Origin of the sequence: Spirillospora sp. NPDC048911 (assembly GCF_043198015.1) — a bacterium.
Classification (GTDB): Bacteria; Actinomycetota; Actinomycetes; order Streptosporangiales; family Streptosporangiaceae; genus Spirillospora.
This window is the reverse complement of record NZ_JBICUD010000007.1, coordinates 398,307-507,693: the sequence shown is the minus strand read 5'-3', so window position 1 is coordinate 507,693 and position 109,387 is coordinate 398,307. Positions and strand designations below refer to the sequence as shown.

At 70.3% G+C, this 109,387-nt stretch carries 120 protein-coding genes, 1 tRNA gene and 2 pseudogenes (2 of these 123 only partly in view); 69 read left to right on the top strand and 54 right to left on the bottom strand.

What is annotated here, in order from left to right; translation table 11 throughout:
- From ACGFNU_RS31970 to ACGFNU_RS31900, 15 genes are all read left to right on the top strand, one after another.
- Positions 1-852: the 3' portion of an ABC transporter ATP-binding protein gene (locus ACGFNU_RS31970; RefSeq protein ID WP_392599639.1), read on the top strand. Its footprint begins 153 nt before the window's first position; only the last 852 of its 1,005 coding nucleotides appear in the window; its start codon lies off the left edge, out of view; it ends in the stop codon at positions 850-852.
- A gap of 186 nt (positions 853-1,038) precedes the next feature.
- Positions 1,039-1,806 (top strand): MlaE family ABC transporter permease, encoded by a 768-nt coding sequence (locus ACGFNU_RS31965; protein ID WP_392599754.1) that lies wholly within the window; start codon positions 1,039-1,041, stop codon positions 1,804-1,806.
- 3 nt (positions 1,807-1,809) lie between these two features.
- Positions 1,810-2,652 (top strand): MlaE family ABC transporter permease, encoded by an 843-nt coding sequence (locus ACGFNU_RS31960; protein ID WP_392599637.1) that lies wholly within the window; start codon positions 1,810-1,812, stop codon positions 2,650-2,652.
- Positions 2,652-3,944, top strand: a complete 1,293-nt coding sequence (locus ACGFNU_RS31955) for an MCE family protein (RefSeq protein WP_392599635.1) — start codon at positions 2,652-2,654, stop codon at positions 3,942-3,944. The genes ACGFNU_RS31960 and ACGFNU_RS31955 overlap by 1 nt, the downstream gene beginning before the upstream one ends.
- A gap of 5 nt (positions 3,945-3,949) precedes the next feature.
- A complete protein-coding gene (locus ACGFNU_RS31950; RefSeq protein WP_392599633.1) occupies positions 3,950-5,002 on the top strand; it encodes an MCE family protein in 1,053 nt (350 codons plus the stop codon).
- Between the two features lie 3 nt (positions 5,003-5,005).
- Entirely contained in the window at positions 5,006-6,109 is a 1,104-nt protein-coding gene (locus tag ACGFNU_RS31945; RefSeq protein WP_392599631.1) for an MCE family protein, read from the top strand.
- Complete coding sequence (locus tag ACGFNU_RS31940) at positions 6,109-7,296, top strand: MCE family protein (protein ID WP_392599629.1); 1,188 nt, start codon at positions 6,109-6,111, stop codon at positions 7,294-7,296. The genes ACGFNU_RS31945 and ACGFNU_RS31940 overlap by 1 nt, the downstream gene beginning before the upstream one ends.
- Positions 7,293-8,555, top strand: a complete 1,263-nt coding sequence (locus ACGFNU_RS31935; RefSeq protein WP_392599627.1) for an MCE family protein — start codon at positions 7,293-7,295, stop codon at positions 8,553-8,555. The genes ACGFNU_RS31940 and ACGFNU_RS31935 overlap by 4 nt, the downstream gene beginning before the upstream one ends.
- Positions 8,556-8,558: 3 nt before the next feature.
- Positions 8,559-9,842, top strand: coding sequence for an MCE family protein (locus ACGFNU_RS31930; protein ID WP_392599625.1), 1,284 nt, complete (start codon positions 8,559-8,561; stop codon positions 9,840-9,842).
- Complete coding sequence (locus ACGFNU_RS31925; protein ID WP_392599623.1) at positions 9,839-10,903, top strand: hypothetical protein; 1,065 nt, start codon at positions 9,839-9,841, stop codon at positions 10,901-10,903. The genes ACGFNU_RS31930 and ACGFNU_RS31925 overlap by 4 nt, the downstream gene beginning before the upstream one ends.
- 35 nt (positions 10,904-10,938) lie before the next feature.
- Positions 10,939-11,808, top strand: coding sequence for a hypothetical protein (locus ACGFNU_RS31920; RefSeq protein ID WP_392599621.1), 870 nt, complete (start codon positions 10,939-10,941; stop codon positions 11,806-11,808).
- 31 nt (positions 11,809-11,839) lie between these two features.
- Positions 11,840-12,448, top strand: coding sequence for a hypothetical protein (locus ACGFNU_RS31915; protein ID WP_392599619.1), 609 nt, complete (start codon positions 11,840-11,842; stop codon positions 12,446-12,448).
- A gap of 173 nt (positions 12,449-12,621) precedes the next feature.
- Positions 12,622-13,404 carry a hypothetical protein gene (locus ACGFNU_RS31910; RefSeq protein ID WP_392599617.1) on the top strand — a complete coding sequence of 261 codons (783 nt, stop codon included), beginning with the start codon at positions 12,622-12,624 and terminating at the stop codon, positions 13,402-13,404.
- Positions 13,405-13,886: 482 nt separating this feature from the next.
- Positions 13,887-14,063, top strand: a complete 177-nt coding sequence (locus ACGFNU_RS31905; protein WP_392599615.1) for a hypothetical protein — start codon at positions 13,887-13,889, stop codon at positions 14,061-14,063.
- Positions 14,056-14,676, top strand: a complete 621-nt coding sequence (locus tag ACGFNU_RS31900) for a sigma factor (RefSeq protein ID WP_392599613.1) — start codon at positions 14,056-14,058, stop codon at positions 14,674-14,676. The genes ACGFNU_RS31905 and ACGFNU_RS31900 overlap by 8 nt, the downstream gene beginning before the upstream one ends.
- Positions 14,677-14,856: 180 nt before the next feature.
- Here the strand turns inward: ACGFNU_RS31900 and ACGFNU_RS31895 are convergent, their stop codons facing one another.
- A complete protein-coding gene (locus ACGFNU_RS31895) occupies positions 14,857-15,294 on the bottom strand; it encodes a nuclear transport factor 2 family protein (protein WP_392599611.1) in 438 nt (145 codons plus the stop codon).
- 84 nt (positions 15,295-15,378) lie between these two features.
- Between ACGFNU_RS31895 and ACGFNU_RS31890 the strand changes: the two genes are divergently transcribed.
- The 3 genes from ACGFNU_RS31890 to ACGFNU_RS31880 are packed head-to-tail and all read left to right on the top strand — an operon-like array spanning position 15,379 to position 17,009.
- On the top strand, positions 15,379-15,879 hold the full coding sequence (locus tag ACGFNU_RS31890) for a MarR family winged helix-turn-helix transcriptional regulator (RefSeq protein ID WP_392599609.1): 501 nt from the start codon (positions 15,379-15,381) through the stop codon (positions 15,877-15,879).
- 9 nt (positions 15,880-15,888) lie between these two features.
- Complete coding sequence (locus ACGFNU_RS31885; protein WP_392599607.1) at positions 15,889-16,572, top strand: Clp protease N-terminal domain-containing protein; 684 nt, start codon at positions 15,889-15,891, stop codon at positions 16,570-16,572.
- Positions 16,569-17,009 carry a protein-tyrosine phosphatase family protein gene (locus tag ACGFNU_RS31880; RefSeq protein WP_392599605.1) on the top strand — a complete coding sequence of 147 codons (441 nt, stop codon included), beginning with the start codon at positions 16,569-16,571 and terminating at the stop codon, positions 17,007-17,009. Before ACGFNU_RS31885 ends, ACGFNU_RS31880 begins: the two co-directional genes overlap by 4 nt.
- Before the next feature lie 28 nt (positions 17,010-17,037).
- Here the strand turns inward: ACGFNU_RS31880 and ACGFNU_RS31875 are convergent, their stop codons facing one another.
- Positions 17,038-17,499 carry an SRPBCC family protein gene (locus ACGFNU_RS31875; protein ID WP_392599603.1) on the bottom strand — a complete coding sequence of 154 codons (462 nt, stop codon included), beginning with the start codon at positions 17,497-17,499 and terminating at the stop codon, positions 17,038-17,040.
- 98 nt (positions 17,500-17,597) lie between these two features.
- Here ACGFNU_RS31875 and ACGFNU_RS31870 point away from each other — a divergent pair, with 98 nt between their 5' ends.
- The 7 genes from ACGFNU_RS31870 (at position 17,598) to ACGFNU_RS31840 (ending at position 23,584) form a co-directional block, all read left to right on the top strand.
- Positions 17,598-18,554, top strand: coding sequence for a helix-turn-helix transcriptional regulator (locus ACGFNU_RS31870; protein ID WP_392599601.1), 957 nt, complete (start codon positions 17,598-17,600; stop codon positions 18,552-18,554).
- Positions 18,555-18,649: 95 nt separating this feature from the next.
- Positions 18,650-19,261 (top strand): RNA polymerase sigma factor, encoded by a 612-nt coding sequence (locus tag ACGFNU_RS31865; protein ID WP_392599600.1) that lies wholly within the window; start codon positions 18,650-18,652, stop codon positions 19,259-19,261.
- Entirely contained in the window at positions 19,258-20,265 is a 1,008-nt protein-coding gene (locus ACGFNU_RS31860) for a CU044_5270 family protein (protein ID WP_392599598.1), read from the top strand. The genes ACGFNU_RS31865 and ACGFNU_RS31860 overlap by 4 nt, the downstream gene beginning before the upstream one ends.
- A 67-nt stretch (positions 20,266-20,332) precedes the next feature.
- A complete protein-coding gene (locus ACGFNU_RS31855) occupies positions 20,333-21,706 on the top strand; it encodes a hypothetical protein (protein WP_392599596.1) in 1,374 nt (457 codons plus the stop codon).
- A gap of 53 nt (positions 21,707-21,759) precedes the next feature.
- Entirely contained in the window at positions 21,760-22,608 is an 849-nt protein-coding gene (locus ACGFNU_RS31850; protein WP_392599594.1) for an LLM class flavin-dependent oxidoreductase, read from the top strand.
- Positions 22,605-23,021 (top strand): nucleoside deaminase, encoded by a 417-nt coding sequence (locus tag ACGFNU_RS31845; RefSeq protein WP_392599592.1) that lies wholly within the window; start codon positions 22,605-22,607, stop codon positions 23,019-23,021. Before ACGFNU_RS31850 ends, ACGFNU_RS31845 begins: the two co-directional genes overlap by 4 nt.
- Positions 23,022-23,095: 74 nt before the next feature.
- Positions 23,096-23,584, top strand: coding sequence for a VOC family protein (locus ACGFNU_RS31840; RefSeq protein ID WP_392599590.1), 489 nt, complete (start codon positions 23,096-23,098; stop codon positions 23,582-23,584).
- Between the two features lie 27 nt (positions 23,585-23,611).
- Here the strand turns inward: ACGFNU_RS31840 and ACGFNU_RS31835 are convergent, their stop codons facing one another.
- Entirely contained in the window at positions 23,612-24,079 is a 468-nt protein-coding gene (locus ACGFNU_RS31835; RefSeq protein ID WP_392599588.1) for a MarR family winged helix-turn-helix transcriptional regulator, read from the bottom strand.
- 100 nt (positions 24,080-24,179) lie between these two features.
- Between ACGFNU_RS31835 and ACGFNU_RS31830 the strand changes: the two genes are divergently transcribed.
- The 3 genes from ACGFNU_RS31830 (at position 24,180) to ACGFNU_RS31820 (ending at position 26,808) form a co-directional block, all read left to right on the top strand.
- Entirely contained in the window at positions 24,180-25,112 is a 933-nt protein-coding gene (locus tag ACGFNU_RS31830) for an NADP-dependent oxidoreductase (RefSeq protein WP_392599586.1), read from the top strand.
- A 62-nt stretch (positions 25,113-25,174) separates the two neighbouring features.
- Positions 25,175-25,540 carry a YciI family protein gene (locus tag ACGFNU_RS31825; RefSeq protein ID WP_392599585.1) on the top strand — a complete coding sequence of 122 codons (366 nt, stop codon included), beginning with the start codon at positions 25,175-25,177 and terminating at the stop codon, positions 25,538-25,540.
- A complete protein-coding gene (locus ACGFNU_RS31820) occupies positions 25,537-26,808 on the top strand; it encodes an RNA polymerase sigma factor (RefSeq protein ID WP_392599583.1) in 1,272 nt (423 codons plus the stop codon). The genes ACGFNU_RS31825 and ACGFNU_RS31820 overlap by 4 nt, the downstream gene beginning before the upstream one ends.
- A 57-nt stretch (positions 26,809-26,865) precedes the next feature.
- Here the strand turns inward: ACGFNU_RS31820 and ACGFNU_RS31815 are convergent, their stop codons facing one another.
- The 5 genes from ACGFNU_RS31815 to ACGFNU_RS31795 all read right to left on the bottom strand — a co-directional run bounded on the left by ACGFNU_RS31815 (position 26,866) and on the right by ACGFNU_RS31795 (position 30,341).
- Positions 26,866-27,495, bottom strand: a complete 630-nt coding sequence (locus tag ACGFNU_RS31815; RefSeq protein ID WP_392599581.1) for a maleylpyruvate isomerase N-terminal domain-containing protein — start codon at positions 27,493-27,495, stop codon at positions 26,866-26,868.
- 10 nt (positions 27,496-27,505) lie between these two features.
- Positions 27,506-28,153 carry a TetR/AcrR family transcriptional regulator gene (locus tag ACGFNU_RS31810; protein ID WP_392599579.1) on the bottom strand — a complete coding sequence of 216 codons (648 nt, stop codon included), beginning with the start codon at positions 28,151-28,153 and terminating at the stop codon, positions 27,506-27,508.
- Between the two features lie 110 nt (positions 28,154-28,263).
- Entirely contained in the window at positions 28,264-28,893 is a 630-nt protein-coding gene (locus ACGFNU_RS31805; RefSeq protein WP_392599577.1) for a TetR/AcrR family transcriptional regulator, read from the bottom strand.
- A gap of 66 nt (positions 28,894-28,959) precedes the next feature.
- A complete protein-coding gene (locus tag ACGFNU_RS31800; protein WP_392599575.1) occupies positions 28,960-29,715 on the bottom strand; it encodes a lytic transglycosylase domain-containing protein in 756 nt (251 codons plus the stop codon).
- A gap of 113 nt (positions 29,716-29,828) precedes the next feature.
- Entirely contained in the window at positions 29,829-30,341 is a 513-nt protein-coding gene (locus tag ACGFNU_RS31795; protein ID WP_392599573.1) for a MarR family winged helix-turn-helix transcriptional regulator, read from the bottom strand.
- 210 nt (positions 30,342-30,551) lie between these two features.
- Here ACGFNU_RS31795 and ACGFNU_RS31790 point away from each other — a divergent pair, with 210 nt between their 5' ends.
- From ACGFNU_RS31790 to ACGFNU_RS31750, 9 genes are all read left to right on the top strand, one after another.
- Positions 30,552-31,355: an MlaE family ABC transporter permease gene (locus ACGFNU_RS31790; RefSeq protein WP_392599571.1), complete on the top strand. Its 804-nt coding sequence runs from the start codon at positions 30,552-30,554 to the stop codon at positions 31,353-31,355.
- Complete coding sequence (locus tag ACGFNU_RS31785; protein WP_392599569.1) at positions 31,355-32,209, top strand: ABC transporter permease; 855 nt, start codon at positions 31,355-31,357, stop codon at positions 32,207-32,209. The genes ACGFNU_RS31790 and ACGFNU_RS31785 overlap by 1 nt, the downstream gene beginning before the upstream one ends.
- A gap of 90 nt (positions 32,210-32,299) precedes the next feature.
- Positions 32,300-33,391 (top strand): MlaD family protein, encoded by a 1,092-nt coding sequence (locus ACGFNU_RS31780; protein ID WP_392599567.1) that lies wholly within the window; start codon positions 32,300-32,302, stop codon positions 33,389-33,391.
- Positions 33,388-34,473 carry an MCE family protein gene (locus tag ACGFNU_RS31775; protein ID WP_392599566.1) on the top strand — a complete coding sequence of 362 codons (1,086 nt, stop codon included), beginning with the start codon at positions 33,388-33,390 and terminating at the stop codon, positions 34,471-34,473. The genes ACGFNU_RS31780 and ACGFNU_RS31775 overlap by 4 nt, the downstream gene beginning before the upstream one ends.
- A 1-nt stretch (position 34,474) precedes the next feature.
- On the top strand, positions 34,475-35,512 hold the full coding sequence (locus ACGFNU_RS31770) for an MCE family protein (protein WP_392599564.1): 1,038 nt from the start codon (positions 34,475-34,477) through the stop codon (positions 35,510-35,512).
- A complete protein-coding gene (locus tag ACGFNU_RS31765) occupies positions 35,512-36,588 on the top strand; it encodes an MCE family protein (protein ID WP_392599562.1) in 1,077 nt (358 codons plus the stop codon). The genes ACGFNU_RS31770 and ACGFNU_RS31765 overlap by 1 nt, the downstream gene beginning before the upstream one ends.
- Positions 36,588-37,664, top strand: a complete 1,077-nt coding sequence (locus ACGFNU_RS31760) for an MlaD family protein (RefSeq protein ID WP_392599560.1) — start codon at positions 36,588-36,590, stop codon at positions 37,662-37,664. The genes ACGFNU_RS31765 and ACGFNU_RS31760 overlap by 1 nt, the downstream gene beginning before the upstream one ends.
- Positions 37,661-38,971, top strand: coding sequence for an MCE family protein (locus ACGFNU_RS31755; RefSeq protein ID WP_392599558.1), 1,311 nt, complete (start codon positions 37,661-37,663; stop codon positions 38,969-38,971). Before ACGFNU_RS31760 ends, ACGFNU_RS31755 begins: the two co-directional genes overlap by 4 nt.
- A 24-nt stretch (positions 38,972-38,995) precedes the next feature.
- Positions 38,996-39,961: a hypothetical protein gene (locus ACGFNU_RS31750; RefSeq protein ID WP_392599556.1), complete on the top strand. Its 966-nt coding sequence runs from the start codon at positions 38,996-38,998 to the stop codon at positions 39,959-39,961.
- Positions 39,962-40,095: 134 nt separating this feature from the next.
- On the opposite strand, the gene ACGFNU_RS31745 is transcribed toward ACGFNU_RS31750, so the two are convergent.
- Both ACGFNU_RS31745 and rpsD read right to left on the bottom strand, forming a co-directional pair.
- The gene (locus ACGFNU_RS31745; protein ID WP_392599554.1) at positions 40,096-40,983 is read right to left on the bottom strand and encodes a TauD/TfdA dioxygenase family protein; all 888 of its coding nucleotides are present in this window, start codon (positions 40,981-40,983) and stop codon (positions 40,096-40,098) included.
- A gap of 94 nt (positions 40,984-41,077) precedes the next feature.
- Entirely contained in the window at positions 41,078-41,686 is a 609-nt protein-coding gene (rpsD, locus tag ACGFNU_RS31740; protein ID WP_392599552.1) for a 30S ribosomal protein S4, read from the bottom strand.
- A gap of 74 nt (positions 41,687-41,760) precedes the next feature.
- On the opposite strand from rpsD, the gene ACGFNU_RS31735 reads away from it, so the two are divergent.
- Together ACGFNU_RS31735 and ACGFNU_RS31730 are read left to right on the top strand one after the other, a co-directional pair.
- Complete coding sequence (locus tag ACGFNU_RS31735) at positions 41,761-42,531, top strand: DUF2470 domain-containing protein (protein ID WP_392599550.1); 771 nt, start codon at positions 41,761-41,763, stop codon at positions 42,529-42,531.
- Positions 42,532-42,730: 199 nt separating this feature from the next.
- Positions 42,731-43,921, top strand: coding sequence for a trans-sulfuration enzyme family protein (locus ACGFNU_RS31730; protein ID WP_392599548.1), 1,191 nt, complete (start codon positions 42,731-42,733; stop codon positions 43,919-43,921).
- A gap of 162 nt (positions 43,922-44,083) precedes the next feature.
- Here the strand turns inward: ACGFNU_RS31730 and ACGFNU_RS31725 are convergent, their stop codons facing one another.
- Positions 44,084-45,256 (bottom strand): DUF5925 domain-containing protein, encoded by a 1,173-nt coding sequence (locus ACGFNU_RS31725; protein ID WP_392599546.1) that lies wholly within the window; start codon positions 45,254-45,256, stop codon positions 44,084-44,086.
- A gap of 52 nt (positions 45,257-45,308) precedes the next feature.
- Positions 45,309-46,121: a lysophospholipid acyltransferase family protein gene (locus tag ACGFNU_RS31720; RefSeq protein ID WP_392599544.1), complete on the bottom strand. Its 813-nt coding sequence runs from the start codon at positions 46,119-46,121 to the stop codon at positions 45,309-45,311.
- Positions 46,122-46,246: 125 nt separating this feature from the next.
- On the opposite strand from ACGFNU_RS31720, the gene ACGFNU_RS31715 reads away from it, so the two are divergent.
- On the top strand, positions 46,247-47,104 hold the full coding sequence (locus tag ACGFNU_RS31715) for a hypothetical protein (protein ID WP_392599542.1): 858 nt from the start codon (positions 46,247-46,249) through the stop codon (positions 47,102-47,104).
- Positions 47,105-47,281: 177 nt separating this feature from the next.
- Here the strand turns inward: ACGFNU_RS31715 and ACGFNU_RS31710 are convergent, their stop codons facing one another.
- Positions 47,282-47,959 (bottom strand): uracil-DNA glycosylase, encoded by a 678-nt coding sequence (locus ACGFNU_RS31710; protein WP_392599540.1) that lies wholly within the window; start codon positions 47,957-47,959, stop codon positions 47,282-47,284.
- Between the two features lie 262 nt (positions 47,960-48,221).
- On the opposite strand from ACGFNU_RS31710, the gene ACGFNU_RS31705 reads away from it, so the two are divergent.
- Positions 48,222-49,736, top strand: a complete 1,515-nt coding sequence (locus tag ACGFNU_RS31705) for a wax ester/triacylglycerol synthase family O-acyltransferase (RefSeq protein ID WP_392599538.1) — start codon at positions 48,222-48,224, stop codon at positions 49,734-49,736.
- On the opposite strand, the gene ACGFNU_RS31700 is transcribed toward ACGFNU_RS31705, so the two are convergent.
- A complete protein-coding gene (locus ACGFNU_RS31700) occupies positions 49,723-50,745 on the bottom strand; it encodes a hypothetical protein (protein WP_392599536.1) in 1,023 nt (340 codons plus the stop codon). The genes ACGFNU_RS31705 and ACGFNU_RS31700 overlap by 14 nt on opposite strands.
- Positions 50,746-50,815: 70 nt before the next feature.
- Here ACGFNU_RS31700 and ACGFNU_RS31695 point away from each other — a divergent pair, with 70 nt between their 5' ends.
- Positions 50,816-52,156 carry a nitrate/nitrite transporter gene (locus ACGFNU_RS31695; protein WP_392599534.1) on the top strand — a complete coding sequence of 447 codons (1,341 nt, stop codon included), beginning with the start codon at positions 50,816-50,818 and terminating at the stop codon, positions 52,154-52,156.
- A gap of 1 nt (position 52,157) precedes the next feature.
- On the opposite strand, the gene ddaH is transcribed toward ACGFNU_RS31695, so the two are convergent.
- Together ddaH and lpdA are read right to left on the bottom strand one after the other, a co-directional pair.
- Positions 52,158-53,003: a dimethylargininase gene (ddaH, locus tag ACGFNU_RS31690; protein ID WP_392599752.1), complete on the bottom strand. Its 846-nt coding sequence runs from the start codon at positions 53,001-53,003 to the stop codon at positions 52,158-52,160.
- Between the two features lie 259 nt (positions 53,004-53,262).
- Positions 53,263-54,669 (bottom strand): dihydrolipoyl dehydrogenase, encoded by a 1,407-nt coding sequence (gene lpdA / locus ACGFNU_RS31685; RefSeq protein ID WP_392599751.1) that lies wholly within the window; start codon positions 54,667-54,669, stop codon positions 53,263-53,265.
- A 297-nt stretch (positions 54,670-54,966) separates the two neighbouring features.
- Between lpdA and ACGFNU_RS31680 the strand changes: the two genes are divergently transcribed.
- The 6 genes from ACGFNU_RS31680 to ACGFNU_RS31655 all read left to right on the top strand — a co-directional run bounded on the left by ACGFNU_RS31680 (position 54,967) and on the right by ACGFNU_RS31655 (position 61,158).
- A complete protein-coding gene (locus ACGFNU_RS31680; RefSeq protein ID WP_392599532.1) occupies positions 54,967-55,773 on the top strand; it encodes a hypothetical protein in 807 nt (268 codons plus the stop codon).
- Positions 55,774-56,136: 363 nt separating this feature from the next.
- Positions 56,137-57,525, top strand: a complete 1,389-nt coding sequence (locus ACGFNU_RS31675) for a family 2B encapsulin nanocompartment shell protein (protein ID WP_392599530.1) — start codon at positions 56,137-56,139, stop codon at positions 57,523-57,525.
- Entirely contained in the window at positions 57,518-58,924 is a 1,407-nt protein-coding gene (locus tag ACGFNU_RS31670) for a family 2B encapsulin nanocompartment shell protein (RefSeq protein ID WP_392599528.1), read from the top strand. Before ACGFNU_RS31675 ends, ACGFNU_RS31670 begins: the two co-directional genes overlap by 8 nt.
- Positions 58,921-59,964, top strand: coding sequence for a family 2 encapsulin nanocompartment cargo protein polyprenyl transferase (locus tag ACGFNU_RS31665; protein ID WP_392599527.1), 1,044 nt, complete (start codon positions 58,921-58,923; stop codon positions 59,962-59,964). The genes ACGFNU_RS31670 and ACGFNU_RS31665 overlap by 4 nt, the downstream gene beginning before the upstream one ends.
- 14 nt (positions 59,965-59,978) lie before the next feature.
- A complete protein-coding gene (locus ACGFNU_RS31660; RefSeq protein ID WP_392599525.1) occupies positions 59,979-60,866 on the top strand; it encodes a serine/threonine-protein kinase in 888 nt (295 codons plus the stop codon).
- Positions 60,867-60,906: 40 nt separating this feature from the next.
- Entirely contained in the window at positions 60,907-61,158 is a 252-nt protein-coding gene (locus tag ACGFNU_RS31655) for a hypothetical protein (RefSeq protein ID WP_392599524.1), read from the top strand.
- A 14-nt stretch (positions 61,159-61,172) separates the two neighbouring features.
- Here the strand turns inward: ACGFNU_RS31655 and ACGFNU_RS31650 are convergent, their stop codons facing one another.
- The 3 genes from ACGFNU_RS31650 to ACGFNU_RS31640 all read right to left on the bottom strand — a co-directional run bounded on the left by ACGFNU_RS31650 (position 61,173) and on the right by ACGFNU_RS31640 (position 63,778).
- Positions 61,173-61,304: a hypothetical protein gene (locus tag ACGFNU_RS31650; RefSeq protein WP_392599522.1), complete on the bottom strand. Its 132-nt coding sequence runs from the start codon at positions 61,302-61,304 to the stop codon at positions 61,173-61,175.
- A 117-nt stretch (positions 61,305-61,421) separates the two neighbouring features.
- A complete protein-coding gene (locus tag ACGFNU_RS31645; protein WP_392599521.1) occupies positions 61,422-63,068 on the bottom strand; it encodes a carboxylesterase/lipase family protein in 1,647 nt (548 codons plus the stop codon).
- A gap of 122 nt (positions 63,069-63,190) precedes the next feature.
- Entirely contained in the window at positions 63,191-63,778 is a 588-nt protein-coding gene (locus tag ACGFNU_RS31640) for a TIGR03086 family metal-binding protein (protein WP_392599519.1), read from the bottom strand.
- A 69-nt stretch (positions 63,779-63,847) separates the two neighbouring features.
- Between ACGFNU_RS31640 and ACGFNU_RS31635 the strand changes: the two genes are divergently transcribed.
- On the top strand, positions 63,848-64,291 hold the full coding sequence (locus ACGFNU_RS31635; RefSeq protein ID WP_392599517.1) for a MarR family winged helix-turn-helix transcriptional regulator: 444 nt from the start codon (positions 63,848-63,850) through the stop codon (positions 64,289-64,291).
- A gap of 98 nt (positions 64,292-64,389) precedes the next feature.
- The gene (locus ACGFNU_RS31630) at positions 64,390-65,547 is read left to right on the top strand and encodes a serine hydrolase domain-containing protein (RefSeq protein ID WP_392599515.1); all 1,158 of its coding nucleotides are present in this window, start codon (positions 64,390-64,392) and stop codon (positions 65,545-65,547) included.
- 11 nt (positions 65,548-65,558) lie between these two features.
- On the opposite strand, the gene ACGFNU_RS31625 is transcribed toward ACGFNU_RS31630, so the two are convergent.
- The gene (locus ACGFNU_RS31625; protein ID WP_392599513.1) at positions 65,559-66,410 is read right to left on the bottom strand and encodes a GNAT family N-acetyltransferase; all 852 of its coding nucleotides are present in this window, start codon (positions 66,408-66,410) and stop codon (positions 65,559-65,561) included.
- A gap of 118 nt (positions 66,411-66,528) precedes the next feature.
- On the opposite strand from ACGFNU_RS31625, the gene ACGFNU_RS31620 reads away from it, so the two are divergent.
- Positions 66,529-67,389, top strand: a complete 861-nt coding sequence (locus tag ACGFNU_RS31620; protein ID WP_392599512.1) for a thermonuclease family protein — start codon at positions 66,529-66,531, stop codon at positions 67,387-67,389.
- Positions 67,390-67,461: 72 nt separating this feature from the next.
- On the opposite strand, the gene ACGFNU_RS31615 is transcribed toward ACGFNU_RS31620, so the two are convergent.
- Together ACGFNU_RS31615 and ACGFNU_RS31610 are read right to left on the bottom strand one after the other, a co-directional pair.
- Entirely contained in the window at positions 67,462-67,596 is a 135-nt protein-coding gene (locus ACGFNU_RS31615; RefSeq protein WP_392599510.1) for a hypothetical protein, read from the bottom strand.
- Between the two features lie 115 nt (positions 67,597-67,711).
- On the bottom strand, positions 67,712-68,014 hold the full coding sequence (locus tag ACGFNU_RS31610; RefSeq protein WP_392599508.1) for a CGNR zinc finger domain-containing protein: 303 nt from the start codon (positions 68,012-68,014) through the stop codon (positions 67,712-67,714).
- Here ACGFNU_RS31610 and ACGFNU_RS31605 point away from each other — a divergent pair.
- Both ACGFNU_RS31605 and ACGFNU_RS31600 read left to right on the top strand, forming a co-directional pair.
- A pseudogene (locus ACGFNU_RS31605) lies at positions 68,000-68,098 on the top strand (hypothetical protein); the annotation flags it as partial. The gene ACGFNU_RS31610 and the pseudogene ACGFNU_RS31605 overlap by 15 nt on opposite strands.
- Positions 68,099-68,172: 74 nt before the next feature.
- Complete coding sequence (locus tag ACGFNU_RS31600; protein WP_392599760.1) at positions 68,173-68,319, top strand: hypothetical protein; 147 nt, start codon at positions 68,173-68,175, stop codon at positions 68,317-68,319.
- Between the two features lie 72 nt (positions 68,320-68,391).
- Here ACGFNU_RS31600 and ACGFNU_RS31595 read toward each other — a convergent pair whose 3' ends face one another.
- The 4 genes from ACGFNU_RS31595 to ACGFNU_RS31580 all read right to left on the bottom strand — a co-directional run bounded on the left by ACGFNU_RS31595 (position 68,392) and on the right by ACGFNU_RS31580 (position 72,302).
- On the bottom strand, positions 68,392-68,844 hold the full coding sequence (locus ACGFNU_RS31595) for a GNAT family N-acetyltransferase (RefSeq protein WP_392599506.1): 453 nt from the start codon (positions 68,842-68,844) through the stop codon (positions 68,392-68,394).
- A gap of 112 nt (positions 68,845-68,956) precedes the next feature.
- Positions 68,957-70,423 (bottom strand): serine hydrolase domain-containing protein, encoded by a 1,467-nt coding sequence (locus tag ACGFNU_RS31590; RefSeq protein ID WP_392599504.1) that lies wholly within the window; start codon positions 70,421-70,423, stop codon positions 68,957-68,959.
- An 89-nt stretch (positions 70,424-70,512) separates the two neighbouring features.
- The gene (locus ACGFNU_RS31585) at positions 70,513-71,184 is read right to left on the bottom strand and encodes a response regulator (RefSeq protein WP_392599502.1); all 672 of its coding nucleotides are present in this window, start codon (positions 71,182-71,184) and stop codon (positions 70,513-70,515) included.
- Positions 71,172-72,302: a sensor histidine kinase gene (locus tag ACGFNU_RS31580; protein ID WP_392599500.1), complete on the bottom strand. Its 1,131-nt coding sequence runs from the start codon at positions 72,300-72,302 to the stop codon at positions 71,172-71,174. Before ACGFNU_RS31580 ends, ACGFNU_RS31585 begins: the two co-directional genes overlap by 13 nt.
- A 130-nt stretch (positions 72,303-72,432) precedes the next feature.
- Here ACGFNU_RS31580 and ACGFNU_RS31575 point away from each other — a divergent pair, with 130 nt between their 5' ends.
- Positions 72,433-73,698: an alpha/beta hydrolase gene (locus tag ACGFNU_RS31575; RefSeq protein ID WP_392599498.1), complete on the top strand. Its 1,266-nt coding sequence runs from the start codon at positions 72,433-72,435 to the stop codon at positions 73,696-73,698.
- A complete protein-coding gene (locus ACGFNU_RS31570; RefSeq protein WP_392599496.1) occupies positions 73,649-74,173 on the top strand; it encodes a DUF4262 domain-containing protein in 525 nt (174 codons plus the stop codon). The genes ACGFNU_RS31575 and ACGFNU_RS31570 overlap by 50 nt, the downstream gene beginning before the upstream one ends.
- A 12-nt stretch (positions 74,174-74,185) precedes the next feature.
- Here the strand turns inward: ACGFNU_RS31570 and ACGFNU_RS31565 are convergent, their stop codons facing one another.
- Positions 74,186-75,595 (bottom strand): MFS transporter, encoded by a 1,410-nt coding sequence (locus ACGFNU_RS31565; RefSeq protein ID WP_392599494.1) that lies wholly within the window; start codon positions 75,593-75,595, stop codon positions 74,186-74,188.
- 161 nt (positions 75,596-75,756) lie between these two features.
- On the opposite strand from ACGFNU_RS31565, the gene ACGFNU_RS31560 reads away from it, so the two are divergent.
- Both ACGFNU_RS31560 and ACGFNU_RS31555 read left to right on the top strand, forming a co-directional pair.
- Positions 75,757-76,554, top strand: coding sequence for an SAM-dependent methyltransferase (locus ACGFNU_RS31560; protein ID WP_392599492.1), 798 nt, complete (start codon positions 75,757-75,759; stop codon positions 76,552-76,554).
- Positions 76,555-76,582: 28 nt separating this feature from the next.
- Positions 76,583-77,719 carry a methyltransferase gene (locus ACGFNU_RS31555; protein ID WP_392599490.1) on the top strand — a complete coding sequence of 379 codons (1,137 nt, stop codon included), beginning with the start codon at positions 76,583-76,585 and terminating at the stop codon, positions 77,717-77,719.
- Positions 77,720-77,740: 21 nt separating this feature from the next.
- On the opposite strand, the gene ACGFNU_RS31550 is transcribed toward ACGFNU_RS31555, so the two are convergent.
- The 12 genes from ACGFNU_RS31550 to ACGFNU_RS31495 form a co-directional block, all read right to left on the bottom strand.
- The gene (locus tag ACGFNU_RS31550) at positions 77,741-78,523 is read right to left on the bottom strand and encodes an SGNH/GDSL hydrolase family protein (protein ID WP_392599488.1); all 783 of its coding nucleotides are present in this window, start codon (positions 78,521-78,523) and stop codon (positions 77,741-77,743) included.
- A 25-nt stretch (positions 78,524-78,548) separates the two neighbouring features.
- Positions 78,549-80,534 (bottom strand): acyl-CoA dehydrogenase, encoded by a 1,986-nt coding sequence (locus ACGFNU_RS31545; RefSeq protein ID WP_392599486.1) that lies wholly within the window; start codon positions 80,532-80,534, stop codon positions 78,549-78,551.
- Positions 80,535-80,652: 118 nt separating this feature from the next.
- Positions 80,653-81,039 carry an RNA-binding S4 domain-containing protein gene (locus ACGFNU_RS31540; RefSeq protein WP_392599484.1) on the bottom strand — a complete coding sequence of 129 codons (387 nt, stop codon included), beginning with the start codon at positions 81,037-81,039 and terminating at the stop codon, positions 80,653-80,655.
- Positions 81,040-81,188: 149 nt separating this feature from the next.
- The gene (locus tag ACGFNU_RS31535) at positions 81,189-82,199 is read right to left on the bottom strand and encodes a substrate-binding domain-containing protein (RefSeq protein ID WP_392599483.1); all 1,011 of its coding nucleotides are present in this window, start codon (positions 82,197-82,199) and stop codon (positions 81,189-81,191) included.
- Positions 82,200-82,241: 42 nt separating this feature from the next.
- On the bottom strand, positions 82,242-83,282 hold the full coding sequence (locus tag ACGFNU_RS31530) for an ABC transporter permease (RefSeq protein ID WP_392599481.1): 1,041 nt from the start codon (positions 83,280-83,282) through the stop codon (positions 82,242-82,244).
- A complete protein-coding gene (locus ACGFNU_RS31525; protein WP_392599479.1) occupies positions 83,279-84,814 on the bottom strand; it encodes a sugar ABC transporter ATP-binding protein in 1,536 nt (511 codons plus the stop codon). The genes ACGFNU_RS31530 and ACGFNU_RS31525 overlap by 4 nt, the downstream gene beginning before the upstream one ends.
- Positions 84,815-84,827: 13 nt before the next feature.
- A complete protein-coding gene (rbsD, locus tag ACGFNU_RS31520; protein ID WP_392599478.1) occupies positions 84,828-85,232 on the bottom strand; it encodes a D-ribose pyranase in 405 nt (134 codons plus the stop codon).
- Positions 85,229-86,221 (bottom strand): ribokinase, encoded by a 993-nt coding sequence (gene rbsK, locus ACGFNU_RS31515; protein ID WP_392599476.1) that lies wholly within the window; start codon positions 86,219-86,221, stop codon positions 85,229-85,231. Before rbsK ends, rbsD begins: the two co-directional genes overlap by 4 nt.
- Before the next feature lie 102 nt (positions 86,222-86,323).
- Entirely contained in the window at positions 86,324-87,178 is an 855-nt protein-coding gene (locus tag ACGFNU_RS31510) for an aldehyde dehydrogenase family protein (protein WP_392599474.1), read from the bottom strand.
- Entirely contained in the window at positions 87,171-88,601 is a 1,431-nt protein-coding gene (locus tag ACGFNU_RS31505) for an aldehyde dehydrogenase family protein (RefSeq protein WP_392599472.1), read from the bottom strand. Before ACGFNU_RS31505 ends, ACGFNU_RS31510 begins: the two co-directional genes overlap by 8 nt.
- Before the next feature lie 2 nt (positions 88,602-88,603).
- On the bottom strand, positions 88,604-89,563 hold the full coding sequence (deoC, locus tag ACGFNU_RS31500) for a deoxyribose-phosphate aldolase (protein WP_392599471.1): 960 nt from the start codon (positions 89,561-89,563) through the stop codon (positions 88,604-88,606).
- Complete coding sequence (locus tag ACGFNU_RS31495; RefSeq protein ID WP_392599469.1) at positions 89,560-90,600, bottom strand: LacI family DNA-binding transcriptional regulator; 1,041 nt, start codon at positions 90,598-90,600, stop codon at positions 89,560-89,562. The genes deoC and ACGFNU_RS31495 overlap by 4 nt, the downstream gene beginning before the upstream one ends.
- A gap of 270 nt (positions 90,601-90,870) precedes the next feature.
- Between ACGFNU_RS31495 and ACGFNU_RS31490 the strand changes: the two genes are divergently transcribed.
- A complete protein-coding gene (locus ACGFNU_RS31490) occupies positions 90,871-91,764 on the top strand; it encodes a nitroreductase/quinone reductase family protein (RefSeq protein WP_392599467.1) in 894 nt (297 codons plus the stop codon).
- Here ACGFNU_RS31490 and ACGFNU_RS31485 read toward each other — a convergent pair.
- The 3 genes from ACGFNU_RS31485 to ACGFNU_RS31475 are packed head-to-tail and all read right to left on the bottom strand — an operon-like array spanning position 91,743 to position 93,132.
- Positions 91,743-92,288, bottom strand: coding sequence for a peptidoglycan-binding protein (locus tag ACGFNU_RS31485; RefSeq protein ID WP_392599465.1), 546 nt, complete (start codon positions 92,286-92,288; stop codon positions 91,743-91,745). The genes ACGFNU_RS31490 and ACGFNU_RS31485 overlap by 22 nt on opposite strands.
- Entirely contained in the window at positions 92,285-92,917 is a 633-nt protein-coding gene (locus tag ACGFNU_RS31480; RefSeq protein WP_392599463.1) for a hypothetical protein, read from the bottom strand. The genes ACGFNU_RS31485 and ACGFNU_RS31480 overlap by 4 nt, the downstream gene beginning before the upstream one ends.
- A complete protein-coding gene (locus ACGFNU_RS31475; RefSeq protein ID WP_392599462.1) occupies positions 92,917-93,132 on the bottom strand; it encodes a hypothetical protein in 216 nt (71 codons plus the stop codon). Before ACGFNU_RS31475 ends, ACGFNU_RS31480 begins: the two co-directional genes overlap by 1 nt.
- 149 nt (positions 93,133-93,281) lie before the next feature.
- On the opposite strand from ACGFNU_RS31475, the gene ACGFNU_RS31470 reads away from it, so the two are divergent.
- Together ACGFNU_RS31470 and ACGFNU_RS31465 are read left to right on the top strand one after the other, a co-directional pair.
- On the top strand, positions 93,282-94,109 hold the full coding sequence (locus tag ACGFNU_RS31470; protein WP_392599461.1) for a Scr1 family TA system antitoxin-like transcriptional regulator: 828 nt from the start codon (positions 93,282-93,284) through the stop codon (positions 94,107-94,109).
- Positions 94,106-94,312 carry a DUF397 domain-containing protein gene (locus tag ACGFNU_RS31465; RefSeq protein WP_392599460.1) on the top strand — a complete coding sequence of 69 codons (207 nt, stop codon included), beginning with the start codon at positions 94,106-94,108 and terminating at the stop codon, positions 94,310-94,312. The genes ACGFNU_RS31470 and ACGFNU_RS31465 overlap by 4 nt, the downstream gene beginning before the upstream one ends.
- Positions 94,313-94,321: 9 nt before the next feature.
- Here ACGFNU_RS31465 and ACGFNU_RS31460 read toward each other — a convergent pair whose 3' ends face one another.
- The 5 genes from ACGFNU_RS31460 to ACGFNU_RS31440 form a co-directional block, all read right to left on the bottom strand.
- Entirely contained in the window at positions 94,322-95,167 is an 846-nt protein-coding gene (locus ACGFNU_RS31460; RefSeq protein ID WP_392599458.1) for a GNAT family N-acetyltransferase, read from the bottom strand.
- Positions 95,168-95,272: 105 nt separating this feature from the next.
- On the bottom strand, positions 95,273-95,554 hold the full coding sequence (locus ACGFNU_RS31455) for a hypothetical protein (RefSeq protein ID WP_392599456.1): 282 nt from the start codon (positions 95,552-95,554) through the stop codon (positions 95,273-95,275).
- A gap of 31 nt (positions 95,555-95,585) precedes the next feature.
- Positions 95,586-95,798, bottom strand: a complete 213-nt coding sequence (locus ACGFNU_RS31450) for a hypothetical protein (protein ID WP_392599455.1) — start codon at positions 95,796-95,798, stop codon at positions 95,586-95,588.
- A 189-nt stretch (positions 95,799-95,987) separates the two neighbouring features.
- Positions 95,988-96,371 carry a pyridoxamine 5'-phosphate oxidase family protein gene (locus ACGFNU_RS31445; RefSeq protein WP_392599454.1) on the bottom strand — a complete coding sequence of 128 codons (384 nt, stop codon included), beginning with the start codon at positions 96,369-96,371 and terminating at the stop codon, positions 95,988-95,990.
- A 2-nt stretch (positions 96,372-96,373) separates the two neighbouring features.
- Entirely contained in the window at positions 96,374-96,571 is a 198-nt protein-coding gene (locus ACGFNU_RS31440) for a hypothetical protein (RefSeq protein WP_392599452.1), read from the bottom strand.
- A gap of 44 nt (positions 96,572-96,615) precedes the next feature.
- Here ACGFNU_RS31440 and ACGFNU_RS31435 point away from each other — a divergent pair, with 44 nt between their 5' ends.
- Together ACGFNU_RS31435 and ACGFNU_RS31430 are read left to right on the top strand one after the other, a co-directional pair.
- Positions 96,616-96,843: a hypothetical protein gene (locus ACGFNU_RS31435; protein ID WP_392599450.1), complete on the top strand. Its 228-nt coding sequence runs from the start codon at positions 96,616-96,618 to the stop codon at positions 96,841-96,843.
- 699 nt (positions 96,844-97,542) lie between these two features.
- The gene (locus ACGFNU_RS31430; RefSeq protein WP_392599448.1) at positions 97,543-97,725 is read left to right on the top strand and encodes an alpha/beta fold hydrolase; all 183 of its coding nucleotides are present in this window, start codon (positions 97,543-97,545) and stop codon (positions 97,723-97,725) included.
- A gap of 168 nt (positions 97,726-97,893) precedes the next feature.
- On the opposite strand, the gene ACGFNU_RS31425 is transcribed toward ACGFNU_RS31430, so the two are convergent.
- Positions 97,894-97,966 (bottom strand) — tRNA-Lys (locus ACGFNU_RS31425).
- 110 nt (positions 97,967-98,076) lie between these two features.
- On the opposite strand from ACGFNU_RS31425, the gene ACGFNU_RS31420 reads away from it, so the two are divergent.
- Together ACGFNU_RS31420 and ACGFNU_RS31415 are read left to right on the top strand one after the other, a co-directional pair.
- Positions 98,077-98,679, top strand: a complete 603-nt coding sequence (locus ACGFNU_RS31420; RefSeq protein ID WP_392599446.1) for a GNAT family N-acetyltransferase — start codon at positions 98,077-98,079, stop codon at positions 98,677-98,679.
- Positions 98,680-98,706: 27 nt separating this feature from the next.
- Positions 98,707-99,732 (top strand): DNA topoisomerase IB, encoded by a 1,026-nt coding sequence (locus ACGFNU_RS31415; protein ID WP_392599445.1) that lies wholly within the window; start codon positions 98,707-98,709, stop codon positions 99,730-99,732.
- Between the two features lie 181 nt (positions 99,733-99,913).
- Here ACGFNU_RS31415 and ACGFNU_RS31410 read toward each other — a convergent pair whose 3' ends face one another.
- Positions 99,914-100,219, bottom strand: a complete 306-nt coding sequence (locus ACGFNU_RS31410) for a hypothetical protein (protein WP_392599443.1) — start codon at positions 100,217-100,219, stop codon at positions 99,914-99,916.
- 189 nt (positions 100,220-100,408) lie between these two features.
- Here ACGFNU_RS31410 and ACGFNU_RS31405 point away from each other — a divergent pair, with 189 nt between their 5' ends.
- Positions 100,409-102,547: a tetratricopeptide repeat protein gene (locus ACGFNU_RS31405; RefSeq protein WP_392599441.1), complete on the top strand. Its 2,139-nt coding sequence runs from the start codon at positions 100,409-100,411 to the stop codon at positions 102,545-102,547.
- On the opposite strand, the gene ACGFNU_RS31400 is transcribed toward ACGFNU_RS31405, so the two are convergent.
- From ACGFNU_RS31400 to ACGFNU_RS31385, 4 genes are all read right to left on the bottom strand, one after another.
- Entirely contained in the window at positions 102,539-103,864 is a 1,326-nt protein-coding gene (locus tag ACGFNU_RS31400) for a hypothetical protein (protein WP_392599439.1), read from the bottom strand. The genes ACGFNU_RS31405 and ACGFNU_RS31400 overlap by 9 nt on opposite strands.
- A gap of 25 nt (positions 103,865-103,889) precedes the next feature.
- Positions 103,890-104,309, bottom strand: coding sequence for a hypothetical protein (locus ACGFNU_RS31395; RefSeq protein WP_392599437.1), 420 nt, complete (start codon positions 104,307-104,309; stop codon positions 103,890-103,892).
- Positions 104,310-104,387: 78 nt separating this feature from the next.
- Positions 104,388-105,257, bottom strand: coding sequence for a hypothetical protein (locus tag ACGFNU_RS31390; protein WP_392599435.1), 870 nt, complete (start codon positions 105,255-105,257; stop codon positions 104,388-104,390).
- On the bottom strand, positions 105,254-106,933 hold the full coding sequence (locus ACGFNU_RS31385) for an alkaline phosphatase D family protein (RefSeq protein WP_392599433.1): 1,680 nt from the start codon (positions 106,931-106,933) through the stop codon (positions 105,254-105,256). The genes ACGFNU_RS31390 and ACGFNU_RS31385 overlap by 4 nt, the downstream gene beginning before the upstream one ends.
- 335 nt (positions 106,934-107,268) lie before the next feature.
- On the opposite strand from ACGFNU_RS31385, the gene ACGFNU_RS31380 reads away from it, so the two are divergent.
- The 4 genes and pseudogenes from ACGFNU_RS31380 (at position 107,269) to ACGFNU_RS31365 (ending at position 108,957) form a co-directional block, all read left to right on the top strand.
- Positions 107,269-108,114 (top strand): transporter substrate-binding domain-containing protein, encoded by an 846-nt coding sequence (locus ACGFNU_RS31380; RefSeq protein ID WP_392599432.1) that lies wholly within the window; start codon positions 107,269-107,271, stop codon positions 108,112-108,114.
- 84 nt (positions 108,115-108,198) lie between these two features.
- The gene (locus ACGFNU_RS31375) at positions 108,199-108,522 is read left to right on the top strand and encodes a hypothetical protein (RefSeq protein WP_392599430.1); all 324 of its coding nucleotides are present in this window, start codon (positions 108,199-108,201) and stop codon (positions 108,520-108,522) included.
- A gap of 17 nt (positions 108,523-108,539) precedes the next feature.
- A pseudogene (locus ACGFNU_RS31370) lies at positions 108,540-108,623 on the top strand (hypothetical protein); the annotation flags it as partial.
- A gap of 64 nt (positions 108,624-108,687) precedes the next feature.
- Positions 108,688-108,957, top strand: coding sequence for a DUF4132 domain-containing protein (locus tag ACGFNU_RS31365; protein ID WP_392599750.1), 270 nt, complete (start codon positions 108,688-108,690; stop codon positions 108,955-108,957).
- Positions 108,958-109,009: 52 nt separating this feature from the next.
- Here ACGFNU_RS31365 and ACGFNU_RS31360 read toward each other — a convergent pair whose 3' ends face one another.
- On the bottom strand, positions 109,010-109,387 hold the 3' portion of the coding sequence (locus ACGFNU_RS31360; RefSeq protein ID WP_392599428.1) for an SDR family NAD(P)-dependent oxidoreductase. The gene runs 306 nt beyond the window's last position; 378 of the gene's 684 nt are visible here — the last part of the coding sequence; the start codon falls outside the window, past its right edge; the stop codon is at positions 109,010-109,012.

Sequence of the window (109,387 nt, the reverse complement as noted above, 5' to 3'; positions counted from 1 at the left end):
GGGCTTCTGAAGCCGGAGAAGGGGCGGGTTCTCGTCGATGGCGTTGACATGGTCGGGGATTCGGATCGGAAGGTTTTCGCGGCGCGCAAGAAGTTCGGGCTGATGTTCCAGGACGGTGCGATGTTCGGGTCGATGAACCTGTATGACAACATCGCGTTTCCGCTAAGGGAGCACACGCGGAAGTCTGAGAAGGAGATCCGCCGCATTGTGCTGGAGCGGATGGACATGGTCGGGCTCGGCGGTGAGGAGCGCAAGCTGCCTGGGCAGATCTCGGGCGGCATGCGCAAGCGGGCCGGACTCGCGCGGGCGCTGGTGTTGGATCCGCAGATTATTTTGTGCGACGAGCCGGACTCGGGGCTTGACCCGGTGCGCACGGCTTATCTTTCGCAGTTGCTGATCGACGTTAATACGCGCACTGATTGCACTATGTTGATTGTTACGCACAACATTGAGATCGCGTCTACCGTGCCAGACAACATGGGGATGCTCTTCCGGAGGGACCTGGTGACGTTCGGGCCTCGGGAAGTGCTGCTTACCTCGCGAGATCCCGTGGTTGCTCAGTTCTTGCGCGGCAACCGGCACGGGCCCATCGGCATGAGTGAAGAGAAGGACGCTGCCACGTTGGCGGCTGAGGCCGAGCGGTTCGGCGGGCTCAAGGTCCGCGAGATGGAGATCCCGCCGCAGTTGGAGCCGTCCGCGGGATTGCCGCAACGTATGGGCGCCGTCCGCCGATCCGAGCGGGTCATGGCGAACGTGCACCTGCTTCCCCAGGAAGCCCAGGAAGCGATTTTCAACGCGCAACGGAAGCGGCCTGCGGGAGGGCCGCCGGCCGTTCCATGGGCCTCGGCCTGACACCCCTGCCCCTACCCCCACGCACCTTTCGAGGTAGCAGATGTTGAAGAAGACCCAAGCAGGTGGAGCGTGAGCGCCCCGCCGCAGGGGCCGCCGCCCCCGCCGTCCGCGCCGCCTCCGCCCCCACCGGCCTCTGAGCCGGTGCGGCCGCGTGTGCAGCCGGTCAAGGTGAATCCGTCCGACTACATGCCGCTCGCCGGGGGGCTGCGGCAGACCGGGCAGATGTTCGCGCTGGCCGCGAGCGTGGTGCGGATGACGTTCAAGCGGCCGTTCCAGGTGCGGGAGTTGATCCAGCAGTTCTGGTTCATCGCCTCGGTGACGATCCTGCCCACTGCTCTGGTATCGATCCCGTTCGGTGCGGTTATCGCGTTGCAGGTCGGGTCGCTGGCCAAGCAGTTGGGGGCACAGTCGCTCACGGGTGGCGCCTCGGTGCTCGCGGTGGTGCAGCAGGCTGCGCCATTGATTGTGGCGCTCTTGATTGCAGGTGCGGCTGGGTCGGCCATTTGTGCCGACCTTGGGTCGCGGACGATCCGCGAGGAGATGGACGCCATGGAGGTCATGGGCGTCTCGCCGATCCAGCGTCTGATCGTGCCTCGGGTGCTCGCGTGCATGATGGTTGCCTTTTGCCTGAACGGGCTCGTGTCCGTTGTGGGTGTGGCGGGCGGCTACTTCTTCAACGTGGCTCTCCAGGACGGGACGCCTGGGGCTTATCTCGCCTCGTTCTCGGCGCTGGCTCAGCTTCCGGATCTTTATGTGGGACTGGCCAAGGCGGTGATCTTCGGGTTCATCGCGGGGGTCGTCGCGGCCTACCGGGGGCTTCATCCGGGGGCCGGGCCCAAGGGCGTCGGCGACGCGGTCAACCAGTCGGTGGTCATCGCGTTCCTGCTGCTGTTCATGGTCAACCTGGCGATCACGGCGATCTACATCCAGGTCGTCCCGCCGAAGGGGGCCTGAGCAGTGGCGTCGACCACCTTCCGCGACTACGCGCGCAACCCGTCCCGGCTGTTCCGGTGGCTGGACCAGCCTGGCGACCAGCTCGGCTTCTACATCAAGGCGCTGCTGTGGACGCCGCGCGCGATCCACCGCTATTTCAAAGAGGCGCTGCGGCTGCTGAGCGAGGTCGCGTTCGGGTCGGGCGCGCTCGGCGTCATCGGCGGCACGATCGGCGTGATGATCGGCATGACGCTGGCGACCGGCACGGTCGTGGGTCTTCAGGGGTACGCGGCGCTCGACCAGATCGGGTCGTCGGCGTTCACCGGATTCATCTCCGCGTACTTCAACACGCGTGAGATCGCTCCGCTCGTCGCCGGGCTGGCGTTGTCGGCGACGGTCGGGGCCGGGTTCACCGCTCAGCTGGGCGCGATGCGGATCAACGAGGAGATCGACGCCCTGGAGGGCATGGGCATCCCCTCGCTGCCCTACCTGGTGACCACGCGGATCATCGCGGGCGTGGTGGCGATCATCCCGCTGTACGGGATCGGGCTGCTGTCGTCGTACATCGCGTCCCGCCAGGTGACGGTGCTGCTGAACGGGCAGTCGGCCGGTACCTATGACCACTACTTCAATATCTTTCTCGCGCCCGAGGACGTGGTGCTCTCGTTCGTCAAGGTGCTGATCTTCAGCGTCATGGTGATCCTGGCGCACTGCTACTACGGCTACCGCGCGGTCGGCGGACCGGCCGGGGTAGGCGTCGCCGTCGGCCGCGCGGTCCGGACCGCGATCGTGGTGATCTCGGTGACGGACTTCTTCGTCTCCCTGGCGATCTGGGGCGCCACGACCACGGTGAAGGTGACCGGCTGATGGCGAGGGTGAAGCCGTACGAGACGCTCCGGCGCCGGCTGCTGGGCGTCGCGTTCCTGCTCGTCCCGGTGTTGCTGGTGTCGTTGTCGATCGCGATCTACCAGAAGCGGTTCACCGACGTCACGTTCGTGACGCTGCGGACGTCCACGGCCGGGTTCGAGATGCACCGGGGCGCGGACGTCAAGCTGCACGGCGTGGTGATCGGCGAGGTCCGGTCGATCTCGGCCGACGGGTCCGGCGCCCGGCTGCGGCTGGCGCTGCGGCCGGACGACGCGAAGCGGGTCCCGTCGAACGTGGCGGCGCAGTTGTTGCCGACGACGGTGTTCGGCGCCCGTTACGTCGCGCTCGTCCCGCCTGCCGGTCAGGGGATGAACCCGCGGGCGAACGTGGTCGCCGCGGCGCTGCGGAACGAATCGGTGATCTCCGAGGACATGACCCGCAACGCGATCGAGCTGCGGGACCTGCTGAAGAGCACGATGCGCCTGCTGAACGCGCTGAAGCCCGCCGAGCTCTCCGCCACCTTGACGGCGATGGCGCAGGCCCTCGAAGGCAGAGGAGACCGGCTCGGCCGGAACCTCGTCACCCTGGAGGCGTACCTGAAGGAGCTCAACCCGCACCTGCCCGCCCTCAACCAGAACCTGGTCGAGGTCGCGCAGTTCGCCGACAACTACAGCCAGGCGACGCCCGACATCCTGGACGGGCTGACCGACTTCGTCACCACGTCCCGCACGATCGTCGACCAGCGCGCCAACCTCGCCGAGGGGTACGAGTCGACGACCCGCGCGGCGCGGGACCTGACGAACTTCCTGCGCCGCAACCAGGACAACTGGATCCAGCTGCCCCGCGTCTCGCGCGACTCGCTGGAGACGCTCGCCAAGTACTCGCCGGAGTTCCCCTGCACGTTCGCGTCGATCGCCAAGTTCGTCCCGCTGATGGACAAGGCCCTCGGCAAGGGCACGAAGAAGCCCGGCGTGCACGTCAACATCAACACCGTCCAGCACAAGGGCCGCTACCGGCCCGGGGTCGACCGGCCGCGCTACCTCAAGGACACCGGTCCGCACTGTTACGGCGTGCCCTATGACCCCGGCGGCGGCTCGACTCCGAAGCTCGGCAAGCCGGGCGTCCTGCCGGTCGGCACGATCACCGGTTCGCCCGGCGAGACCCAGGTGATCAACGAGCTGAGCGCGCCCGCGCTCCGCGAGGCACCCGAGGAACTGCCGGATTGGTCCGGTGCGCTGCTCGGCCCGATCTACCGGGGCACCCGCGTCACCTTCGAGGGGGCGGGCCAGTGAGCGTCATGGGCAATCTGCGGGGCAAGTCGCGCGGCACGATCTCGCCGCTGATCAAATCGCTGATCTTCATCGTCACGACGCTCGCGGCCACGGCGCTGCTCGCGGCCTCGATCATGAACACGACGCGCGGCGACCGGGTCACCTACCAGGCGAGATTCACCGACGTCGCGGGCCTCTATCCGGCGCACTCGGTACGGATCGCCGGCGTTCAGGTCGGTCAGGTCAAGAAGATCGAGATCACGAACCGGCGGCTCGCCCTGGTGACGTTCACCGTCGACCGGAACCGGCGCCTGCCCGAGTCGGTGACCGCCTCGGTGAAGTACCTCAACCTTGTCGGCGGCCGCTACATCGACCTCGACCCCGGCGCCGCCGGCGGCGCGCCGGGCGCCTACCTCCCGGTCGGCGGCACGATCCCCGAGCAGCGGACGCAGGGGCCGCTCAACCTCACCCAGCTCTTCAAGGGCTTCCAGCCGCTGATGCAGGCCCTGTCGCCCGGCGACGTCAACAAGCTCAGCGAGTCGATCATCAAGGTCCTGCAGGGCGAGGGCGGCACGCTCGAATCCCTGATGCGCACCGTCGGCTCGCTCACCTCGACGCTCGCCGACAAGGACCAGGTGATCGGCAACCTGATCAGCAACCTCAACGAGGTGACCACCACGATCAACAACCGGGACGGCCAGCTCGTCGACCTGATCAGAACGTTGCGGGCCCTGGTGTCGGGCCTGTCGGCGGACCGGCGGCCGATCGGGGAGGCGATCGTCGCGCTGGACGAACTGACCAACGCCACCGCCGACCTGCTGAAGGTGACCCGGGATCCGCTCAAGCAGGACATCGTCCAGCTCACCCGGCTGACCAGAAATCTCGAAGCCGACCAGCCGCTGCTCGAACGGTTCCTCCGGCGGACCCCGGTCAAGCTCGAAGCCCTCGGCCGGGCGGCGTCGTACGGGTCGTGGGTGAACTTCTACCGGTGCGAGGTGACGCTCAGCGGCGTCCGTTACAACGACGGCAGCCCGGCGCCCACCGGCATCCCTCTCACCGACGACCGGTGCAAAGGCTGATCCATGACCCATCCCACTCCCCAGCCCCCGAACCAGTTGCCGCGGCTGCTGCCCAAGCGGCGAAGGTTGCTGCCGTACGTCAAGCCGGCCCGGGACCGCAACCCGATCGGCGTCGCGCTCATCGGCCTCCTGCTGATCGCGTTGCTGCTGGCCGCCGCCTACCGGGCCGACCGGCTGCCGGTCATCGGCGGCGGCACCACCTACAGCGCCTACTTCACCGAGGCGGCCGGGCTGAAGTCCGGCCAGGAGGTGCGCGTCGCCGGGGTCAAGATCGGCAAGGTCACCTCGGTCAAGCTGGCGCCGCGCGAGGCGAAGGTGAAGGTCGAGTTCCGCGTCAAGGACGCCTGGATCGGCAACGCGACCACCGCCACCATCATGATCAAGACACTGCTGGGGTCGAAGTACCTCGCCCTCGATCCGCTCGGCTACCGCGAGCAGGACCCGGACGAGCCGATCGGCATCGACCGCACCGTCTCGCCGTACGACGTCACCAAGGCGTTCGACGAGCTCGGCCAGACGGTCGAGGACATCGACTCGCAGAAGGTCGGCGAGTCCCTGACCGTCGTCTCGCAGGCGTTCTCCGGCACCCCGGCGCACTTCCGCACCGCGATCGACGGGCTCTCCGCGCTGTCCCGGACGATCTCCAAGCGGGACGCGCAGCTCGCCGAGCTCCTCAACGGCACGCGGCGGTTGTCGGGGACCATCGCCTCCCAGAACGACCAGTTCCGGGCGCTCCTCAAGGACGGCAACCTGCTCCTGGCCGAGCTGCAACGCCGCCGTGAGGCGATCAGCTCGCTGCTGGTCGGGATCATCCGCATGTCGCGCGAGATCGAGCGCTTCATCGACGAGAGCGGTCCCAAGCTCAGCCCCCTGCTCGACTCGCTGGACGCCGTCACCGACGTGCTCAAGGCCAACCAGCGCAACCTCGACAAGGCGCTCTCCCTGGCCGGTCCCTACATCCGGCTGGTCGCCAACGCGTCCGGCAACGGCAGATGGGTCGACGGATATCTGTGCGGGGCGGTCCCCAAGGAATACGTGACCGATCCCAAGCCCGCCAACTACACCGCGCCCGACAAGTGCACCCCGACCCGGAAGGGAGGCCGCTGATGGCATCCGGACCCCCCGCACCGCGGACGGTGCGCTGGATCATCGCCGTCGGGCTCTCGCTGATGATCGTGGCGGGCGTGCTGGCGACGATGCCGCAGGACGGCGGCCGTACGATCACCGCGCAGTTCGTGAACTCGCAGGGCATCTACCCCAACTCGGACGTGCGGGTGCTGGGCGTGCGGATCGGGAAGATCACCTCGATCAGGCCGTCCGGGCAGACCGTCACCGTGCGGATGGAGATCACCGACGATGACGTGCGGATCCCCGCCGGGGTGAAGGCGGCCGTGGTCTCTCCCAACCTGGTGTCGGACCGGTACGTGCAGCTGGAGCCCGCGTACACGGGCGGGCCGACGCTCGCGTCCGGCGGCGAGATCCCCGTCGCCCGCACGGCGACGCCGATGGAGCTCGACCAGCTGTACGCGGCGCTGCGCAAGTTCACCGCCGACCTCGGCCCGAAGGGCGTCAACAAGAACGGGGCGCTGTCGGAGTTCCTCAAGGCCAACGCCAACAACCTGAAGGGCAACGGCACCAAGCTCAACCAGATGATCGAGGATCTCGGCAAGGCCTCGGCGACGCTCAACCACTCGGCCGACGACTTCTTCGGCACCATGGCGAACTTCAACAAGTTCACCGGGATGCTGCGCGAGAACGACGCCGAGGTACGGGAGTTCCAGCGGCGGCTGGCCGACGTCTCGACGTTCCTCGCGGCCGACCGGGGCAACCTGCGGCGCGCCCTGCACGATCTCGGCTTCGCCCTGATCAAGCTCAAGGACTTCATCCACAAGAACCGCAAGCAGCTCAAGGGCAACGTCGACAAGCTCGCCGACATCACCAAGGTCCTGGTCGACCGGCGGAAAGAGGTCGCCGAGCTGTTCGACGTCGCTCCGCTGGCAGCGTCCAACGCCCTCAACTCCTATGACCCCAAGAGCAAGACGATGATGTCGCGCGGCAACCTCCTGGAGATCACCGCCGCGTACGGCAAGGGCGCCGGGAAGGGGCAGGGGGCGGTGTCCGTCCCGGTGTGCACGGCCGGGCCGCGATCCAAGGCTCTCAAGCAGGCGTGCGAAGCCGGTCCCCCCGGTGGCCTGAATCCGTCCCCGAAGCCACCGGTGGACGCCCCGCCCCTGCCGCTTCCCGCCGCCGGACCGGTGTTCACCGGCACCAGCCCGGCAGGAGGTGCGCGATGAAGCAAGGAGCACAACGCCGCGCACAGCGCCGGACGCAGCGTCGGGGTCTCCTCGCGGCGGGTCTCGTCGCCGCGTCGGTGCTGGCCGCGGGCTGCTCAGGCCAGCAGGGGTTGTCGGTGCAGGACATCCCGCTACCGGGCGGCGCCGACCTGGGCGACCACCCGTACACGCTCACCATCGAGCTCGTCGACGTGCTGTCGCTCGTCCCGCAGGCGTCGGTGAAGGTCAACGACGTCCCGGTCGGCCGGGTCACCGACATCAAGCTCCCCGACGGCAAGTGGACCGCCGAGGTGACGGTCAAGGTGAACGGCAAGGTGCGGCTGCCCGCCAACGCCACGGCGAACATCGAGCAGTCGAGCCTCCTCGGCGAGAAGTACATCCAGCTCGCCGCCCCCACCACGACGCAGGGCGCGCCCGCCGGGTCCCTGACGAACGGCTCGCGCATCCCGCTCGACCGCACCGGCCGCGACCCCGAGACCGAGGAGGTGTTCGGCGCGCTGTCGCTGCTGCTGAACGGCGGCGGGCTCCCGCAGTTGCGCACGATCACCCGCGAGCTCAACTCGGCCCTGAACGGCCGGGAGCCGCAGATCAAGAACGCGCTGCGGCGGCTCAACGAGTTCACCACCTCCCTCGACGGCAACCGGGCCAACATCGTGCGCGCCCTGGAGTCGCTGAACCGGCTGTCCGCGACGGTCGCGGCCCGCAAGGGACAGGTCGACACGATCCTGACCGACCTGGCCCCCGGCCTGAAGGTGCTGGAGGAACAGCGCGGCGACTTCGTCCGGATGCTCGAGCAGTTCGACGAGCTCTCCAAGGTCGCCGTCTACGTCTCGAACGCGTCGCGCGACGACATCGCCGCCAGCCTGCGGGCACTGGAGCCGGTCGTGCGCAAGCTCGCCGACGCGGGACGCGACCTGCCGAAGTCGCTCGAAGTCCTGATGACGTTCCCGTTCACCGACCAGGTGCTGACGGGCATACGCGGCGACTACCTCAACGTCTACGCCACGGTCGTCGCCAAGCCCGGCAGCGACTGCGTCAACGCGCCCGTGAAACCCGACACGACCGTTCGCCTGAAGGTGGACGACACGACGCCGCAAGGGCCCGTCGGCGCGTGCCCGCCCGCGGGCCAAGGCGGCCAGACCGGCTCGGCGCGAACCGGTTCGCCACCGTTGCCCTTGCCGGCGGTCACCATCCCACCCGGTCTGGACGCCAGATCCGGCGGAGGCAACGTCCTCCCCGACATCGACGGGGGGAACTGAGCGATGCTGACCACGTTCACCCGGATCAAGATCGTCGCCTTCGTGATCATCGCGCTGGTCACGGTCTCGTACATCGGGATCAACTACGCCGACCTCGGGCGGCACGTCGGGCTGCGCGACTACTACACCGTGAAGCTCCAGCTGCCCGAGACCGGCGGGCTGTTCAAGGGCTCGGCGGTGTCCTACCGCGGCGTCACCGTCGGCCGGGTCGACGACCTGAGCCTGGCGGACGGCGACGGCCAGGACGGCACGCGGGTGATCGCCGAACTGCGGATCACCTCCGACACGAAGATCCCGTCCGACACGGCCGCCGTCGTCGCCAACCGGTCCGCCGTGGGCGAGCAGTACGTCGACCTGCGGCCCGCCACCAACGCCGGTCCCTACCTCAAGACGGGGTCGACGATCGCCCGCGCCGGGGCGACCACCCCGCCGCCGGTCAGCGAGACGCTCAAGGCGATCAACGACTTCAACGCGTCCGTCCCGACCGACTCGCTGCAGACCACCCTTGACGAGCTGGGCAAGGCGTTCACCGGGCAGGGACCGCACCTGCAGCGGCTGCTGGACGCCTCGGACCAGTTCATCAACACCTCGCACGAGAACATCGACACCACCGTGACGTTCCTGGAGAACGGGAACGCCGTCCTGCGCACGCAGAACCAGGAGGCCGCGTCGCTGCGGCAGTTCGCCCGGGACGGCCGCAAGTTCGCGGCGGCGCTCAAGGGCTCGGACGCCGACCTCCGGCGGCTGATCGCGGTGGCCCCGCCCTTCTCCGAGGAGCTGTCGGGCCTGCTGCGCGACCTCGATCCGGGCCTGCCGAGGTTGCTGGCCAACCTGCTCACGTTCGCCCGGATCACCGACACCCGCCTCCCGGGCATGCGGCAGTTCTTCTCCGACCTGCCGGCCGTCGCCGCGATGGGCAACACCGTCATCCGCGGCGGCAGCCTGGAGATGGGACTCATCAACACCTTCTTCAACCCGCTGCCGTGCGTCTCGGGATACGGCGGCACGTTCTACCGCGACGGCCTGGACGTGAAGGGCGGCAGCCGGCCGTTCAACTCCGCGGCCCGCTGCACCCTCAGCCCCTCGACCGGCGTGAACGTGCGCGGCGCCGCCAACGCCCCGCACGGCGGCGTCCCGGCACCCGCCAAGCCGGGCGTGGGCAGTGGCGCCGCCGACGTCATGACGGCGGTGGGCCTGCCCGGAGTGTGGCCGGTGACGACGGGCGCGGGGGGCCAGGGCGCCGCCGCGTACAGCGATCTCGAACGACTGCTGGGACTGCGGAGATGACCGTGGACAGCAAGGCCGGGAACGCGGCCGTGGCCCGGGCGAAGGCCCGGAGCGCCACGGACGGCGGATCGGGCGGCGGGCCGAAGCGGCGCAGGCTCGTCTACGCGACCGCGATCGTCGTCGTCGCCGCGTCGGGCTGGGGAGCGTGGCAGCTCGTCCCCGGCGACGGCGAGGGCTCCCGGCCGCCGAGCGAACGCGACAAGGTCACCGCCGCGGCGACCCGGCAGCTCGCGGCGCTGAGCTCGATGGACCCGGCCCGCGTCGACGAACGGCTCGGCTGGTGGGAGCAGGCGTCCACCGGCACCCTGCGCGCGGAGCTCGCCCGGGACCGGGCCGCCAACCGCAAACGTTTCGCCGCCATCGCCGCCGCCGCGACCGGCACCGTCGGCTCCCTGGCGGTCACCGCGCTGAACGCGGAGTCGGCGACGGTGATCGCGTCCGTCCGCGTGAAGTTCGTCGGGACGGCCGACTGGCGCACCGAGGAGAGCCGCCGCTACCAGGCCGGGCTGACCAGGACACCGCAAGGCTGGCGGACCAGTTCGCTGTTCCTCCTGCCCGCGCCGGACGGCAGCACGCCGGACGGCGGCACACCGAAGAGCGGCAAGCAGAAGACCGGAAAGCAGAAGACCGGCACGGCGAAGGCGACCGGAGCCCAGCAGGCGGGCCGCGCCCCGGCGGCACCCGCACCCGCCGCCGGGGACGCCGCGCTCCTCGGCGACGTGACCAAGGCGGCCGAGGCGGTCTTCAGCTACCGGTACCAGGACCCGGCCGCCACGCGGCAGGCGGCCCGTGACGTGCTGGTCGGCACCGCCGCCGGGCAGTACCAGAGGTTGTTCGGCATCGTCGCCGACCAGGCGCCCAAGCAGCGGCTCACCGTCGGCAGCAAGGTCCTCCGGGCGGGCGTGATCGAACGCGCGGAGAACACCGTCACCGTGCTGATCTTCCTCGACCAGACGTCCACGCGGGAGGGCGGCCGCCCGTCGTTCGCCGCGATCGCGCTGAAGGTCACCGCCCGCGCGGAGAACGGGCGGTGGCGCATCAGCGACCTGCGTTCGACCTGACCCGCGTTCCACCGACGACGAGCAAGGACTCCCAGATGGCAGATATCAAGCTCGCGGCCAGCACGCCGGAGCAGTCCGACGAGACGGCGGCGCCGAACGAGCCGGCCGTGGCGGCGGAGGACCCGGAGCCGATGGAAGAGCCCGATTCGGCCAAGGCGGAGGAGCCCGAGCCCACCGAGGAAACGGCGAAGGACACCGAGCCCGCGAAGGCGACTGCCAAGCCGAAGGCGACGGAGCGGGAGCCTGCCAAGGCGGCGGACGAGAAGCCACAGGCCAAGAAACCGCAGGCCAAGAAGGCAGCGGCCAAGAAACCGCGGGACGAGAAAGCGGCGGAGAAGAAGCCGCGGGACGAGAAGGCGCAGGACGAGCGGGCCGTGCGGATCCGGATCCCGGTGATCGTCATCACCGATCCGCTGAAGGCGGCGCTGACGGTGCTGGCGCTCGTCGCGGTCGTGACGGCGGGATGGTTCGTCTACGACTGGAACGCGGCCAAGGACGATCCGGCCCGGTCCGTGGCGGCGGCCCGGGACCAGGCGCTCGCGCAGGGACGCCAGGCGATCGTGAACCTCAACACGCTCGACCACCGCACCAGCGATCGCGATCTGAAGGTCTGGCAGGACTCGGCCACCGGCGAGCTCTACAACCAGATCGCGGCCGGGCGCGAGGGCCTGGCGGCCGACGTCACCAAGAACAAGACCGTCACCTCGGCCAAGATCCTCGAAGCGGCCGTCACCGAGCTCGACGCGGCCGCCGGAAAGGCCACGATCATCGCGGCCGTCCGGATCACCGTCACCCCGCCCGCCGGGGCGGCCACCACGAAGATCAGCCGGCAGGCCGGGCAGCTCACCCGGACCGCCGAGGGCTGGAAGCTGGCGGCCCTGGGCCAGGCCCCCAGCGGTGGCTGAGACGCGTCATGACACAGAGCAGGGGTGTGCGATGAAGAATTCAGAAAAGGCGACGAGCGGCGGCGAGCCGAAGGCCGAATCGAATCGTGGCCGGTTCAGTTTCAGCGTGATGTTGCTGGCCGCTCTCATCATCGGTGGCGGCGGCACGGCGGCCTGGGCGGCGAAGGCGAAGAACGACCTGTCCGCCACGCCCGCCGCGCAGAATCTGGCGTTGACCGATACCGCGCGCACCAGTGATGTGAAAGGCCAAGTGGCCAGCGCGGTCTCGACGGTGTTCTCGTACAGCTACGCCGATACCGCCAAGACGGAACGCGCGGCACAGAAGCTTCTCACGGGAAAAGCGGTACAGCAGTACAACCAGATGTTCGCCCGAGTCCGGCAGCAGGCTCCGCAGATGAAACAGGTGCTGACGACCACCGTCACCGACGCGGCAGTCGTCACGCTCAAGCCGGACTCGGGGCGCCTGCTGGTGTTCGCCGACCAGCGCAACACGAGCATCGGCGACACCGGGAAAAAGGACCCCAAGGACAAATCCACGGGAGGAGGTAAGACCGCCGCATCGGCCGCCGTCTTCGCCGTCGAGGTCGTCCGCGACGACGGAATCTGGAAAATCACAGGCATCGATACTTTCGGTGCGTAATCCATTCGCACGACGAATTCACGGATCCATTTTTGTCACTTCGAGGGAAGTGCAGGCCACCTTCGGCCAAACTTCCCCAATGGGGGCCTTGTGACGATTTGGAGTATCGGGATTCAATGAATTACCCGCAGGTAATACGAGAAAACGGAGGTCCCGCCCCCATGAAGCTCCGGATGAAGAGAACCGCCACTGTTCTGTTCGCCGCCGGCGCCGCGGCCGCCCTGACCGCGGGCCTGGCACCCACCGCCTCCGCGGCCCCCGTCCGGGCCGCCGCCGACGACCCCATCCCGACGTTCGACTTCTCGGACTGCCCGAAGCTGCCTGCCGGCGCCAAGAAGGAGGCGTCGTACTGCATCAACGTGGTCGTCACCAGCGGGAAGCTCATCACGGGCAACATCGCCAACGACGTCACCGAGCCGATCAAGATCACCTATTCGAGTGTCGTGCTCGAGGACAACACCTACAAGACGATCTTCGGTGCCATGAAGACCAAGGAATCGAAGATGAAGGACGGGATCTTCAAGGACCCGTTCACCGAGGTCTGGGGCAAGGCCGAGTACGTCGGCGGGTTCACGGTCCAGCGGTTCAACATCACCATGGACATCAAGATGAACCTCACCCGGCCGTTCCTCCTCGTCGGCGGCTGCTCGATCGGCAGCAACAGCAACCCGATCAAGCTGAAGCTGGTCACCGGCACGACCAACCCGCCGCCGCCGAACACGCCGATCACCGGCAAGAAGTACACGGTCCTGTCGACCAGCCCGCATGTGGCCAGCCTGACCCACGTCGACAACTCGTTCGAGGTGCCCGGCGCCACCGGCTGCTGGCTCGACACCCCGCTGCGCCTGGTCAGCGGTCTGGTCAACAGCCAGGCCGGTCTCCCGGCCGCGGCCGGCAAGAACACCGTGATCTTCAACGAGTACCTGAGCCAGAAGAGCTACTCCGAACTCGGCTGACGCCGGCCGCCCAGCGGCCGATCCCCGGCCCTTGACCAGCGCGCACACACCCCCACGTGCCTGGCAGGGCCTGCCAGGCGGCAGAGGAGAAAGACCGGTAAGGGACCCCCGCCCGACCGCGTTCCCTCCTCTGCCGCCCGGTTCTACGGCGGCACCTCCGACAGCCCCTGACGCGGCCCCTCCCCAGCCCCGCCCTCCGCCATGCCATGAGGAACCCCTGACCGGGCCGCGCCTTCGACAGACCACCCCGAAGGCGCGGCCCTTACCACCGTCGGAACGGCCAGAGCCGCACTACCCGCCCAAAAACGACACGGCGCAGCCGCACCTTGCGGAAGTGACCCATCCCAGGCAGAGGCGAGCGATGCTGCCAGGGCAGCACGCCCCTGGCCGGGACGACGCAACGATCGCGGGTCGACGCCTCCCTGGCCGAGGCGCTGCGAGCGGTCGCCGACGGGGCGGAGAAGCCCACCCTGCTGAGCCGGGTGGAGGTCGCAGGGCCGGAGCCGATGGACGCGCGGGAGCTGGCGTGGTGCTGGCGCTCGATCACCGGACGGCGGGCTCTGGTCATCGGCGTGCCGGTGCCCGGTCGGCTGGGTAGAGCGCTGCGGTCGGGCGCGCAGACGTTCGCAGCCTGGCTGACCGAGGCGCGTCATGGATGACCTGACCCGGGCGTTCGAGGCCGAGCGACCGCGGCTGCTGCGCGTCGCGTACGCGACGACCGGGTCGCTGGCCGAGGCCGAGGGCTGCGTCCAGGAGGCGTGGCTCCGGCTCAGGAGCGTGGCCGATCCGGGCGAGATTCACGATCTGGCGGCGTGGCTGACGACGGTGGGACGGCTCGCGCTGAACGTGCTGGGCAGCGCCCGCGTGCGGCGGGAGGGGACGTGGTTGCCCGAGCCGCTCGTGGCCACCGGCGACCCGGCCGAACGCGTCACGCTGGACGAGTCGGTGAGCATGGCGCTCCTGGTCGTCCTGGAGCAGCTCTCACCCGCGCAGCGCACGGCCTTCCTGCTGCACGACGTGTTCAGCCTGCCGTTCGACGAGATCGGGGGGACGCCCGCGGCGGTGCGGCAACTCGCCTCGCGGGCCCGGCGTGAGGTCGAGCAGGGCAGCCCGCGATTCCCACCGACGCCCGACGAGCAGCGCGAGCTCGCCCTGGGCGACGAGGACGGCGGTGTGTCGGTCGCCGCCTTCACCATGGACCACGGCCGGATCACCGCCATCGACATCATCCGCAACCCCGACAAACTCACCGACATACCCTTCCCCGCCTGACCTCATTGCCGACCACGCTTCTGGCCGCCGCTGGAAAGGTCACCCCGGCGCCGACACCGAAGGGGTTCCGGCCGGTGCTGCGCGGCCCCGCCACCCGCGGCTGCCTTGGCGCGTTGGTGACGCCGTCCACGGCTGGCGGTTGCGGGCGCGTCGGGCGGTGCTGCCTGTTGATGGCGAGGGTCAGCTTGTGGTGGGGAGTTCGCCGGATCTCCAGACGGGGGCGACCGCGACGCTGGAGAAGCGCCAGCCGGCGGGGGTGCGGGTGGCGCCGAAGCGGTAGCGCTCGCCGATGGTCAGGTCCGGCTCGGGGGAGTCGGCGGCGCGGACGAAGGTGGCGATCAGGTTGGCGCGGACCGAGGCCCGGTCGCCGTCCAGCTCGATGAGGGCGTTCGAGGTCACGTGCTGGGTGTGCGCGAACTGGTCGTGGACGCGGTGCGCGTGGGCGGCGAGCGCCTCGAGCCCCTGCGATCGTCCGCTCTGCGTCTCGACCGTCGCGTCCGCGGTGAAGATCGAGGCCGCGTCGTCGAACCGTTGCTCGTCCATCCACAGGCTCTGGCGGGCGAGCAGGTCGGTGAGCTCGGCGCGGTCGATCAGTTGCTGGATGGGGTCGGTCTTCATGGCTGCTCCGTTAGTCGAATAAACATTTGTGGCGCTAACGGTATAGCGTTAGTCTGACTAACGCAAGGCGGTAGCATCGTCGTCATGAGCACCACGGACGACCGTCGGCGGCCGGGGCCGCCCGCGCGGTTGCGGGGTCTGCCCAGCAGGCTCCTGACGCAGGCCGCGATGCACGCCGACCGGTTGACGACCGAGGGGCTCGCGCGGGAGGAGGCGCACAAGTGGCACTACGCAGTGCTCGCCTCGCTTGAGGAGTTCGGGCCGGCGAGCCAGGCGGGCCTGAGCCGGCGCACTGGGATTTATCGCAGTGACCTGGTCGCCGTCATCAACGAGCTCGCCGGGCGGGGTCTGGTCGAACGCGCTCCGGACCCCGTGGATCGCCGCCGCAACGTCATCACGATGACGGACGGGGGACGTGCGCAGCTCGGCAAGCTCGACGAGCTGATCGCGACCCTCCAGGCCGACCTGCTCGAACCGCTCAGTGAGCCGGAGCGGGAGCAGTTCGTCGGCCTGCTGGAGCGGCTCAACGATCATCATGGAAAGGAGCGTCAACTCTGGGTTGACGGTTCGCAAGCGTCAACCTAGTGTTGACGCATGCAGAGCAATGTACGTCTCGACGAGCTGATCGAGGCGATCAAGAGCGGGCCCTCCCCTGACGCCCTCGGGCAGTTGTCGGACGCGGTGCTCCTCGGCGAGCATCTCGGCGAGGTCGCCGACCATCTCATCGGCCACTTCGTCGACCAGGCGCGGCGGTCGGGCGCGTCCTGGACCGAGATCGGCACGAGCATGGGCGTCACCAAGCAGGCCGCCCAGAAACGCTTCGTGGCCAAGACCACCGATGTAGAGCAGCGCCTCGACCGCTTCACTCTGCGGGCCAAGGCCTGCGTGAAGGCCGCACACCGGGAGGCCGCCGAAGCACGCAACGCGCAAGTCCTGCCGGAGCACTTGTTGCTGGGGCTGCTCAGCCAGCCGGAGGCGATCGCCGCCAAGGCGATCCTGGCGCAGGACGTGTCGCTGGACGCCGTCCGGCAGGCCGCGATTCTCCCGCCGCCGGTCGACGACAAGGCGCCCGAGCCCATCCCCTACAGCGCGCAGGCGACCAAGGCGCTGGAGCTGACGTTCCGCGAGGCGCTCCGCCTCGGCCACAACTACCTCGGAACCGAGCACCTGCTGCTCGCGCTCCTCGAACTGGAGGACGGCACCGGGCCGCTCTCCGGCCTCGGCGTCGACAAGGCGGCCGCCGAAGCCTTCATCGCCGCCGCCCTCGCGAAGCTGTGACCGGGGGCCCGCTTCCCGGCGCGATCCAGCTGCCCGACGGCACCTGGGTGCGTGGCCGGGGCCTCAGGAATCCCCGTCCCGACGGAGAGCCCGATTTCGGCCTCTATCTCGGCTCGGACCGCCTCCGCCGCCGCCACGAGCCGACCCTGACCTGGTCCCACACGTGGATCGACTGGCCCGACTTCCTCCTGCCGCGCGACCGCGAGCAGGCGATCAAGGACATCCGGGCGTTGTACGAGCGGGCCCGGGACGGCGCGGCGGCCGAGGTCGCGTGCGGCGGCGGGGTCGGCCGCACCGGCACCGTCATCGCCTGCCTCGCCGTCCTCGCCGGAACGGCCCCGGCGGACGCCGTCGCCTGGACGCGCGCGAGCTACAACCACCGGGCGGTCGAGACCCCGTGGCAGCGCAAATGGGTGGTCGGCTTCCCGCCGCCCTAAGGCGCCGGTGGGCCAGAACGCTGCTGGGTTAGGACGCTCCGGCTTCCAGGTGTCGCTTGGCGAGCCGCACCTCTTCGCGCACGTCCGCGTTCAGGCGGCGGCGGAGGAGCGGCTCGGCCAGCCAGCCCAGCCAGGGTCTGAAGCGGTAGTTGAGCGTCCGGACCAGCCTGGTGCCGCCCTCGACCGGACTGCACACGAAGCTGGCGTCGAAGTCCGTCGTCAACCGCGACAGCCGGTTGGCCGGCGGTGGCGCGAGCTTGACGTCGACGCGTTCGCCGGGCGTCCGCCGCATCTGCGAGACCGTGGGCGGCCCTGGCAGCCCGGCGACGCTCGGCTGGAAGCAGAACTCGGTGAAGTCGCCATCACGGCGCACCCACCGGACCGGTCGTATCTTCTTGTCGATCTGGGCGTATCTCTCGGCGTCCATCACGAACTCCAGGAGCTCGTCCGGCGTGCATGAGATCGTCTCAGTGACCGTCACCGTGAGCATGGCTTCAGCCTAGGGGCGTTCCGCCGGTGATCCTGTCGGCCCCGCTCTCCGGCGTGACTAGGACAAAGTCGTTCCTCTGCCTATGGCAGCCTGGGGTGATGCTGGAAACGTCAGCCCGCCTGCTCAGGCTGCTGTCCCTGCTCCAGATGCACCGCGACTGGTCAGGGACGGAACTCGCCGAGCGGCTGGGCGTCACGACCCGGACCGTGCGGCGGGACGTCGGCCGGCTCCGCGAGCTGGGGTATCCGGTGCACGCCGCGATGGGCTCGCTGGGCGGCTACCGCCTCGGCGCCGGGGCCGCGCTGCCGCCGCTGCTCCTGGACGACGACGAGGCGGTGGCGGTCGCGGTCGGCCTGCGGACCGGCGCGGCGGGCGGGGTCGAGGGCATCGAGGAGCCCTCGCTCCGCGCCCTCAACAAGGTCGAGCAGGTCCTGCCGGCCCGCCTCCGGCACCGGCTCTCCGCCCTGGAGAAGGCGATGGTCGCGATCCCGTCCCGCAACGCGCCGTCGGTCGGCGCGGCCGTGCTCACCGAGATCTCCGCCGCCATCCGCGCCGCCGAGACGCTTCGTTTCGACTACGTCCGCCACGACGGCGCCGAGACCCGCCGCGACGTCGAGCCCCATCGCCTCGTCACCTGGGGCCGCCGCTGGTACCTCGTCGGCTGGGACGTCGAACGGGCCGGCTGGCGTACGTTCCGCGCCGACCGGATGGCCCTCCGCACGCCCAACGGCCCCCGGTTCGCCCACCGTGAGCCGCCCGACGGGGACGTGACCGCGTACATGAGGAGGACGATGGGCCGCGACATGTGGCCCTACCACTGCAGCGTCATCCTGCACGCGCCCGCCGGACGGTTCGCCGGCCGGATCGACGGCACCGTGACCCCCGTCGACGAGCACCGGTGCAGGGTGGAGATGGCCACCGAGTCGTTCGATCTCGTCGTCTTCGTCATCGGCATGCTCGACGTCGGTTTCGAGGTGGAGTCGCCGCCGGAGCTGAAGGCCCACCTGCGCAAGCTCTCCGCCCGCTTCGGCGACGCCGCCGGAACGGGCGAATGATCGAACCGCGCGAAGAAAGTGGGAACCACGACGCCGCGTCCGGCTGAGAAGGGGTGAAACCCTCGGAGAGGAGCCCCCATGAATGGACGTGGTTCATGTTGACCGCGCCCCTCGATACCCCTGCCTCTTCGGAGCACGAGAGCGACGCCGCGCTGGTCCGGCAGTCGCTGTCGCAACCGGAGAGGTTCGCCGCCGTCTTCGACCGGCACAGCGACGACGTCTACCGTTACGTCGCGCGGCGGCTGGGCCCGGAGACGGCCGAGGACGTCGTGGCCGAGACGTTCCTGACCGCGTTCCGCAAGCGCGGCCGCTACGACCTCGACCGGCCCGACGCCCGCCCCTGGCTGTACGGGATCGCGACCAACCTCATCCGGGCGCACCGGCGCACGGAGGTCCGCCGTAACCGCGCGCTGGCCCGCAGCAGGGAACGGGAGGCGGCCGAGTCGTTCGACGACCGCAGCGCGGCCCGCGTCACGGCCGAGCGGCTCCAGCCACGGCTGGCCGCGGTGCTCGCCCAGCTCTCGGCGGCCGACCGGGATCTGCTGCTGCTCATCGCCTGGGCGGACCTGAGCTACGAGGAGGCGGCGCAGGCGCTCGGCGTGCCGATGGGCACGGTCCGGTCGCGGCTGCACCGCGTCCGCAAGAAGATGCGCCGCGCGCTGGGCGGCGGCAACCCGATGGCGACGAACGAGGAGTCCCTGGCATGAGCGACGACGAGATCACGATCTTCCGGGACGCGCGTCCCGAGGTGCCGCCGTACGAGCCGGCCGCCAAGGCGCGGGCCCGGGCCCGGCTGCTGGACGCCCGGGCGCAGCGGTCGCGCCGCTCGTTTCGCCTTCCGCGGCTGACGTCCGCTCAGGGCCTTCTCGCCGTGGGCGCCGCCACGGCCGTCCTGGTCGCCGGGCCGACCCTGCTCATCAAGAACCTCGGCAAGGACGACGGGCCGGGCCGCCCCGGACGGTCCCAGGTCTTCGGGGCGGGCGCCGCCAAGGACGACCGTCCCCGCCCCGGCCAGTGGTCGTACACCAAGCATCTGGACGCCTCGTCCTCCAAGGGCACCGGCGGAGCGCTGTTCGGCCCGCCCGACGTCCGCTCCATTCGCGAGAGCTGGCGCAGCGTGGACGGCAAGCAGACGGCGTTCATGGAGAAGGGCAAACTGAAGACCCGGGCCATGAACGGGGTGGAGCGGAGGTCCGGCGGGGGCACGAGCCAGGCGGTGGTGAATTCGTCGCCGCCTTCGGACTACCCGTACCTGCTCTCCCTGCCGGCCGAGCCCGCCGCGCTGCTCGCCGAGATCGGCCGGATCATCGACAAGGAGTACGGCCGCGAGAAGCCGACCGCCGGGCAGCGCACGGCCCGGACGTTCGAGATCATGGAGATCTTCCTGCGGGACGCGGCGCTGCCGCTCAAGCAGCGATCCGCGATGTACGGCGCGCTCAGGACGCTTCCCGGCGTCAAGTTCGAGCAGAAGGCCGCCGACATCGCCGGCCGCCGCGGCGTGACGTTTTACATCATCGAAGAGGGCTACCTGCGGCGGGAGACCATGTTCGACCCGGTCACCTTCCAGTACCTCGGCTTCCGCGCCATCGCCATCCGCGATCACGTCAACAAGGCGCTCGACGGTGAGCGGCTCTACAAGAAGGGGCACATCCTCGGCTGGAGCGGCCTGATCAAGGTCGGCTTCGTCGACAAGCCGGGCCAGCGGCTCTGATGGCCATACGAGGCCAGGATGCCGGGCGGCCCTAGATCGGCCGTTCCCCCGCTCGCAGAATGATCGTGTGTCGCAGGAGGTGCGAACCCCGGATCCGGTACGGCTCCTGGTGGTCGGAGCCGTGCTGCTCTGCGCGATCGGCACGCTCGGCGTGGTGTCGAACGCCTGCGCGCCGCTGGACAAGGTCGGCCGTGCCCCGGGCATCGCCGACCTTTTCCGCATCAACGCGGGCCGGATCTCCGTGGCGGCGGCGATCGCGATGGCGCTGGCGACGATCCTCGGACTGCTGGCCCTGCGCTGGTCGGTGCGGCGGAGCTGGCCGTGGCTGGTGCTCGCCGGAGTCCTCCTGACGCTGCCCACCGAGTACGCCCATCTGATCGCGCCATCTGACCTCACTCCCGGCGGTCCCGTCGACCGGACGATCTCGGCGCTGACGACGGGCGCCGCGCAGCTCGTGCTCGTCGGCACGCTGGGCGCGGGCATCCGCCTCTGTGACATCGGCGCGCGCGGCGTCGGAGCGGCTCTGATCGGCGCGGGCTTCGGCGCGCAGATCTTCGGGGCGAGCACGGACGTGTCGTTCGCGCGCACGCTGCTCCCCGAACCCGGTGGCCTGTTCCCGAACGCGGGGGAGTCCCTCAAGCAGCTCCAGCACGACGGGATGATCCTCGCGGCGATCGGCGGGGCGTTCCTCCTGATGGTGCTGCACCGCAACTATGGCGACCGGCCCGAACTGGCCGACCCCGACCCCGACCCCGATCCCGGCCCCGGGCTCCGCGTGACGCTCGCCGGATCGGCGGCCATGCTCGCCCTGATCCCGGCCGCTCTCCTGGCCGACTTCCGCACCTACACCGGCACCGGCTCGCTGCTCCTGCTCACGACCGCCGCCGTCTGCGCGATCGCCGCGGGCCTGCGCGTCGCGATCGCCACGGCCGTGGTGGCGGCGGCGCTCACCGGAATCTCGGGCCCGGCGGCCGGGCTCATCAGCGTCGAGAGCTTCCAGCCCGTCCGGCTGTGGTTCTGGATCGCGTTCGGCGTCGTGGCAGGCGGAATCGCCGCCTACTCCTCCCGGCGCGACTGGTCGGCCGCGATCTGCTGCGGGGTCGCCGCGGTGCTCCTGCCGCTGGCGGCCGGCCGGCCGAACCCGGCGAACGCCCTGCTCCTCGGCCTCCTCGTCGCCGGAGTCACAGCACTGATCGGCTCCATCGGCGTCTGGGCGGACCCGTCGTCCCCGGCGGTCCTGGGCGCACTGGCCGTCCCCGCGGTCCTCGGCGGCCACGGGCTGCTGATCCTCAACGGGGACGCCGCCGCCCGCAGCGACGAGAAGGCCCAGCTGCTCGACGAACGCCTGTGGATCTACATCGTCCTGCTCCTGCTGGCCGCGGCCGCGATGGCCGTGCTGGCCTCTCGCGAGGCCAGGACCGCGGCTCCCGTCTCGTCCTGAGACCGGCCGCGGAATCCCTTCTGCGGTGTGGATCACCTGGATAGCCTGAGCGGGTGCTTCTTGGAGTGAACGTCCCCAACTTCGGTCCCGGCACCGACCCCGCGATGCTGCGCAGCTGGGCGCAGACGATCGAGGGTTTGGGCTTCGGCCTCCTCATGGTCTCCGACCACGTCGCGGTGACGCCCGACGTGGCCGAGCAGTATCCGGCGCCGTTCTACGAACCCTTCACGACCCTGTCCTACCTGGCCGGCGTCACCACCCGGGTCCAGCTCGGCACCACCGTGCTGATCGTCCCGTATCGTCACCCGCTGCTCGTCGCCCGCATGGCCGCCAACCTCAACCAGCTCAGCGGCGGCCGGCTGATCCTCGGCGTGGGCGTCGGCTGGGCGAAGCAGGAGTTCGAGGCGCTCGGCGTGCCGTTCGAGAAGCGCGGGAAGCTGACCGACGAGCATCTCCAGGCCATCCGCGCCGCCTGGCAGGACGAGTACGACTACCGCAGTGGACCGCTCCCCATCTGGGTCGGCGGCAACAGCGACGCCGGGTTGCGGCGCGCGGTGCGGTTGGGCGACGCCTGGCACCCGCTGCGCTTCACCCTGCCCTGGCTGAAGGAGGCGCTGGAGCGCCTGGCGGCCATCGCGGACGAGGAGCAGAAGCCGGTCCCGCCCCTGGCGCCCCGCATCTGCCTGCGCCTTACCGGCAAGCTGGTCACCGGCCCCGACCGGAAGGCCGGCGAGGGCACGATCGACCAGGTCATGGAAGACCTGGAGCAACTGCGCCGCCTCGGCGCCCGCACCGTCCTGCTCGACCCGTTCAACGGCGACCCGGACGAGACCCTCCACCCCGAACACTCCTGGCAGGCACTGGCGACCGTGGCCGCCAACGTACGAACGGAAACGACGTGATCGACGAGAAGCTCCTCCGCCGCGCCATCGACCTCGCCGCGCAGGCCCGCGAGTCCGGCGACCCCCCGTTCGGCTCGCTCCTCGCGGCCGCCGACGGCACGATCCTCCGCGAGGAACGCAACTCGACCATCACCGACGGCGACATCAGCCTGCACCCCGAGCTGAAGCTGGCCGTGTGGGCCGCCCGCGAGCTCGACGCCGAGACCGCGGCGGCAACGACGCTCTACACCAGCTGCCAGCCGTGCAACATGTGCACCGGTGCCATCGAACGCTCCGGTCTCGGCCGCGTGGTCTTCGCCCTCTCGAACGAGCAGCTCGCCCCCCTCAAGCCAGGCGGCGGCTTCCCGCCCGTCCCCCAGGAAGGCCCCGCTCTTCTCGACGAGGCCCGCGTCCCTGTCGAGGGTTACTACTGATCCATCTAGGCCGGAAACTGGCCTAATCGCCTCCTAGCGTGGAGTCACACGTTCGAACCACGCAGGAGGCGCACATGCCGGTCAAGGCGATCCCCGAGGGCTACACCACCGTCACACCGTGGATCATCTCCCGTGACACCGCGGCGGTCATCGACTACCTGGAGCGGGCGTTCGGCGCGGAGGAGATCGGCCGCGTCGTCGACGCGCGCGGCCGCATCGGGCACGCGGAGGTCCGGATCGGCGACGCGATCGTGATGCTGTTCGACGGCGACCCGAGCTGGCCGGACACCCCCGCGTTCCTCCGGCTGTACGTGCCGGACGCGCACGCCACGCAGCGCCAGGCCATCGAGGCGGGCGGCGTCCTGGTCTCGGAGGTCACGCACCTGGCCTTCGGTGACCTGGTCGGCCGCGTCCGCGACCCGTTCGGGAACCTCTGGTGGATCCAGACGCGCATCGAGGACGTGACGGAGGAGGAACTGGCCCGCCGCTTCGCCGACCCCGAGTTCACCAAGGCGATGGAGTACATGCAGCGCCCCGAGACGCCCTTCTTCGCCGATCGCTAGCCGCGTGGCCCACGACCGCGAGACCCGTCAGTCGTGGGCGGTGGCGTCCGGGTGGACGGCGTCGCGGATGACGCGCAGGCCGGCGACGAGGCCGTCGAGCTGGTCGGGGGTCAGCAACCCGGTGAACCACCGCTCGATCGTGTCCAGGTAGCCCGGCAGGACCTGCTCCAGCCGTTCGGCGCCCTCGGGGGTGAGGGCGGCATAGGTGGCGCGCCGGTCGCCGGGGAACGACTCGCGGCGCACCAGCCCGCCGCGCTGGAGGCGGTCGACCAGCCGGGTGACGCCGCTGGTGGACAGCGCGGTCTGGGCGGCCAGGTCGCTCATGCGCAGCCGCTGCCCGGGCGACCGGCGCAGCCGCATCAGCGCATTCAGATCCAGCCCGGACAGGCCGCCCTTCCGCCAGGCGGGCTCCAGCTTGGCCACCAGCCCGTCGTGCGCCTCGAAGAGCAGGCCCATCGTGGTCACGCGCGGGTCGTCGAAGAGGTCCTCGGTCACGGCGGCAGTCTACTTGACGCGCGGATAGTTGACGCGCGGAATAAATTGGGTTACTTACTTGCTCAGTGGATATTCCGCACAGCAACTAACTGGAGGACCGATGTTCGCCATCACGCAGCACTCGTTCGGCGGCCCGGAGGTACTGGTCGGCATGGAGGCAGAACGTCCCCGGCCCGGACGCGGGGAGGTCCTCGTCCGCGTCCGGGCGGCAGGCGTCAACCCTGTCGACGCCGCCATTCGCGCGGGGCACTTCCCGCTTTTCCCCGAACCCCCGTCCGTGCTCGGCTGGGACGTCGCGGGCGTGGTCGAGGCCGTGGGGGAGGGCGTCACGCGGCTCGCGGTGGGCGATGAAGTGTTCGGCCTGCTGGACTTCTCCCAGGAGGCGGGCGCGTACGCGGAGTACGCCGTGGCTCCGGCCGAGGATCTGGCGCCCAAGCCGCAAGCCCTCTCGATGGCCGAGGCCGGCGGCCTGCCCATGGCGGCGCTCACGGCGTGGCAGTCGCTGGTGGGCATCGCGGGCGTCCAGTCCGGGCAGCGGGTCCTGATCCACGCCGCCGCCGGCGGGGTCGGTCACCTGGCCGTGCAGATCGCCAAGGTCCGCGGCGCCCATGTCATCGCCACCGCGCGCGAGGCCAATCATGCGTTCCTCAAGGAGCTCGGTGCCGACGAGCTGATCGACTACACGGTGACCGACTTCGCCGCCGAAGCCGCCCCCGTGGACGTGGTCTTCGACCTGGTCGGCGGCGAGTACGCCCCGCGCTCGCTAAGCGTGCTCCGTCCGGGTGGGCTCCTGGTCACCGCCATCGGCCACAACCCGGGTCTGACGGCGGACGAGGCGGAGGCGCAGGGAATGCGCTTCGCGTCCGTGTTCGTCAAGCCCTCCGGTGCCGACCTGGTCAGCCTCGGCGTCCTGGCGGAGGAGGGCAAGCTGCGCGTGCACGTCGAGCGTGAGCTTCCGCTCGCGGAGGCCGCCGAGGCGCACACGCTCGCCGCGACGCGGAGCTCCAAAGGCAAGACCGTCCTCATCCCCTGACGCGGGCGGGAGAAAATCGCGGCCACTAGTCTGGGCCCGACCGCGACCAGGGGAGATCGAGCATGAAATACATGATCATCATTTACGGCAACCAGGAGCTCTGGGAGTCGTTCAGCCCCGAGGAGTGGAAGAGGACGGTCGCCGAGCAGGACGCGTTCAACCTGAAGTACAAGGAGAGCGGCGAGCTGCTGGGCGCCTACGGCACCGGGGACGTCCAGCAGGCCAGGACGGTCCGTGTGCGGGACGGCGTCGCGGCCGTGACCGACGGCCCCTACCTGGAGACCAAGGAGCATCTGGCCAGCTGGTGCATGATCGAGGTGCCGGACGAGCGGCGGGCGCTGGAGATCGCCGCCGAGATCCCGCACGCCTCGCTCCGCGCGGTGGAGGTCTGGCCGATCATGCACGAGGCCTCCTGGAACAGGCCGTGAGCGACGAACCCGCCGAGGAGCTCGCCGGGGAATCCCTGGAGGACCTGCTGCGCCGCCTCGCGCCGCAGGTCCTCGGGGCGCTGATGCGGCGGTACGGGCAGTTCGACACCGCCGAGGACGCCGTCCAGGAGGCCCTGCTCGCGGCCGCCACCCAGTGGCCGGCGGAGGGCGTCCCGGACAACCCGTACGGCTGGCTGCTCACCGCCGCGACCCGGCGGTTCATCGACTGGGTGCGCAGCGACGCGGCCCGCAGGCGGCGCGAGGACGCCGACATGGTCGCCGTCCCGCCGTCGGAGCTCGTCGCGCCCGGCGCCGACGAGGAGCCGGCCGGCGAGCACGACGACAGCCTCAAGCTGCTGTTCCTGTGCTGCCACCCGTCGCTGTCGCCGCCCTCGCAGATCGCGCTGACACTGCGCGCGGTCGGCGGGCTGACCACCGCCGAGATCGCGCACGCGTTCTTCGTGCCCGAGGCGACCATGGCGCAGCGGATCAGCAGGGCCAAGCAGAGCATCCGCAAGGCGGGCGCGACGTTCGGCCTGCCGCCCGCCGGTGAACGCGCCGAGCGTCTCAAGGCCGTGCTGCACGTGCTCTACCTGATGTTCAACGAGGGCTACACCGTCACCGCGGGTCCCGACCTGCAGCGCGACGACCTGACCGCCGACGCGCTGCGGCTGGTGCGGCTCGTCCACCGGCTGCTGCCGGACGACGGGGAGGTGGCCGGCCTGCTGGCGCTCATGCTGCTCACCGAGGCGCGGCACGACGCCCGCGCGAACGACGACGGCTCGCTCGTCCCGCTCGCCGAGCAGGACCGCGGCAGGTGGGACCGCGGCCTCATCGCCGAGGGCGTCGCCCTCATCAGCGCGACGCTGGCCGGCACCCGCGAGCTGGGCCCCTACCAGATCCAGGCCGCGATCGCCGCCGTGCACGACGAGGCCGGCCGCGTCGAGGACACCGACTGGCCGCAGATCCTGGCGCTGTACGGGCTGCTCGAACGCGTCGCGCCGAGCCCCATGGTCACGCTGGCCAAAGCCGTCGCCGAGGCCATGGTCAGCGGCCCCGGCGCCGGACTCGCCGCCGTCGGCGAGCTGGAGTCCGACGACCGCATGGCCCGCCATCACCGGCTCCACGCCGTGCGGGCGCATCTGCTGGAGATGGCCGGCCGCCGCGAGGACGCCCTCGACAGCTACCGCACCGCGTCCCGCTACGCGACGAGCGTCCCGGAGAAGCGGTACCTCGACAACCAGGCCGCCAAGCTCGCCAACGCCTGAGAGCGCGCACGCCTGAAAGCGTGAACACCAGAGAGCGCGCACGCCTGAGCGGCGCCTCTAGAACGCGGCGATCGTGCTGGGGGCCCGTTCGGCCCGGCTCAGGGCGCGCATGACCGGAGTGAGGCCGTGCCTGCGCACCGCCAGCCGCGTCAGGAGCACCGCGACGGCGTCGGCGGCCTCGGGGGAGGCGGTCAGCGTCGGCACGCCGACGCTGACCGCGAGGTCGTCGGAGTGCACGGTGAGCTCCATGGTCCGGGTGACGAGGAAGTCGTCGAGGAGGAGCGACCAGCCGTTCCACGGCATGTGCACGGTGCGGTCGGCGGGCTCGTCCGGCAGCACGGTCCGCAGCTCGGCCACGATCTCGCGGGCGTGCCCGGCCGTCCGCTCCGGGCCCTCGGCGGCGAGTTCCTCGCCCCGGCGGCGGAGCGCCACGTTCGGCTCGTCGTCCAGGCCGGCCTCGACCCAGGACGCGCGGGCGTAGTGGTCGAGCAGCCCGATGGGCTCCTCGGCCGGAGTCGCCATGACGGTCGGCACGCAGAAGATCTGGAACGCCAGATGCGCGGCGAGGCCGCCCACCGTGAAGTCGGCCAGCGCGCTCGGCTGCTTCCACGCCGCGGCGACGGCGGGATCGGCGAGGAGGCCGACGGCGCTCTCCGCGGCCCCGAGGTAGGTCTCTCTGGTCGTCATCGACCAGAAACTACTTGATCGGGGCGAACAGCGGGCGGAGCCCGGCGATGAGCTGGCGGATCACTGGACGCTGCTCGGCGGGCGTGCGGCCGCGCAGGTTCATGACCGGGTCGAGCCCGTCGTAGTAGGGCGAGAGTGCCAGAAAGGGAAGCGCCATCAGCATCAACGTGGCCATCACCTCCAGGTCGGCGTCCTCGCGGATGTCGCCGCGTTCCTGCCAGAGCTCGAAGGTCGGGTGCAGGACCTGGAGGTAGTGCTGGTTGGCGGTGTCGCGCACGACCGACCGCACCGCGTTGTCGAGCTCGAAGTTGGTGGCGGCGGTGACGGCCCGTTCGAGCGGGTGGTCGGCCATGTACTCGGTCCACTCGCACAGCACGTCGAACAGCCACTCCTCGAAGGACTGCTCGAAGTCCAGCCGGGCGATCCGCCGCTCCATCTCCTCCCGGATCCGCCGCGACGTCTCGTCGCAGACGAACGCGAAGAACTCCAGCTTGTCGCTGAAGTACTGGAACAGCGAGCCCTTGGCGATGCCGGCCTCGCGGGCGATCGTGTTGAGGCTTCCGGTCGAGTAGCCGTGGTCGCCGAACTCGCGCATCGCGACCTCGAGCACGCGTTCCCGCTTGGCCACGTTGAGCCGGAACCAGGTGGACGTCGGCATGGGGGCGGGGGATCTCCGTTGTGTGCGAGCGGCCGTGCGGTGTCGGGAAACGTGCGGTGCCGGGAAAGTCGTACGGTGTCAGGGGAGCTGTCAGTACGAGGGTAACGCGCCTAGCGCGCGAGGCGGATCAGGATACGGCAGACCTCGTCGATGATTTCGGTGGCCTCGCCCTCGTCGTCGGCGAGCGCGATCTCCCGGCCCGCCTCGCCGATGACGGTCGTCAGGACGAGGCTCAGAACCTGGGTGGCGCGGTCGCCGTCGTGTCCCCGCAGGAGTCTGGTGTTCTGCCCGATCCACTGGCGCGCGCGGCCGCGGCGCATCAGCGAGAACCCGGACGGCCCCTCGCCCCCGTGGAACAGCCGCGCCGCCTCGCGCTGCTCCCAGCAGACCTCCAGGTACGCGCGGGCCCCGGCGATGAACAGCGTGATCGGGTCGTTCTCGCCCTCCTTGCGGGCGGCGGCCACCGCGCTCGCCGCGCTGCGTTCCTGCTCGCTGGTGAGCTCCTCCCACAGCGCGAGGTACAGCCCGGCCTTGCCGCCGTAGTGGTGGTAGAGGCTGCCGACGCTGATCCCGGAACGTTCGACGATCTCGGCTATGCCCGCGTCGGCGTAGCCGCGGTCGGCGAAGACCTCCTGCGCCGCCGTCAGCAGCGCCTGCCGGGTCGCGTCCGCCCGTGCCCACTGCCGCCCGCCCGGCGCCTCCCCCGCGCCGTTCGGCTGGCCCGTCCTGCTCGTCCGCATCTCTCCATCGTCTCGCATGGGCGACGGAATCAGCACCACCGCCGGCCGGTGTCAGCACGAGCGGTGTCAGTACCAGTTGTGCGCCTGCCACCACGACCAGGCGCCGCACGGGTCCTTGTAGCGGGCCTTGATGTAGCCGAGGCCCCAGGCGATCTGGGTCGGGGAGCTGGTCCGCCAGTCGGCGCCCGCGCTGGCCAGCTTGTCTCCGGGGAGGGCCTGCGGGATGCCGTACGCGCCGCTGGACGGGTTGACGGCGCGCTCGTTCCAGTTGCTCTCGTGCTCCCAGAGCGTCTTCAGCGAAGGCCAGCAGCGGTCCCACCCCTTGAGAGCGTTCATCTTCTTGCCGAACGCGCGGTTCTGAGCCGCGCTGGGGTTGGACTTGGCGAGCCGTTCGCGCTCCTTCTGGGCTTCGAGCTTCTTGCGGGCGGCGGCGTCGCGCTTGGCCTTCTCCTTCAGCTCCTTGAGATCCTTCTGCTGCTGCTCGTACGCGCGCTTCTTGGCCACGGCGATCGCGTCGGCGGCGATCGGGTCCATGTCGGAGCCGTTCATCATGGCGAGCATGTCGTTGGCCGTCATGCCCTCGCTCGCCCCCTTCGGGGCGCCCTTCTTGCCACTGAGCCGTTCGAGGTCGACCAGCACCACCGCCGCGAAGATCACGCCGAGGGCCACCACGGTGATCGTGATGTTGCTGGTGAGCACGCGCCGGATCAGGCCCGGCCCCCGGGGCTCGGCGGGCATCGGCGCTCGCGCGTCCCGCTCCGCCGAGCGCCGCCGGGAGGAGGACGCCGGGGGCCGTTTGCGGGTGCCATGACTCTGAGGCATGGAAATAGAGTGCCTTATCGCCGGGATTGTGCCGTCGTTGATCCGTACGCACGGTACGTCACGCGGGGTTCACCCGCGTCCGGCGGGTCATGCGGGCTCACCCGCGTTCCGGCCTAGAGCTCGTGATCACCGATGGCGAGGCGCGCCGGTTGCAGTGCGTCGAAGATGCTTTCGTGCATGTCCGCGAGCGCGGCGAGCGCGCCGTCGGGGGCCTCCAGCGCCTTGTTGACCGCGCCCGCGCGGTCGAGGCCGGCGTCGGTGATCTGGACGAGGGTGGCCCGGCGGTCGCGGGGGTGCCGGGCCCGGGTGACCAGGCCCGCGGCCTCCAGCTGGTCGACGGTCAGCTTGACCGACGTCGGGTGCATCATCAGGATCCGGCCGAGCGAGCTCAACCGGGCACGGCCGTTGGTGGTGAGCGCCAGCGTGGTCAGCAGGAAGTAGCCGGTCCTGCTCAGTTCGAGCTTCTTCAGCTCCGTGTCCAAGGCCTTCTTCACGAACTGGTTGAGGCGGCTGAGGGAGCCGATCGCCATGAAGGCCCAGGGTTCGCCCGGGAGGCCCTGGCCCTCCCAGCGGTCATGGATGCCGGCAACCAGGGGATCTACACGGCCTTGTGTCTCGGTTCGCACCCGGCTGATCGTAGCTTCGGACAAATCAGGATGTAAGTACTCGCTTCCTAGACCTTATTCCAATAGAGTGCTCCAAATCACAGGCGGCGCCTGAAGTTGTCAAGCGATGCCAAAGCGCCGCCTGTGGTCATCGGATGGGCGCCAACGTCCGAGACAGAAGGAGGCTGGAGTGACCCTTCCACCTGCCCCCGACGGGGAGGGTTCCGGCTAATGGCCCTGAGCCTGAACAAGGCCCCGGACCTGGCTCGCAGACGCGTCGAGCGCTCGCTCGACGAGACCGGCCTGCTCGCCGTCACCTTCCTGGAGGGGATCCGCAGGACCTGGGACGTCCGCCAGTGGTGGGGCGAGTTCATCGAGCAGTGCTGGTTCCTCGCCCGCGTGACGAGCGTGCCGGTCATGCTGATCGCGGTGCCGCTCGGCGCCACCATCTCGCTGCAGGTCGGCGACATCGCCCGCCAGCTGGGGGCCGCCTCCGGCACCGGCGCGCTGCTGGTCGCCGCGATGATCCAGCAGGTCGCGCCGCTCGCCGCCGCGCTGCTGGTGTCGGGCGTCGGCGGCTCGGCCATCACCTCCGACATGGGGGCCCGCAACATCCGCGACGAGCTCGCCGCGATGGAGGTCATGGGCATCAACCCCGTCCACCGCCTGGTGACCCCCCGGCTGTGGGCGGCGAGCACGGTCTCGATGCTGCTCTGCTCGGTCGTGATCCTGGCCGGCGTCCTCGGCGGCTACTACTTCAACGTCATCCAGCAGGGCGTCAGCCCCGGCGCCTTCTTCGACGGCGCCACCTCCCTGCTGCAGCTCTCGGACCTGCTGATCACCCTGTTCAAGGCGTGGATCTTCGGATTCATCGCCGCCGCGGTGGCCTGCTACATGGGCATGAACTGCGACTACGGCCCGGTCGGCGTCGGGCGCGCCGTCAACCAGGCGGTGGTGGTCACCTCGATCGTGGTGTTCGCGACCAACTACGTGCTCACCATGATCTACCAGGTCCTCTTCCCCCCGAGGTTTTGATGGTCGCCATTTCCCCCGTACGCAGGCTCGGCCGGGCGGTCTCGAACCGGTCGGCGGGCTTGGCCGCCTCGGCCAACCTCCCGATCTTCCTCGGCCGGGTGCTCTACCACCTGTTCTTCGACATCGTCCTGCGCCGCAAGTACGGCAAGACCCTGGTGAAGCACGTCAGCGACATCACCATCGGCGTCGGCGCGCTGGTGATCGGCGGCGGCATGATCTTCGTCATCTCGACGATGTCGCTGGCCACCGGCGCGATGGTCGGGCTGCAGGGGTATCCGGGCCTGGAACGCATCGGCGCGGAGGCGTTCACCGGGCTGGTGGCCAGCTACTCCAACGTGCGCGAGGTGACCCCGATCATCGCCGGGGTCGCGCTCGTCGCCCAGGTCGGCACCGGCTTCACCGCCGAGCTCGGCGCGATGCGGATCTCCGAGGAGATCGACGCGCTGGAGGTCATGGGCATCAACTCCCTGGCCTACCTGGTGTGCACCCGCGTCGCGGCGGGGGTCATCGCGCTGGTGCCGCTCTACCTGGTGTCGCTGTTCATGGCCTTCTGGGCCACGCGGTTCATCACCATCCAGTACTTCGGTCTCTCGCCCGGCATCTACGACTACTACTTCCACCTCTACCTGCCGCCGATCGACGTGTTCTACAGCGTCATCAAGGTCGCGGTGTTCGCGTTCATCATCATGTTCGTCCACTGCTACCGCGGCTACTACGCGGCGGGCGGCCCGGTGGGCGTCGGGGTCGCGGCGGGACGGGCGATCCGCGAGTCGACCATCCTCATGATCCTCATGAATCTCGTCCTCTCGTACATCTTCTGGGGGCACGGCAGCACGGTGAGGTTGACGGGATGAAGGAGCGAAGCGAGTTCATCCCGGCTGTTCTTGCCGGGGGGTGTGGGGGGTCGTCCCTCCACGAGGAGGCCGGATGAGCGAGGAGGCCGCATGAGCGAGGAAGCACTCTCCAGTACCTCCCGGCTGGCCTTCGGCCTGGTCGGCGCGGGCGTCATCGCCGCCGCCGCCACGTTCGTGATCGTCGGCTCGCAGGCCGGTACCGGCGGCTCGACGTACTACACCGCCACCTTCGGCCGGGCCGGGCAGGGCCTCGACCCCGGCAAGTCGGACGTGAAGGTCCGCGGGATCACGGTCGGCACGGTGCAGAGCGTCCAGCTCGACAAGACGGGCAAGGTGGCCGTGCGGCTGCGGGTCGACAAGGGCGTCAAGATCGCCGACACGGCCAGCGCCCGGATCGAGCCGGTCTCGGTGTTCGGCCCCAAGGACGTGGCGCTGGACCTCGGCGCGCACGAGATCGGCGGGCCCTACCTGCGCGACGGCGGCACGGTCGCCAAGACCACCGATCCCCAGGAGCTGTCCGACACGGCCTGGCCCGCGTACCGGCTCACCAAGGCGATCAACCCGGACGAGGTGGCCGCGATCGTCCACACGTTCGGCGCCGGGCTGTCCGGGCAGGGGCCGGCGCTGCGCCGCACGATCGACAACGGCGGCAAGGTGATCGACGCCGCGCACGCCAACCGCACGGTGATCCAAAGCCTGATCAACGACGTCGGCCTGCTGGGCGGGACGCTCGGCGGCAAGGGCGGCACCTGGACGGCGTTCACCCGTGACTTCAACCAGCTCTCTCCCGCGCTGAACGGCCGGCCCGACAAGGTCGCGCAGCTGCTGGACGAGGCGGGCGAGCTCGCCGACCGGGTCGGCACGTTCGCCGACCAGCACGGCGGCAACTTCAGCACGTTCATCGACGGAGCGAGCGACGCCGCCCGGGTGATGGCCCGGGAGCGGCGCAACCTGCCGGTCCTGCTCGACAGCCTGAACGGGTTCTTCGGCCTGCTCGGCCAGATCATCCGGGTGCCGGGTCCGGAGGGCTCGCTGCTGGCGCAGGCCAGGACGTCGCTGCCGCTCGACCTGTGCGGCATCTTCGTCGACATATGCCCGCAGAAGTCGGCGAAGACGGCGTTCGACCAGAAGACGAACCCGAACGCCGGCACCGGCAAGCCGAAGGCGGGGGCCCGCCCATGAGCCTGTTCGGCCGCAAGACCGGGCGCGGGCCCCAATGGGGCGTGACGGCCAAGTTCGCCGTCTTCGTCGTGCTCACCGGACTGCTGACGTTCTTCATCGGCCAGCAGATCCTCGGGACGAGCTTCAACAAGCGCTACAAGCTGACCGCGACCTTCGACGACGTCACCGGGCTGCTGGAGGGCGACATCGTCAAGGTCGCCGGCACCCCGGTCGGCCAGGTGTCGAGCATCAAGGTCAAGCAGGGCAAGGCCGTCGTCGGGATGGAGATCGACGACGAGGTCAGGGTGCCCGACGACTCGACCGCCGCGATCCGCTGGCGCAACGCGATGGGGCAGCGGATCGTCTACCTCGAACCGGGCACCAGCCAGGCCAAGCTCTCGCCCGGCGCGCGGGTGCCGAGGACGCGGTCGGTGGTCGACCTCGGCGACATCGTCAACAGCCTCGGCCCGATCACCCGCAACCTCGACCCGGCCCAGATCAACAAGATCCTCTTCTCGTTCTCGCAGGCGCTGGACGGCAACGAGCAGAACATCAACCTGATGATCCAGAACCTGGACGGGCTGCTGCGGACCTTCGCCGTCCGCAAGGCGACCCTCCGGACGATGATCAAGGACTACGAGACGGTCACCGGCGCGGTGGCCGTGCGCGACCGCCAGATCGCCGCGAGCGTCGACAACCTCGCGGAGCTGGCCAAGGTGTTCGCGAACAACCGCAAGCTGCTGGAGAACGCGGTCGTCGAGGTCGCCGGCGTCACCACCAACCTCAACCAGGTGCTCGGCGGCAACGACGCGCAGCTCGCCAGGATCGTGGGCAACCTCGGCAAGTTCGCCGAGACGTTCCGGATCAACGTCGACAACCTGGAAAAGATGGTGCAGAACCTCCCGCTGACGTTGCGGCAGCTCTTCGCCGCCGCCAACGGCGGGCACTACCTGCGCACGAACGCGCTGTGCCTCAACATCGTGCAGGGGCCGTGTCCCTTCCCGATGCAGTTCCCGAAGGACACGGGCTCGCAGGCGCAGGGGCCGTCCCAGGCGGACCTCGCCAAGCTCAAGGCGATGCTCCAGGGCAAGGGGGTCGGCTGAGATGGCGCTCAAGTCGCTCCGCGACGTCAACCAGAAGCTCGTCGCGATCGTCTCGCTGGCGGTGCTGGCCGCGGCCTGCGTGTTCGCGTTCGCCGTCGGGCAGCTGCACCTGTTCGAACGCGGCTACACGATGAGCGGGGTGTTCTCCGACACCGCCGGGATCAAGACGGGCCAGGACGTCCGGGTCGCCGGAGTCAAGGCCGGCCGGATCACCTCGGTCGAGCCGGACTTCAAGAACGGCAACGTCATCGTCACGTGGCACGTGAACGAGGGGATCGACCTCGGCCAGGCCACCCGGGCCGAGATCCAGACCACCACCCTGCTGGGAGGCCGTTACCTGCGGCTCACCGGCCCGGTCGCCAAGCCCTACCTGGCCGACATCCCCGAGTCGCGGCGGCGGATCCCGCTCGCCCGCACCAGCGTCCCGTTCACCGTGCCGGACGCCCTGGAAGGCGCGCAGAACATCGCCGGCAGGCTCGACCAGAAGAGCATCGACAAGCTGCTCACCGCGATGTCGAAGATCCAGTCGCCGAACGCGCCGAAGCTCCGGACGATGCTGGTCAACCTGCAGACCCTCAGCCGGACCCTGAACGACGCGACGCCCGAGATCCAGCGGCTCATCGAGAACAGCAAGAACATCACCGGCGTGCTGGCGGCCAAGGACGAGAAGCTCAAGCAGATCATCACTGACAGCCAGATCCTGCTGCGGACCCTGATCGAGCGGCGCAACGAGCTGGCGGCGACGATCGGGCAGGGCAGCAGCACGGTCCGCACGCTGTCGAACGTGATCTCCAAGCACCAGACCGACCTCAACAGGCTGCTGGACAACCTGCACCTGCTGACCACCCGGCTGGCGCCCAACATGGACGCGCTCAACACCGACTTCTCGCTGCTGGGCCCGACGTTCATCCAGGTCGCCAACCTCAAGGGCAACGGCCGCTGGATCGAGGGCCTGCTCACCGGGCTCGGGCCGATCCAGCCGCCCGGCCCGATCTCCACCCGGCGAGGTTCGGGCGGCGCTCAGGGCGGAGGCAACTGATGAGAGTCCGCGTCGGGGTGATCGCAGGGCTGTGCGTGGCCCTCACCAGCACGCTCGGCGGGTGCTCGGTGATCCCCGAGTCGTCCGGCGGCGAGCGCAAGATGACCGTCTACCTGCCCAAGGCCCGCTCCTTCTACAAGGACTCCAAGGTCAAGGTGATGGGCGCCGACGTCGGGCTGGTCGACTCGGTCGAGAACCAGGGCGACAAGGTCAAGGTCACCTTCCACATCCGCGGCGACGTCCCGCTCCCGCAGGGCGTCCAGGCCTCGATCGTGCCGCTCAACCTGGTCGGCGAGCGCAACCTGGTGCTGCATCCGGCGTGGAAGCCCGGGCAGTCCAAGGAGACCTCGAACGAGATCCCGATCGGCCGCACCCACGTCCCGATCGAGGTGGACGACGCGCTCAGCTCCTTCACCAACCTCGCGAACGCGCTCGACCCGACCAAGATGCAGAACGTGCTCGGGCAGGCGGCCGACTCGTTCAGGGGCAACGGCAAGGAGTTCAACGCGACGCTGGAGCAGAGCGCGCGGCTCATCGAGAACGTCGCGGGCCAGGACCAGCAGCTCATCGAGGTCGCCCGCAACCTCAACCGGCTCGCGGGCGTGGTCCGCGGCCGCGAGCAGGTGCTCGGCCAGATGATCCGCGACTTCGGCGAGGCGACCCGGGTCCTCAGCGCCGAACGCGGCGAGATCCAGGACCTCATCACCGGGATCCTGGAGCTGTCCAGGAACGGTGGCAAGCTGATCGAGAAGTACAAGGGCCAGCTTCCCGGCGACCTGGCGGTGCTCACCAAGGTCGCGCTCGTGCTCAAGGGCAACTCCAAGCAACTGGCGCTGCTGCTGAAGGCGCTGCCGGGGATCGGTGAGGCGCTCATCGGCGGTTACAACCCCGGCAACAAGTCGCTGCAGATCCGCTTCGCCACCGACGCGTTCCTGCGCACCTGGCTCAAGGGCCTGCTGAAGACCGACGACGTGAACTGCCCGCTGCCCAAGCCCAACTCCAACTGTCCCTGGCAGAACGGACAGGCGCAGAACGGGAAACAGCAGAGCGGGCAGCAGCGGAACGGAGGCAACTGATGAGGCGCCCGTTCGCACGCAGGTTGCCGTTCATCGTGCTGGCCGCCGTGCTGGTGCTGGCGGGCTGCTCGTACAAGACGGCCGGCGCGCCCAGCGGCGGGCTCACGCTGCACGCCACGTTCGCCGACGTCCAGGGCCTGGTCGCCGGGCACAGCGTGCAGATGGCGGACGTCAAGGTCGGCAGCGTCACCAAGATCGAACTCGACAGGGCGACCTACAAGTCCAAGGTCACATTGTCGATCAAGGACGGCATCCAGATCCCGCGGAACGTCAACGCCGAAATCAAGATCACCTCGCTGCTCGGCGAGAACTACGTCGACCTGCAGCTGCCGCCGGGCGGCCGGCTCGACCAGGGCCCGTTCCTGGCCAGCGGCAACGACATCGGCCGCACCAGCGTGCAGCCCGCGTTCGAGGAGGTCGTCGGCCAGGCCGGTCCGCTGCTCAAGGCGCTGGCCAGCGACGACGTCGCGAACGTCGTCAACGCCGGGGCGACCGCGCTCGACGGCAACGGGCAGCGGCTCAACACGATCATCGCCAAGTCCGGCGACCTGCTGAAGGTCTTCGCCGACCAGCGCGAACAACTCGGGACGGCGGTCGACCAGTTCGCCAGGCTCGGCAACTCGCTGGCCAAGGGCAGCGACGACCTGGAGCGGGCACCGCTTGAGCTGGAGAAGACCACCCGGCTCCTCCGCGAGAACAAGGAGAAGATCCTCAGCGTCGTGGCGAAGCTGACCCGGATGGCCCGCGAGCTCAACGACAAGGTCCTCGAAGGGCGCGTGGCGCGGTTCAAGGGCCTGCTGCGCGACCTGGACCCGGTGCTGGCCCAGCTGGGCAACAATCGCGGGCGGCTGACCGCCCTGGTCAACGGCCTGGTGACCTTCACCGACAAGCTCCCCAAGGCGAGCTATGACGGCCAGTTGCTCCTCTACCCGCTGCTGCGGCTCGTCTGGCCGGACGGCAGCCCGGTCATCCCCGGGCTGCCCGGCAACAACGAGAACACCAGGGCCGCCAAGGTGCCCAAGGAACTCCGAGGCGCCCTCCCGGACCTCGACAAGATGCTGGGGACGCCGCGATGACCAGACGCCTCACCATCAACATGGGCGTGTTCGCCCTCCTCGCCGTGGTCATGGTGGTCTGGGCGTTCAACAACGTCATCCGGTTCGACTTCATCGACCGGCCGTACCACATCACCGTCGAGTTCCAGTCGTCGCCCGGCCTGCACCCCAACTTCGAGGTCGACTACCTGGGCACCCGGATCGGCAAGATCGACTCGGTCAAGCTGCGGCAGAACAAGGTCGTCGTCAAGCTCGACATCGACCAGGGCGTCGAGATCCCGCAGGGGGTCACCGCGGCGGCGGCGCGCAAGTCGGCCGTCGGCGAGCCCGTCGTCGAGCTGACGCCGCCCGCCGGGGTCACCCCGAACGGGCCGAAGCTGAAGGCGGGCACCGTCATCCCGGTGTCGCAGACCAAGGTGCCGCCCAAGTACGGCGACCTGTTCGGCGCGGTCATCAACACGTTGAAGGCCATCAAGCCCGAGGACGCCCAGGTGCTCACGCACGAGCTGGCCGAGGGCTGGTCCGGCCGCGAGAACTCGATCCGCCAGATCATCGCCGGCAGCGACCAGCTCTCCGCCACGTTCGCCGAGAACAGCGAGCTCCTGGACGGCCTGACCAAGGACTTCGGCAAGATCACGCACGTGCTCGCGCAGAACCGCGGCGATCTGGCCGCGGGCATCGACAACGTCGCCGCGCTGACCGCCGCCCTCAGCGAGGTCCGCGGCGAGATCACGCGACTGCGCGACAACGGCCCGCAACTGCTCGGCATGTTCAACGCCCTGCTGGACGAGTCCGGCAGCGACCTCGAATGCGCCGTCGACTCGCTGGGTACCCTCGGGATCACCAAGTACAACCCCGGCGCGCTCGGCGACCTGCGCCAGACCCTCCGCCAGGCGCCCGCGCTGAAGAACGTGCTCGACAACATCATCGGCACCGACCAGGGCAAGCCGGTGCTCAACGTGGTCTTCCTCGTCACCCTCAGGAAGACGGCGACGCTGGAGTACAGGTACCCGCTGCCCCAGCCCACGGCGCGCAAGATCCCCAACTGCCCGGACGGGCGCAATCCGCTCGCGGTCAAGCAGAAGCCCTACAAGTCCAAGAACCCTGGCGGTACCATCCCCACCCATGACCCGTCGGTCCAGAAGGCGGCGGACATGAAGGCGAAGAACGCCGCGAACGAGTCGGCGGACTCCGCCGGCGGGCCGCCCGCCTGGCTGATGTACGTGCCCCCGCTCCTTGCGCTGCTGGTTTTGATCAAGGTCATGCTGGGCTCGGTGCCCGTCGTGACGCGCATCGGCAGGCTGCGCCGCCGCGGCAAGGACGACTGATCCCCATCCCGAGGAGTACCTGAAGTGACAGCCAAGACCTCCAAGGACGTCACTGAGGAGCACGACGGCGCCGGGGCGGCCGAGACCGGCGAGGTCGAGGAGACCGAGACGCCCAGGCCGGCCGCCAAGCGCAAGCGCCGCGTGCGGGTCATCGAGGTGCTCGAGGACGAGGATCTGGACGAGGTCCTCGAGTCCCTGGAGAACGAGGACGACGAGGACGAGGAGCCCGCTCCCCGGAAGAAGCCCGCCGCGGCGAAGCCGGCGACCGCGAAGAAGCCGGTTGCGGCCAAGAAGGCGAAGCCGCCGGTGGAGATCGAGGCGGCGGAGGACGAGGCGGACGACGAGGAAGAGCCCGCGCCCAAGCCCGCCCGGCGCACCTCCGCGGCGGCCGACGGCGCTCAGCCGACGTTCCTCGGCCTTCCCCGCAACGCGGCGATCGTGGTCGTCGTCCTGGTGGCCCTACTGGCGAGCGTGGCGATCTGGCAGTGGCGCAGCGCGAGCGGCGCCGCGGGCGAGAAGGACGAGCGCGCGGCCGTCGTCGCCCGGGCCACGGCCTTCGGCGACCTCGCGACCTCCTACAACGCCGCCAACTACCAGGATCAGATGACCAAGATCCAGAAGCTCATGACGGGCGACCTGCTGGAGCGGTACAGGAGCTCCACGGTCCAGAGCCTGCCGCAGGCGTTCAAGACCAGCCCCCAGGCGGCCCTCACGTCCAAGACCAAGCAGGTGTACGTGGGGAGCGTCGACGGCAAGTTCGCGACCGTCGTCGTCGCCGTCGACATCACGGTGAGCGACGGCAAGAGCCAGAGCGCGGCCCCGCAGAGCCTCATCCGGCTGTCCCTGGTGAAGGACGGCGGGGAGTGGAAGGTCAGCCAGATGAACGCCTCGGGCGACGACGGGTCGGGTACCGGCTCGCTGCCCAGCGTGCCCAGCGGGCAGCAGACCCAGCAGCCCAGCGGCGAGAAGACCCAGAAGCCGAAGAACTGATCGGCGGGTTCTGACGCCGAGACGACGCCCCGTTCGGCTTGACTGGAGCCGTACGGGGCGTTCGCACGTTCTCAGGAGATGGTCGATGGACCTCCGCGGCCACGTACGCGAAGAGCTCGGGGACCTCCGTTAGCTCACAGGTAGCGGGCCGCCTTGGCCTCGGCGGGCGCGTCCTCGCCGGTGACGCCGCCCGGGCCGGTCGGGACGCCGCTGTCGAGGTCCGTGGGGGCCATGAAGGTGACGCGGTGCATCTTGCGGCGCTGGGTGTAGTCGGCGACCGCGTAGTGCTGGGTGGGGCGGTTGTCCCAGAAGGCGAGGGTGCCGACGCGCCACTTGAGCCGGACCTGGAACTGCGGGTCGCGGACGGCGTCGAACAGCAGCGGCAGGATGGCCTCGTTCTCGCGGCGCGACAGCCCGATCAGGCGGGTCACCGACGAGCGGTTGACGTAGAGCGCCTTGCGGCCGGTCTCGGGATGGACGCGGACGACCGGGTGGATCTGCGGCGGGTTCTTGTCCTGCATCTCGCGCAGGTCGAAGCGGTGGCCCTTGTCGATGGCCTTGGTAATGGACATCGTCAGGTCGTGCTCGGCGTAGAGCTCGTCGCACAGGCGCTGGAGCCAGGGGGCGAGCGAGTCGTACACCATGTACATGTTGGCCCAGTTGGTGTCGCCGCCGACCTCGGGCAGGATGACCGCGCGCAGCAGCGAGCCGGTCGGCGGGCGCTTCATGAAGGTGTTGTCGGAGTGCCAGGAGTCGCCGCCCTCGCCCTTCGGCGCGGTCTGGTCGAGCACGTGGATCGCGCCGCCGTCGACGTTCATCTTCGGGATGTCGAGGGTCCCGAAGTTCATCGCGAACGCCTCGTGCTGGGCGTCGTCGATGTGCTGGTCCCGGAAGAACAGCACGTAGTGGTCCAGCAGCCCCTGCCGGACGATCTGGACCTGCTCCTCGTCGAGGGGCTTGGCCAGGTCGATGCCGGTGACCTCGGCGCCGATGTTCGCGGTGACGGGGTGGAATTCGATCATGGTCCTGGGCCTCCATCGGATACAGCCAAGCAATCGCTAGGTTGATGCTAACCGATGGAGGCGGACACCTGTCCAGAGGCCCGAGCTGCCGCTCTCAGCGGGAGTAATGCTCGACGACGAGCTGCTCGTCACAGATCACCGGGATCTCCGAGCGTTCCGGCAGCCGGGTGAACTGGGCGGCGAGCGCGTCGTGGCGCACGTCCAGGTAGCCCGGCACCTTCTCGGTGTGGGCCCCGGTCGCGGCGACCTGGAACGGCACCATGGAACGGCTGCGCTCGGCGATCGTGATCACGTCGCCCGGCCGCAGCCGGTACGAGGGGCGGTCCACCCGGCGGCCGTTCACGAGGACGTGGCGGTGCACGACGAACTGGCGGGCCTGGTAGATCGTGCGGGCGAACCCGGCGCGCAGCACGAGGGCGTCCAGGCGGCGCTCCAGGTCGACGATCAGGGCCTCGCCGGTCTTGGCGCCCTTGACCTTGGTGGCCTTGGCGAACGCGTTGCGCAGCTGCGCCTCGCGGATGTTGTACTGCGCGCGCAGCCGCTGCTTCTCGCGCAGGCGGATCTTGTAGTCGGACTCGTTCTTGCGGGCCCGGCCGTGCATCCCGGGCGGGTACGGGCGGGCCTCGAAGTACTTGACGCTCTTCGGGGTCAGCGGGATGCCGAGGGCCCGGGACAGCCGGACCTTCGGACGGGGGTTGTTCATTGTCCTCCTTCAGTGGTTAGGTGAACCTTAGTTAGGCAAGCCTAATCTACGACATCAAGGCAAGGAGGGCGGCGATGGGTCGCAGGAACGGCTCGGTGGAACGGCCGAGCGCGGCGGAGAGGGCGCGGACGCTGGCCTACGGGGTGGCGGACGGGGTGCTGGCGGTGCCCGGCGTGCCGTACGCGCCCGTCACCGCCCACGTCACTGAGGAGAACGGCCGCCCGCTGCTGCTCATTCCCGCGAACTCCCCGGTCGCCGTGGCGTTGCGGGGAGAGCCCGACCTGCCCGCGACCCTGCGGATCTCCGACGTCGCCCCGGTGGCGCTGCCCGATCGCGTGCGCGGCCGGGCCTGGCTGCACGGCTGGCTCACCGAGATCCCCGAGTCCGATCGCAGGGACGCGGCGCTCAGGCTGTCCCGGCTGCACCCCCGCCCCGAGCTCCTCGACGTGACCTGCGACAAGGAGTGGACCGTCCTCGCGCTGGAGATCGCCGAGGTCGAGATCGACGACCCGTGGGGGAGCGCCACCCTGGAGCCGGAGGAGTACGAGGCGGCCGCGCCCGATCCGTTCGTCGCGATCGAGGCGGGCATCCTCGAACACCTCGACGTCGCGCACCGTCCCGAGCTCGCGGCCCTAGTCGGCGACCGGATCGGCACGGCCGGGCAGCCGCCCGTCATCCGCCCGCTCGCCCTGGATTCCTTTGGTATGTGGCTTCGGTGTACGTATGTCACCGGATCGGCCGCCGACGAGCCGTTCGATCTGCGCGTGGTGTTCCCCGAGCCTGTCCGGGACCTCCACACCCTCCGGTGCGTCTACCGCAGGATGCTGGCGCCCCAGGCCTCGTGAACCGCGCCGGGACGGCGGCCCGGCTGCGTGGTCGGATGCCGTGGTCTCACGGATGTCGCGCCGGCCCGTTCCGGGAGATGCTCGGTTCTCGGCCGTGGGCCGCCTCTGCTGCGGGGTGCGGAGGCGGCCCCGGTCCATTTCAAGCCACATTCCAGAATTGGCCCTGTGCGCGGCTCCCCGCCTGGCCGACGCTGGAGCCATGAGCACCGAACACCCCGCCGCTGAGACCCGCGTCGTCCACCCGCCCGTGATCCAGCCCACCGGCAGCCGCCCGCTGAGCGTTCCGATCTACCAGGGGCACCTGTTCGCCTTCGACTCCGCCGACGACATGGCCGCCGCGTTCGACGGGCCCCAGGGGGCCTTCTTCTACAGCCGCCTCGGCAACCCGACCGTCCGCGCGTTCGAGGACGCCCTGGCCGACCTGGAAGGCGGGGCGGCCGCGCTGGCCGCCGCGTCCGGGATGGGCTCGATCAACGCCGTCCTCATGTCGCTGCTCCGGTCCGGCGACCACGTGATCGCGCAGTCGTGCCTGTACGGCGGGACGTACGCGCTCCTGCAGGACCTCTCCGAGCGCTGGGGCGTCGAGGTCACCTACGTGACCGGCGAGGACCCGGCCGAGGTACGGGCGGCGCTGCGGCCCGAGACTCGCCTGCTCTACCTGGAGACGATCGCCAACCCGACCACTCAGGTCGCGGACCTCCCGACATTGATCGCCGAAGTGCGCGACCGCGCGGACGTGCGCACCGTCGTCGACAACACCTTCGCCACCCCGCTCCTCTGCCGCCCGATCGAGCACGGCGCCGACGTCGTCGTCCACTCCGCCACCAAGTTCCTGGGCGGCCACTCCGACATCGTCGGCGGGATCGCGGTCTTCGCCGACGCGGCCCTGCACCGCCAGGTCTGGGACCACGCCACCGAGCTCGGCGCCACCGCCGACCCGTTCGCCGCGTGGCTGGCGGTCCGCGGCCTGGCCACCGTGGCGCTGCGCGTGACGCGGCAGAACGAGACGGCCCTGGAACTGGCCAACCGCCTCTCAGCCCACCCCGCGGTGGCCCGGGTCAACTACCCGGGCCTGCCCGAGCACCCGCAGCACGAGGTGGCGCAGCGGCTGCTGGGCGGACGCGGCGGCGGGGTGCTGTCGTTCGAGCTCGCCGGCGGGCGCGAGGCCGGCCGCACGTTCATCGAGGCCGTACAACTCGTGTCGCTCACGCCCTCACTCGGCGACGTCAAGACCCTCGTCATGCACCCCGCCAGCACGTCCCACCGTCAACTCGACGCCGAAGCCCTGGCCGCAGCCGGAATCGGCGAGGGAACGGTGCGGATGGCCGTCGGCATCGAGCACCCCGACGACCTGTGGTCAGACATCGACCAGGCCCTCGCCAAGCTGTGATGATCGCTCTCGCGCAGAGATCTCAGCCCGCACGCGAGCGCGCTAACGGGTCGTGAAGCCAGCCGAAGGCGAAGCTTCACGAGAGATCGCGAAGCGATGCCGCGCTCGCCGCTTTTGCGGTTCGCGGCCTCGCCCCCCGGGCGAGGCCGCGGAAGCAATGAACTAGAGATAGAAGCCGGTCGCGGTGGCCGGGGCGCTCTCGGTGACGGGGCGCTTCTCGCCCTTGCGCAGCGCGGCGAGCTCGGCGAGGGTCGCGCCGCCGCCGCCGATCTGCGCGGCGTGCTCCGCGTCGTCGTCGCCGAGCCAGGCGACGGCCTCGGCCTGGGTGAGCGACCCCACCTCGATCTGCGCGAGGCAGCGCCCGGGCCGGACGACCGCCGGGTGCAGCCGTGCCAGGTCCTCGTTGGTGGTGATCGCGACCAGGACGTCACGGCCCTGGCCCAGCATGCCGTCGGTCAGGTTGAGCAGCCGGGACAGGCCCTGCCCCGCCGCGTCCTTGGCCTCGCCGCGGATCAGCTCGTCGCAGTCCTCCAGGATGAGCAGCCGCCAGCGCCGGTTCTCGTCGTCCTCGTCGTAGCCGACGGCGACCTGCATGAGGTAGCTGGGCGTGCCGAACAGCGCCTCGGGGTCGAGCACGCAGTCGGCCTGGCACCACTCGTCCCAGGACCGCGCCAGCGCCCGCAGCGCCGTGGTCTTGCCGGTGCCGGGCGGGCCGTGCAGCAGCAGGAGCCGGCCCGCGACCTCGTCCCGGCGCAGGCTCATGACCTGGTCGAACGCCTCGGCCACCGGGCGCGTGTAGTTGACCCGGATGTCGGCCCAGGAGTCGGCCGAGATCGCCCGCTCGGTACGGACCGGGCCGCGCGGACCGGTGTGCCAGAAGCCCATCTGCACGTTGGTGTCATCGGTCTTGGGCGGCTCGGTGGCGTCCAGCGTGCACTCGTTCATGACCGTCTCGGCCAGCTCGGCGGAGACGGCCGAGACGGCGAGGTAGGCGGTGCCGTGCTTCCACCGGTTGACCAGCAGCGTCCAGCCGTCGCCCTCGTACAGGAAGGACTCCTTGCCCTTCTCGTGGGCGACGCGGATCTCCCTGCCGCCGGTCGCGGGACGCAGCGGGGCGTCGGCCTTGACGTGCTCCAGCTGGAGGGAGCGCGACCAGGGCTGCTCGCCGGACGCGAACGGGCGCAGCGACAGCACGTCCATGACGTCGGCCGGCGAGTTGCTGTCGGAGAGGTTGAGCACGACGGGCAGCGTGAGCTCGGCCCCCATGTCGGTGTGCTGCTCCTGGGGCTCGACGAGATGAAGGATCTCCTGTGGCCTCTCCCGCGACGTGGTCATGTATCGATGATCAGGCGCGGGAGAGGTGCGCGTCCAACGAATTACCCACCGTTCAGGAACCGGACTCTTCGGCCTTGCCCTTGAGCTCGCCCGCCTCGGCGGCCTTCTTCGCCTCGCGGGCGGCCTGCCGCTCGGTGGCCTCGGCGGCGTCGAGCTCGGCGGCCTCCTCCGGCGTGGGGGCCGAGCCGCCCAGATGGGCCGGCTGCCACCAGGTCTCGCCGTCCTTGGGGATCTCGGGGTACTCGCGCTGCGCCCTCTCCAGGAGCTCGGACATCCGGGCCCGCAGCTCGTCGGTGACCTTGTCGTAGTCGTCGCCGCGCTTGGGGTACATCGGCTCGCCGACGAGGATCGTGACCGGCACGTTGCGCTGGAACAGCCGCTTCTTGCGGCCCTTGGTCCACAGCCGCTGCGGCCCCCAGATCGCGATGGGGATCAGCGGCACCTTGGAGGCGACCGCCATCCGCACCGCGCCGCTCTTGATGTCCTTGACCGTGAACGACCGGCTGATCGTGGCCTCGGCGAACACGCCGATGATCTCGCCGCTCTTGAGCGCGGTCAGCGCCGCCTTGTAGGAGGCGGCCCCGGCCTGCCGGTCGACCGGGATGTGGTGCATGCCGCGCATCAGCGGCCCGGCGATCCGGTTGTCGAAGATCTCCTTCTTCGCCATGAACCGGACCAGCCGGCCGGCCGGGTGGGTCGCGAGCCCGGCGAAGATGAAGTCGAGGTAGCTGACGTGATTGCTGACCAGCACCGCGCCGCCGGTGCTCGGGATCTGCTCGGTCCCCTCGAGGCGGAACTTCAGGTTGAGCGCCTTGAAGAGGCCCAACGCCGCCTTGATCACCGGTGGATACACGATTTCGGCCATGGATGAACCGTACCGGTGCGCACGATGATCAGCGAGCAGAGGCGATGCATCCCACATTCGGCCCGATCTCTGAGAGGCTTAGGGCTGGGCACAGAAGATCCGGTGCGGAGTGAGAGGGGATGAGCATGGAACCGTTGGACGCGGCCGTGGACGTGCACGCGCTCATCCGGGACCTCCTGCCGGTGGTGGCGCCGACCGCCTGGTTCGACCCGGGCACCTCCGAGGTCGTGCTGCCGGTGGGCCGGTCGGAGGCGCGCGCGTCCAGCTGGACCGTCCTGGAGCGGTGTTCCCGCGAACCACGCGAGATCTGGCCGCGGGTGATCGACGACTGGCTGCGCGAGGTCGGCGACCGGGCCTTCCTGGCGGTGGGAGAGATGGAGCTGTTCGGCGACGTGCGCGAGCTGCTGCGGCTGCGCATCGTGCCCAAGCTCGCGCCGCGCGACCGCGAGGGCCTGGTGGTGGTCCCGGCGGGCGACCACTTCGACGCGATGGTCATGATCGAGCACCCGCGCTACGGCGGCCCGCTCACCAAGGCCCGCGCGGGCCTGCTGGGCCTGCGCAAGCTGGGCTACGTGATGACCAACACGCACGACCGCGAGCTGGCCGACGTCGAGGTCCGCGACCAGCCGCTGCTGCCCGGCGAGAACGTGCGGGTCGTGACCAAACCCGGCAGCCGGTACGTGTCGGCGCTGCTCAGCGAGGTCGAGCAGTTCCTGCCCCGCGCCAACGACAACGGCGCGCTGGTGGGCGTGCCCTGCCACAGCACGTTGCTGCTGTACCCGATCACGTCCACCGCCGTCCGCGACGTCCTGCCGGTCTTCGCCGACGTTGTCGCCGAGATGCACGCCACCGCCGAAGACCCGTGCGCGAACGGCGTCTACTGGAGCCACGGCGAGCGCAGGCTCACCCCGCTGCCGCCCCTGGAGCAGACCAACGGCTCAGGCGAATTCGCCGCGCTGCTGCGCCGCCTCCCCGAAGCCTGAGCGCGGTCTCGCAAACGGCCCCAGCCCGCACGCGAGCGCGCTAACGGGTCGTGAAGCCAGCTGCAGGCGAGGCTTCACGAGAGATCGCGAAGCGATGTCGCGCTCGCCGCTTTTGCGGTTCGGCGGCCGAGCCGCCAGGCGAGGCCGTCGAGGCCGCGAAAGCAATAGCTGAGCGCGCTAGGGCAACTTCCAGTCGACCGGTTGGGCGCCTTGCTGCTCCAGAAGCTGGTTGGCGCGACTGAACGGGCGGGAGCCGAAGAACCCGCGGTCGGCCGACATCGGGCTCGGATGCGCCGACTCGATGCACGGCACCGCGCCCAGCATGGGCTTGAGGTTGCGGGCGTCGCGGCCCCACAGGATCGCCACCAGCGGGCGGCCGCGAGCGGCGAGGGCGCGGATGGCCTGCTCGGTGACCTCTTCCCAGCCCTTGCCGCGGTGCGAGCCGGGCTTGCGCGGCGCCACGGTCAGCGACCTGTTGAGCAGCAGCACGCCCTGCTCGGTCCAGGGGGTGAGGTCGCCGTTGGACGGCTCGGGGTGGCCGAGGTCGGCGCCGTACTCCCGGTAGATGTTGATCAGGCTGCCGGGCAGCGGCCGCACGTCGGGCGCCACCGAGAAGCTGAGCCCGACCGGGTGCCCGGGGGTGGGGTAGGGGTCCTGGCCGACGATCAGCACCCGCACGTCGTCGAAGGGCTGGGTGAAGGCCCGCAGGATGCGGTCGCCGGCGGGGAGGTAGCGGCGGCCGGCCGCGATCTCGCCGCGCAGGAAGTCGCCGGCGGCGGCGATCCGGTCGGCCACGGGCTCCAGCGCCGTCGCCCAGCCGGCCTCGACGATCTCCGAGAGTGGTCGTCCCGTCATGGACGACCACCCTAGTGCCGCGATCTTGGCGCCGTTCGCGGAACGGGGGCCGTCCCGCATCGCGGAAGGTTATTGACCACATGCGGTCTGTTGAAGTTAAAAGCTTCCATCGTTCCAGGAGCGGGCCGCGCTGATGACGGCGGTGAAACGCCCTGTTAAGTCGTAGTTACTTACTTGCGTCCCGCATTGACCTACTTCGCGGTATTCCGTAGTCCCTTGAAGAGAGAGGCAGCGCACGCAGACCGAAGTGGGACGGAGCAGCATGACACAGCTGACCGCGATGGACGCCAACTTCCTCTACGCCGAGACGAGCACCACGCACGTGCACATCGCCGGACTGGGGATCGTGGACGCGAGCACGTGTCCCGGCGGGCGGCTGACCGTCGAGGCCATGGTCGAGCTGATCAGGGAACGTTCGCACCTCGCCGCACGGCCGCTGCGCCAGCGGCTGGCGGAGGTGCCGCTCGGCCTCGACCGTCCGTACTGGGAGGACGACCCGGACTTCGACCCGCGCCGGCACATCTTCGAGATCGCGCTCCCCGCCCCGGGCGACGACCGGCAACTGGCGGACGCGGTGGCCATCCTGCACGAGCAGCCGCTGGACCGGCACCGCCCGCTCTGGGAGCTGGTCATCGTCCAGGGCCTGTCGGGCGGGCGGACGGCCGTCTACGTCAAGGTGCACCACGCCGCGATCGACGGCGTGATGGCAGCCGAGACCCTCGCCGCCCTCCTCGACCTGACGCCCGAGCCGCGCGACCTGCCCGCCGACGACCAGGAGCCCGCCCGCGCTCCGGGCCGCGTGAGCATGCTGAGCACGGGCCTGCTCAGAACCGCTCTCCATCCGGTCCGCAGCGCCCTGTCGATGGCGCGGACCGCCCCGTACCTCGACGAGATCCCGGGCGTCTCGGCGATCCCCGGAGTCGGCCTCATGACGCAGGTCGTGCAGGGGGCGCTGCGGCGGGAGGACATGCCCAAGGCGCTGCGGACGAGCGCGCCGCCCACCCCGTTCAACCTGCCGATCGGACGGCACCGTTCGGTGGCCTACGGCGACGTGCCGCTCGCGGAGATCAAGGAGATCCGAGGCGCGCTGGGCGGCAGCGTCAACGACGTGGTCATGGCGCTGTGCGCGACCGCGCTGCGGCAGTGGCTCGACAAGCGGGGCGGGCTGCCCGGCGCCCCGCTCGCGGTGGGGGTGCCGGTGTCGCTCCGCAAGGGCGACGACGCGGGCGACCCGGGCAACCAGGTCTCGCTGATGGCCGCCCCGCTGGCCGTCCACATCGCCGACCCGGCCGAACGCTACGCCGCCGTGCGCGCCGACATGGACGTGGTCAAGCGCCGGTTCGTGGCGTCGTCCGGCAGCTGGCTGCGGGAGCTGAGCGGCATCATCCCGGCCGCGGTCGCGGGCACCCTCACGCGGTTGGCGATGAACGCCCTGCCGGCCCTGCAGTCGGTCCCCACCGTCAGCGTGCGCCCGATCAACCTGATCATCTCGAACGTGCCGGGCCCGCAGTTCCCGCTCTACATCTGCGGGGCGAAGGTGCTCGGCTACTACCCGATCTCGGCGATCTCCGATCTGAGCGGCGGGCTCAACATCACCGTCTTCTCGTACGACGGCCGCGTGTGCGTCGGCATCGTCGCCTGCCGCGACCTCGTCCCGGACCCGTCCGAGATCATCGACCACCTCAATGACGGCGTGGCGGAGCTGAAGGACCTCGCCCGGCTCGCCGCCTCTTCTTCGGCCTCCGCCTGCGCCGAGCCCGAGCTCACGTCCGTCTGAGCAGGGAGCCCCGGTGCCGCCGCGCGAGGTCGAGCGCGGCGGCACCGGCGGGCTGCATCGGCTGCGGCACGGTCCCGTCGAACGGGGCCATGGCCACCTTGCCCTCGTCGTTCTCCTGGACCAGGCCGGCGAAGAGCCGGTCGAACGTGCCCGGCTCGATGACCACCGCCGTGAGCAGATCGAGGGCGAACGTCAGCGGGTCCACGCCGAGCCCGAGGACGTAGGGACGCACCTCGCCCGCCCCTCGGGCCGCGTCGAAGTCCCTGGCGAACGAGGCGAAGCGCGGCTCGTGCCGGTCGAGCACCTCGTCGTTGCCAAGGAACTCCTCGCTGTACTCCCGCTTCATGGAGCCCCAGAGATCGAGGTCGTCCACGTCGTCCCCGAGCGGCTGGAACACCCCGACCGGCATGACCTGGTAGAGCCCGCCCGCGTGCGCCACCTTCTCCGGATCCCGCCAGTGCAGGACGTAGGAGGCGGGATCACCGGCCCGGACCGTCACCGTCGTGATCGCGGGCAGTGCCGCGCGGCGCGCGAGATCGCACGGATCCCCGAGGCGGGTCCGAAGCGGCAGCCCGGCGGCCTCTTCGGCCAGTTCGTGTGCCGCGAGTTCGTGTGCCGCAGACTCCCCGACGTTCACGGCGTCGAAGTAGTAGGCGGGGCCAAGCCTCAGCACGGTCGCGCCGAGGCCCGTGTCCAGATTCGCATCGAGGAGCCGGTAGGCGCGACGGTTCTCGAAGACGGCCGGAGGTGCCAGCGCCGCCATCGCCTCGGCGTAGGTGCGGAACCCGGCGGGCAGTCCCTCCGGCGGGTCCGCCACGGCGGGCGGCTCCGGCTCGGGTTCCCACTCCAGCCGCACGGCCTCCAGCGGTATGGGATTCGTCACGATCCACTCCGGTCGCGTCAGCAGGGCCGTCGACCCGGCCCGCGTCGCGCCCGGATAGAGCCCATCGGCGACCACCCCCAGGTCAGCCCGGCTCGCGTTCAACCTCTTCCGTACGTCCGCCCACATACACCCACCCTAAGAACCGGCCCTGAGCCGGACGCAAGGCGGTCATCAACCTCACTTATCGTGATGAACCGTGCATACCGACCAGCTCACGGTGACCCCCGCCCCCGACGAGAAGACCGCCCCTGACGAGAAGACGAAGACGCCCGCGCTGGCCTGGGTGTTGTGGGCGGTCGGCGGCGCCGCGTACATCGCCGCCGTCCTCCACCGGACGTCGTTCGGGGTCGCGGGGCTGGAGGCGGCGGACCGGTTCGGTACCTCCGCCGGGATGCTCGCCTCGTTCACCGTGCTGCAACTGGTCGTCTACGCCGGGCTCCAGGTGCCGGTCGGGCTGCTGCTGGACCGGCTCGGCCCGCGCCGCATGGTGGCCGGGGGAGCGCTGATCATGGCGGCCGGGCAGGGGCTGCTGGCCGTCGCGCCCGACGTGGGCACGGCCGTCGCGGCCCGGGTGCTGGTCGGGGCCGGGGACGCGATGACGTTCATCAGCGTGCTGAGCCTGGTGACGCTGTGGTTCCCGGCACGGCGGATCCCGGTGTTCACGCAGCTGACAGGGCTCCTGGGGCAGCTCGGCCAGGTGCTCAGCGCGATCCCGCTGGTGGCGCTGCTGCACGGTCCCGGGTGGGGCGCGGCGTTCGGCTCGGCGGCGGCGCTGGGCGTGTTCGTCGGCGTGCTCGCGCTGATCGTGCTGCGGGACGGGCGGCCCGGGGTCGAGCGTGCCGAGGCGCCGTCGTTCGCGGAGGTCGGCCGCCAGGTCGCGGCGGCCTGGCGGCATCCCGGGACGAGGCTCGGGCTCTGGAGCCACTTCCTCACCCAGTTCAGCGCCAACACGTTCGCGCTGATGTGGGGTTTCCCCTATTTGGTCCGAGGGCAGGGGATGTCGCCCGCGCGGGCGAGCGTCCTCATGACGGTGCTCGTGCTCGCCTCGATGGTGTCCGCGCCGTTCATCGGCCGCCTGGTGGGCCGCTATCCGCTCCGGCGATCCTGGCTGGTGCTCGGGATCGCCGCGCTCGCCATGGCGGGCTGGGCGGCGGCCCTGGCCTGGCCGCCGCCCGCGCCCGGGTGGCTCCTGGTGGTGCTCGTGCTCTGCGTGGCGCCGGGCGGGCCCGGCTCGATGATCGGGTTCGACTTCGCCCGCACGTTCAATCCGCCCGGCCGCCAGGGCACCGCGACCGGAATCGTCAACGTCGGCGGCTTCGTCGCCACCCTGGTCACGATCCTGCTGATCGGGATCGTGCTGGACGTGATGTCGCCGGGCGAGGAGTTCACGCCGGAGGCGTTCCGGGTGGCGTGGGCCGTGCAGATCCCGCTCTGGCTGCTCGGGGTGGTCGGTGTCCTGCGCACCCGGACCCTCGCCCGGCGCCGCCTGGCCGCCGGGCGGGGAGTCGCCGGGCAGGAAGCCCCCGCCCGGCGATAGGTCAGGTCGTGCGGAGCTCCAGGGTGCAGCACTTGGGCCCGCCGCCCGCCTTGCGGAGCTCGCTCAGGTCCACCGGGACGGGACGGTGACCGCGCTCGTCCAGGAGCTTGATCAGCCCTGCCGCCTCGGCGTTGACGACGACGTTGAGGCCGTCGCTGACCGCGTTCAGCCCGAGCACGGCGGCGTCCTCCTCGTCCGCGATGATCGCGTCCGGGAAGAGACGCTCCAGCACCGCGCGGCTGCCGGGAGAGAAGGCCCCGGGGTAGTACGCGACGTTGTCCCCGCCGAGCGGGAACAGAGCCGTGTCGAGGTGGTAGAAGCGCGGGTCGACCAGGCGCAGCGTCACCACCGGGCGGCCGAGATACTCCTGGGCCTCCTGGTGGGCGGCCAGATCCGTACGGAACCCCGTCCCGGCCAGGATCACGTGGTCGAGCGTGAGGAAGTCGCCCTCGCCCTCGTTGGTGTGGGCGGGCTCAAGCACCTCGGGGAAGCCGTTGGCGCGCAGCCACGCCGCGTACGCCGGACCCTCCGCCGCCCGTTCGGCATGGGTGAAGCGCGCCCCGTACACGCGCCCGCCGACCACCAGCGCGCCGTTGGCCGCGAACACCATGTCGGGCAGCCCCGGAAGCGGGTCGATCAGCTCGACCTCGTGCCCCAGCGCGAGGTACGCCGACCGCAGCGCCTCCCACTGCTCGACCGCCCGGGCCGCGTCGGCGCCCGCGGCGGGATCCATCCACGGGTTGATCGCGTACGCGACGGCGAAGTGCTCCGGGCGGCACATGAGATAGCGGCGCCGCAGGGCCTCCCGCGCCGGGAGCTGCCGGACGGCGGTGGCGGTCGGGTCCATGGTCGGTTCCATGGCCGGGGACACGGTCATGCGGTCTCCTGATGAGGCTTCCAGAAGGCGGATCGGTGATCGAAAGCCTAGGAAGCGGCGACCCGCATATCCAATACGCCGAGCTTGCGCTGACCAGGTGTTTCGTTGCTTCTCCGAGGCCCGGATCGGCGAATCGTTGCGCGTTCATCCGGCCGAAACAGAGCACCGGACGGCAAGGCCCCCGTCCTGCCGTCAGGACGGGGGCCGCGCCGGTCTCCGGAGGCCGGAGTCAGAGGTTGATCATGTGGCCCGCCAGGCCGTGCACGGCCTCCTTGACGGCCTCGCCGAGCGTCGGGTGGGCGTGCACGTTGCGCGCGACCTCGTGGACGGTCAGGTCCCACTGCTGGGCCAGCGTCAGCTCGGGCAGCAGCTCGGTGACCTCGGGGCCGATCAGGTGCGCGCCGAGGATCTCGCCGTACTTGGCGTCGCTGATGACCTTTACGAAGCCGTCGCCCTCGCCCATGCCCAGCGCCTTGCCGTTGGCGCTGTAGGGGAACTTGGCGACCTTGACGTCGAAGCCCTGCTCCTTGGCCTGCGCCTCGGTCCAGCCGAAGCTGGCGATCTGCGGCTGGCAGTAGGTGGCGCGCGGGATCATGACGAACTCGATCTCCATCGTCTCCGCCTCGGCGATGGTCTCGGCGGCGATGATGCCCATCGCCTCGGCCGCGTGCGCCAGCATCAGCTTGGCGGTGACGTCGCCGATGGCGAAGATGTGCGGGACGGAGGTCCGGCTGAAGCCGTCCACGTCGATGGCGCCGCGCTCGGTCAGCTGGACGCCGGTCTTCTCCAGGCCGTAGCCCTCCACGTTCGGCGCGAACCCGATCGCCTGGAGCACCTTGTCGGCCTCCAGCACCTTCTGGGCGCCGTCCTTGCCGGTCACGGTCACCTTGACCTGGTCGCCGGAGTCGTCGATGGCGTCGACCCGGGTCGAGGTCAGCACGTCGATGCCGAGCTTGCGGTAACGCTTGGCGAGCTCCTTGGAGACGTCGGCGTCCTCGTTCGGCACCATCCGGTCGAGGAACTCGACGATCGTCACCTTGACGCCGTAGTTGTGCAGCACGTACGCGAACTCGACGCCGATCGCGCCGGCGCCCGCGATCACGATGCTCGCCGGCAACCGGTCGCTGAGGATCTGCTCCTCGTACGTCACGACCCGCTCGGAAAGGGAGGTGCCCGGCAGCAGCTTGGTGTGCGCGCCGGTGGCGATGATGCAGGAGTCGAACGTGACGGTCTCGGCGGAGCCGTCCTCCTTCGCCACCTGCAGGGTGTTGGGATCGGTGAACGTGCCACGCCCGTTGAAGGACGTGATCTTGTTCTTCTTCATCAGGAACTGCACGCCCTTGACGAGCTTCTCCGACACCTCACGGCTGCGCTGGAACGCCTTGCCGTAGTCGAAGGAGACCTGCCCCTCGACCTTGATCCCGTACTTCTCCTGCTCGGTGGTGAAGATGTGCGCCAGCTCGGCGTTCCGCAGCAGCGCCTTCGAGGGGATGCAGCCGACGTTGAGGCACACGCCGCCCCAGTACTTCTCCTCGATGATCGCCGTCTTCAGCCCGAGCTGCGCCGCCCGGATCGCGGCGACATATCCACCAGGGCCGGAGCCCAGGACCACGGTGTCAAAGTGAGTGCTCATAATCAGTGACGATATTCGGCGGCGGGGCGTGCTCGCATCTCCACCCTGCCTCTCGGCCGGATACCGGGTGGTGGCGGGCACGGGGCGTGACGGAACGGTCCCCTTCCCGGGGGTCTGTATCCAGCCTGTTATGGTTTGAGCGCCTTCATGGCGGTAACCACTGGGATGCGGCAGACGCTCGGAGTGACGGAGACCTCGGCGCCCCCGGGAACATCTGGGTCCCCCCGCGTCGTTAGTCGCCACATCGAGACCAAACCCCCGCCGGCCCGGCCGGGCCGTGGTGATCAAGGAGAGGGACGAGTGCGGATTCCCAAGCGCGTCAACGCGGCTCTCGACTGGGCGGAGAAGCACTTCGGCGCACTCGCGGTGGTCGTCACCCTGGTGGCCGCGGCGGCGGCCGCGCTGCTGGCACCGCCGGTCATCGGCCTGCCCGCGGCGGGCCTCATCATCGGGCTCGCGATCGGCGGGTTCGCGGTGCACATGCGCATGGTCAAGCGGATCGCCCGGGTCCGGGCCGAGGTCGACGACCTGCTGCGCGAGAACGGGGCGCTGCGGCACCGCAACACCGTGCTCAGCAGCGGCGTGATCACTCGCGAGTCGCAGGTGACCCAGGCGCTCGTCGCCATCCCCGAGGAACCGCCCGAGGACGACCCGCTGCGCACGGCGCAGCTTCCGGGGATCCCCGACGAGGCCGGCGGCCCCGGCCACCGGACCCAGCCGGTCGACGACGCCCGGCCCGCGAACGACGGCGCTCCCTCGACCGGTGGGGCTCCCCCGGCCGGGCGGCCCGCGAACGAGACCCGGTCCCCCAACCGGACTCAGCCGCTCGACGACGACCTCCTTGAGGCCCTCCAGCCGGAGAGCAAGGACGACGGCGACGGCGCGGCCAAGTCCGGGAAGTCCCTGGAGACCGGCGGCAACAAGACCGTGAGCACCGGCGGCAACAAGACCGTCGGCTACAAGCCGGGCGGCGCCAAGCCCGGCGGGAACAAGCCGGGCGGCGCCAAGCGCGCGGGTGGCAAGAGCGCGGGTGGCAAGAGCGGCGCCGGCAAGCCCGCCGGCCCCAAGGCCCGGGCCTCGGGCAACCCCAAGGGCCCCCACGCCTGACCGTCCGTCCCGGAACCGGCCGGCCTGTAGCGCACCGGCACAGCGACGCCTGCCTCAGATCTTGAGGTGGGCGTTTTCGCTGTGCGGGTTCGCCTGCGCGGGCGACCGACCAGCCTAGGGCACCCGCACGCGGACGCTCGATGCACCAAGAGGGTTACACAGGGTAATGGGAAGGTAAGGCTACTGTCATATTGCGATCAACTGACTACGCTATGTAACGTCACGGGGAGTGAGGGTGAAGCGATGAAAGGGGCGTTCGGCCCGGAAACTCCGGCGCCCTTCAGGTGGCTCCCTTTAATTCGCCTTTCCTGAGCTCGGCCTTCTCGGGGCAGTACGAAGATACCGATCGGTGGTGTGTGGATCGTGACGGACCAGCAACTGAGTCTCAGCACGTCGGCGGCGCGCAATCTCGCGACGACGACCAAGTCCGTTCCCCAGATGCAGGGCATCTCCTCGAGATGGCTGCTCAAGATCCTGCCCTGGGTGCAGGCGGCCGGCGGCGCCTACCGCGTCAACCGGCGGCTGACCTACACGGCCGGCGACGGGGTCGTCACGTTCGTCAACACCGGCGCCGACATCCAGGTCATCCCGCATGAGCTGTGCGAGCTGCCCCCACTGCGCGGCTTCGGCGACGAGGACGTGCTGACGGCGCTCGCCGACCGGTTCGAGCAGCGCGAGTACGGCCCCGGCGAGACGATCGTCGAGGCGGGCGCGCCCATGGACCGTGTCTACCTGATCGCGCACGGCAAGCTGGGCGGGGTCGGGACGGGCGAGTACGGCGACGAGAACGAGCTGGGAGTGCTCGCCGACGGCTCCTTCTTCGGCCACGAGGCATTGGCCGAATCGAGCCGCGAATGGCCTTGTTCGCTTCGCACGATGACGTCCTGCACGTTGCTCGTGATGCTCACGGCGCAATTCCGTGAGGTGGTCGACCGTTCCGACGAATTGCGGGCCCACCTGGAGGAGTTCCGCAGCCGCCCTGAGGGCCCCCAGAATCCGGAGGGTGAGGCCGCCATCGAGGTCGCGGCCGGGCACACGGGCGAGCCCGACCTGCCGGGCACGTTCGTCGACTACGAGCCCGCGCCGCGCGAGTACGAGCTCAGCGTGGCGCAGACCGTCCTGCGCGTCCACACCCGCGTCGCCGACATCTACAACGAGCCGATGGACCAGGTCGAGCAGCAGCTCCGGCTGACCATCGAGGCGCTGCGCGAGCGCCAGGAGAGCGAGCTCGTCAACAACCGCGACTTCGGGCTGCTGCACAACGCCGATCTGTCCCAGCGCATCTACACCCGCACCGGCCCGCCGACCCCGGACGACATGGACGAACTGCTGTGCAAGGTCTGGAAGGACCCGTCGTTCTTCCTCGCCCACCCGCGGACGATCGCCGCGTTCGGTCGCGAGTGCAACAGTCGCGGTGTCTACCCCGACTCGGTCGAGGTCCAGGGGCATCGGCTGCCCGCCTGGCGCGGCATCCCCATCTACCCGTGCAACAAGATCCCGATCAGCTCGACCCGCACCAGCTCGATTCTGCTGATGCGCACCGGCGAGTCCGCGCAGGGCGTGATCGGCCTGCACCAGACGGGCATCCCGGACGAGTTCCAGCCGAGCCTGTCGGTGCGGTTCATGGGCGTCGACGAGAAGGCGCTCATCTCGTACCTGGTCAGCGCCTACTACTCCGTGGCCGTCCTCGTCCCGGACGCGCTCGCCGTCCTCGACAGCGTCGAGATCGCCCGCGGCGGCGACCGTGCCTGAGGCCGGCCGCACGCAGGGTTCCGCGCGGCCGCTGAGCCTCGGCACGGCGGCGGCGCGCAACCTCGCGACCACCACCAAGTCCGTCCCGCAGATGCAGGCGATCTCGCCGCGCTGGCTGCTGCGGATGCTTCCCTGGGTGCAGGCGAAGGGCGCCTACCGGGTCAACCGGCGGCTGACCTACCAGCTCGGCGACGGGCGCATGACGTTCATGGCGACCGGCGTCGACGTGCGGGTGGTGCCGCAGGAGCTGAGGGAGCTGCCGCCGCTGCGCGGCCTCGACGACGACGCGGCGCTGGCGGCGCTGGCCGATCGCTTCGTCCAGCGCGAGTACGAGCCGGGCGAGCTGCTCGTGCGGGCCGGGGGGCCCGCGGACGAGGTCGTCCTGATCGCCCATGGCAAGGCCGCCAAGCTGGGGCGGGGGGAGTACGGCGACGACACCCAGCTCGCGGTGCTGGCCGGCGGCGAGTTCGTCGGCGCCCAGGTGCTGGCCGATCCGGCCGGCGACGACCCGCCGGCCTGGGAGTTCGGCCTCAAGGCGCTCACCCCGTGCACGGTGCTGGTACTGCCGCGCGAGGCGGTCGGCGAGCTCACCGACCGCATCGAGACGCTGAGCGCGCACCTGGAGGCGGTCCGGTCGGCTCCCGTCCAGCCGAGCAACCGGCAGGGCGAGGCGGCGATCGAGCTGGCGGCCGGGCACGAGGGCGAAACGGAGCTCCCGGGCACGTTCGTCGACTACGAGGCCGCGCCACGGGAGTACGAGCTCAGCGTCACGCAGACCCTCCTGCGCGTCCACACCCGCGTCGCCGACATCTACAACGGCCCGATGAACCAGCTGGAGCAGCAGCTCCGGCTGACCATCGAGGCGGTGCGCGAGCGGCAGGAGGAGGAGCTCCTCACCAACCGCGAGTTCGGTCTCCTCCACAACGCCGACCTCAAACACCGCGTCCAGACGCTCGGCGGCCCGCCGACCCCCGACGACATGGACGACCTGCTCTGCCGGCGCCGCGGCACGAGGTTCTTCCTCGCCCATCCGCGCACCATCGCCGCGTTCGGCCGCGAGTGCACCCGGCGCGGGCTCTACCCGGCCACGGCCGAGCTGGACGGGCGGCGCGTGCACGCCTGGCGCGGCGTGCCGTTCCTGCCGAGCGACAAGGTGCCGATCAGCCGCACCGGCACCACGTCGATCCTGGCGATGCGCACCGGCGAGCAGGACAGCGGTGTCATCGGCCTGCATCGCACGGGGATCCCCGACGAGGTCCGGCCGAGCCTGTCGGTCCGGTTCACCGGGATCGACGAGAAGGCGATCATGTCGTACCTCGTCAGCGCCTACTACTCCGCAGCAGTACTGGTTCCGGACGCCCTCGGCATCCTCGAGAATGTGGAGATCGGACGACGATGACCGCCGCACAGGAGCAGACCGTGTCCGCCCGCACCGCGCCGGAGGTGCTGGCCTGGAGCCGCTGCCTGATCGAGCCGGCGCTCCGCGACGCGACCGCCGAGCTGCCCGCCGCGATGCGGCGCATCGCCGCCTACCACTTCGGCTGGGAGGACGAGGAGGGCAGGCCGACCCGGTCGGGCGGCGGCAAGACCATCCGCCCGGCGCTGACGCTCCTCGCGGCCGAGGCGGTCGGCGGCGCCGCCGCCACCGCGATGCCGGCGGCCCTCGCGGTGGAGCTCGCGCACAACTTCTCGCTCCTGCACGACGACGTGATGGACGGCGACCACACCCGCCGGCACCGCGCGACCGCCTGGCGCGTCTTCGGTGCCAACTCCGCGATCCTGGCGGGCGACGCCCTGCTGGCGTTCGCGTTCGAGATCCTCGCCGCCGACGCCCATCCCGCCGCGCTGCTCGCCATCGCCGACCTCTCGCGCGCCGTCGTGCAGGTCGTGGAGGGCCAGAGCCTCGACATGGAGTTCGAGCGCCGCAGTGACGTCGTCCTCCCCGAATGCGTCGACATGGCCCAGCGCAAGACCGCCGCCCTCCTGGGCGCGGCCTGCGCGCTGGGCGCCACCTACGGCGCGGGCACCCCCGACCAGGTCGACCGGCTGCGGCGCTTCGGCGAGCGTCTCGGGCTGGCCTTCCAGCTCGTCGACGACCTCCTCGGCATCTGGGGCGACCCGGCCGTCACCGGCAAGCCCGTCCACTCCGACCTCTTCAACCGCAAGAAGTCCCTGCCCGTCGTCGCCGCGCTGACCTCCGGCACGCCCGCCGGGGCCGAGCTGGCCATGCTCTATCACCGGAGCCGCCCTCTGTCCGAGGACGAGGCGGCCCTGGCGGCGGGCCTCATCGAGGTCGCGGGCGGCCGTTCCTGGACGGTCCGCCGGGCCGAGGAGGTTCTCGCCGGGGCCCTCACCGAGCTGGACGCGGCCGTCCCCGTCCTCCAGGCCGGCGCCGAGCTCCGTGCCCTCGCCCGCCTGGTGACCCGCCGCGACCACTGACCCGGATCGTTCTCGTGCTGGGTACCCCCGCCTCCGCCGGTCCAGGAGATCCCGCGCCGGCCGCCCTCCCGCTCCAGCCGGGCGATCCCCGGCGGCTGGGCGCCCACCGGCTGCTCGGCCGGCTCGGCGAGGGCGGGCAGGGCGTGGTCTTTCTCGGCCGTTCGGAGGTCACCGGCGAGCACGTCGCGGTGAAGCTCTTCCATGTCCCGGCCGAGAACGATCTCGGCGGGCTCGACACGTTCGGTCAGGAGCTCGAGGTGGTCAGGCAGGTCGCCCGCTTCTGCACCGCCCAGGTCCTCGACTGGGGGACGCTGGGCGACCGGCGCTTCATCGTGAGCGAGTACGTCGACGGGCCGCCGCTCTCCCGGGTCGTCGCCCGCGAGGGGCCGCGGTCGGGCAGCGCCCTCGACCGGCTCGCGATCGCCACCGCGACGGCGCTGGTCGCGCTGCACGACGCCGGGGTGGTGCACTGCGACCTCAAGCCGCAGAACGTGCTGCTCGGCACCGACGGCCCGAGAGTGATCGACTTCGGTATCGCGCGTGCCCTCGGCGAGGCGCAGGCCGTCACCGGCCGGATCGTGGGCACGCCCGCCTACATGGCGCCCGAACAGCTCGAACCCGGCGAGCTCGGCCCGCCGGTCGACGTGTTCGCCTGGGCGTCGACGATGGTGTTCTCCGCGACCGGGCTGCCCCCGTTCGGCTACGAGTCCGTTCCGGTCGTGCTCGACCGGATCGCCCACCACGAGCCGGATCTCGGCGGCGTCGAGGAGCCGTTGCGCGACCTGCTCGCCGCCTGCCTCGCCAAGAATCCGGCGCTCCGCCCGACCGCGCGGCAGGTGCTCGACCGGCTGGTCAGCCCGGCGGGCGGCACGGGCGGCACGGCCGTCACGGAAGGCGCATGACCATTTTTATCGATCATTTGTTCGAGTAAAGTGGTGGATCGTGCAGACCGAACGGGCGGGCCAGGCTCGCGATCATGTGCCGTTCCTGTGTCCGCACGGGCATCGGCTGGAGCCCGGGCGCGTCATCGTCGGCTGGTCCCCGTGCGTGTGCCCGCCGTGCGCCGAGCGGGGCAGGGGGCTGTGGGGTCATCGCACGTATCTGTGCCTGGCCTGCAAGGACGAGCATGTGACCACCATGTGCTACCTGCCCTACCACGTGCCCACCGAGGGTCCCGGCTATCGCTGGCCGTGACGCGCGGGCCGGCGTCAATAGGGGAGCGTGCGCCCTGAGGGTGTTCGCGTGTCGAGCGCGTCATGGCGGTAGCGGCGGGTGCCGGGGCGCCGGCGGATCTGAACGCGGCCCTGGCTCCGGCTCTGACCTTGGCTCTGGCTCTTCATGGCGTTCTCCTTTTCGCGTACCCCAACGATGACCGCCCCCGGACCGTCGTACATCGGTCCGGGGGCGGCATTCGGCCTCGGTCTTTCGGAGCAGTCCCCGCGCCGGGCCGTACCTCCTCAGCGGTAGAGCGACTGCCAGAACTCGTAGCCGTGGTCGGCCGAGAAGTTCATCGGCCGCACGCCGCCCGTGCCGGGCGCCAGGCTCTGCGCGGTGTCGCCGCTGGTCGGACGCCAGCGCGGCGAGCCGGGGCCGTTCGGGTCGCCCGTCCGGGCGAAGCGCGTCCAGTAGCGGGTCATCTGGCCGGCGAGTCGCTCCTGCGGGGGAGAGAGCCGCCGCCCGGCGAAGTAGTCGGTGTCGAACTGGTACTGCAACTCGGCGGCGTGGAAGGCCCCGACGGGGAAGGTCGGCTCGGGTGCGCCCGCCACCCAGGGGGCCTTGCCGTCGGCGAACTCGTAGGCGTACGTGGGCACCTGCCCGGCGAGCGTGCGGCTGACATCGCCCACCGAACGCGCGAAGTTGGCGTCGGTGACGACCGCGGACCAGGCCTCGCTCAGCGAGCCGTAGTTCGCGGCCGGGTAGCGGGCCAGCACCTTCGGCGCCTTGTCCTCGCCGACGTACGCGACGACCCGCTGGGCGTACTCGGCCTCGTCCTTCATCGGGGGCACCCCGTAGATCTGCTGTGCGGCCTCGAACGTCCGGTACTCGTGGCGCGTCATGCCGTGCATCACCGGGACCTTGTTGAACCGTCCGGTGGCCATCGCCTTCGCCGGCGACAGCGGGAGGACGCCGCCGCCCCCGTACACCGGTGAGAATCCGTAGTCCGACTTCGTCAGAAGCTTCTCGGCCGGAAGATCGCGCAGGCACGTCGCCGCGGTGGCCGGGTCGGCGCAGCCGAGGTCGGCGGCCACCGACAACCCCTGCTTCTCCGCGGCCGCGCGTGGCCGTGGCAACCAGTGACCGGCCTGGCTGACCGAGCCGTCCCACTCGGGCCAGTTCATGACCGTGCACGGCCCGCTCTGGACGATCGCCCGCTGGAAGAGCCCGGCGGCCGCCGGCGAGGTCAGCTGGGAGCAGGCGCTGACGCCGCCCGCCGACTCGCCGAAGACGGTGACGTTCCGGGGATCGCCGCCGAACGCGGTGGCGTTGCGCTGCACCCAGCGGAGCGCGGCCTGCTGGTCCTCCAGCCCGAAGTTGCCCGACCGCTTCGTCGCCGTTCCCCCGTCGAGCGCCGGATGGCCGAGGAAGCCGAACAGCCCGAGCCGGTAGTTGACCGTCACGACGACCACGTCGCCGCGCCTCACCAGGTCGTACGGCCGGTAGAGCGCACCGGAGCCGTTCCGGAATCCGCTGCCGTGGATCCACACCATGACCGGAAGTTTCGCGGCCCGCCGCGGGCTGGTGACGTTGACGAACAGGCAGTCCTCGCTGATGCTGCGCTTCTCGCCGAAGATCCCCTCGTTCTGCGCGCACGAGGCGCCGGGTCGCGTCGCGTCCCGGACGCCGTTCCACGCCTGGGCCGGACGCGGCGAGCCCCATCTGTACTCACCCACCGGCGGCGCGGCGTAAGGGATCCCCTGGAACTCCCGGACGCCTTCGGTCACCTTGCCGCGCACCGCGCCCTTGTCGGTCACGACGAGCGAGCCACCCGCCGCCTCGGCGCTCGCCGAGGCGGGCCCGGCCAGCCCGGCCGCGATCAGTCCCGCTCCGGCGGTCACGGCGAGCGCCGCACCCAGTGCCCGCCGACTGCTCCTGCTGTTGCCCATGACGCTCTCTTTTCGTTGGAGTGGCTTGCCTCCAACGATCTCGGCGCGCGGCCCAGGGCTCACTGGTCCTGTCTCCAGGGTGCGAGTGGACTTTCCTCTACTTCCTGGCGGGGGCCCGGGGCTCAGGCGGACCAGGAGGGGGACCGGCCGAGGTGCGTGAGGATGCGGTCGAGCGGACTCTCCTCGATGGCGGGAAGGGCGGGCTTGAAAGCGGCGCCGGGCTGGCGGAACTGCTCGTCGTCCGGGACCGAGAGGGCGACCTTGAGGGCGTGCTCGGCCAGGTCGCCGGCGAGTTCGTAGGGCAGGCCGAGCGCCCGGGCCATGTCCCAGCCGTGGACGACGTAGTCGATGAAATGGAAGCTCATCGCCATCGGAGCGGGGAACGTGTTGCCGTCGAACTCGGCGAGGGTGAACTTCCCTTCGAGCGCGCCCGGCTCGGCGAAGGCGGCGATGACGTCTTCCGCGGCGTCATCGTAGGCCCGCACCGGGTCGGCGGCGAGCGGCCGGACGGCCCAGACGGCGAGATCGCCGCCCTTCCCGCGGGCGGCGGCCGCGAAGCCGTGGTGCTGGACGGTCATGTGCGCGAGGAGATCGCTCACCGTCCACCCCTCGCAGGGGGTGGGACGGCCGAGGTCGGCGGTGGTGAGCGTGGAGACGATCTCCACGCTGGTCTGGACGGCCTGCCGGTCGAGATCACGGATGTCGGTCATGCTCAAACAGTAAGCGCCTGCACATCATATGCACAAGCTTATTATTGATCCGGGCGTATCTTGAGGCCCGTGAACGACGAACGACCTGATCTGGCGGCGATGCTGGTCCCGCTCGGGCGCACCCTGATGGCGATCGAAGAGCCGGTGCTGAAGGCCCATGACGTGTCGATGTGGGCCTACGTGGTGCTGAACGCCTTGGACGAACGACCCGTCCGCAACCAGAGCGCGCTCGCCCAGGCCATCGGCGCCGACAAGACCCGCATCATCGGCGACCTGGACGCCCTGCAGGCGCGCGGGCTGATCCGCCGCGAGCCCGACCCGGCCGACCGGCGCGCCCACCTGCTCTCCCTCACGCCGGAGGGACGGCAGGTGCGGAACGCGATCCGGACGGGGATCCAGGAACGCGAGAACCGGCTGCTCGACCGCCTGCCCGAGGACGACCGCCACGCGTTCCTGCGGGCCTTGCAGACCCTTCACACCATCCCGCGCGACGAGATCCTCCGCGAGCCGTGAACCGGAGCGTCCTGCCGCCGAGGCCATGCCGAGCCAGGCCGGTGAGTTTTCGTCTTCGGGGTCTGTACGTTGCGATGACCGATATGAGGAGGCAGGGCGTGGGATTCTCCAAGGCGGGGCTCGACCGCATGCACGACGTGCTCGCGGGCCATGTGGAACGCGGCGCGGCGCCGGGCCTGGTCTCGGTGGTGTGCCGCCATGGCGAGGCGCACGTGGATCCGATCGGCGCGCAGGCGGTCGGCGGCGCCCCCATGCGCGCCGACGCGATCTTCCGCATCACGTCGATGACCAAGCCGGTGACCGCGGTCGCCACGTTGATCCTGGCGGAGGAGTGCCTGGTCCGGCTCGACGAGCCGGTCGACCGGCTGCTCCCCGAACTGGCCGGCCGGCGGGTGCTCCGGACCGTCGACGGCCCGCTCGACGACACCGTCCCGGCGCATCGCCCGATCACCGTGCGGGACCTGCTCACGTTCCGGATGGGGTTCGGCCTGCTCCTCGGCCCCGGCACGGACCCGATCTCGCGGGCGGCGGCCGAGCTGCGGCTCAACGTCGGCCCGCCCGTTCCGGCGATCCCGCACACGCCGGACGAGTGGCTGCGCCGCCTCGGCACGCTCCCGCTCATGGCCCAGCCGGGCGAGCGCTGGATCTACAACACCGGCTCGCACGTCCTGGGCGTCCTCATCGCCCGCGCCTCCGGTCAGCCGCTGGAGACGTTCCTTCGTGAACGCGTCTTCGAGCCCCTCGGCATGAAGGACACCGGTTTCCACGTACCGGCGGACAAGGCCGGCCGCTTCGCCGCTCCGTACGAGGAGGGGCTCGTCCCGCACGACGACGGCGGCCAGTGGCTGGCCCCGCCGGTCTTCCCCGACGGGGCCGCCGGGCTGGTCTCGACCGCCGCCGACTACCTGGCGTTCTCGCAGATGTTGCTCAACAAGGGCGAGCGCATCCTGTCGCGGCTCTCGGTCGAGGCCATGACGACCGACCAGCTGACTCCCGCGCAGAAGGCGGTGTCCGACTTCGCCGGGCTCTGGGACACCCGCGGCTGGGGTTTCGGCGTCTCCGTCGTCACCAAGCGCGACGGCATCTCCGCGGTGCCGGGCCGGTACGGCTGGGACGGCGGCTACGGGACCTCCTGGAGCGCCGACCCGGCCGAGGACATGTCCGCCATCCTCATGACCCAGCGACTCGGGTTCCCCGCCGCCGTCCCGCTCCAGCAGGACTTCTGGACCACCGCCTACGCCGCCATCGCCGATTAGCCCCGGCCCGGCTACTCGTTCTCGGGGCGGACGAAGGTGCGGTTGCGCGCGTACCGGCGGAACCCCACCGACATGTACGTGGCGCGCGCCGACGGGTAGGCGTCGTCGCCGCGAGCGCAGACCCGCGCGGTCTCGGCGCCCAGGTCGCGGGCGGTGCGGAGGGCCCCGAGGATCGCGGCGCTCGCGAGCCCGAGCCTGCGGTGGCCGGGATCGGTGCCGACCGGTTCGAGGATCGCGACCTTGTTGCGCTCGTCCAGCCAGACCAGGCAGAACGCGGCGGGCGTGCCGCCGGGCGCGGTCACGAACCAGTCGAGCTCGCGCCGGTAGGGCCAGGCGCGCATGACGTTGCGGTAGCTCTCGGTGGTGACCTTGGAGGGCGGCCCGCCGGGGAGGGTGAACGCGGCGCGGTGCACGGCCACGCGGGCCTCGGCGTCGTCCTCGGACCGTACGTGGCGGAGCGTGTAGCCGTCGGGGACCGCGGGTTCGGGGATCGGGTCGGCGAGCGAGCGCCCCAGGTGGAGGAAGAACGGCCCCTCGGTCCGTTCCTGGTAGCCGTGGCGGAGGAGGGCCTCGATCATGGCCGTCTCGTCGTCCAGGACCGTGACCGTCCGGCCGCCGGTCTCGGCGAACCACGTCAGGATCTCGTCCGCGAGCTCGGGGTGGGCGGGGTCGAGCTGGAGGTCGAGCGAGCCGTCGGGCAGGTTCGCCCAGGCCCAGGCGGCCGTCCGTCCGTCTCGTTCCCACCGGGCGGTTCGGATCTTGGCCTCGTAGCCGGTGTGCTGGAACCAGATCCAGGCCATGTCACCGATGTGCCAGCGGGAGGGCCAGAGGCGCTGCGTCAGCTCCTGCATCTCGCGCAACATCAGCCGACCATATCTGGATCTTCGCGGGACTAAATGCCCTCATCCGGTCAATACCGGGGCGATTTGCGTAAAGGGTGCAACACTCAAGGTAACGCGTCATCGTCCTCAGGGGGTGGACATGCTCGCCTTCGACTTTCCACGGGTCATCCGGCCCGCCGTTCCCAGGCGCCTCATCCGCACGTCCGACGGCGACACCCCGGTGGTGGAGCAGCCGATCCGCATGGTGTCGGTCGACACCCCGGAGAAGGCGGGGTACGCGGGGGTGCCGGCGACCGCCCAGCTCAAGCTCGACCGGACCCGGACCCGGCTCACCGACGGCACGTTCGAGCATCTGATCCCGGCGGGCCTGCGGGAGCATCTGCTGTCGCGGCTGACCCCGCACGCGGCCGAAGATCACATCACCGCCGGCAACCGGGCCAGCGCGTTCTTCGAGGCGCTCCAGGAGCGCAGGCTCACCACGCCCGGGGGCACCCGCCGCCGCACCGCGGTGATCCCCACCGGCGAGCTCATCGACCGGTACGGGCGGCTGCTGGCGTACATCGCGCCGTGGTTCGCCGGGAAGGGCGACCCGGTGCCGCCGCGGGACCATCCTGACCGGCGCACGTTCAACCTGGACATGGTCGCCGCGGGCTGGGGCGCGATGTTCCTCATCTACCCGTCCATCCCGCGCGACCCGGACCTGAAGGTGCTCGTCCAGGACGCGGAGACGGCGTGGAACGAGCGGCGCGGCGCGTGGGCCGACTTCGGCGAGCGGCTCCTGCTGGCCTACGAGTACCGCGCCTGCATCAAGCTCGGTGACCAGAAGCTTCCCGATCCGGCCGCAGCGGTGAAGGACGCGTACCAGCGGATCTGCGTGGACCTGCGGGATCTGCGCATGGTGGGGGAGTTCGGCTACCACGAGGTGCCGCCCCATCGCCGCCTGTGGATCTGGAAGGACGACCTCAACCAGGCCCGCGAGGACCTCAAGCTGCCCGACTAGGCCGCCCGCGACAAGGGCCTGGAACAGCTGAAGCCCGCCCGGTGCGACCGGACGGGCTTCAGGAACACCCGATTACTCCGAGTCGCCTTCGACCTTGGCCGAGACGGCTGCGGTGGACTGGTCGTCCTGCGCCGGTTCCTGGTCCACGTGACGGGACGGCCAGGCGTCGAGCTGGGTACGGCGGGGGTTGGCCAGAGAGTCGCTCATTTTCGGTGCTGTCCTCCTGCTGCGGCCTACGCGGCCGAAGAAAATCCCAAAGCGGCTGTCACGCCGCGGTAGGGAGAGATCTTCTCCGATACCCCTCCCCTGTTCGCAACATGGTCTATACCTCTTGGTCACAGGCAGGTTGGTCAGTGGCGGGGTCGCCGCTCTTGTGCCGCTGGTAGTAGCGGGCCACCCGCGCCCGGTTGCCGCAGCGGGCGGGGGAGCACCAGCGGCGGCGCGGATGGGCGGGCAGGAAGACCATCACGCAGTCATCGGCCTCGCATTGGCGCACCCTGCCGAACGAGGGATCGGTCAGCAGCTCGGCGGCGGCCTCGGCCAGGATCGCCGCCAGCCGGGTGCCCAGGGGGCCTTCACGGCGGCCGAGGGCGCCGGCGGCCTGCTCCTGATGGCGACGTTGCACGACGACCCCGTGGCCTGCGGAGCTTTGAAGCTGGGCCCGGACGCCACCGCGAAGATCAAGCGCATGTGGGTGTCGCCGTCCGTTCGCGGACTGGGCCTCGGCCGCCGGCTCCTCGCGGAGCTGGAGGCGCGGGCCGCGGCGCACACGGGGCCCGGGTCGTGCGCCTGGAGACCCACCGGGCGCTCACCGAGGCGATCGGCCTCTACCGCGCGTCCGGCTATCGCCAGGTGGACGTTTTCAGTGACGATCCGTACGCCGACCACTGGTTCGAGAAGGCGCTGGCAAGCGCGCACGAGCGGACCTAGAGACACGAGCGGACCTGGAGACAGGCATGGCCGCCGTGATCGGCCTGGTGCGCGATCACGGCGGCCTCGCGGTCACTTCAGGTGGTAGCGGGCTGTGCCGCCGTCAGAGCTTGCGAGCTGGAAGCCCGCCTTTTCGAGTACGCGGACGGAGGGCGGGTTGGAGAGCTCCACATTCGCGTAGACGGTGTGGACGTCCGGTTCAGTGAGGGCGTGGTCTGCCAGCGCGCGGGTCGCCTCGGCGGCGTAGCCCCGGCCCCTGCGGGACGGGACGACGCCGTATCCGATCTCGACGGCCCCGTCGGCGGGCGGCCAGAAGAGCCCGATCGAGCCGACGACGAGGCCGCTGGCGCGTTCGATGATCTGGCTCTGCCCGAGGGTCTCGGGGTGCTCGGCGAGGATGCCGGCGATGACGCCGTCGCCTTCGGCGGGGAAGTCATCGGCCCAGTGGGCGCAGCGGGTGCGCCGGGTGACGGCGGTGATGTCGCCGGCCGGCCACGGGCGCAGGACGAGGCGTTCGGTGTTCATGTGGAGCTCCTGGTCGTTCAGGGACGACCGGGCCGTGAGGCCCGGACAAGGGCATGCTGATGACGGCTCCTGGCAGCCATATTCATCAACCTCCCCTGTCCGAGTGGCGATGCTAGTGATCGCCGGGCTGGGCGGGCAACTTGGGAGTGGCGCGCATGCCCACGTAGACGCACTGGGTGCCGTCCGTGAGCGTGGAGAAGACCACGGGCATGTAGTCCTCGCTGAACGACGGGCCCGCGCCGGAGGCGGCGAAGACGGTGTCGGAGACCGGGGTCAGCTCCATGTCGAGGGGCGGGGAGAGGTCCTTCATGCCGTCCACGAACTCGTAGAGCATGCGCGCCCTGCCGTCGCGCTCGCTGACGGTGATGACGACGCCTTCGCGCTTGTACGTGCCGAGGTGCGGGGTGATGTCGACAGCGATGGGGGGCGTCGCGGGGCCGAAGGGTTCGGGCATGCGGACTCCGGCCAGGTCGTGCAGCAGTTCGCGGAAGAGGTCGGCGTAGAGCTGGCGTGCTCCGCCGCCGTTGGTCAGCAGGACGACGGCCACGCCCGCCTGGGGGACGACGCGCAGGTAGCCGTACTGGCCGATCGCGGCTCCGTCGTGGCCACAGCCGACGATGCCGTCCCAGTCGTAGAGCACCCAGCCGAGGGCCTGGCCGTCGGCGCTGACCGTCCACTTGTCGGGGACGTCGACTTCGCGGCGCTGCATCTCCTTGGTGGCCGAGGGAGACATGACGACGGTGCCGTCAGGGGCCTTGCCTTCGTTCAGGTGCATCTGGGCGAGCCGCACCACGTCGCCGGCCGAGACGATGACCCGGCCGTAAGGGCCTGCCGAGCGGGGCATCATGTCCCAGATCGGCGCCGGGTCTGGGTCTTCGCCGGGCTCGCCGAGGTGGCTCATGGCCACCGGGTACCGCAGGGCCTCTTCGGGGAGCGTCATGGTGCGTTCGAGGCCGAGGGGCGTCACCAGCATGTCGTGGATCGCCTCGTCCCAGGTCTTCCCGGTCAGGACCTCGATGATCCGGCCCAGCACGACGTAGCCGACGCTGCCGTAGGAGACGGCCGTTCCGGGCGGGCAGTCCAGCGCCACGTCGCGGGCCGCCTCCACGTACTTGGCGAGGCAGTCGTCGCCGCGGCCGGTGTCGTGGGTGAAGTCGTTGGTCAGGCCGCCGGTGTGCGAGAGCAGCTGGCGGGTCGTGATGACCTTGGTGGCCTCGGGGTCGGGCGTGGCGAACTCGGGGAGCACCTCCACCACCGGGGCGTCCAGGTCGAGCAGGCCCTGGTCGGCGAGCCGCATGATCAGGGTGGCCGTGTAGATCTTGGCGATCGAGCCGGACAGGAAGACCGAGTCGGTGGTCACCTTGGCGCCGGTGGCCCGGTGCAGGACTCCGCTGGCCAGCTCGTGGATCTTCCCGTCGACCAGGACGGCCAGCTGGGCGCCGGGGACGTGGTGGGCCGCGCGCAGCTCGTCCAGCCGTGCCCGCCAGCGGTCGAGCGAGAAGTCCCGGCCGGTGGAGGTGCGGGTGCCCCACGTGCCCTCGGCCGTCCAGTTGCCGCTCTGGTCCCAGGTCTCCGTCATGATCTCGCTCCTTGCATACGTTGTTCCGTGTTGCGAACACTGTACGCATGAGGGATTGTGTACGCAAGTGCGTACGCTGTTTGCGGGAATCAGGCCAGGCCGGCGTCGTGGGCCAGGAGCGCGATCTGCGTCCGGTTGTCGAGGCCGAGCTTGGTGAGCACCGAGGAGACGTGCGCCTTCACCGTGGCCACGCTCATGAAAAGCTCGGCGGCGATCTCGGCGTTGGAACACCCCCGGGCCACGGCGAGGACCACCTCGTTCTCGCGCGGGCTGAGCGCGGCGAGCGCCGCCCGCGCCCGTTCGAACGCGTCGGCCTGCGTGGCGGCGCGGTCCATCAGCCGCCGGGTGACCTGCGGGGACAGGATCGGGTCGCCGGCCGCGACGCGGCGGACGGCGGTGACGATCTCGGCGGGCGGGGTGTCCTTGAGCAGGAAGCCGCCGGCGCCCGCGCGCAGCGCGTGCAGGATGTTCTCGTCGCTGTCGAACGTGGTGAGCACGATGACGTCGGGCGGATCGTGGCGGCCCCGGAGCCTGCGGGTGGCGGTGATGCCGTCCACGCGCGGCATCCGCAGATCCATGAGGACGACGTCCGGGGCGTGCAGGTCGGCGGCGGCGGGCACCTCGTCGCCGTCGGCGGCCTGGCCCACCACGACGATGCCGTGGATGCCGTCGAGCATCATCGACAGCCCGGCGCGCACGAGCGCGTCGTCGTCCACGATGAGCACGCGCACCTCGGGCGGATCGGGGCTCACGCGGGCCATGGTAGCCAGGCGCGCAGGCGGAACTCGCCGCCGGCCGCCTCGTGGTCGAGCCGCCCGCCGGCCAGCCGCACCCGTTCGGTCAGGCCGACCAGGCCGGTGCCGGAGCCGGGCACCGCGGGCCCCGCGCCCGGGTCGGCGGGCAGCGGGTTACGGACGTCGATCACGAGGCGGTCGCCGGGACGTCCCGTGAGCGTCAGGTGGACGGGGCGGTCCGCGGCGTGCTTGCGCGCGTTCGTCAGTGCCTCCTGGACGACGCGGTACGCGGTCCGGCCGGCGGCGGCCGGGAGGGTCGACGGCTCGGCCACTTCGTCGCGCAAGTCCACCCGCGTCCCGGCGTCGCGCGACTCCTCGACCAGGCGCGGGATGTCGGCCAGGACGGGCTGCGGGCGCGAGCCGGCGTCCTCCTCGTCGTCCCGCAGCAGGATGATCACGTCGCGGAGCTCGTCGAGGGCCTGGTGCGCGCCGGTCCGGATCACCCCGGCGGCGCGGGCGAGCTGCTCGGGCGGGGCGTCCGGCCGGTACTCCAGCGCCCCCGCGTACGTGGCCAGCAGCGACAGCCGGTGGGCGAGCACGTCGTGCATCTCGCGGGCGATCCGGGTCCGTTCGAGCATCCGGGCCTCGGCGACCCGCCGTCCCTGCTCGGCCTCGGCGCGGCGCGCCCGCTCACGCAACGACTCCAGGAGCGCCCGGCGGGACCGGGCCAGCGCGCCCCAGCCGACCAGCGCCCCGTACGCGGCGGTGATCAGGATCAGCCACCAGCCGTAGGAGATGCCGGAGGTGGGCCGCCACCACCCCTGCACCGCGTGCGCCGCGACGCCCGTCGCGGCCACCGCGACCGCGACCGGGAGGCGGCGGCACCGCGCGACGTGGAGCGCGCCCAGCGTGGCGGGTGGCGTGGCGGCACCCGACAGGCATGCCAGGACGCTCAGCGCCAGTGCGCCTTGGACGGGCCACCGCAGCAGAACGGGCAGGAGGGCACAGGCCGCGATGCCGACGGTGATGTCGAGCCACAGGGGACCGCCCCCCGTGACATGCCTGCTCACGGTCGTCGCCACGACCAGGGCGCCGACCGCGACCATGCCGATGATCGCCCGCGCGTCGCTGACCTTGCTGTTCACCGGGTCACAGTAACTCCGGACCGGCCGCCGCCGCCCCCTACGAAAGTCGGTATCGACCTCGACCGCGGACGGATCACGCGCAGCCGCGCGCCCGATGTGCCGCCGGTCCCGCGGCGGCGACGCTGTGCCCATGAACGCACCCATCGGTTACCTGATCCCCGTGGTGCTCGGCGCGCTGGGCACGCTGTTCGCCCTGGCGCCGGTGCGGCGGCCGCGTCCCCTCGCCGGCCTGAGCTACTACCTCGGCCTGGCCGTGAACGAGCTTCCGTTCTTCGTGGCCGTCTACTGGCTGGGAGCTCCGACGGCGCTGGCGTTCGCCCAGGGCGACATCGACTCGGCGGGCGGCTGGGCGGCCGTCGCGCTGGCCGCCGTGACCGTATCCGGGCTCGCCGTCGTCGCTCAGCGCGCGCGGGGCGAAAGGGACAGGATCGAGCGCGCCATGGCCGAAGGGCTGGGCACCGGCTGGCGTGCCGCCATCGACGCCGACCTCGCTGAAGGACTGCGGCGCCGCCCTCCGCTGGCACGCATCCTGCTTCTGCCCGTCTTCCGGCGCCGCCGGGACGTCCGGCGGGTGGCGGGCCTCGCCTACGGCGACGCGGGCCGCCGCAACCTGCTCGACGTCTACCACCACCGCGCACGCCCGTCCGGCGCGCCCGTCCTGATCCATGTGCACGGCGGCGGCTACTCCGGAGGCCGCAAGAACAGCCAGTCGCTCCCGCTGATCTACCGGCTCGCCGGCCGCGGCTGGGTGTGCGTCAGCGCCAACTACCGGCTCCGGCCCGAGTTCCAGCATCCGGACCATCTGATCGACCTCAAGAAGGTCATCGCCTGGGTGCGCGAGCACGCTCACGAGTACGGCGCCGATCCGGCGACGCTGTTCGTCGCGGGCAGTTCGGCGGGCGGGCACATGGCGGCCCTGGCCGCGCTCACCCGGAGCGACCCCGCCTTCCAGCCCGGCTTCGAGGACGCCGACACCTCGGTCACCGGCGCCATCTGCCTGAACTCCTGGTACCGCTCCTACTACGACCAGGGCCCCGAGTCCGCGCCGGGCTCGCACATCACGGCGGACGCGCCGCCCTTCTTCCTGGCACACGGCGACAAGGACACGCTCGTGCCCGTGGAGCATGCCCGGCACTTCGCCGGCCAGCTGCGCCGGAACTCGGCCGCCCCCGTCGTCTACGCCGAGCTGAAGGGCGGGCACCACGCCTTCGACCTGTTCCACTCGCTCCGCTTCGAAGCCGTCGTCGACGCGGTCGAGGCCTTCACCGCCCGGGTCGCCGGGCGGGCGGCCGCCGGGCGGGCGGCCGCCCCGGCGGCGGAAGATCGGATGGCGTACGCTCGCGCGCATGTCGGAGTGCCACTGCATCCTGTGCGAGGACCACGGCGAGCTGGATGACATCGACCGCTCGATGATCGAGAACGTCCGGACGCACGGCTGGGGCGTGATGAACATCGCGGCGGACGAGGCCGGGCCCGGATGGTCGTTCAGCGTGGGGCTCTGGCACAGCCACCGGTCGCCGGAGCTGGCGATGTTCGGGCTCGGCATGGACGTGACGGAGGCCGTGATCAACCACCTCGGCCGGGAGATCGCCTGCGGGCGGGCGGCCGAGGACGGGCAGGAGCGGCACGGGCTCATCAGGGACTATCCGATCGTCCTCAAGCGGGTCGACCCCGGCTGGTACCGCACGTTCTTCGGAACCGCGATGGCCTTCTACCAGCGGCCGCCGCTGCCGGTGGTGCAGCTGGTGTGGCCTGATCGGGACGGCCGGTTCCCGTGGGACGCGGAGACCGCCGACGGGTACCAGGAAGCGCAGCCGCAGGCCTGGCTGGCCCGCGACGCGCATCCGGCCGGGGTGTGGCTCGAGTCGTGATCGGGCTCCGGATCACTGCTGTGGTCGCGGGCGGGGGAGGAAGGCGATCAGTGCCGTGCCCACCGCGGTGATGGCGGCCGCGACCAGGAAGGCCGTGGCGTAGCCCGCGGCGAGGTCGGAGCCCGACTTCGCCGCCGCGGTCGCGAGGATGGTGAGGCCGATGGCGCCGCCGATCGTCCGCGAGGTGTTGACGATGCCCGCGACCGCTCCCGCCTCGTCGGCCGAGGCGCCGGTGGTGGACGCCTCGACGAGCGGCGTCATCAGCAGTCCGAAGCCGACGGCCATGGTGACGCCCGGGCCGAGGAGCGAGCCGAGGAACGTGCCGTCCGCGTGCAGGACCGCGCTCTGCCAGGCGAAGCCGCCCGCCGCGAGCAGGCCGCCGAACGCGGCGAGGAGCCGGGCGTCCATGCGGTTCATCAGCGTCGGGGCGAGCTTGGAGCCGATGATGATGCCGATCGTGTGGGGCAGGAAGGACAGGCCCGTGCGCACCGCGCTGTAGTGCAGGACGTTCTGCATGTAGAGCGACAGGAAGTACCAGAGGGCGAACCCGCCGAGCATGCTGACCATCGTGGCGAGGTTGCCGACCGCGACGCTGCGCAGGCGGAAGAGCCGCAGCGGGACGAGCGGCTGCGCCGTGCGGGCCTCGACCGCGACGAAGGCGGCCAGCGCGGCCAGCCCGGCCACGAGCGGGACGAGCGAGTCGGCCGACGTCCAGCCGTAGGTCTCCGTGCGGGTGATGCCGAAGTTGAGCAGCGCCACCCCGGCGGTGACGAGCACGGCGCCGGGCACGTCGAGGCGCGGCCGGCCGGTGGTGTCGCGCCCGCCGCGCAGCCACACCGCGGCGACGGCCGTCACGGCGATGCCGATCGGCACGTTGATCAGCAGGACCCAGCGCCAGTCGAGGTAGTCGGTCAGCAGCCCGCCGACCAGGCCGCCCGCCGCGCCACCGGCGGTGCCGACGGCGGTCCAGGTGGCGATGGCCCTCGTCCGGGCCGGACCGGCCGGGAACGTGCTGGTGATCAAGGACAGCGTGACGGGGGCGAGGATCGCGGCGCCGAGGCCCTGGGCGGCGCGGGCGGCGATCAGCGTTCCGGCGTCCTGCGCGAGCCCGCCCGCGAGGCTGGCGACGGTGAAGACGCCGAGGCCCGCGATGAAGATCCGCTTGCGGCCGAAGAGGTCGGCGGCGCGGCCGCCCAGGAGGAGGAAGCCGGCGAACGCGAGCGAGTAGGCGTTGACGACCCATTGCAGGCCGGTGGCGCCGAGCCCCAGGCCGCTGCGCATGCCGGGCAGCGCCACGTTGACGACGGAGATGTCCAGGACGACGAGGAACTGCCCGATGCTCGCGGCGAGGAGCGCCGCCCACGCCGGTGTGGCGGGAGCCGGTGCGGCCTTGTGCGGTGGGGCCTTCTGCGCGGTGGTCATGACGTTCATGCTGATCGCGGCCCGCCCTGCCTCGCGTCGGTCAGGGGGACCAGGACCCGCCGGTAGTTGGACCTAGGACCATCGCCGGTTTCGAAGATCTAGGAGGTCCGTCACATATATGGTCAATCGCAGTCAAACCGGAGCAAGACGCGAGGATGGTCATGCCAGCAGACTGGGCACCGCAGGGCATCGACGTCAGCAAGCCCAGCATCGCCCGGGTCTACGACGCGGCGCTCGGCGGCAAGGACAACTTCGAGGTCGATCGGGTCGTGCTGGCGCAGCTCTCCGAGGGCCTGCCGGAGGTCATGAGCATGGCCCGGGTCAACCGGGCGACCCTGGGCCGGGGCGTGCGGATCATGGCGGAGCAGGGCATCCGGCAGTTCCTCGACCTGGGCGCGGGCCTGCCCTCCGCGGACAACACCCACACCGTCGCGCAGCGCATCGCCCCGAGCTCGCGCGTGGTGTACGTGGACAAGGATCCGATCGTCCTCGCCCACGGCCGGGCCCTGCTGGCCGAGGACGACCGCACCGCCGTGATCACCGCCGATCTGCGCGAGCCGGCGAGCATCCTGGAGCATGAGGACGTCCACCGGCTCATCGACTTCGACCAGCCGGTCGGGATCATGCTCGTCGCGATCCTGCACCACCTGCACGACGACGAGGACCCCAAGGGGCTCGTCGACGCCTACATGGACGCCGTCCCGGCAGGCAGCCATCTGTTCATCACGCACTTCTGCAACTTCGGCCCGGTGGCCGAGGCGTTGCAGGAGAAGTTCCTGCGGCTCCTGGGCACCGGGCGCTTCCGCACGCCCGAAGAGATCACCGCCTACTTCGACGGCTACGACCTGCTGGAGCCCGGCGTCGTTCCCAACCCGTACTGGCGCCCGGACGAGCCGCCGGCCGCCGCGCTCACCATCGCGCAGCAGCTTCACTACACGGGGCTGGGCCGCAAGCGTTAGCACGGCGGGCCGTTAGCCTGGTCAGGCTATGGACCAGCTGGCCACCCCATGGGGCGACTTCACGCTCGCGCGCTTTCCGGACAATCCGCGGGACGACCTGCGGGCCTGGGACGCCTCCGACGAGTACCTGCTCCGGCACCTGGACGAGGAACGAGCCGATCTCTCGGGCTCGGTGGCCGTGGTCGGAGATCGCTGGGGCGCGCTGGCCACCGCGCTGGCGGCGTTCCATCCCGCCCAGATCTCCGATTCGTTCCTGGCGCAGTCGGCCACCAGGGCGAACCTGGAACGGAACGCCGTCGACCCGGGCGCGGTGCGGCTCCTGACCACCAGGGACGCTCCGCCCGAACGCGTCGACGTCCTGCTGGTCCGCGTCCCCAAGAGCCTCGCCCTCCTCGAAGACCAATTGCACCGCCTCGCGTCCGCCGTCCACGAACGGACGGTCGTCGTCGGCACGGGCATGGTCAAGGAGATCCACACCTCGACGTTGCAGCTCTTCGAGAAGCTCATAGGCCCGACGCGTACCTCCCTGGCGGTCAGGAAGGCCCGGCTCATCTTCAGCACACCTGACCTGAGCATTCCCAGACGTCCCAGCCCGTGGCCCCACACCTACGCTCTGCCGGAGGGCGTCGGCATCGCGTCGGGACGCACGGTGGTCAACCACGCCGGGATCTTCTGCGCCGACCGCCTCGACATCGGCACCCGCTTTTTCCTCCAGCATCTTCCCCAAGGCGGCGACTATGGCCGCATCATCGACCTGGGCTGCGGCAACGGCGTCGTCGGCCTGACCGCCTCGCTGGCGCACCCGCGAGCGGAAGTGCTCTTCGTGGACGAGTCGTTCCAGGCCCTCGCGTCCGCCGAGGAGACGTACGACGCGAACGCCGAAGGGAAGGCCGAGTTCCTCGCGAGCGACGGGCTGTCGGCCGTTCCCGCCAAGTCGGCCGATCTCGTCCTCAACAATCCGCCGTTCCACTCGCACCAGGCGACCACCGACGCGACCGCCTGGCGCATGTTCACCGGTGCGCGCAAGGTGCTCCGCCCGGGCGGCGAGCTCTGGGTCGTCGGCAACCGGCACCTCGGCTACCACGTGAAGCTCCGCCGGATCTTCGGCAACTGCACGACGGTGGCCGCCAACCCCAAGTTCGTCGTCCTGCGGGCCCGCGCCTGACACCTCCGCGTGCGCCCGCGATCAGGGAGTGGGCTGGGGGCCGCGCACCGGAAGGAGTTCCGGGCGCTTGGCGACGCGGCCGTCCGCCGACGAGCGGCCGCGCAGGCGGCGCACGACCCAGGGGCCGAAGAAGCTGCCGACCCAGATCGCCTCGGTGCCGGCGCGGCGCAGGGTGCCGATGGGCGCCCGCGGCGGGAGCGGCCGGGTCCATGTGTCGTCGCTGCCCGGCAGGCCGAGGGCGTGGGCCGCGGCGGCGGCCATGAGGGCGTGCCCGAGCGGTGCGGCGTGGATCCGGTCGGGGCTCCACAACCGCGCGTCGCAGGTCACAGCGTGCGGGAACGTGTCGACGACGGCCACCCCGTGCCGTTCCGCCGCCGTCCGGATGCGCGCGTTGAGGTCCAGGACCCGAGGCCGCAGCCGCGCCGTGATCGGCGCGATCTTCGCGATGTCGGGGAAGGTGAACGTGACCACCCGGGCACCCTGGCCGGTCAGCGCCGCGTACATCGCCTCCAGCTCGCCCGCCACCGCCGCCGCGTCGAAGCCGGGCCGGACCAGGTCGTTCATCCCCGCCATCACCGAGGCGAGATCCGGCTTGAGGGCGAGCGCCGGGGCGAGCTGCTCGGCGCGGACCTGGGCGGCGAGCTTGCCGCGCACCGCGAGGTTGGCGTAGGTCACCGCGGGCTCGGTGGCCGCGATCAGCTCGGCCAGGCGGTCGGCCCAGCCCCGGTAGCCGGTCGTCTCGTCCCCGTCCTTGAGCCCCTCGGACTGGCTGTCCCCGATCGCGACATACCGCAGGTAGGACACGGCGCACCCCTAGTCAAAAATTCGACTAATCAACCTGCGCGTCATCGTACGACAAATCGGACGCCGACGGCGAGACGGGAGAGGTGATCGGGACGTCGAGAAGGTGGGCCGGAATGGCGAAACCGTCCACCAGGGTGCGGGCGTGCGGGCGGATCTGCTTGCACAGCTCGTTGACCGTCTCGACGAGGGCCTTGGCGGTGGCCGGGCTGAGGCGGCCGTGTTCGAGGAACCAGGCGCGGTCGGCCTCGATCGTGGACAGCACGTACAGGTCGCACACCCGGCCCAGCAGTTCGGAGGCGGACTCGTCGCAGCGGTCCAGGGCGGCGACGAACGCCTCCAGGACGATCCGGTCGACGTGGACGCGGGCGGCGCGCAGCACATGGTCCTGGGCGTCGTTGAACACCTCGAACGGGTCGGCGTCATCGGCGGCGGCGCGGCGCAGCCGCCGGGCCAGCCCCTCCAGGACGTGCTTCTCCCTGTCCTCGAAGGCCTGGAGCTGCCAGGCCCGGTCCAGCAGGTCGGCCTCGCTCGGCTCGCCGCGCGCGGTCAGCAGCCGGGCGATCGTCGAACGGGCCGCGGTGCGTTCGATCAGCGCCTCCGCGAACTGCTCGGCGACGAAGCGCGCCAGCCCGAGCGTGCCGAGGTCGTCCACGTCGTGCTGGAAGCGGGTGAGCAGCCCCTTCGCCACCAGCTGGAGCAGGACCGTGTTGTCGCCCTCGAACGTGGTGAAGACATCGGTGTCGGACTTCAGCTGCGGCAGCCGGTTGGCCGTCAGGTAGCCGGCGCCGCCGCAGGCCTCGCGGCAGGCCTGGATGGTCTGCGTGGCGTGCCAGGTGGCCACCGCCTTGAGCCCGGCGGCCCGGGACTCCAGCTCGCGCTGCCGCCAGTCCTCGACCTCATCGCCGTCGTCCTGGTCGCGCAGCGCCGCCGTATGGATGTCGTGCAGGGCCGTGACCAGCTCTTCTTGGGCGAAGTGCAACGCGTAGGTGGTGGCCAGCGCGGGCAGCAGCTTCCGCTGGTGCGCCAGATAGTCGAGGATCGGGACCTCGGTGCCGGTGCCGGGTCGTTCGAACTGGCGCCGCGCCTCGCCGTACCGGACGGCGAGGGCGAGCGCGGTCTTGGACGCCGAGCCCGCCCCGCCCGCGATGCTGACCCGGCCGCGGATCAGCGTGCCGAGCATGGTGAAGAACCGCCGGGCCGGATTGCCGATCGGGCTGGAGTACACGCCGTCGGCGTCCACGTCCCCGAACCGGTTGAGCAGGGCCTCGCGCGGGACGCGGACGTGGTCGAAGTACAGGCGCCCGTTGTCGACCCCGTTCAAGCCGCCCTTGCGTCCGCAGTCCTCGATCCGCACGCCCGGGCACGGCCGTCCCCGATCGTCGCGGATCGGCACCATCAGCGCGTGCACGCCCTGCGACTCGCCGCCGACGATCAGCTGGGCGAACACCACGGCCATCCGGCCGTCGCGGGCGGCGTTGCCGATGTAGTCCTTGCGGGCGCTCTCCACCGGTGTGTGGACGACGAAATGCCCGTCCTCGTACGTCGCGGTGGTCTCCAGGTGGGCGACGTCCGAGCCGTGCCCGCCCTCGGTCATCGCGAAGCAGCCGAGCAGGTCCAGATCCATGACCGCGCGGAGATGGCGGCGGTGGTGGCGTTCGGTCCCCAGTGCCTCGATCGCCCCGCCGAACAGCCCCCACTGGACCCCGGCCTTCACCAGCAGCGACAGGTCGCCGAGCCCGAGCATCTCGAACGAGACCACCGAGCCGCCGATGTCGCCCTCGCCGCCGTACTCCTTGGGAAAGCCCTGCCCCGGATACCCGCTCGCGGCCAGCGCGCGCAGCTCCTCCAGGACCCGGACCCGCTGCTCCTCGACGTCGCCCGTCTCCCCGGCGGGCGGCTCGAGGTCCTGCATCCGCCGGCGGGCGGTCTGCCGGACGGACTCCCACCGGCCGTCCAGCACCCGGCGGAGCGCCTCCGCGTCGACCACGTCCTCCAGGGGCGAGAGCTTCACCTGGACCACCCTCCCAGCCGTACGGGTTCTTCCTGCGTACAGGCTGCCTACCCGCCAGTAGCGCATCCATGTCGCCACCCCGGGTCGGCCGGGTCACACCCCTCTCGGCGGGCGGGCGTCAGGGGGTGGGGTGCCGCCCGAAAAGGCGCTCGATGCTGCGGCGTTCGCGCTTGGTGGGACGGCCCGCGCCGCGAGCCCGGACGGCGACCGGCATGGTCGCCTCGCGCGGCGGGGGCGGCGGGCTCTTGTCCACATAGCATTCGACGGCCACGGGAGCGCCGACGCGCTTGGTGATGATCCGGGAGACGACCACGATCCGCTCCCAGCCCTCCTGCCGGACCCGCACCTCGTCGCCCACCCGCACCGTCTGGGAGGGCTTGGCGCGTACCCCGTTCACCCGCACGTGCCCGCCACGGCAAGCGGTGGACGCCATCGAGCGGGTCTTGGCCAGCCGTACCGACCATATCCAGCTGTCGACGCGCGCGCTCACCTGCTCCTCTGCCATCCCGCCACTGTAATGCGACGCCGCAAAAGGGTGGGAGGCCGAAGCAACGTGTACAGCGTCATGGTCCGCTTTCCGGGAGTCGGTGGAACGACAACTCGGCGGCCCTTCCTCCCTGTGAGAGGAGGAAGGGCCGCCGAGCGTAGGCGGGCCTACTTGAGGGAGGCGGGCACGTCGGCGGCGTCACCGATGTCGGTGAGGTACTTGGCGTACTCCTTGACGCCGGCCTTGGTGACCAGCCTGCCCTGGAGGACCTCGTCGGCCGCCACCTGCTTGCCGGCCAGGACGTCGCCGGCCAGCGTCATGAACCGCTGGCCCAGGGCGAATGGCGACTCGGCGTTGGTGGAGTGCATCTCACCGGCGGCGACGGCGGCGAGGGCGTCGGAGATGCCGTCGTTGCCGACGAGCTTGACCTTGCCGGCCAGGTTGCGGGCCTTCAGCGCCGACAGCGCGCCCATGGCCATCTCGTCGTTGGCGGCGTAGACGCCGTCGATGTCGCCGTTGGCCTGGAGGACGTTCGTCATCACGTCGAGGGCCTTGGCGCGGTCGAAGTCGGCGGCCTGCTTGGCCACGACACGGATGCCCTTGTGCTTGGAGATCTCCTCGTTGAAGCCCTTGCTGCGGTCCTGCGCGACGTTCGTGCCGAGCAGGCCCTGGATCTCCACGACCTTGCCCTTGTCGCCGACGGCCTCGGCCAGCGACTTGGCGGCGTTGCGGCCGGCCTGGACGGCGTCGTAGCCGACGAACGAGGCCAGCTTGCCGCCGGCGGGCCGGCGATCGAACGCCATCACCGGGATGTTGGCGGCGTTGGCCTGGGTGACCGACGAGGTCGCCGACTGGGTGCTGACCGGGTCGATGATCAGCACGCCGGTCTGCTTGGAGATGGCGGTGGTGGCCTGGTTGAGGGCCGCGGCGTCGGAGTTGTTGGCGTTCTGCACGCTCAGCTTGATGCCCAGCTTGGTCGCCTGGGCCTGGGCGCCGTTCTTGACGCTCACGAAGAACGGGTTGTTCAGCGTGCTCATGATCACGGTGGCGTCCTTCTTGCCGGACGCCTTGCCGGTGGATCCGCTGGCGCTGTCACCGGCGCGGCTGCACCCGGTGAGGGCGAGGGCGGCGGCGGCCGATATCGCGACGGCGGCGCGGGTCGTACGGGCGACGCGCATGTGGGCTCCTTCAGGGGTGTTCTTGCTGCGGGGTGGACGAGGTCAGGCCTTGACGGCGGTATCGGCGGTGGCCGGGGTCGGTGCGGCGGGGCCGGAACGCCGTGGCAGCAGGGCGCGCAGCACGTCGACGTTGCGGTCGAGGAAGACGGCGAGCAGGATGACCAGGCCCTTGACGACGCTCTGCAGGAACGGCGAGACGTCCAGCAGGTTCATCCCGTTGTCGATGACCCCGAGCACGAGGGCGCCGACGAGCGTGCCGAGCAGGGTGCCGCGGCCGCCGGCCAGGCTGGTGCCGCCGATGATCACAGCGGCGATGGCCTCCAGCTCCAGGCCGGTGCCGGCGGTCGGCTCGGCGGTGGACAGCCGGGCGGTGAGGATGAACCCCGCCAGCGCCGCCAGCACCCCGCTGATCATGAACGCGAGGATCTTGACGCGGTCGGTGTGGATGCCCGAGAGCCGGGCGGCCTCGGGGTTGTCGCCGGTGGCGTAGACGTGCCGGCCGAACCGCGTCCGGGCGAGCAGGAAGCCGAACGCCGCGAACACCGCCAGCATGATCACCACGGGGACGGGGATGCCGGCGAGCTTGCTCTGCCCGATGCCCTGGAAGTCGTAGTCGGTGACGGCGACCGGGTTGCCGCCGGTGATCTGGAGGCTGAGTCCCGACAGCACCGACATGGTCGCCAGCGTCGCGATGAACGACGGCATCCGGGTCTTGGTGACCAGCAGCCCGTTCACCAGGCCGACCCCGGCGCCGACGCCGAGCCCGGCCGCCAGCGCGGGCAGGAGCCCGTAGTCGCGCAGGGTCATCGCGGTGACGACGGCCGAGAAGCCCAGCGACGCGCCCACCGACAGGTCGATCTCGGCCAGGATGATCACGTAGCTCTGCCCGACCGCGAGCAGCGCCGCGACGGACGTGGCCAGCCCGACGTTCATCAGGTTCGTGTGCGTCAGGAACACCGGGGAGGCGAAGGTCAGGATGATCCCGACCAGCAGCAGCATCCAGACCGCGCGCAGCCGGCGCGCGGCGGAGGCCGCGTTCGAGAGCCGCGACGGGGTCGCCGGGCTCGGGACGGTCGAGGTCATGCGGCACCTACCAGTGCGTGTTCGAGGATGGACTGTTCGGCCACGTCGTCGCCGGTGAGCTCGGCGACCAGCCGCCCGTCGCGCATCACCACGACCCGGTCGGACATGGCGACGAGCTCGGGCAGGTCGGAGCTGACGAGCAGGACGGCCACGCCGTCGGCGGTCAGCCGGTTGATGATCCGGTAGATCTCGGTCTTGGCGCCGACGTCGACACCGCGCGTCGGCTCGTCCATGAGCAGCACTCGCGGACCGGTCATCACCCACTTGGCGAACAGGGCCTTCTGCTGGTTGCCGCCCGACAGCGAGCCGACCGGGATCGACGGCGACGCCGCCCGCACCCGCAGGTCGGCCATCACCGCGCCGGTGGCGGCGCGCTCGCTGCCGCGCCGCACGACCTCGGCCGTGCTGAAGCGCTCCAGCGAGGCCAGCGACACGTTCGCCTCGACGGACTGGTTCATGGCCAGCCCCTCGCCGGACCGGTCGGGGGTCAGGTAGGCGATGTGCCCGCGGATCGCGTGCCGCGGGCCGCGCGGCCTGACCGGCTCGCCCGCGACGCTGACGACGCCGGCCGTCAGCGGGTGGAGCCCGAACAGCGCGCGGAGCAGCTCGCTGCGCCCGCAGCCGACGACGCCGCCGATGCCGACCACCTCGCCGGCCCGCACGTCCAGGTCGATGTCCTGGAAGGCGGCGCCACCGGCGGCCCCGCCCGTGCCGGGGGTCGCCGCTCGGGTGCCGCCGGTGGCGCCGCGCACCCGGAGCACGACCTCGTCGGTGGCGTTGCGCTCCTTGGGATAGAAGTCGTCCACCGCGTTGCCCACCATGGCGGTGACGACCTGGTTCGCGTCGAGCAGCCCGGTCGGCTGGTCGAGGGTCACCTTGCCGTCGCGGAGCACCACCATCCGGTCGGAGAGGTCGAACGCCTCGTCCAGCCGGTGCGTGATGTAGACGATCGTCACGCCGGTCCGCTTCAGCCGCCGCACCTGCTCGAACAGCCGCTCGGACTCGCGCTCGTCCAGCGCCGCGGTCGGCTCGTCCAGGATCAGCAGCCGGGGCTTGTGCGTCATGGCCTTGGCGATCTCGACCATCTGCCGTTCGGCGACGCTCAGCTCGCCGACCGGACGGCGCACGTCGACGGTCATGCCGAGCTCGGCGAGCGCCGCCGCGGAGGCCTCGGCCATCCGCCGCTTGGCCACGTTCACCCGGCCGAACCGCCGCTCGCGGTCCAGGACGTGCATGTTCTCCGCGACGCTGAGGTTCGGGAACAGGTTCTGCTGGAACTCCTGGTAGATGACCTCGATGCCGTGGGCCATGGCGGCCTGCGGATCCTTCAGCGCCGTGGCCTCCCCGTCGATGCGGATCTGGCCGCCGTCGGGCTGGTGGGCGCCGGAGATGATCCGCGTGAGCGTGGACTTCCCGGCCCCGTTCTCGCCGCACAGCGCGACGACCTCGCCCGGCTCCATCGCGAGGCTGACGCCCCGCAGCACGTGGTTCTCGCCGAACGACTTGTGCACGTCGACAAGCTGGATGCGCATGTCGGTCTCCCCGTCAGTAGACGACGCCCGCGGTGAGCAGCACGTTGGCGTACGGGGTGAACTCTCCCGACCGCACCGCCGCCCGAGCCGCGCCCGTGGCCTGCTTGAACTCCGTGTGCGGGACGAACCGCGGCGTGACGCCGAGGCGCTCGAACCGCTTCTCGATCTCCGCGAGCATCTCCGGACTGTGATCCCGGATCTCCGCCGACATCAGGACCCCCTCGACGGAGAGCTCGTCGAGGACGACGTCGAGCAGGTCGAGGAAGCGCGGCAGGTTCTCCCGCACCGCCAGGTCGACCCGTTCCACCCCGGCGGGGATGGGCAGCCCGGCGTCGGTGACCACCACCTGGTCGGTGTGCCCGACCTCGGAGATCACCCGGGCCAGCTGGCCGTTGAGCGTGCCGTTGTTGCGCCTCATCGGGCGGCTCCTTCCATGGCTGTGTCCGTGCTGCCGGTGCCTTCGCCGCCGGTCTCGGTGCTTTCGCCCCTGGTCTCGATCAGTGCGTCCACGTCCGCCCGGCCGGGCAGGGACGGGCTGGCGCCCGGCCGCGTCGTGGCCAGCGCTCCGGCGGCCATGCCCCGCCGGATGGCACGTTCCATCTCCGCCCCGGCGGCGAGCGCCGCGCCGAGCGACCCGGTGAAGGCGTCACCGGCGGCGGTGGTGTCCACGGCGGTCACCTCGTAGGCGGTGAACAGCCGGGTGCGCTCCCGGGTGACCGAGACGGCGCCCGCCGCGCCGAGCGTGATGAGCGCGTGCTTGACGCCGCGGTCCAGGAACCACCGCGCCGCCTGTTCCGCGGACGCGGCGTCGGTGACCTCGACGCCGGTCAGCGCGGCCGCCTCGCTCTCGTTCGGGGTGATCACGTCCACGTACTGCCAGATGTCGGCGGGCAGCGGCTGCGCCGGAGCCGGGTCGAGCACGACCGTCAGGCCCGCCGCCGCGCCCGCCTTCGCCGCGTGGAAGGTCGTCGCGACGGGCACCTCCAGCTGGAGGAGCATCACCCCGACCTCGCCCCGGGTCGCGCGAATGCTCTCGTCGACCATCTCGACGCTGAGATCGGCGTTGGCGAGGGGGGTGATGACGATGTCGTTCTCCCCGGAGGCGTCCACGCGGATGTGCGCGACCCCCGTCCGGCCCTCGACGGTCCGGACCTCGCCCAGCTCGACGCCGTGCGAGCGCAGGCCGTCCAGCACGATGTCGCGGAACGGATCCCGGCCGACGCATCCCGCCAGCCACGTCCGCGCCCCCGCCCGGGCGGCGGCGACCGCCTGGTTGGCGCCCTTCCCGCCGAGGACGAGGGTGAAGTCGTCGCCGAGCACGGTCTCGCCGCGGCGCGGCAGGCGGGTGCTGAACGCGGTCACGTCCGCGGTGATGCTGCCGACGACGAGAACACCGTGGGGTGCCATCGCGGTCCTCCTGTTCCAGCCGATCGAGGCATGAGTGAAGAGAGGTCACGGCGGGGTGCCGTGTCCTTGGTGGGGTGGAGTTGTGGGTCGGAGCGCGGCCGGTCAGACGCCGACCGGGTGCCAGACGGTCTTGATTTCCAGGAACGCGGTCATGCGTTCGGTGCCGGGGGTGGCGGCCCAGTCGTCGCCGGCCGGGCGAAGGACGCGTTTGAGGTTGCCGGTGGCGGCCTGTTCCAGAGCCTTGACCTGGTCGTGGGGGGTGCCAGCGAGGTCGATGGCGTTCACGTCCATGTGGGAGGCGAGCCACGGCGCGAGTTCTGCGCGGTTTCCGGTGAGGACGTTGAGGACACCGGCGGGCAGGTCGGAGGTGGCCAGGACTTCGGCGAGGGTGATGGCGGGCAGGGGAGCGGGTTCGGACGCGACGACCACGCAGGTGTTGCCCGAGACGATGGCCGGGGCGACGACGGAGACGAGGCCGAGCAGCGGGGAGTCGGGGGCGATGACGGCGACGACGCCGGTGGGTTCGGGGGTGGAGAAGTTGAAGAACGACCCGGCGACGGGGTTGGCGGAGCCGGTGACGGTGGCGAGCTTGTCGGCCCATCCGGCGTACCAGACCCAGCGGTCGATGGCGGCGTCGAGTTCGGCGTTGGCGGCTGCTTTGGCGAGGCCGGTGGCGCGCAGTTCGTCGGTGAACTGGGCGCGGCGGCCTTCCAGCATTTCGGCGATGCGGTAGAGGATTTGGCCGCGGTTGTAGGCGGTGCGTGCGGACCAGCCGCCGAAGGCTTTGCGTGCGGCGGTGACGGCGTCGCGTGCGTCTTTTCGGGAGGCTTGGGAGGCGTTGGCGAGGAAGTTGCCTTTGCCGTCGTTGACCACGTACGACCTGCCGGATTCGGAGCGGGGGAAGGCGCCCGCGATGAACAGCTTGTAGGTCTTGCGGACGGCGAGTCGCTCAGACATTGAGGTAGGCCTCCAGTCCGTGCCGGCCGCCTTCGCGGCCGAAGCCGGACTCCTTGTAGCCGCCGAACGGCGACGCGGGATCGAACTTGTTGAAGGTGTTGGCCCAGACGATGCCGGCGCGCAGGCGTTCGGCCATCCAGAGGATGCGCGAACCCTTCTCGGTCCAGACCCCGGCCGACAGGCCGTAGGGGGTGTTGTTGGCCTTGGTGATCGCCTCGTCGGGGGTGCGGAAGGTCAGCACCGACAGCACCGGGCCGAAGATCTCCTCGCGGGCGATGCGGTGCGACTGGGCGACGTTGGTGAACACCGTCGGGGTGAACCAGAATCCGCGCTGGGGCAGTTCACATGCCGGTGACCAGCGAGTGGCGCCCTCGGCTTCACCCGCCTGGGACAGCTCCTGGATCTTGGCGAGCTGTTCGGCGGAGTTGATCGCGCCGATGTCGGTGTTCTTGTCCAGCGGGTCACCGACGCGCAGCGTGGCCATCCGCCGCTTGAGCCGCTCCAGCAACTCCTCGGCCACCGACTCCTGCACCAGAAGACGCGACCCGGCACAGCACACGTGACCCTGGTTGAAGAAGATCCCGTTGACGATGCCCTCGACCGCCTGATCCAACGGCGCGTCGTCGAAGACGATGTTGGCGGCCTTGCCACCGAGCTCCAGCGTCAGCTTCTTGGGAGTGCCCGCGACCGCCCGAGCGATCTGCTTGCCCACCTCGGTCGATCCCGTGAAGGCCACCTTGTCGATGCCGGGATGCTCGACCAGCGCCCGGCCGGTCTCGCCGGCGCCGGTGATGATGTTGACCACGCCCGGCGGCAACTCGGCCTGGCGGCAGATCTCGGCGAACGCCAACGCCGTCAACGGCGTGGTCTCAGCGGGCTTGAGCACCACGGTGTTGCCGCACGCCAGCGCCGGAGCGATCTTCCACGCCAGCATCAACAGCGGGAAGTTCCACGGAATCACCTGACCCGCCACACCCAACGGCTTGGGATCGGAACCGAACCCGGCATGCCCCAGCTTGTCAGCCCACCCCGCGTAGTAGAAGAAATGCGCCGCGACCAACGGCAGATCGACATCCCGCGACTCACGGATCGGCTTGCCATTGTCGATCGACTCCAGCACCGCCAGCTCACGCGACCGCTCCTGAACGATCCGCGCGATCCGGAACAAATACTTGGCCCGCTCCCGACCCGGCATCGGACCCCACACCTTGTCATAGGCCCGGCGCGCGGCGGCCACCGCCCGATCGACATCGGCGGCGGTCGCCGTGCCGATCTCGGCGAGGACCTCCTCGCTCGCAGGATCGATCGTCTTGAACGCGGTCCCGCCGGCCTCGGTGAACTCGCCGTCGACGAACAGCCCGTACGACGGCTGGATGTCGACGATGCTCCGCGACTCGGGAGCCGGGGCGTACTCCAGATCCATGATCAATCCAAGGTGAAGTAGTCGGGACCGGAGTAGACCCCGGTCGTGAGCTTGCGGCGCTGCATCAGCAGATCGTTGAGCAGCGTGGAGGCGCCGAGGCGGAACCACTCCGGGGTCAGCCAGTCGGATCCGGCGGTCTCGTTCACCAGCACCAGATACTTGATCGCGTCCTTGGTGGTCCGGATACCGCCCGCCGGCTTGACCCCGACCATGCGCCCCGTCTCGTCCCGGAAGTCACGCACCGCCTCCAGCATCACCAGCGTCACCGGCAACGTCGCCGCCGGGGAGATCTTGCCCGTGGAGGTCTTGATGAAGTCGGCGCCCGCCAGCATCGCCAGCCACGACGCGCGCCGCACATTGTCGTAGGTGACGAGCTCACCGGTCTCCAGGATCACCTTCAGATGCGCGCCATGCCCGCCGTTCACCGAGCCGCCGCACGCCTGCTTGGTCGCGACGATCTCCTCGTAGACCTTGGTGTAGTCCCCGGCCAGGAAGGCGCCCCGGTCGATCACCATGTCGATCTCACTCGCGCCCGCCTGCACCGCCGCCCGCGTGTCGATCAGCTTGGCCTCCATCGGCGCCCGTCCCGAAGGGAACGCCGTGGCCACGCTCGCCACGCCGACGCCCGTCCCCTTGAGGGCCTCGACCGCCACGCCGACCATGTCGGGATACACGCACACCGCCGCCGCCTTGGGCGCACCCGGATCGGCCGGATCCGGGTGCGCCGCCTTGACGCACAACGCCCGGACCTTGCCCGCCGTGTCGGCGCCCTCCAGGGTCGTCAGATCGACCATCGAGATCGCCAGATCGATCGCCTCGGCCTTGGCGGACGTCTTGATCGAACGCGTCGCCAGCCGCGCGGCCCGTTCCTCCGCCCCGACCTGGTCGACGCCCGGCAGCCCGTGCAGGAACGCGCGCAGCTCGGCCGACGATCCGGCCTCTACCGTCGTGGTCACGGTCATCGGTTCCTTCCCGTTCGACGGGTTGCCGGGCCGTGCGGTCCCGGGGGCGGCGCGGTCGACGCCCGTTCGATGATCTTGATGCCCAGCACGATGCGCCGGGGGAGGTCCTGGGTCTCCTCGTCGCCGAACCGGTGCAGCAGCAGCCGCATGGCGAGCACCCCCTGCTCGACCATCGGCCGGTCGACGACCGTCAGGGCGGGCCTGAGCAGCGGACCGGTGTCGAGGTCGTCGAAGCCGATCACGCTGATCTGGCCCGGAATGTCCACCCGCATGTCGTGCAGCGCCTTGAGGGTGCCCAGCGTCGTGAGGTTGCTGGCGGTGAAGATGGCGGTGGGCGGCTCGACCAGCGAGAGCAGGGCCAGCGTGAGCTGGTACGCGCGTTCCTCGCGGAAGTCGCCGATCAGATCGAGCTCCGGCGGCATCTCGATCCCGGCGGCCTCAAGGACCTCCATGAAACCGGCCCGGCGGTAGCGGCCCGGCGTGGACTCCTGGCCCCCACTGATCATCGCGATCCGGGTGTGACCGAGCGCCAGCAGGTGCTCGGCGGCCTTCCGGCCACCCTCCAGGTTGTCGACGAGCACCGCGTCGAAGCTCTCGCCATCGGCGAGGTCACGGTCGATGAAGACCACCGGCACCCCGCTGTCGCGCAGCTCCAGCGGGGCCTCCTCGTGCTCGGTGACGGGGGCCAGGATGATCCCGTCCACCTGGCGCGCCATCTCGGCGAGCAGTTCGGCCTCGCGCTCGGCGCTCTCGTCCGTGTTGGCCAGCAGCAGGCGGTACCCCCGCTCGCGGCTGACCGACTCCATGCCCTTGACGACCGCCGCGAAGTAGGGGTTGGTGATGTCGGGCACGACCACCCCGATGGCCCGCGTGCGGCCGGACTTCAGGGACTGCGCCGCGAGGTTCGGCTGGAAGCCCAGCTCATCCACGGCGGCCCGGATCGCCTCGGCCGACCGGACCCGCTGCCCCCGCAGGAACCGCGAGACGGTGGCGGGCGAGACTCCGGCCCGTGCCGCCACATCGTGGATGGTGGCCACATCAGCTCCTGCCTGTTGCGTACGTCACTGAAATCGATGTCAGAGAATGATTGCAGCAGCCATGTCCCGGATGTCAAGCATGCCCAGGAAGATTGTTTTGGCCGCCCGGCACGGCTCTGACCTCGTCAACCTCGACGGCACGGCCGCTCCCAGAGGCGATGCGGCCCATCTCGACGCCTAGAACAGAAACCGATTTCAGTAGCCACACTCGTTGCGAAGAAATTAGTTATGCGGATAACATTATGCACATAACCAATTCAGGGAGACCCCATGGATCTCGCGTACGCCGACGACCTCAACCAGGCCATCCGCCTGCTGAGCCTGCGCCACCGGGCCAGGGCCGCGACGCTGCTGGCCCCGCTCGGCCTGCACCCCGGACAAGAGGCGCTCCTGCTCGAACTCGCTCGCACGGGCCCGATGATCCAGTCCCGGCTCAGCGAGGCGCTCGGCTGCGAGCCGCCCAGCGTCACGCGCATGACCGGCAAACTCGAAGCCGCCGGCCACCTCCGCCGCGCACCGGCCCCCGACAAGCGCGCCACAACCATCGAGCTCACCGACAGCGGCAAGGCTCTCACAGCCCAGATCGAGCAACTCTGGCAAGCCCTGGCCGAGGAAACAGCGGCCGGCCTGCCCGCCCAGACGCGGGCAGAACTGCCCGGCATCCTCCGGACCTTGACCGGCAACGTGGACCGCGGCACAACGTTGACCGGTGAGTACGAACCGAGCGCGTTGGACTGGGTCCGCGAGCACGTCGAGCAGATCATGCGCACCGGCACGACCGACGGCGTCACGATGAGCGACCGGCCCACCGTCCTGATGACCTACCGGGGCGCCAAGACCGGCAAGATCCGCAAGACCCCGCTGATGCGCGTCGAGCACGGAGGCCGCTACGCGGTCGTCGCGTCCATGGGCGGCGCGCCGACCAACCCACAGTGGTACGCCAGCCTGCTGGCCGAGCCGCTCATCGAACTCCAGGACGGCACAGAGACCCGGGCCTACCGGGCACGCGAGCTGTCCGGAGACGAGAAGGCCCTCTGGTGGCGCCGGGCCGTCGACGCGTTCCCGGATTACGCCGAGTACCAGCGCGGAACCGACCGCGAAATCCCGGTCCTCGTCCTGGAACCGGTGCCTCGACCCTCGGATCACTTGCCTGCCGGAATGTAGATCAATTTGTGGAAGGTGTCGTGGTCCGCATAACCGGTCGCGGCCTGGCCGTGTTCCTTCTGAAAGCGCTGAAGCTTGCGCGTGGTGCGATCGCCTTGATAACCCGTGATCGGCAGGTCGTCGTTGTACTTCCATTTGTTGAGCAGGACCTGGACGGCCTTTACGCAGTCGTTCTTACTTCCGTGGCGGGTGGACGCGGAAGACATGTACAGGCTGTGCCAGGTGGCCGCGCCGACATTTCCGTCCGCGCCCTGGTCCACATGGTGCTTGGCCTGGAGATTCTTGACCGCCTGAAGGGTCTGCGGGCCGAATCGCGAGGGCGTCTTCAACGTATGTCCCTCGCAGTTCAGCATCCACTGCAGGGCGCGGACGTTCTCGTTCACCTGCCCATACCGAAGAATCGGGTGAGGCCCAAGCCCATTGTTGGAGTAAGGATGGGTGTCGGCCGACGCCGGTATGGCCGTTCCACCCACCACGATCCCAGCGGCAGCCAGCCCCGCGATCGCCACCCGCTTGATCTTCATTCGCCCTCCCGAACGCTTCTGATGACGTCAGGGTTAGAGGACGGATGACCATGAATTGTTCGCACCGATATTCCGGCGGCCTTGAGGATGGCCCGCGCGAGGGCGTCCGGAGTGAGCGCGCTGACCAGGCGCGAGGAAGCCCCACGTGGAATGAGGGCCCACCACTGCCGGGTGTGGATGCCCCACCAGCAGGAGACACCCGGAAAGCGCTGCCGTACCTCGGCCACCGTCATCTCCCGGGCCGGGATGACGCCCCATGCGGCCGGAAGCCACCGTCCAAGAAGGAGCGCGATCGTCTCCGCCGCGGCAGCCGGATCGTGGTGCGTTCCGAGCAGGATGCCGGTGCTCGTCCGATACCACCACTCGTCCGCGCGACCACCGGGATCGACGGCGATCGTCTCGCCGATGTGAGCGGCGGACGGCAGGTAGACCCGCAGCCCGGGGCGGTCGTCCGCGTAGCGGGGGAGCGTCGCCAAGCCCTTGCGCGCGAGCGCGTCGGCGAGGCGGTCCAAGTGCAGGATCGGGGAAGGGGCCGCGCGGACGGTGCACCCCGGGCGATCACCGGCCGCCCGGCCCCTTTTCGCCCGGCCGAACCACGCGCGCCAGCGGCTCGGCCGCCGTTGCGTCATCACCGGGTCCTCCGTTCGCGTTCGGCGTCGAGCGCCTGCCGCAGGTCGGCGGCGCTGTCGCGGATCACGGTCGGATCGACGCCCGCCCACGTGTCGCGGAGGGTCGCGACCCAGTCGCCCGGGAGGCCGTCGTACCGCGTCGATCGCCAGATGCGGTGACCGGGGAAGTCGGCGCGGAGCCGGGAGAGCGTCTGGTCATCGGGGTTCGTGTACATGGTCAGGCCTCACAGGTCGGCAACTCTGGGTTACTGACCACAAGCTTGCTGTGATCGCCGTACGCTCGGAAAGAGCAAGAAGCCCACCGTCCGAAAGCCCCTGTCGGCCGTTGGAAACCGCCCCCGGTTTCGAATCATCGGAGTGCCCGATGCCCCGTCGCCCCCGTGACCCTGGTGTCCCGCAATCACCAACCGAATACTTCGGTACCGAGCTCCGCGCCTACCGCGAGGCGGCCGGTTTGTCCCGTCCGCAACTCGCCGAGCAACTCGGCTACACGCCACAGTGGATCGGCCAGGTAGAAGCGGGCAAGAGCACTCCGTCCGAGGATTTCGCCAAGGACTGCGACACGTTCTTCCAGACGAATGGAACATTTCACCGAATCTGGACGTGGATCCAGTTGCTCGGGCGCCTGCAGCTCCTCCCGCCTGGCTTTCCTGACTTTCTTGAGCACGAGGCCGAGGCGACGGTGATGCACATCTTCGAGACCATGGTGATCACGGGCCTTTTCCAGACTCGTACGTACGCCTACCAGGTGTTGAAGGCGGGACGAACCTCAGAGGTGGTCGAGCAACTCGTCACGACACGAATGGAGCGCCAAGAGCTCCTTGAAGGCGAGGCCCCGCCGCACATCGTTGCCGTCTTCGACGAAGGCGCGGTACGACGTCCCGTCGGTGATCGAGGAGTCATGCGCGAGCAGATTCAGCGGCTCATCGAGTTGGCCGAGCGGCCGAACATCACACTGCAGATCGTTCCGGCCGACAGAGGGGCGTATGCGGGGCTTCCCGGAGCGTTCACGATCATGGGTTTTGACTGTGATCCCGAGGTGGTTCATGTCGGCGGCCACATGGGCGCACAATTGATCGAGCACACCGACGGCGTTCGTGGGTATGCGCTACGGTTCGATCTGATCAGGGGGGCGGCGATGTCCGCGGATGACACCCTGAAGCTGCTTCGCTCGATCTTGGAGAGCATATGAGAACCACAGATCTCTCGACGTTGAAGTGGCGGAAGAGCAGCCGCAGCGATGACACGGGCGGTCAATGCGTTGAGGTTGCCGATCTTGATGCGAGCGTCGCGGTGCGGGATTCCAAAGATCCGGACGGGCCTCGGCTGGTGTTCGGGGCGGCGGACTGGGGGGCGTTCGCCCAGCGGATCAAGGACGGCGGGCTCGACCTCTGAGGCGGGCGGTCACGGCTGTTTGATGAGGATGGCGCGGGTGTACAGCAGGTCGAAGCCTTGGCGCTGGGCGTTCTGCTGAGATTTGGACGCGGGCTGCGTGGTGACGACGGCGACGTCGCATCCCGCGGCCGAGGCGTCCGCGAGGCGGGCCGAAAGTAGCGCCGTCTGGACGCCCCGCCGCCGGTGGGCGGGTGCGGTCGCGGCGCCGGTGAGCTGGGCGATGCCGTCCGCCATGCGGATGCTGGCACCACCGGCGGCCTCACCCGCGCGCAAGGCGATGTAGCGGCGGACGCCGGCGGCGGTGGTGAGGTCCCGTACTGCATTGCCGATGATCTCGCGCGGGAAGTCCTCGTGCGAGGGAAGCCCCTGAGCGTCGGGGTGGGCGAATCCGTCCACCACGACATCGAGCCAGGCCTGAAACTCATCGTCCCCGCTGAGCCGAATCTCGATCCCTGGCCCGGCACTGGGCTCGCGTCCGCTCTGCAACGAGAGTCCGAGGACGTTCTCGAACGACGCCAGCCGATATCCGCGCTGGGACAGAAGCTCGCCGATCTCGGGGTCCACAAGATGGGCCAGTTCGACCTGCACCGCGGCACCCCGCGCGCCGAAAGCCCGCTCGATCTCGTCCAGCTCGGCCGTCGTCGGCACGCCGCCGAAGCCGAGCCCCGCGACCTTGTTGAACGGGGAGTTCTCCTCCGCGAAGCTCGCCACCCCGCCGGCGATCGGGAGCACGAACCCATCGGGATCGCGGCGGCGGGCGGCCTCGCTGCCCCTGGCGATGAGTTGCGCCTCCGCTCGCTCGATGCGCTCCGCCAGCGCGGTGTCGCAGAACAGCGGGATCCGGTCGCCGATCATGTCAGCCTTCCCCCCATAGGCAGATGACGGTCGGCCCATGCACGGCGACCAGCACCAAGGACCTTCCGACCATAAGCGGCGGGTACGGGTCGGCTCCACCGCATTTCAGCGGTGTTCGGGGTTCTCGAAGTCGAAGCGGCAGCCCGCATCCCATTCCGAGTGCTGGTTGCCGTGGGCGGGGACACCGCCCGCGTCCTTGAGGATCCGCGCCAGATGCAGAAGATTCCAGGTCATGAACGTGGTGTTGCGGTTGGTGAAGTCGTTCTGCGGCCCGCCCGAGCCCGGATCGAGATAGGACGGCCCGGGACCCGCCTCGCCGATCCAGCCCGCGTCCGCCTGCGGCGGGATCGTATAGCCCAGGTGTTGAAGGCTGTAGAGGACGTTCATCGGCGACCATGACCCGCTCCTGAAGGGCCGGTCACTCATCCGACGGCCACCCGTGCTCGGTCATGTCCGGCCACACGCCGGTGGCGATGTCGTGGTCCACCGCCCGGATGTGGTCGACCCGTACGCCCTGCTTCTCCATGATGTGCGCGCTGAGATCGATCAGCCCCTGCGTGTTGCTGGGCTCGGGCGAGCGTTTGAGCGTGCAGTTGATGAACAGCGCACGCAGATCGTCGTGCGTCGGCATGCCTCGTGACCTCCTTCGACGACCGGCGACATCGTCATTGAGCGAGCACAAACCGGGCTGGGCGCCCGATACAAAATTGGGTGCCCAGCCCCTCGTCGGCCAGAACCGGCTCTGGCTCGAACCGGTCGCGCTACCCGGCGAGCTGTTCAGCGGCCTGCCACCGCTCCTGGCCTTTGCTGGCCGCCGTCATCAGAGGTTGAGGCTCAGGACGCGGTCGACGGTGATCTCGATGACGACCAGGTCCGGCGGGGCAGGCGGGCGCATGCGGTAGCGGGCGGTGTAGAGGCGGACCGCCTCGGCCAGGCGCGCGGGGTCGTCGGTGACAACGGCCCGGCCTTCGAGGGTGACCCAATGCATGCCGTCCACCTGGCAGAGCGCGGCCCGTCCCCCCGCCGACACGTTCCGGACCTTGCGCGTCGCCGCCCGGGTGGTCACCCGCGCCAGGCCGGTGGCCGCGTCGAAGGTGAAACGGACGGGGGTGACGTGCGGGGGGCCGTCGGGGCGAAGAGTGGTAAGGGTGGCAGTCCGGGGCCGGCTGAGGAACGTCCGTGCACCGGCAGGGAGCGTCGCCAAGCTCACTTCTTCTTCACGCCCTCGTTCCAGATCAGCTTGGCGATGTTGGGCTTCACGTCCGTGGTGATGACGCCCATGGCCGTACGGATGTACCGCCGCTCCTCCAATTCGCGCAGCATGCTCGCGGCCAGGTCGGCACGGGCGGTGAAGACGCCGTCGGCGCAGCGGAAGATCAACGCGCACCTGTCGGTCACCTGCACCGGCCCCGGGTGCCGGAGCGACGCTCGTCACGGTCAGTTCACGGATGACCGACGGCCGCCGGGCGGGCAAGGCCAGTTCGAGCCGAGGCTCCGGCAAGGCCCGGACGGGCGGCGACCTCGCCTGTGTGAGGAGCAAGCGCGCCTACCGGGCCGTGGGCCTGGTGGTCATCAAGTTCCCGCCGAGGTACAGCCCCCCGTCGGCGACCGGGCACCCGCGCAGCATCGCCAAGGCTTTCAAGAAGAACGGTAAGGGCATCTGTGTCAAGCCCTGACCGGGCATTTCAATAAGGCTTACCCGAAGCTTCCATGGCGGCGCACCGGCCAGGCAAACGCTTGCCGGCCAGGTGTCCGGCCGGGCTTCGGGTAAGCCTTTATGCTGGAATGGCCATTCGTGGCCAGTTCGCCCCTGCTGTCGAGAAGATTCGAGCGAGCCGGGGTCAATGGTGCCGTATTTGATGCCCAAAGGCCGCAGCGACCTCGTCGTCTCTCAGTCCGGCCGGCGTCACCAGCAGCGCATCCCGGTCACCAGTTGCCGGCCGGGCCGCAAGCGCATGGGGCGACGGCTGGGTCGATTCCGGCTACCTCTTCGCCCGTGAGGGCGGCTCAGCGTCCCGCACACGTGACTGACCAGTTCGAGCGGCTGGACTTCGAGGCCGGGCTGCCGCAGATCCGGTTGCACGACCTGCGGCACGGCGCGGTGGCCCGGCACCTGAAAGCCGGCGCCGAGATGAAGATCGTGCAGGCGATGCCGCGGCACGCCGGCATGACCACCACCAGTGCTACTCCGGGGGGAGTACCTCAGGAGTCAACCGTGGTACGACGCGTGCTCCCGCGTGGGCCTGCCAACGTGGAGGCCATGAGACACCGCACGTTGCAGGCCAACGGCATCGACGTCCATATCGCCGAAGAAGGAGACGGTCAGGCTGCTGACCGGTCTGCCCGCCCTGGGCGCCACCCCCGTCCGGCAGCCGGTGCTGTTCGCCGCCGGCGAGATGGACACCGCCGCACGTTTCATGGACACCGACGCCATGCGCCGGTACGTGCCGAACCCGCGCGACCCGGTCGTCCTGCCCGGCTGCGGCCACTGGCCGCAACAGGAACGTCCCACCGAGGTCAACGCGCTCCTGATCGATTTCTTGTCAGGATGCAAGTGACCAGCGACCATGTTCTTGCCCCTGCCGCGGGTGTACCACCGGGGTTGAGGTCGTCTCGGGCACATGATCGTCCCCAGGCCGGAACGACGAGCGAACATGGGGTTGGGATCGGTCAAAAGTGACCGGGAACACTTTCGGCTCTGGCGAGAATGTGCTGGTCATGCGGGGTGCGCCGTCAGGGACTTGAACCCCGAACCCGCGGATTAAGAGTCCGCTGCTCTGCCAATTGAGCTAACGGCGCGTGTCGCGCGCGGCGACTCCGAAAGGTTACCAGGCGGGGGAGGGTGGATCGTCCGTTGTCGGGGGTGGATGAGACGATGCGGGGGCCTTCGGAGGATGAAGGGGTCACGCATGGAGGTCAGGAGGCTTTCGGCGGACGATGCCGGGGTGGTCGCGGGGGTGCTGGCGCGGGCGTTCGATGATGATCCGGTGTGGCGGTGGATCGTCCCCAAGGCGGACGGCAGGGTGCGCCGGTTGACGCCCGTGTTCGAGTTGATCACGCGGAAGGTGCACGAGCCGCGGGGGGCCTGTGAGGTTGGAGGGCGCGGAGGTATTGAGGCGGCGGCGTTGTGGGATCCGCCCGGCGCGTGGCGGGTGCCACTGAGCGTCCAATTGAGGCAGTTGGTGCCGCTGGCGCGGGCGTTCGGGATCCGGCTGCCGGCGGCGTTGCGGGCTCTGAGCGCGATCGAGGCGAGGCATCCGGTGGAGCCGCACTGGTATCTGGCCGTGCTCGGCACGGATCCGGTGGCCCAGGGCAATGGATTGGGTGGGGCGCTGCTGAGGTCACGGTTGGAGCGCTGTGATGAGGAGCGGCTGCCTGCTTATCTGGAGTCCTCCAAGGAGAGCAACGTTCCGTACTACGAGCGGTTCGGGTTCCGGGTGACCGAGCGGTTCGTCCCGCCGGGAGGCTGCCCGCCGGTGTGGCTGATGTGGCGTCCCCCCTTGCAGGGATGAACATCATCACGCGGGTAGGACATCGGCATGCGGCTCAGGCACAGTGATCCGGAGAGCCCCGGCATCCGTCGCCGGCGGTGCGGTCGTGGGTTCCAGTACTTCGGTCCGGACGGCGCGCAGCTGCGGGACCAGGAGCAACTCGCCAGGATCAAGGAACTGGTGATTCCGCCGGCCTGGAAGGACGTCTGGATCTGCCCTTCGCCCTCGGGGCACCTCCAGGCGATCGGGGTGGACTCGGAGGGGCGGCGGCAATACCTGTATCACGAGGAGTGGCGCCGGCAACGGGACGCCGCCAAGCACGATCGTGTTCTCGAATTCGCGGCCGTGCTTCCGAAAGTTCGGGAAATTGTTGGTGAGCATCTCGAAACGCGGGGGTATCCGCGAGAACGGGTGCTGGCGGCGGCTGTTCGATTGATTGATCTGGGCTTCTTCCGGCCGGGCGGGCGGGAGTACGCCGAGGAGAACGGCACGTATGGGCTGGCCACCATTTTGCGCGAGCACGTCCACTGCGGTCGAAATAAGGTGACGTTCGAATACATCGCCAAGGGCTCCAAAGAACGCGAGCAAGTGGTCGCCGAAGAGAACGTCTGTGCTGTGGTGCGGGGGCTCAAACGCCGCAAGGACGACAGCCCGGAACTGCTCGCCCACCGATCCGGCCGAGCCTGGCGGAGCGTCCAGGCCGAGGACATCAACGAGTACCTGCGCGAGATCTCGGGCGGCGACTTCACGGCCAAGGACTTCCGCACCTGGCACGCCACCGTGCTCGCCGCCGTCGGCCTCGCCGTCACGGTCGAGTCGTCGGCCACGGCCCGCCGCCGGGCGGTCAGTCGCGTGGTGCAGGAGGTCGCCGACTACCTGGGCAACACCCCCGCGGTCGCCCGCTCCTCGTACATCGACCCCCGCATCATCGAGCTGCACGAGAACGGCGTCACGATCAACTCCGTCCTCCCCAATCTGGGCGAGGGCGTCGGCCCGGGCGAGCTGGCCACCCAGGGCGAAACCGAGGCCGCGGTGCTCCGGCTGCTGACCCGCGCCAAGAAAAGTGGCGCTTGAGATGTTTGGGCCCCGTGGGGCGGGTAGCGATCACGGCACGGCCGCTCCTCCGTGGGCCGTATGGGGTGGGAACAGAGCGACCGGAACGGGCGATGCTGGGGGGTATCGAGCCCGTTCCGGTCGCTCTTCCCGCGCCTGGGCGACCACGTGATGGGACGGCCTGGTCGAGCAGGCCGTTCGGCTAGGTGATGTTGAGGTCGCCGTGGACGTCGCGGAGTTGGATGCTCTTCTCGGCGGAGCCGTTGAAGACGTTGACGACGCCGTCGGCCGTCGCGGTGGCCTGCGTCTGGGCGCTGGTCCAGATCGCTTCGAGCTCGGCGCGGAACTCCGGGTCCTCGTCGAGGACGCGCTGGACGTTCTCTTCGGTCGGCTCGCCGCGGAACCGTTCGCGGACGCGGCGCGAGATCTCCGCGACGGCCGCTCGTACCGGCTCGCTCGCGACCTCGACGGCCTTGCCCGCCATGGCGGTGGCGATGGCGACGGTCATTGGATCGGGCACACCACAGTTCAGCACGGATCGGCTGCGGGAGCCAAGGTGAACGGTGTGATGGGCAACGCCCGCGCGAACATGACCTTCGCGGCGCTCGCGTGAGCTGGGGCGTTGGCGCTTACTGTGCGACCCTGGCACACTCCGGCTTGCGACTGGGCGGACCACGACCTTGCGGGCGGTGCCGAAGTGGCTGGCGAACAGGCCGGGAACCGTTACGAGGGCGACGCTCGCAACGTGGTCCAGGCGCACCGCGTTGACGTGATGAACGTCTACAACGCGCCGGGGCCCGTGGAGCCGCCGTCCGCGTTGCCCCCGGCCGCGAACCGGTTCCATGACCGGGAGCCGTTGCTGCGGCAGATCACCGAAGCCGTGCGGGCGAACGCCGGTGAGCCGACGGTGGTGATCGTGGCGGGGCTGCGCGGGGTCGGGAAGACCGCGATGGCGGTGCACTGGGCGACCCTGGAACGCGACCGGTTCCCCGATGGCCTTCTCTACTCCGATCTCGGCGGTCTCTCGCGGCGCGGCTTGGGCGGTGGCATCGGCGAGACGGTGACCTACCTGCTCGAACAGCTCGGGATCTCGGGGGAGCACCTGCCGCGTTCGGACCAGGGACGCCTGGCGCTGCTCAGGTCCCGGCTGGCGCGCGGCAAAGTGTTCCTCCTGCTCGACAACGCGCGTCTGGCGAGTGAGGTCGAACGGCTTCTGCCCGCGTCCCCGGACAGTGTGGTGTTCGTGACCACGGGCGGTGAGCTGACCGAGGTCGCCGACCTGGCGGGACGGCAGAACGCCGAGGTGATCCTGCTGCGCGAGCTCTCGGACGAGGTCAGTCTCGACCTGCTGCGTTCGCTGATCGGGGCCGGGCGGGTCGACCGCGAGCTCGACGGCGCCCGGGCGCTGCTGCGCGTGTGCGGCGGCTGGCCGCTGGCGATCCGGCTGGCGGCGGGCAGGCTGAAGACCCGTCGCAGCCTGGGCCTGGCCGACCTCGCCACGAGGTTGGAGGCCGCCCCGCGCCGCGCTCCGGAAGGGGAGTGGTCCGTGCGCGTGGTCGGCGACGAGGTGTACGGGGCCATGCCTGACGAGGTGCGGCGGGCGTACCGGATGCTGAGCCTGCATCCCGGGGGCGGCGACCGGCCGACTCCTACGCCGAGGGCGGGCAGGGGCCCGAGGGTGGTCTTCGGGATCGGCGCCGCCGCGGCCCTGCTCGGTTGTACGGAGGCGGAGGCGGACGCGCTTCTCGACGAGCTTGTGAACCGCCACCTTCTGGACGACGAGGACGGTCGCTTCGTTTTCCACGACCTGATTCGCCTGCACGCACGGAGCAGGGCGGAGGACGAGGAGACCGGCGAGGACCGTGACGCCGCCGTTCGCAACGCGGTGGAGTGGTACCTGCGGGCGGCCGCCGAGGCTGATCTCGCCGTCAACCCGCACAGGCCGACGACCGGGCCGGTCTTCCAGGAGTTGCGTGGCCGCCCGTCCCCCTACGGATCGGGACCGGAAGGCGTGCAGCGCGGGCTCGGCTGGCTGCGGGCCGAGCACCAGAACCTGTGTGCGCTGGTGTACGCCGCCGAAGACCGCGGCTGGCACGACCTCGCCTGGCAGTTGTGCGAGGCGCTGTGGGGCTTCTACCTCTCGCTCAAGCACTACGACCAGTGGATCGAGACGCATCGGATCGGGCTGCGCGCCGCCGAGCGGCTCGGGGATGCCGGGGCGCGATTCCGGATGGGGATCCAGCTCGGGCGGGCGCTGTACGAGACGCGCCGGTTCGCCGAAGCACATGAGGTGCTCGGCAGGACGCTTGAGGCGGCGACCGACCCGCTCGACCGGGCGACGACGCTGGAGTTCATCGGACGCGCCCACCTGGACGCCGGTGAGCCGGGAAAGGCGCTGCCGTTCTTCCAGCAGTCCAAGGACCTGGAAGAGACGCACAGCCGGATCCGTGGCGTCGGAATCAACCTGCACCATCTCGGACGTACGTACCTGGCGCTGGGCAGGGCGGACGATGCCGTCCGCTGCCTGGACCGGGCGCAGGAGATCTTCGAGGGCATCCCGGATCCCTACAACCGCGGCCGGACGCTGATCACCGTCGGCAGGGCGCACCTGGAGGCGCAACGCGCCGAGCCGGCCGCGGCCGCGCTCGGTACGGCTCTTGAGATCATGCGAGCTGAGGGCCGGACCTACCAGATGGGCGAGATCTACGAGTCGCTGGCACAGGTGGCGGCGATGATGGACGACCCGGCGCACGCGGCGGAACTGCGGGCGGCAGCGATCGCCGCGTACGACGAGGTCGGCAGCCCCAGAGCCGACGAGCTCAGAGACTCACCCTGAGATCCGCTCGCAGGTGAACGAGATCGTCAGAGCTCCTGTCCTCGCGTTCAACTCCGCGGGCAGCCCGGCGATGGAGTGCCCTTCGGCCACCCAGGCGTAGATCGCGGAAGCCAGAACGCTCGGATCAATCGCCGCGGTCGCTGTGTCCGTCGCGGTCGCTGTGACCGCTGTATCTGCCGCGCTCGCGGCGTTCGCCGCCTTCGCCCTGTTCGCCGTGTTTGCTGCGTTCGCTCGAAGCGCCAGCGTGCCTCCACTGGGAAGCTGCAGACGGCACTCGCCGTCCTTCCGGACTTCGGCCACCGTCAGGGCCCGATCGCCGAACGCGGGCCTGCTGCGCGCGTCGGCACGCTGGACGAGGAGGTCGGCCAGCGCCCGGAGACGATGATCGGTCTCGGTGCCGTCCACCACCAGGTGCCGGTTGGCGCGCAGCGGTGCCGAGCGCAGATCGGCCACCTCGGCCGGACAGCGTTCGACCAGGAAGTCCGCACGTCCAGGTGATCGCGTGATCGCCACCGTGGCGAGCAGTGCCGGTCGTTCGGCGTCCGTCCATTGGCGCGGCTCGGGGCCGCACGGCGGCACCGGAGACGTCCGGGCCGGGGCCGGAGGCGGATCGAGACGCATCAGCGGGTACATGTGCGCCCGGAGGATCTCGGCCGCGCGTCCCTGAGCGGCGAACGCCCCGTCCGCGACGCGCGCTCCCATGTGCGGATCGTGCTTGGTGATGGCGGAATCGACCTGCTCCGCCGGCGGACGGTCATCGATCACCGCCGCATGACGCCCCAGTTCGGCCAGGGCGGTCCGGGGATCCACCGCGTTCGCCGGGAAACTTCCGAACAACACCGGCCGCCCGAGCGCCGCTCCGTACAACGTGACGGACCCGTGGTCGCCGATCACGAGGTCGGCCGCGACCAGCGCGGCGCGCCAGCCTTCGCGCGGCGGGACCACCACCAGGCCCGCGCGGCGGCAGTCAGCCAGCCATGCCCGCACCTGCCAAGGGCTGTGGCCGTGCCACACGTTCGGATGGATGACCGCCGCCACGAGGTACTCGTCCACCGGCAGGTCGGCGAGCAGCCGCGCGATCAGCCCGGGATGCTCGCCCAGCAACGACCACGGCCCCCAGGTCGAGGTGACGACGACGAGACGCTGCCCGGGCCGCAGCCCCAGCGCCGCGCGGTAGTCCTCCCGCCACGGCAGGCTCGCCGCGAGCCGGTCGAAGCAGATGTCCCCGGCGACCAGCGCCCTGTCCAGCGCTTCGGGACACTCCTCGCCGAGCCGTTCCAGCTGCTCCTGATGGGAGAGGATCACGACGGCGGGCACGACCTCGCCATCGTGAAGCAGCTGATCACGGCTCAGCCCATAGGCAGCCTTCCGCTTTCCGCTTTCTGCTTTCTGCTTTCTGCTTTCTGCTTTCTGCTTTCTGTTGCAAGTATTTATTGTATCCAGCGCCATGAGGAAATGACACCAATGGCGCATTTATCTCATGCAAGGGACCGCTGCTGGCCGCCGCGAGCGCGAGATCGAATTCCCTTCCGATGGCCTCGTTCCATGAGATCGCCTTGACTTCGAGGTCGGCGAGGAACTCGCTCACCCCGTCCGGGGCGGTCGCCCCGGGTGCCGTGGTCAGGAAGAGCTGGAGCCGGTGATCCCCGTCGAACGTCGCCAGCACGTCCAGCAGGCGAGTCGTCGACGTCACCGTGTGCGCGATCGCCAAGATCGAACGTTCCGTGCGGACCGTCGTGCCGTCGGGGGGAGGAGCGCTCAACGACGATCTCCCCCCTCGGCCCGTCACCACCAGGCGAGTCACTCTACTCGCATAAACGGGACAAACAGGACACGGCGATTACGAGTCCTGGTAGACCTCCAGTTCGACGATGCGGGAGTAGTCGCCGCTGTTGGACGCGAGCGCGACGACGCGTACGGACGTGGTGGAGAGCACCGGATCGGGCGAGATCTCCACCCGGCCCGTGGTGTTGCCGCGGATGCTCGACACCGTCGTCCACTCGCCGCCGCCGCCGAGCGCCTGGACGTCGAAGTCCCGCAGGCCGTAGCGGGCGGCGGGGTAACGCGTGGAGTCCAGCGTGTACAGGACGATCCGGTCGATCGGCCGCGGGCCGCCGAACTCGACCGTGTAGGTGTCAGGGAACGCCGCGCGCGTGCCGTCGTTCCAGCCGGTCCGCGTGGACCAGTCCTCGGAGTTGGCGTTGCCGTCCACGCCGCCGCAGACGTTGAAGTTGCCGTGCGTGGACGAGGCGCTGACGGGTCCGCCGAGGGCGAGGTCGGCGCCCGGCCCGGACGGCTTCGGCGTGACCGTGACGGCCGCCCGCTGCCGTTGCCCGCGCGGGCCCAGCCGCAGCGACACGTCGTGCGTCCCTCCGGCCGAGCCGAGCGGCGCGGAGACCTGTGCCCGGAGGACGACGTTGTCGTTCGGCGGCACGTAGGTCGAGATGACATCGTGCGAAGTGACGAGCGGACGTTCCGGCGCGATGAACACGTCGACGTACGCGCCCTTGGAGCCGGAGTTGGCGACGTCGACCACCAGCGGCCTGCCTCCGCACGGGGCGGCGAGCACGTCCAGCGTCCCGGACTGCACCGTCATCGTGACCGACCCGCGTCCCTGCCCGGTGGCGGAGGCCGTGCCGGCGTACAGGGCGGCACCGGCGATCGCCGTGAGCGACACGGCCAGCAGGATGATGATCTTGCGAAGGCTCACTTGCGGATCCCCTTCAGCGGCTCGGGAGGCTCGACCTTGGAGGCGGGCAGGTACCTTCTGCCGCGTGCCGCGCTCTTGGAGTCGGCCTGCAGGCCGGGCTTGCCGTCCTCGACGGCGAAGCTCGCGCGGGTGAACACGGGCGCGCCGCGTTCCCGGACGTACGGCACGACACGGTAGGACGCGTTCCAGGTGTCGGGCGTGACGTCGAACGTCATGTAACCGCGCTGCCCGTTGTAGAAGCGGATGTGGTCGTTGGCCGCGAGGAACTGCGAGCCGAACTCGTCCATGTCCGCCCCGTCCATGCCGGACGAGACGGACGAACCGAGGAACTCCGTCGCGATCGTGGGGGACGCGGGGTCGTCGAAGTCCCGTTTGACGTTCGCGGCCATGCTGCGGTGGAAGTCGCCCGACAGCACGATCGGATTGCGCACCTTCCGCTCGACGAGCCCGGTCAGCAGCCGGTCCCGGGAGGGCTTGTACCCGTCCCACATGTCCATACTGAACGCCTGCCCGGGCTCGGTGTTGAAGTCGACCTGTGACAGCATCATCTGCTGCGCCAGAACGTTCCACTTCGCCTGCGAGCGTCCGAGGCCGTCCAGCAGCCACGCCTCCTGGGCGCCGCCGAGCAACGTCCGGGCCGGGTCCAGCCGCTGCTCGCAGCCGGTCTTCAGGCCGTCGCCGCACGCTTGGTCGCTGCGGTACTGGCGGGTGTCCAGGACGTTGAACTCCAGCAGCCTGCCGAAGGTGAACCGGCGGTACAGCGACATGTTCTGGCCGGCCGGCTCCAGCGGCCGCAGCGGCATGTGCTCCCAGTACGCCCGGTAGGCGTTGGCGCGGCGGACGAGGAAGTCCTCCGGCGGCGCTGACGGGTGGGCGAGGTCGGCGTAGTTGTCGACGACCTCGTGGTCGTCCCAGGTGACGATCCACGGTGCCCTGGCGTGCGCCGCCTGCAGCTCCGGGTCGAGTTTGTAGAGCGCGTACCGGTCGCGATAGTCCGACAGGTGAAGGGTGGGGGTGTGGAACTTGGCCGGCACCGGCGTGTCCGGCCTGCCCCCATTGGTCTGCACGCCGTATTCGTACAGGTAGTCGCCGAGATGAACGACCAGGTCGAGGTCTTCCTTGGCCAGGTGGCCGTACGCGGTGTAGTAACCGTCGAACCACGCCTGGCACGACACCATCCCGAAGGTGAACGCGTTCGCCGTCGCTCCGGGTGCGGGGGCGGTCTTGGTCCGTCCGGTCGGTGAGATCTGGTTGCCCGCCTGGAACCGGTAGAAGTACTCCCGTCCGGGCCGCAGGCCGCGCACGTCGACGTGCACCGAGTGCGCGTACTCCGGCCTCGCGGTCGCCGTCCCCCGCCGGACGACCCGGCGGAACCTCGCGTCCTCGGCGACCTGCCAGCGGACGGGGACGCGGTGCGGCTCCATGCCGCCGAGCGAGGCCAGCGGTTCCGGTGCCAGCCGCGTCCACAGGACGACCGAGTCGGGCAACGGATCGCCGGAGGCGATGCCGAGGCTGAACGGATCGGACTTGAACCGGGACACCTCCCGGGTCGAGGACGACGGCTCCGCCCGCAACGGCCCGAACGCCAGTGCCAGTGCCCCGATCCCGGAGTACCCCAGGAAACGCCGCCTGCTCGGAACGCTCAGAGCAGGCCCGGCCTCTACGTTTCTGCCCACCTACGCGCTTCCCTTCCGTCGTCACCCTCAGCGAGGAATGAGTACATATCAAGATCGCCTGTTAGGTTCACGCCAAGATAACGCCAGGGCTGAGAAATGTCTCCCCCCGCGTTAACAATTCAGGACGCGGCATGGCCAAGGCGATGAGCGGCCGGGCGTCGCGGCGCCGCGTGCGGGCGGCCTGACCGGTGCGGACGGCGGGGCCGGCCTGTCTCCCAATTTCCACATTTCCGCTGGTACGATCCCGGGCCATCGCTCCCCGCCGCGGCACGCGGCAGGGGATGTCCTCCGTCCACGCCTGCCTTCGCCCCCCGCTACGAAACAGGAGGAGAGCCTTGCGCCGCAGAACCGCCGTAGCAGCCCTGGCCCTTACGTTCGCCACCGCCACAGCCACTGCCCTCGCCACCGCCACAGCCACGTCGGCCCCCGCCACGACCGCCTCCGCGACAGCCGCTCCCGGCAAGCACAGCCAGGCCACCCTGCTGGACAAGGTGCCGCGACGAGGAGTGCTCCGGGTGTGCACCACCGGCGACTACCGGCCGTTCACCTACCGGGACCCCAAGACCGGCGCTTACACCGGCATCGACATCGACATGGCCAAGCACCTGGCCGCGGGCCTCGGCGTGAAGGCCGTCTTCGTGACGACCACCTGGACCAAGCTCATGGACGACTTCACGGCGGGCAAGTGTGACATCGGCATGGGCGGCGTCTCCGTGACCCTGGCCAGGGCACAGAAGGCGTACTTCAGCGAGCCCTACCTCGTCGACGGCAAGTCAGCGATCGCCCGCTGCGCCGACAAGGACAAGTACGACTCCCTGGCCAAGATCGACCAGGCCGGAGTGCGCGTCATCGTCAACCCCGGCGGGACGAACGAGAAGTTCGCCAAGGCGAACATCCACAAGGCCACCCTCGTCCCCCACCCGGACAACAACACGATCTTCGAGGAGATCGTGGCCGGCCGCGCCGACGTGATGATCACGGACGGGAGCGAGACGAAGTACCAGGCCAAGCTCCACCCCGAACTCTGCGCGATCAACCCGGACAAGCCGTTCACCTTCGCCGAGAAGGCGTACCTGCTCCCGCGCGGCGACGACGAGTTCCAGGAGTACATCGACCAGTGGGTCCATCTGGCCACCCACGACGGCACCTACAAGGGCTTCGCGGCGCCCTGGCAGAGCTAGGGCAAACGGAGACCCCCGCTCGACGAGCGGGGGTCTCCGGTCCCGTACATGATCTTGTCGGGCGTTGGCACTACCTTGCTCCGCATGCCCCAGAACGAGGACCTTCTCACTCTTCCTGACGATTGGCGCGCCACCCTCCACCCACGTCGTGGCGGGGCGCCCGGCCCCCCGCTCGAACTCGCCCCGGACGCCGCCGCCACCGTTCAGCAGTGGGTGAAGGAGACGCGCGACCAGATCGACCATCTGCTCGGCAACCGGCGGAGCCGGCCGGATCTCGTCGAGCCCGCCCGCGCGCACCTGGAGGGTAAGGCGAACCCGCAGGGTGCTGACGGCGCTCGGGTTGTTCGGCGACGACGAGACGGTGCGCAGGCTCACGCCGGTGGACCGCCGGGGAGTTCCGGACTCTGATCGTCGGGCATCCGCTGGTGTGGCACGTCGCCCGGCGGCTGGTGTGGATCACCGAGGACGGCCGCGCGTTCCGCGTGGCCGAGGATCGGTCGCTCGCCGACCTCCAGGACGGGGAGCTGACCCTGACCGAGGCGACCCGGGTGGGGGTGGCCCACCCCCCTCGAACTGTCCGGCGGCCTGGAGGCCTGGGCCGAGGTGTTCGACGACTACGAGATCGTTCAGCCCTTCCCGCAGCTGAGCCGCCCCACCTACGTGCTGACCGAGGACGAGCGCGCGGGCACCGAGCTGGAACGCTTCCACGACGTCACCGTGGCGATCGGCAGGCTGATCGGCATGGAACGGCGCGGCTGGCACCGACCTCAGCTGGCGGACCGAGCCCAGGCCCCTGCCGTTCTCCGAACTGGACCCGGTCACCGCCTCGGAAATCCTTGCTGATCTCGCCGAGCCGACCACCGCCTGACGCCCCGTCCACGTGCGGCCGGGTTGCTCACCAGGGCAGTTCTCCGGTCTCGTCTTGGAAGGTTCCGGTGGGACCGTCCGGAGCGAGAGTCGCCAGTCGTACGACGGTTCTGGCGCTCTCTTCGACCGGCCTGCCGATTCCGAAGGCGGCGGTCATGTCGGTCGCGGTGGGGCCGGGTTCGAGCGCGTTGAACTTGATGCCCGGCTGGGACTTGGCGTACTGGACCGTCAGCATGGTGGCCGCCGCCTTGGACGCGGAGTAGAGCGCGAGCGACAGGTGGAATTCCGGCCGGTCGGGGTTGTTCACCGCCCAGAAGGACCCGGCGCTGCTGGAAACGGTCACCACGGTCGGGTTCGAGGATTTGCGCAGCAGGGGTAGTGCCGCTTCCGTGACGCGCACGATTCC

Bases quoted from the DNA above. Each gene is read 5' to 3' on its own strand.
- ACGFNU_RS31410 (WP_392599443.1), bottom strand. From the start codon at position 100,219: ATGACCGTCGCCATCGCCACCGCCATGGCGGGCAAGGCCGTCGAGGTC.
- ACGFNU_RS31760 (WP_392599560.1), top strand. From the start codon at position 36,588: ATGAGGCGCCCGTTCGCACGCAGGTTGCCGTTCATCGTGCTGGCCGCC.
- ACGFNU_RS31895 (WP_392599611.1), bottom strand. From the start codon at position 15,294: ATGAAGACCGACCCCATCCAGCAACTGATCGACCGCGCCGAGCTCACC.
- ACGFNU_RS31825 (WP_392599585.1), top strand. From the start codon at position 25,175: ATGAAATACATGATCATCATTTACGGCAACCAGGAGCTCTGGGAGTCG.
- ACGFNU_RS31940 (WP_392599629.1), top strand. From the start codon at position 6,109: ATGGCATCCGGACCCCCCGCACCGCGGACGGTGCGCTGGATCATCGCC.
- ACGFNU_RS31865 (WP_392599600.1), top strand. From the start codon at position 18,650: ATGTTGACCGCGCCCCTCGATACCCCTGCCTCTTCGGAGCACGAGAGC.
- ACGFNU_RS31840 (WP_392599590.1), top strand. From the start codon at position 23,096: ATGCCGGTCAAGGCGATCCCCGAGGGCTACACCACCGTCACACCGTGG.
- ACGFNU_RS31860 (WP_392599598.1), top strand. From the start codon at position 19,258: ATGAGCGACGACGAGATCACGATCTTCCGGGACGCGCGTCCCGAGGTG.
- rbsD (WP_392599478.1), bottom strand. From the start codon at position 85,232: ATGAGGCGCAACAACGGCACGCTCAACGGCCAGCTGGCCCGGGTGATC.
- ACGFNU_RS31775 (WP_392599566.1), top strand. From the start codon at position 33,388: ATGAGCCTGTTCGGCCGCAAGACCGGGCGCGGGCCCCAATGGGGCGTG.
- ACGFNU_RS31730 (WP_392599548.1), top strand. From the start codon at position 42,731: ATGAGCACCGAACACCCCGCCGCTGAGACCCGCGTCGTCCACCCGCCC.
- ACGFNU_RS31590 (WP_392599504.1), bottom strand. From the start codon at position 70,423: ATGACGGAGACCTGGGACCAGAGCGGCAACTGGACGGCCGAGGGCACG.
- ACGFNU_RS31705 (WP_392599538.1), top strand. From the start codon at position 48,222: ATGACACAGCTGACCGCGATGGACGCCAACTTCCTCTACGCCGAGACG.
- ddaH (WP_392599752.1), bottom strand. From the start codon at position 53,003: ATGGACCCGACCGCCACCGCCGTCCGGCAGCTCCCGGCGCGGGAGGCC.
- ACGFNU_RS31665 (WP_392599527.1), top strand. From the start codon at position 58,921: ATGACCGCCGCACAGGAGCAGACCGTGTCCGCCCGCACCGCGCCGGAG.
- ACGFNU_RS31375 (WP_392599430.1), top strand. From the start codon at position 108,199: ATGCCCCAGAACGAGGACCTTCTCACTCTTCCTGACGATTGGCGCGCC.
- ACGFNU_RS31800 (WP_392599575.1), bottom strand. From the start codon at position 29,715: ATGCCTCAGAGTCATGGCACCCGCAAACGGCCCCCGGCGTCCTCCTCC.
- ACGFNU_RS31620 (WP_392599512.1), top strand. From the start codon at position 66,529: ATGCTCGCCTTCGACTTTCCACGGGTCATCCGGCCCGCCGTTCCCAGG.
- ACGFNU_RS31910 (WP_392599617.1), top strand. From the start codon at position 12,622: ATGAAGAGAACCGCCACTGTTCTGTTCGCCGCCGGCGCCGCGGCCGCC.
- ACGFNU_RS31530 (WP_392599481.1), bottom strand. From the start codon at position 83,282: ATGACCTCGACCGTCCCGAGCCCGGCGACCCCGTCGCGGCTCTCGAAC.
- rbsK (WP_392599476.1), bottom strand. From the start codon at position 86,221: ATGGCACCCCACGGTGTTCTCGTCGTCGGCAGCATCACCGCGGACGTG.
- ACGFNU_RS31555 (WP_392599490.1), top strand. From the start codon at position 76,583: ATGGACCAGCTGGCCACCCCATGGGGCGACTTCACGCTCGCGCGCTTT.
- ACGFNU_RS31725 (WP_392599546.1), bottom strand. From the start codon at position 45,256: ATGACCACGTCGCGGGAGAGGCCACAGGAGATCCTTCATCTCGTCGAG.
- ACGFNU_RS31435 (WP_392599450.1), top strand. From the start codon at position 96,616: ATGACCGACGGCCGCCGGGCGGGCAAGGCCAGTTCGAGCCGAGGCTCC.
- ACGFNU_RS31925 (WP_392599623.1), top strand. From the start codon at position 9,839: ATGACCGTGGACAGCAAGGCCGGGAACGCGGCCGTGGCCCGGGCGAAG.
- ACGFNU_RS31595 (WP_392599506.1), bottom strand. From the start codon at position 68,844: ATGAACACCGAACGCCTCGTCCTGCGCCCGTGGCCGGCCGGCGACATC.
- ACGFNU_RS31510 (WP_392599474.1), bottom strand. From the start codon at position 87,178: ATGTCTGAGCGACTCGCCGTCCGCAAGACCTACAAGCTGTTCATCGCG.
- ACGFNU_RS31755 (WP_392599558.1), top strand. From the start codon at position 37,661: ATGACCAGACGCCTCACCATCAACATGGGCGTGTTCGCCCTCCTCGCC.
- deoC (WP_392599471.1), bottom strand. From the start codon at position 89,563: ATGACCGTGACCACGACGGTAGAGGCCGGATCGTCGGCCGAGCTGCGC.
- ACGFNU_RS31415 (WP_392599445.1), top strand. From the start codon at position 98,707: ATGCGGCTCAGGCACAGTGATCCGGAGAGCCCCGGCATCCGTCGCCGG.
- ACGFNU_RS31785 (WP_392599569.1), top strand. From the start codon at position 31,355: ATGGTCGCCATTTCCCCCGTACGCAGGCTCGGCCGGGCGGTCTCGAAC.
- ACGFNU_RS31700 (WP_392599536.1), bottom strand. From the start codon at position 50,745: ATGTGGGCGGACGTACGGAAGAGGTTGAACGCGAGCCGGGCTGACCTG.
- ACGFNU_RS31450 (WP_392599455.1), bottom strand. From the start codon at position 95,798: ATGCCGACGCACGACGATCTGCGTGCGCTGTTCATCAACTGCACGCTC.
- ACGFNU_RS31810 (WP_392599579.1), bottom strand. From the start codon at position 28,153: ATGCCGACGTCCACCTGGTTCCGGCTCAACGTGGCCAAGCGGGAACGC.
- ACGFNU_RS31735 (WP_392599550.1), top strand. From the start codon at position 41,761: ATGGGTCGCAGGAACGGCTCGGTGGAACGGCCGAGCGCGGCGGAGAGG.
- ACGFNU_RS31585 (WP_392599502.1), bottom strand. From the start codon at position 71,184: ATGGCCCGCGTGAGCCCCGATCCGCCCGAGGTGCGCGTGCTCATCGTG.
- ACGFNU_RS31710 (WP_392599540.1), bottom strand. From the start codon at position 47,959: ATGACGGGACGACCACTCTCGGAGATCGTCGAGGCCGGCTGGGCGACG.
- ACGFNU_RS31625 (WP_392599513.1), bottom strand. From the start codon at position 66,410: ATGTTGCGCGAGATGCAGGAGCTGACGCAGCGCCTCTGGCCCTCCCGC.
- ACGFNU_RS31765 (WP_392599562.1), top strand. From the start codon at position 35,512: ATGAGAGTCCGCGTCGGGGTGATCGCAGGGCTGTGCGTGGCCCTCACC.
- ACGFNU_RS31790 (WP_392599571.1), top strand. From the start codon at position 30,552: ATGGCCCTGAGCCTGAACAAGGCCCCGGACCTGGCTCGCAGACGCGTC.
- ACGFNU_RS31525 (WP_392599479.1), bottom strand. From the start codon at position 84,814: ATGCGCATCCAGCTTGTCGACGTGCACAAGTCGTTCGGCGAGAACCAC.
- ACGFNU_RS31885 (WP_392599607.1), top strand. From the start codon at position 15,889: ATGCAGAGCAATGTACGTCTCGACGAGCTGATCGAGGCGATCAAGAGC.
- ACGFNU_RS31475 (WP_392599462.1), bottom strand. From the start codon at position 93,132: ATGTACACGAACCCCGATGACCAGACGCTCTCCCGGCTCCGCGCCGAC.
- ACGFNU_RS31780 (WP_392599567.1), top strand. From the start codon at position 32,300: ATGAGCGAGGAAGCACTCTCCAGTACCTCCCGGCTGGCCTTCGGCCTG.
- ACGFNU_RS31920 (WP_392599621.1), top strand. From the start codon at position 10,939: ATGGCAGATATCAAGCTCGCGGCCAGCACGCCGGAGCAGTCCGACGAG.
- ACGFNU_RS31805 (WP_392599577.1), bottom strand. From the start codon at position 28,893: ATGCGGACGAGCAGGACGGGCCAGCCGAACGGCGCGGGGGAGGCGCCG.
- ACGFNU_RS31575 (WP_392599498.1), top strand. From the start codon at position 72,433: ATGAACGCACCCATCGGTTACCTGATCCCCGTGGTGCTCGGCGCGCTG.
- ACGFNU_RS31535 (WP_392599483.1), bottom strand. From the start codon at position 82,199: ATGCGCGTCGCCCGTACGACCCGCGCCGCCGTCGCGATATCGGCCGCC.
- ACGFNU_RS31870 (WP_392599601.1), top strand. From the start codon at position 17,598: ATGCTGGAAACGTCAGCCCGCCTGCTCAGGCTGCTGTCCCTGCTCCAG.
- ACGFNU_RS31915 (WP_392599619.1), top strand. From the start codon at position 11,840: ATGAAGAATTCAGAAAAGGCGACGAGCGGCGGCGAGCCGAAGGCCGAA.
- rpsD (WP_392599552.1), bottom strand. From the start codon at position 41,686: ATGAACAACCCCCGTCCGAAGGTCCGGCTGTCCCGGGCCCTCGGCATC.
- ACGFNU_RS31715 (WP_392599542.1), top strand. From the start codon at position 46,247: ATGGAACCGTTGGACGCGGCCGTGGACGTGCACGCGCTCATCCGGGAC.
- ACGFNU_RS31570 (WP_392599496.1), top strand. From the start codon at position 73,649: ATGTCGGAGTGCCACTGCATCCTGTGCGAGGACCACGGCGAGCTGGAT.
- ACGFNU_RS31930 (WP_392599625.1), top strand. From the start codon at position 8,559: ATGCTGACCACGTTCACCCGGATCAAGATCGTCGCCTTCGTGATCATC.
- ACGFNU_RS31815 (WP_392599581.1), bottom strand. From the start codon at position 27,495: ATGACGACCAGAGAGACCTACCTCGGGGCCGCGGAGAGCGCCGTCGGC.
- ACGFNU_RS31935 (WP_392599627.1), top strand. From the start codon at position 7,293: ATGAAGCAAGGAGCACAACGCCGCGCACAGCGCCGGACGCAGCGTCGG.
- ACGFNU_RS31945 (WP_392599631.1), top strand. From the start codon at position 5,006: ATGACCCATCCCACTCCCCAGCCCCCGAACCAGTTGCCGCGGCTGCTG.
- ACGFNU_RS31950 (WP_392599633.1), top strand. From the start codon at position 3,950: ATGGGCAATCTGCGGGGCAAGTCGCGCGGCACGATCTCGCCGCTGATC.
- ACGFNU_RS31460 (WP_392599458.1), bottom strand. From the start codon at position 95,167: ATGATCGGCGACCGGATCCCGCTGTTCTGCGACACCGCGCTGGCGGAG.
- ACGFNU_RS31565 (WP_392599494.1), bottom strand. From the start codon at position 75,595: ATGACCACCGCGCAGAAGGCCCCACCGCACAAGGCCGCACCGGCTCCC.
- ACGFNU_RS31745 (WP_392599554.1), bottom strand. From the start codon at position 40,983: ATGATCGAATTCCACCCCGTCACCGCGAACATCGGCGCCGAGGTCACC.
- ACGFNU_RS31965 (WP_392599754.1), top strand. From the start codon at position 1,039: ATGCCGCTCGCCGGGGGGCTGCGGCAGACCGGGCAGATGTTCGCGCTG.
- ACGFNU_RS31505 (WP_392599472.1), bottom strand. From the start codon at position 88,601: ATGGATCTGGAGTACGCCCCGGCTCCCGAGTCGCGGAGCATCGTCGAC.
- ACGFNU_RS31645 (WP_392599521.1), bottom strand. From the start codon at position 63,068: ATGGGCAACAGCAGGAGCAGTCGGCGGGCACTGGGTGCGGCGCTCGCC.
- ACGFNU_RS31615 (WP_392599510.1), bottom strand. From the start codon at position 67,596: ATGAGCGACTCTCTGGCCAACCCCCGCCGTACCCAGCTCGACGCCTGG.
- ACGFNU_RS31540 (WP_392599484.1), bottom strand. From the start codon at position 81,039: ATGGCAGAGGAGCAGGTGAGCGCGCGCGTCGACAGCTGGATATGGTCG.
- ACGFNU_RS31650 (WP_392599522.1), bottom strand. From the start codon at position 61,304: ATGAAGAGCCAGAGCCAAGGTCAGAGCCGGAGCCAGGGCCGCGTTCAG.
- ACGFNU_RS31470 (WP_392599461.1), top strand. From the start codon at position 93,282: ATGCCCCGTCGCCCCCGTGACCCTGGTGTCCCGCAATCACCAACCGAA.
- ACGFNU_RS31465 (WP_392599460.1), top strand. From the start codon at position 94,106: ATGAGAACCACAGATCTCTCGACGTTGAAGTGGCGGAAGAGCAGCCGC.
- ACGFNU_RS31720 (WP_392599544.1), bottom strand. From the start codon at position 46,121: ATGGCCGAAATCGTGTATCCACCGGTGATCAAGGCGGCGTTGGGCCTC.
- ACGFNU_RS31490 (WP_392599467.1), top strand. From the start codon at position 90,871: ATGGATCTCGCGTACGCCGACGACCTCAACCAGGCCATCCGCCTGCTG.
- ACGFNU_RS31455 (WP_392599456.1), bottom strand. From the start codon at position 95,554: ATGAACGTCCTCTACAGCCTTCAACACCTGGGCTATACGATCCCGCCG.
- ACGFNU_RS31485 (WP_392599465.1), bottom strand. From the start codon at position 92,288: ATGAAGATCAAGCGGGTGGCGATCGCGGGGCTGGCTGCCGCTGGGATC.
- ACGFNU_RS31900 (WP_392599613.1), top strand. From the start codon at position 14,056: ATGGATGACCTGACCCGGGCGTTCGAGGCCGAGCGACCGCGGCTGCTG.
- ACGFNU_RS31830 (WP_392599586.1), top strand. From the start codon at position 24,180: ATGTTCGCCATCACGCAGCACTCGTTCGGCGGCCCGGAGGTACTGGTC.
- ACGFNU_RS31875 (WP_392599603.1), bottom strand. From the start codon at position 17,499: ATGCTCACGGTGACGGTCACTGAGACGATCTCATGCACGCCGGACGAG.
- ACGFNU_RS31560 (WP_392599492.1), top strand. From the start codon at position 75,757: ATGCCAGCAGACTGGGCACCGCAGGGCATCGACGTCAGCAAGCCCAGC.
- ACGFNU_RS31890 (WP_392599609.1), top strand. From the start codon at position 15,379: ATGAGCACCACGGACGACCGTCGGCGGCCGGGGCCGCCCGCGCGGTTG.
- ACGFNU_RS31420 (WP_392599446.1), top strand. From the start codon at position 98,077: ATGGAGGTCAGGAGGCTTTCGGCGGACGATGCCGGGGTGGTCGCGGGG.
- ACGFNU_RS31955 (WP_392599635.1), top strand. From the start codon at position 2,652: ATGGCGAGGGTGAAGCCGTACGAGACGCTCCGGCGCCGGCTGCTGGGC.
- ACGFNU_RS31640 (WP_392599519.1), bottom strand. From the start codon at position 63,778: ATGACCGACATCCGTGATCTCGACCGGCAGGCCGTCCAGACCAGCGTG.
- ACGFNU_RS31480 (WP_392599463.1), bottom strand. From the start codon at position 92,917: ATGACGCAACGGCGGCCGAGCCGCTGGCGCGCGTGGTTCGGCCGGGCG.
- ACGFNU_RS31770 (WP_392599564.1), top strand. From the start codon at position 34,475: ATGGCGCTCAAGTCGCTCCGCGACGTCAACCAGAAGCTCGTCGCGATC.